The 115,343-nt window shown below is 70.9% G+C and carries 87 protein-coding genes and 2 tRNA genes (1 of these 89 running past the window's edge); 56 read left to right on the forward strand and 33 right to left on the reverse strand.

The features are described 5' to 3' along the window. Positions 1–243: 243 nt before the first annotated feature. The 4 genes from BW996_RS03615 to BW996_RS03630 form a co-directional block, all read right to left on the reverse strand. Positions 244–1,350 carry an MBL fold metallo-hydrolase gene (locus tag BW996_RS03615; RefSeq protein WP_037478260.1) on the reverse strand — a complete coding sequence of 369 codons (1,107 nt, stop codon included), beginning with the start codon at positions 1,348–1,350 and terminating at the stop codon, positions 244–246. Positions 1,351–1,376: 26 nt separating this feature from the next. After that, entirely contained in the window at positions 1,377–2,759 is a 1,383-nt protein-coding gene (gene trhP / locus BW996_RS03620; protein WP_139330728.1) for a prephenate-dependent tRNA uridine(34) hydroxylase TrhP, read from the reverse strand. A 46-nt stretch (positions 2,760–2,805) separates the two neighbouring features. After that, a complete protein-coding gene (locus BW996_RS03625; RefSeq protein WP_076458635.1) occupies positions 2,806–3,912 on the reverse strand; it encodes an acyltransferase family protein in 1,107 nt (368 codons plus the stop codon). Positions 3,913–4,218: 306 nt separating this feature from the next. Beyond that, a complete protein-coding gene (locus tag BW996_RS03630) occupies positions 4,219–5,193 on the reverse strand; it encodes an MBL fold metallo-hydrolase (protein WP_037478212.1) in 975 nt (324 codons plus the stop codon). A gap of 80 nt (positions 5,194–5,273) precedes the next feature. Between BW996_RS03630 and BW996_RS03635 the strand changes: the two genes are divergently transcribed. Continuing rightward, complete coding sequence (locus BW996_RS03635) at positions 5,274–5,762, forward strand: hypothetical protein (RefSeq protein WP_037478214.1); 489 nt, start codon at positions 5,274–5,276, stop codon at positions 5,760–5,762. Here BW996_RS03635 and BW996_RS03640 read toward each other — a convergent pair. The 7 genes from BW996_RS03640 to BW996_RS03670 are packed head-to-tail and all read right to left on the reverse strand — an operon-like array spanning position 5,717 to position 13,737. After that, the gene (locus tag BW996_RS03640) at positions 5,717–6,292 is read right to left on the reverse strand and encodes a hypothetical protein (protein ID WP_037478216.1); all 576 of its coding nucleotides are present in this window, start codon (positions 6,290–6,292) and stop codon (positions 5,717–5,719) included. The two genes, BW996_RS03635 and BW996_RS03640, sit on opposite strands and share 46 nt — an antisense overlap. Then, complete coding sequence (locus tag BW996_RS03645; protein WP_162177944.1) at positions 6,289–10,362, reverse strand: pilus assembly protein; 4,074 nt, start codon at positions 10,360–10,362, stop codon at positions 6,289–6,291. The genes BW996_RS03640 and BW996_RS03645 overlap by 4 nt, the downstream gene beginning before the upstream one ends. A gap of 59 nt (positions 10,363–10,421) precedes the next feature. After that, a complete protein-coding gene (locus BW996_RS03650; protein ID WP_139330729.1) occupies positions 10,422–11,015 on the reverse strand; it encodes a hypothetical protein in 594 nt (197 codons plus the stop codon). Next, positions 11,012–12,223 carry a PilW family protein gene (locus tag BW996_RS03655; RefSeq protein ID WP_037478220.1) on the reverse strand — a complete coding sequence of 404 codons (1,212 nt, stop codon included), beginning with the start codon at positions 12,221–12,223 and terminating at the stop codon, positions 11,012–11,014. Before BW996_RS03655 ends, BW996_RS03650 begins: the two co-directional genes overlap by 4 nt. Next, a complete protein-coding gene (pilV, locus tag BW996_RS03660) occupies positions 12,220–12,648 on the reverse strand; it encodes a type IV pilus modification protein PilV (protein ID WP_076458639.1) in 429 nt (142 codons plus the stop codon). Before pilV (BW996_RS03660) ends, BW996_RS03655 begins: the two co-directional genes overlap by 4 nt. A 22-nt stretch (positions 12,649–12,670) precedes the next feature. Continuing rightward, entirely contained in the window at positions 12,671–13,294 is a 624-nt protein-coding gene (locus tag BW996_RS03665; RefSeq protein WP_051631530.1) for a prepilin-type N-terminal cleavage/methylation domain-containing protein, read from the reverse strand. Further along, complete coding sequence (locus tag BW996_RS03670; protein ID WP_162177945.1) at positions 13,288–13,737, reverse strand: type IV pilin protein; 450 nt, start codon at positions 13,735–13,737, stop codon at positions 13,288–13,290. The genes BW996_RS03665 and BW996_RS03670 overlap by 7 nt, the downstream gene beginning before the upstream one ends. Before the next feature lie 186 nt (positions 13,738–13,923). Between BW996_RS03670 and BW996_RS20970 the strand changes: the two genes are divergently transcribed. Continuing rightward, entirely contained in the window at positions 13,924–14,661 is a 738-nt protein-coding gene (locus BW996_RS20970; RefSeq protein ID WP_051631531.1) for a retropepsin-like aspartic protease family protein, read from the forward strand. Between the two features lie 30 nt (positions 14,662–14,691). Here the strand turns inward: BW996_RS20970 and BW996_RS03680 are convergent, their stop codons facing one another. Continuing rightward, entirely contained in the window at positions 14,692–16,926 is a 2,235-nt protein-coding gene (locus tag BW996_RS03680) for a PhoX family protein (RefSeq protein WP_037478224.1), read from the reverse strand. Positions 16,927–17,095: 169 nt separating this feature from the next. On the opposite strand from BW996_RS03680, the gene BW996_RS03685 reads away from it, so the two are divergent. The 4 genes from BW996_RS03685 to BW996_RS03700 all read left to right on the forward strand — a co-directional run bounded on the left by BW996_RS03685 (position 17,096) and on the right by BW996_RS03700 (position 24,055). Beyond that, positions 17,096–17,413: a hypothetical protein gene (locus BW996_RS03685; RefSeq protein WP_037478226.1), complete on the forward strand. Its 318-nt coding sequence runs from the start codon at positions 17,096–17,098 to the stop codon at positions 17,411–17,413. Between the two features lie 249 nt (positions 17,414–17,662). Then, complete coding sequence (locus BW996_RS03690) at positions 17,663–22,972, forward strand: discoidin domain-containing protein (RefSeq protein WP_051631532.1); 5,310 nt, start codon at positions 17,663–17,665, stop codon at positions 22,970–22,972. Then, positions 22,969–23,421, forward strand: coding sequence for a hypothetical protein (locus tag BW996_RS03695; protein WP_076458641.1), 453 nt, complete (start codon positions 22,969–22,971; stop codon positions 23,419–23,421). The genes BW996_RS03690 and BW996_RS03695 overlap by 4 nt, the downstream gene beginning before the upstream one ends. A gap of 10 nt (positions 23,422–23,431) precedes the next feature. Next, on the forward strand, positions 23,432–24,055 hold the full coding sequence (locus BW996_RS03700; protein ID WP_139330730.1) for an SCO family protein: 624 nt from the start codon (positions 23,432–23,434) through the stop codon (positions 24,053–24,055). Here BW996_RS03700 and BW996_RS03705 read toward each other — a convergent pair. Next, positions 24,036–26,414 carry a UvrD-helicase domain-containing protein gene (locus BW996_RS03705; protein WP_051631535.1) on the reverse strand — a complete coding sequence of 793 codons (2,379 nt, stop codon included), beginning with the start codon at positions 26,412–26,414 and terminating at the stop codon, positions 24,036–24,038. The genes BW996_RS03700 and BW996_RS03705 overlap by 20 nt on opposite strands. Before the next feature lie 230 nt (positions 26,415–26,644). On the opposite strand from BW996_RS03705, the gene BW996_RS03710 reads away from it, so the two are divergent. The 9 genes from BW996_RS03710 (at position 26,645) to BW996_RS03750 (ending at position 42,225) form a co-directional block, all read left to right on the forward strand. Next, on the forward strand, positions 26,645–27,094 hold the full coding sequence (locus tag BW996_RS03710; RefSeq protein WP_037478228.1) for a hypothetical protein: 450 nt from the start codon (positions 26,645–26,647) through the stop codon (positions 27,092–27,094). Between the two features lie 431 nt (positions 27,095–27,525). Beyond that, positions 27,526–32,235, forward strand: coding sequence for an SdrD B-like domain-containing protein (locus tag BW996_RS03715; protein ID WP_037478229.1), 4,710 nt, complete (start codon positions 27,526–27,528; stop codon positions 32,233–32,235). 50 nt (positions 32,236–32,285) lie between these two features. Further along, positions 32,286–35,645: a porin family protein gene (locus BW996_RS03720; RefSeq protein WP_139330731.1), complete on the forward strand. Its 3,360-nt coding sequence runs from the start codon at positions 32,286–32,288 to the stop codon at positions 35,643–35,645. Between the two features lie 6 nt (positions 35,646–35,651). After that, the gene (locus tag BW996_RS03725; RefSeq protein WP_037478230.1) at positions 35,652–36,695 is read left to right on the forward strand and encodes an OmpA family protein; all 1,044 of its coding nucleotides are present in this window, start codon (positions 35,652–35,654) and stop codon (positions 36,693–36,695) included. A gap of 64 nt (positions 36,696–36,759) precedes the next feature. Beyond that, the gene (locus tag BW996_RS03730) at positions 36,760–37,809 is read left to right on the forward strand and encodes a patatin-like phospholipase family protein (RefSeq protein ID WP_051631537.1); all 1,050 of its coding nucleotides are present in this window, start codon (positions 36,760–36,762) and stop codon (positions 37,807–37,809) included. A gap of 122 nt (positions 37,810–37,931) precedes the next feature. Next, positions 37,932–39,344 (forward strand): GGDEF domain-containing protein, encoded by a 1,413-nt coding sequence (locus tag BW996_RS03735; RefSeq protein WP_051631538.1) that lies wholly within the window; start codon positions 37,932–37,934, stop codon positions 39,342–39,344. 87 nt (positions 39,345–39,431) lie between these two features. Next, on the forward strand, positions 39,432–41,021 hold the full coding sequence (locus BW996_RS03740; protein ID WP_037478231.1) for a hypothetical protein: 1,590 nt from the start codon (positions 39,432–39,434) through the stop codon (positions 41,019–41,021). 8 nt (positions 41,022–41,029) lie between these two features. Beyond that, positions 41,030–42,085 (forward strand): hypothetical protein, encoded by a 1,056-nt coding sequence (locus BW996_RS03745; protein ID WP_037478232.1) that lies wholly within the window; start codon positions 41,030–41,032, stop codon positions 42,083–42,085. Between the two features lie 65 nt (positions 42,086–42,150). Beyond that, positions 42,151–42,225: transfer RNA gene (locus BW996_RS03750), tRNA-Arg, on the forward strand. A 43-nt stretch (positions 42,226–42,268) separates the two neighbouring features. On the opposite strand, the gene BW996_RS22435 is transcribed toward BW996_RS03750, so the two are convergent. From BW996_RS22435 to BW996_RS03765, 3 genes are read right to left on the reverse strand one after another with little or no spacing between them, the layout of a single operon-like run. Next, a complete protein-coding gene (locus BW996_RS22435) occupies positions 42,269–46,690 on the reverse strand; it encodes a translocation/assembly module TamB domain-containing protein (RefSeq protein WP_139330732.1) in 4,422 nt (1,473 codons plus the stop codon). Positions 46,691–46,731: 41 nt separating this feature from the next. Next, complete coding sequence (locus tag BW996_RS03760) at positions 46,732–48,642, reverse strand: autotransporter assembly complex protein TamA (RefSeq protein WP_081837937.1); 1,911 nt, start codon at positions 48,640–48,642, stop codon at positions 46,732–46,734. Next, a complete protein-coding gene (locus BW996_RS03765; RefSeq protein WP_037478234.1) occupies positions 48,639–49,829 on the reverse strand; it encodes a vWA domain-containing protein in 1,191 nt (396 codons plus the stop codon). The genes BW996_RS03760 and BW996_RS03765 overlap by 4 nt, the downstream gene beginning before the upstream one ends. A 112-nt stretch (positions 49,830–49,941) precedes the next feature. Here BW996_RS03765 and BW996_RS03770 point away from each other — a divergent pair, with 112 nt between their 5' ends. From BW996_RS03770 to BW996_RS22030, 6 genes are read left to right on the forward strand one after another with little or no spacing between them, the layout of a single operon-like run. Further along, a complete protein-coding gene (locus BW996_RS03770; protein ID WP_051631540.1) occupies positions 49,942–50,490 on the forward strand; it encodes a GspH/FimT family pseudopilin in 549 nt (182 codons plus the stop codon). Continuing rightward, positions 50,487–50,978 carry a type IV pilus modification protein PilV gene (pilV, locus tag BW996_RS03775; protein WP_139330733.1) on the forward strand — a complete coding sequence of 164 codons (492 nt, stop codon included), beginning with the start codon at positions 50,487–50,489 and terminating at the stop codon, positions 50,976–50,978. Before BW996_RS03770 ends, pilV (BW996_RS03775) begins: the two co-directional genes overlap by 4 nt. A 26-nt stretch (positions 50,979–51,004) precedes the next feature. After that, positions 51,005–52,033, forward strand: coding sequence for a PilW family protein (locus BW996_RS03780; RefSeq protein WP_037478236.1), 1,029 nt, complete (start codon positions 51,005–51,007; stop codon positions 52,031–52,033). An 8-nt stretch (positions 52,034–52,041) separates the two neighbouring features. Next, on the forward strand, positions 52,042–52,596 hold the full coding sequence (locus BW996_RS03785; protein WP_162177946.1) for a pilus assembly PilX family protein: 555 nt from the start codon (positions 52,042–52,044) through the stop codon (positions 52,594–52,596). A gap of 4 nt (positions 52,597–52,600) precedes the next feature. Then, the gene (locus tag BW996_RS03790; RefSeq protein ID WP_051631543.1) at positions 52,601–55,546 is read left to right on the forward strand and encodes a pilus assembly protein; all 2,946 of its coding nucleotides are present in this window, start codon (positions 52,601–52,603) and stop codon (positions 55,544–55,546) included. Then, positions 55,543–55,977, forward strand: a complete 435-nt coding sequence (locus BW996_RS22030; protein WP_037478240.1) for a type IV pilin protein — start codon at positions 55,543–55,545, stop codon at positions 55,975–55,977. The genes BW996_RS03790 and BW996_RS22030 overlap by 4 nt, the downstream gene beginning before the upstream one ends. Positions 55,978–55,998: 21 nt before the next feature. Here the strand turns inward: BW996_RS22030 and BW996_RS03800 are convergent, their stop codons facing one another. Next, complete coding sequence (locus BW996_RS03800) at positions 55,999–56,853, reverse strand: AAA family ATPase (protein WP_037478242.1); 855 nt, start codon at positions 56,851–56,853, stop codon at positions 55,999–56,001. A 91-nt stretch (positions 56,854–56,944) separates the two neighbouring features. Between BW996_RS03800 and BW996_RS03805 the strand changes: the two genes are divergently transcribed. The 5 genes from BW996_RS03805 to BW996_RS03825 all read left to right on the forward strand — a co-directional run bounded on the left by BW996_RS03805 (position 56,945) and on the right by BW996_RS03825 (position 60,295). Beyond that, positions 56,945–57,727 carry a hypothetical protein gene (locus BW996_RS03805; protein ID WP_037478244.1) on the forward strand — a complete coding sequence of 261 codons (783 nt, stop codon included), beginning with the start codon at positions 56,945–56,947 and terminating at the stop codon, positions 57,725–57,727. Between the two features lie 71 nt (positions 57,728–57,798). After that, positions 57,799–58,374, forward strand: coding sequence for a hemerythrin domain-containing protein (locus BW996_RS03810; RefSeq protein WP_037478246.1), 576 nt, complete (start codon positions 57,799–57,801; stop codon positions 58,372–58,374). Further along, a complete protein-coding gene (locus BW996_RS03815; RefSeq protein ID WP_037478248.1) occupies positions 58,371–59,222 on the forward strand; it encodes a peptidoglycan DD-metalloendopeptidase family protein in 852 nt (283 codons plus the stop codon). The genes BW996_RS03810 and BW996_RS03815 overlap by 4 nt, the downstream gene beginning before the upstream one ends. Beyond that, a complete protein-coding gene (locus tag BW996_RS03820) occupies positions 59,219–59,887 on the forward strand; it encodes a trimeric intracellular cation channel family protein (RefSeq protein ID WP_081837940.1) in 669 nt (222 codons plus the stop codon). Before BW996_RS03815 ends, BW996_RS03820 begins: the two co-directional genes overlap by 4 nt. A gap of 54 nt (positions 59,888–59,941) precedes the next feature. Continuing rightward, positions 59,942–60,295, forward strand: coding sequence for a translation initiation factor Sui1 (locus tag BW996_RS03825; RefSeq protein ID WP_037478249.1), 354 nt, complete (start codon positions 59,942–59,944; stop codon positions 60,293–60,295). Positions 60,296–60,310: 15 nt separating this feature from the next. Here the strand turns inward: BW996_RS03825 and BW996_RS03830 are convergent, their stop codons facing one another. Beyond that, entirely contained in the window at positions 60,311–60,649 is a 339-nt protein-coding gene (locus tag BW996_RS03830; RefSeq protein ID WP_037478251.1) for a YkgJ family cysteine cluster protein, read from the reverse strand. 9 nt (positions 60,650–60,658) lie between these two features. Beyond that, complete coding sequence (gene argH / locus BW996_RS03835; RefSeq protein WP_037478253.1) at positions 60,659–62,101, reverse strand: argininosuccinate lyase; 1,443 nt, start codon at positions 62,099–62,101, stop codon at positions 60,659–60,661. A 118-nt stretch (positions 62,102–62,219) separates the two neighbouring features. On the opposite strand from argH, the gene BW996_RS03840 reads away from it, so the two are divergent. Both BW996_RS03840 and BW996_RS03845 read left to right on the forward strand, forming a co-directional pair. Further along, on the forward strand, positions 62,220–63,251 hold the full coding sequence (locus BW996_RS03840) for a sensor histidine kinase (RefSeq protein ID WP_241461819.1): 1,032 nt from the start codon (positions 62,220–62,222) through the stop codon (positions 63,249–63,251). Between the two features lie 32 nt (positions 63,252–63,283). Further along, positions 63,284–64,078: a LytR/AlgR family response regulator transcription factor gene (locus BW996_RS03845; RefSeq protein WP_037478300.1), complete on the forward strand. Its 795-nt coding sequence runs from the start codon at positions 63,284–63,286 to the stop codon at positions 64,076–64,078. A gap of 22 nt (positions 64,079–64,100) precedes the next feature. Here BW996_RS03845 and BW996_RS03850 read toward each other — a convergent pair whose 3' ends face one another. From BW996_RS03850 to BW996_RS03860, 3 genes are all read right to left on the reverse strand, one after another. After that, a complete protein-coding gene (locus tag BW996_RS03850) occupies positions 64,101–65,726 on the reverse strand; it encodes a hypothetical protein (RefSeq protein WP_139330734.1) in 1,626 nt (541 codons plus the stop codon). A gap of 444 nt (positions 65,727–66,170) precedes the next feature. Next, the gene (locus BW996_RS03855) at positions 66,171–67,865 is read right to left on the reverse strand and encodes a right-handed parallel beta-helix repeat-containing protein (RefSeq protein WP_037478255.1); all 1,695 of its coding nucleotides are present in this window, start codon (positions 67,863–67,865) and stop codon (positions 66,171–66,173) included. Positions 67,866–68,362: 497 nt separating this feature from the next. Next, positions 68,363–70,063, reverse strand: coding sequence for a right-handed parallel beta-helix repeat-containing protein (locus BW996_RS03860; protein WP_037478257.1), 1,701 nt, complete (start codon positions 70,061–70,063; stop codon positions 68,363–68,365). A 96-nt stretch (positions 70,064–70,159) separates the two neighbouring features. Between BW996_RS03860 and BW996_RS03865 the strand changes: the two genes are divergently transcribed. Together BW996_RS03865 and BW996_RS03870 are read left to right on the forward strand one after the other, a co-directional pair. Then, entirely contained in the window at positions 70,160–71,275 is a 1,116-nt protein-coding gene (locus tag BW996_RS03865; protein ID WP_051631545.1) for a glycosyltransferase, read from the forward strand. A gap of 303 nt (positions 71,276–71,578) precedes the next feature. Next, on the forward strand, positions 71,579–72,883 hold the full coding sequence (locus BW996_RS03870; RefSeq protein ID WP_037482779.1) for a DEAD/DEAH box helicase: 1,305 nt from the start codon (positions 71,579–71,581) through the stop codon (positions 72,881–72,883). Here BW996_RS03870 and BW996_RS03875 read toward each other — a convergent pair. The 5 genes from BW996_RS03875 to BW996_RS03895 all read right to left on the reverse strand — a co-directional run bounded on the left by BW996_RS03875 (position 72,868) and on the right by BW996_RS03895 (position 78,970). Then, positions 72,868–73,878 (reverse strand): NAD-dependent epimerase/dehydratase family protein, encoded by a 1,011-nt coding sequence (locus BW996_RS03875; protein WP_037482777.1) that lies wholly within the window; start codon positions 73,876–73,878, stop codon positions 72,868–72,870. The genes BW996_RS03870 and BW996_RS03875 overlap by 16 nt on opposite strands. After that, positions 73,875–74,984, reverse strand: a complete 1,110-nt coding sequence (locus tag BW996_RS03880) for a Gfo/Idh/MocA family protein (protein WP_051632008.1) — start codon at positions 74,982–74,984, stop codon at positions 73,875–73,877. Before BW996_RS03880 ends, BW996_RS03875 begins: the two co-directional genes overlap by 4 nt. A gap of 60 nt (positions 74,985–75,044) precedes the next feature. After that, positions 75,045–76,265, reverse strand: a complete 1,221-nt coding sequence (locus BW996_RS03885) for a glycosyltransferase family 2 protein (RefSeq protein WP_081838154.1) — start codon at positions 76,263–76,265, stop codon at positions 75,045–75,047. A gap of 3 nt (positions 76,266–76,268) precedes the next feature. After that, on the reverse strand, positions 76,269–77,447 hold the full coding sequence (locus BW996_RS03890) for a hypothetical protein (RefSeq protein WP_037482775.1): 1,179 nt from the start codon (positions 77,445–77,447) through the stop codon (positions 76,269–76,271). Between the two features lie 152 nt (positions 77,448–77,599). After that, on the reverse strand, positions 77,600–78,970 hold the full coding sequence (locus BW996_RS03895; protein WP_037482773.1) for an O-antigen ligase family protein: 1,371 nt from the start codon (positions 78,968–78,970) through the stop codon (positions 77,600–77,602). A 235-nt stretch (positions 78,971–79,205) separates the two neighbouring features. On the opposite strand from BW996_RS03895, the gene BW996_RS03900 reads away from it, so the two are divergent. The 3 genes from BW996_RS03900 (at position 79,206) to BW996_RS03910 (ending at position 81,419) form a co-directional block, all read left to right on the forward strand. Beyond that, a complete protein-coding gene (locus BW996_RS03900; protein ID WP_037482771.1) occupies positions 79,206–80,411 on the forward strand; it encodes a glycosyltransferase family 4 protein in 1,206 nt (401 codons plus the stop codon). Between the two features lie 18 nt (positions 80,412–80,429). Further along, complete coding sequence (locus tag BW996_RS03905) at positions 80,430–80,942, forward strand: serine O-acetyltransferase (RefSeq protein ID WP_037482769.1); 513 nt, start codon at positions 80,430–80,432, stop codon at positions 80,940–80,942. 300 nt (positions 80,943–81,242) lie between these two features. Beyond that, on the forward strand, positions 81,243–81,419 hold the full coding sequence (locus BW996_RS03910; protein WP_076458644.1) for a DUF3149 domain-containing protein: 177 nt from the start codon (positions 81,243–81,245) through the stop codon (positions 81,417–81,419). Positions 81,420–81,426: 7 nt separating this feature from the next. On the opposite strand, the gene BW996_RS03915 is transcribed toward BW996_RS03910, so the two are convergent. Next, positions 81,427–82,062 carry a pseudouridine synthase gene (locus BW996_RS03915; RefSeq protein WP_139330736.1) on the reverse strand — a complete coding sequence of 212 codons (636 nt, stop codon included), beginning with the start codon at positions 82,060–82,062 and terminating at the stop codon, positions 81,427–81,429. A 102-nt stretch (positions 82,063–82,164) separates the two neighbouring features. On the opposite strand from BW996_RS03915, the gene BW996_RS03920 reads away from it, so the two are divergent. Beyond that, positions 82,165–83,502 (forward strand): mechanosensitive ion channel family protein, encoded by a 1,338-nt coding sequence (locus BW996_RS03920; RefSeq protein WP_037482766.1) that lies wholly within the window; start codon positions 82,165–82,167, stop codon positions 83,500–83,502. Here BW996_RS03920 and BW996_RS03925 read toward each other — a convergent pair. Continuing rightward, positions 83,471–85,351, reverse strand: coding sequence for a sensor histidine kinase (locus BW996_RS03925; protein WP_051632007.1), 1,881 nt, complete (start codon positions 85,349–85,351; stop codon positions 83,471–83,473). The two genes, BW996_RS03920 and BW996_RS03925, sit on opposite strands and share 32 nt — an antisense overlap. 7 nt (positions 85,352–85,358) lie before the next feature. Beyond that, positions 85,359–87,629 (reverse strand): two-component system response regulator, encoded by a 2,271-nt coding sequence (locus tag BW996_RS21605; protein ID WP_051632006.1) that lies wholly within the window; start codon positions 87,627–87,629, stop codon positions 85,359–85,361. 162 nt (positions 87,630–87,791) lie between these two features. Here BW996_RS21605 and BW996_RS21610 point away from each other — a divergent pair, with 162 nt between their 5' ends. The 3 genes from BW996_RS21610 (at position 87,792) to BW996_RS03945 (ending at position 91,716) form a co-directional block, all read left to right on the forward strand. Continuing rightward, on the forward strand, positions 87,792–88,304 hold the full coding sequence (locus BW996_RS21610) for a prepilin-type N-terminal cleavage/methylation domain-containing protein (RefSeq protein WP_037482765.1): 513 nt from the start codon (positions 87,792–87,794) through the stop codon (positions 88,302–88,304). A gap of 17 nt (positions 88,305–88,321) precedes the next feature. Continuing rightward, entirely contained in the window at positions 88,322–91,099 is a 2,778-nt protein-coding gene (locus tag BW996_RS03940) for a putative bifunctional diguanylate cyclase/phosphodiesterase (protein WP_051632004.1), read from the forward strand. A gap of 62 nt (positions 91,100–91,161) precedes the next feature. Next, a complete protein-coding gene (locus tag BW996_RS03945) occupies positions 91,162–91,716 on the forward strand; it encodes a DUF2062 domain-containing protein (RefSeq protein WP_037482763.1) in 555 nt (184 codons plus the stop codon). 62 nt (positions 91,717–91,778) lie between these two features. On the opposite strand, the gene BW996_RS03950 is transcribed toward BW996_RS03945, so the two are convergent. Further along, complete coding sequence (locus tag BW996_RS03950) at positions 91,779–93,302, reverse strand: fumarate hydratase (RefSeq protein ID WP_037482762.1); 1,524 nt, start codon at positions 93,300–93,302, stop codon at positions 91,779–91,781. Positions 93,303–93,672: 370 nt separating this feature from the next. Between BW996_RS03950 and BW996_RS03955 the strand changes: the two genes are divergently transcribed. Continuing rightward, positions 93,673–96,798: a transglycosylase domain-containing protein gene (locus tag BW996_RS03955; protein ID WP_081838152.1), complete on the forward strand. Its 3,126-nt coding sequence runs from the start codon at positions 93,673–93,675 to the stop codon at positions 96,796–96,798. Positions 96,799–96,835: 37 nt separating this feature from the next. Here BW996_RS03955 and BW996_RS03960 read toward each other — a convergent pair whose 3' ends face one another. Further along, positions 96,836–97,459 (reverse strand): TIGR00645 family protein, encoded by a 624-nt coding sequence (locus tag BW996_RS03960; RefSeq protein ID WP_051632010.1) that lies wholly within the window; start codon positions 97,457–97,459, stop codon positions 96,836–96,838. 352 nt (positions 97,460–97,811) lie between these two features. On the opposite strand from BW996_RS03960, the gene acs reads away from it, so the two are divergent. Beyond that, on the forward strand, positions 97,812–99,761 hold the full coding sequence (gene acs, locus BW996_RS03965; protein WP_241461990.1) for an acetate--CoA ligase: 1,950 nt from the start codon (positions 97,812–97,814) through the stop codon (positions 99,759–99,761). A gap of 105 nt (positions 99,762–99,866) precedes the next feature. Here acs and BW996_RS03970 read toward each other — a convergent pair whose 3' ends face one another. Continuing rightward, on the reverse strand, positions 99,867–100,172 hold the full coding sequence (locus BW996_RS03970) for a c-type cytochrome (protein WP_037482757.1): 306 nt from the start codon (positions 100,170–100,172) through the stop codon (positions 99,867–99,869). Positions 100,173–100,408: 236 nt separating this feature from the next. Between BW996_RS03970 and BW996_RS03975 the strand changes: the two genes are divergently transcribed. The 17 genes from BW996_RS03975 to nuoF form a co-directional block, all read left to right on the forward strand. Further along, positions 100,409–100,639 (forward strand): TIGR04438 family Trp-rich protein, encoded by a 231-nt coding sequence (locus tag BW996_RS03975; RefSeq protein WP_037482756.1) that lies wholly within the window; start codon positions 100,409–100,411, stop codon positions 100,637–100,639. 69 nt (positions 100,640–100,708) lie between these two features. Then, complete coding sequence (lgt, locus tag BW996_RS03980; protein WP_037482754.1) at positions 100,709–101,530, forward strand: prolipoprotein diacylglyceryl transferase; 822 nt, start codon at positions 100,709–100,711, stop codon at positions 101,528–101,530. Beyond that, positions 101,527–102,603: a tRNA (adenosine(37)-N6)-threonylcarbamoyltransferase complex transferase subunit TsaD gene (gene tsaD / locus BW996_RS03985; protein WP_037482792.1), complete on the forward strand. Its 1,077-nt coding sequence runs from the start codon at positions 101,527–101,529 to the stop codon at positions 102,601–102,603. The genes lgt and tsaD overlap by 4 nt, the downstream gene beginning before the upstream one ends. Before the next feature lie 19 nt (positions 102,604–102,622). Further along, positions 102,623–103,900: a branched-chain amino acid ABC transporter substrate-binding protein gene (locus tag BW996_RS03990; protein ID WP_051632002.1), complete on the forward strand. Its 1,278-nt coding sequence runs from the start codon at positions 102,623–102,625 to the stop codon at positions 103,898–103,900. 21 nt (positions 103,901–103,921) lie between these two features. Next, positions 103,922–105,115: a pyridoxal phosphate-dependent aminotransferase gene (locus BW996_RS03995; protein ID WP_037482752.1), complete on the forward strand. Its 1,194-nt coding sequence runs from the start codon at positions 103,922–103,924 to the stop codon at positions 105,113–105,115. A gap of 104 nt (positions 105,116–105,219) precedes the next feature. After that, a complete protein-coding gene (gene rpsO, locus BW996_RS04000) occupies positions 105,220–105,483 on the forward strand; it encodes a 30S ribosomal protein S15 (RefSeq protein ID WP_037482750.1) in 264 nt (87 codons plus the stop codon). Between the two features lie 189 nt (positions 105,484–105,672). Continuing rightward, complete coding sequence (gene pnp, locus BW996_RS04005) at positions 105,673–107,985, forward strand: polyribonucleotide nucleotidyltransferase (protein ID WP_037482748.1); 2,313 nt, start codon at positions 105,673–105,675, stop codon at positions 107,983–107,985. A gap of 44 nt (positions 107,986–108,029) precedes the next feature. Further along, positions 108,030–109,031, forward strand: coding sequence for an NAD(P)H-quinone oxidoreductase (locus BW996_RS04010; RefSeq protein ID WP_037482746.1), 1,002 nt, complete (start codon positions 108,030–108,032; stop codon positions 109,029–109,031). A 42-nt stretch (positions 109,032–109,073) separates the two neighbouring features. Next, complete coding sequence (gene tpiA / locus BW996_RS04015) at positions 109,074–109,823, forward strand: triose-phosphate isomerase (RefSeq protein ID WP_037482745.1); 750 nt, start codon at positions 109,074–109,076, stop codon at positions 109,821–109,823. A 48-nt stretch (positions 109,824–109,871) separates the two neighbouring features. Then, positions 109,872–110,249 carry a preprotein translocase subunit SecG gene (gene secG, locus BW996_RS04020; protein WP_037482743.1) on the forward strand — a complete coding sequence of 126 codons (378 nt, stop codon included), beginning with the start codon at positions 109,872–109,874 and terminating at the stop codon, positions 110,247–110,249. 244 nt (positions 110,250–110,493) lie between these two features. Further along, positions 110,494–110,578: transfer RNA gene (locus BW996_RS04025), tRNA-Leu, on the forward strand. 166 nt (positions 110,579–110,744) lie between these two features. Continuing rightward, positions 110,745–111,104 carry an NADH-quinone oxidoreductase subunit A gene (locus BW996_RS04030; protein WP_037482741.1) on the forward strand — a complete coding sequence of 120 codons (360 nt, stop codon included), beginning with the start codon at positions 110,745–110,747 and terminating at the stop codon, positions 111,102–111,104. Positions 111,105–111,159: 55 nt separating this feature from the next. Continuing rightward, entirely contained in the window at positions 111,160–111,636 is a 477-nt protein-coding gene (locus tag BW996_RS04035) for a NuoB/complex I 20 kDa subunit family protein (RefSeq protein WP_037482740.1), read from the forward strand. Positions 111,637–111,654: 18 nt separating this feature from the next. Then, on the forward strand, positions 111,655–112,254 hold the full coding sequence (locus BW996_RS04040) for an NADH-quinone oxidoreductase subunit C (RefSeq protein ID WP_037482738.1): 600 nt from the start codon (positions 111,655–111,657) through the stop codon (positions 112,252–112,254). 27 nt (positions 112,255–112,281) lie between these two features. Further along, the gene (locus BW996_RS04045) at positions 112,282–113,535 is read left to right on the forward strand and encodes an NADH-quinone oxidoreductase subunit D (RefSeq protein WP_037482736.1); all 1,254 of its coding nucleotides are present in this window, start codon (positions 112,282–112,284) and stop codon (positions 113,533–113,535) included. Between the two features lie 35 nt (positions 113,536–113,570). Further along, complete coding sequence (locus tag BW996_RS04050; RefSeq protein ID WP_037482734.1) at positions 113,571–114,083, forward strand: NADH-quinone oxidoreductase subunit NuoE family protein; 513 nt, start codon at positions 113,571–113,573, stop codon at positions 114,081–114,083. Positions 114,084–114,099: 16 nt separating this feature from the next. Then, positions 114,100–115,343, forward strand: partial view of an NADH-quinone oxidoreductase subunit NuoF gene (gene nuoF / locus BW996_RS04055; protein ID WP_037482731.1) — the 5' portion only. 109 nt of this gene lie beyond the right edge of the window; only the first 1,244 of its 1,353 coding nucleotides appear in the window; the start codon lies at positions 114,100–114,102; the stop codon falls past the right edge of the window.

A 115,343-nucleotide genomic window follows, 5' to 3' on the forward strand; every position in this document is an offset into this window, starting at 1 on the left:
ATCGTGGGTGCCCGCCTTCGCGGGCATGACGGGTGGGGGGGAGGCGGCCGTGCTGGCCGTCAACGGCCTGCGGTCCCCACTGCCCCCGCCACCGCCATCGCTACCGTCATCCTCGCGAAAGCGAGGACCCACGCCAGCCACAACAGCATGTCCATCATGGGTGTTGATCGTAGGTGTCGATCGTGGGTGCCCGCCTTCGCGGGCATGACGGGTGGGGGGGGAGGGGGCCGTGCTGGCGCGGGCTCAGCGCGCGCCCTGCAGCCGCAGCGTCTCGCCGTGCTTCAGCACGGTGAAGGCCGCGTCGGCCAGACCGAGCTGGCGCCGCGCCGCGGCCAGGTCGCGCGGCGCCTGGTCCAGCGGCTCGTCGCACAGGCCCTCGAAGGTGCCCCAGTGCACGCCGACCGAGCGCCTGGCGCCCAGATCGAGGTGGATCTGCGCCGCGTCGGCCGGGTTGACATGCTGGCCGCGCATGAACTCGCGTGGCTCGTAGCAGCCGACCGGGATCAGCGCCAGGTCGAAGCCGCCGCGGGCGGCGAAATGCTGGCGGATGTCGGTGAAGTCGCGGCTGTAGCCGGTGTCGCCGGTGTAGATCAGCCGGAAATCGGGCGCCAGCACCGCGAAGCCGCCCCAGAGCGTCTGCTGCCGGTCGAAGGGCGTGCGGCTGGACCAGTGCTTGGCGGGCGTCAGCACGAACTCGACGCCGCGCTCGGCATGCGACTGCCACCAGTCCAGTTCGATCACCCGCAGCCCGGCCAGGCCCAGGTCGTCGAACCAGGCCTTAAGCCTCAGCGGCACGATGAACAGCGGCGCGCCGCCCGGCTGCGCCGCCAGCGCCCGCACCGAGGCCTCGTCGAGGTGGTCGTAGTGGTTGTGCGAGACCAGCACCACGTCGATGTGCGGCAGCTGTGCCGGCGTCAGCGGCAGCGCGACAACGCGCTTCGGCCCGGCCCAGGACACCGGCGAGGCGCGCTCGGAGAACTGCGGGTCGGTCAGCACCGCCAGGCCGCCGAGCCGCGCCAGCACCGTCGAGTGGCCGATCCAGGTGATGTTGGGCTCGGGCGACTGCAGGTCGGGCGCGACCACCGGCAGCGGCGGCTGCGGGCGCGGCGGATCCTGGCGGCTCAGCTGCCAGCGCCAGACCTCCCACTGCGACTTGTCGATGGTGCTGCCGTCGCGGTTGCGAAAGCCCTCGGCGGTATGGTGAGCAGGCCGTGCGGCGGCGGCAGGCGCGTGTTCCCGGTCGCTGGCGGTGGCCCACCAGGCCGAACCCAGGCCGAGTGCGGCCAGCAGCGCCAGACCGGCCGGCCAGAGCCGGCGCCGGCGGCGCTGCACGAAGAGGAGGCGCTTCATCGGGCGCAGGCCGGAACCGCGCCGGATCACAGCATGCGCGCGATCAGCGCGCCTTCGCTCGGACCCTCCAGCGGCACCCAGACCCGCACCGGGCTGCCCGGCGCCACCTCGACCGGTGCGCCCTCCAGGCTGGTCATGCGCTCGAGCCTGACGCGGCGGTTGCCCGCGGGGTGGATGACCTCCAGCGTGTCGCCGACCGCGAAGCGGTTCTTGGTCTCGACCTCGGCCCAGCCGTCCTCGCGAACGCTCTTGACCTCGCCGACGAACTGGCTGCGGTGCGCCACCGAGTGGCCGGTGAGGTAGTTCTGGTAGTCCTGGCTCGGGCGGCGCTCGAGCAGGCCGCCGGTGTAGCCGCGGTTGGCCAGGCCTTCGAGCTCGAGCAGCAGCTCGGGGTTGAAGGGCCGGCCGGCCACCGCGTCGTCGATGGCGCGGCGGTAGACCTGCGCGGTGCGCGCGACGTAGTAGAGGCTCTTGGTGCGGCCCTCGATCTTCAGCGAATCGACACCGATCTTCGCCAGCCGGGCCACATGCTCGACGGCACGCAGGTCCTTGCTGTTCATGATGTAGGTGCCGTGCTCGTCTTCCATGATCGGCATGAGCTGGCCGGGGCGCTCTTTTTCTTCGAGCAGGTAGACGCGATCGGCCAGCGGGTGGCGCGAGCCGCCGCCGCAGGTCGAGGTGGCGGCGAAGGCGCTCTCGGCCTCCTGCTGAGCGGCGGCGAAGTCGAAGTCGCTCTCCAGCTTCGTCGGCTGGGCGTCGCCGGCGTCGCTGGCCTGGTCGTCGGCGGCATGGGTCTTGTAGTCCCAGCGGCAGGCGTTGGTGCAGGTGCCCTGGTTGGGATCGCGGCGGTTGAAGTAGCCCGACAGCAGGCAGCGGCCCGAGTAGGCGATGCACAGCGCGCCGTGCACGAAGACCTCGAGCTCCATGTCCGGGCAGTCCTGGCGGATCGACTCGATCTCGTCGAGGCTGAGCTCGCGCGACAGGATGATGCGGCTGATGCCGGCGCGCTGCCAGAACTTCACCGTCGCCGAGTTGGTGGTGTTGGCCTGGACCGAGAGGTGGATCTGCACCTCGGGCCACTTCTCGCGCACCTGCATGATCAGGCCGGGGTCGGCCATGATCAGCGCGTCGGGCTTGAGCGCGATGACCGGCTCGATGTCGCGCAGGTAGGTGCGCACCTTGTCGTTGTGCGCGATCAGGTTGCTGGTGACGAAGAACTTGCGGCCCCGGGCATGTGCCTCGGCGATGCCCTGGCCGATCTGTTCGAGCCGGAACTCGTTGTTGCGCGCTCGCAAGGAGTAGCGCGGCTGGCCGGCATAGACGGCGTCGGCGCCGAAGTCGTAGGCGGCGCGCATCTTGGCGAGCGAGCCGGCGGGGAGCAGCAGTTCGGGGGAGAAGGCGGTGTTCACCCCGCCATTGTCCACGCTGCGCGGGCCTCGGGGACCCGCAGGGCTGTCAGGCCGGCTGGCGGCGCTCGTCCTCGTCGGCCACCGGCGGGACGGCCGCCGCGGCCGAGGCCGGGGCGCTGCGGGCCGGCGCCAGCCGCGCCCAGGACGGCCGCTCGTACAGGAAGCCCAGGCCGAGGCGGCGGGCGATCTCCGCCATCAGCACCGCGCCGCCGATGCAGCCCACCAGCGCCAGCGTGCCCACCAGGCTGTGCTGCTGACCGATGGCCGAGCCGCGCAGCAGCGGCACCAGCACGATCATCGGCAGGTAGAAGCCGAGGTAGACGGTGATCGAGGTGCGTCCCAGGTACTTCAGCAGGCCGGCCCAGCGCTGCTCGCTCACCAGCGCGCTGATGACGACCACCGCGCTGATGCCGGCAAAGCCGAGCACGGTGGTGGCCAGGATGCTCTCGGTGAGCTGCAGCTTGACCAGCGTGCCGTTGATCAGCGCCCAGACGAGCACGATCGCCACCGCACGGCGCCGGTGCGCACGCGCCCAGTCGGCCAGCGCGAAGAAGCGGTCGGCGAAGACATGGCCGGCATAGAAGTAGCCGAAATAGACCCCGAAGCGGTCGACATGGTAGATGCCGGTCTGCAGCGGGAACAGCATCAGCAGCAGGGCCGCAGGCATCAGCAGCCAGACCGGCACCCGGCGCAGCAGCCGGGTGGCGACGAAGTAGACCGACAGCATCATCACGAACCACAGCATCTGGAAGGGGTCGTAGAGCCGCCAGGCCAGATCGGTCAGGGCTTCGGTCGCGCTGGCCGGCGTGTCATGGCCGAGCAGCCAGGTCGCCGGCACCACGATCAGCGTCCACAGCACGAAGAAATACAGGTAGTGGACGACCTTGGTGTCCAGATAGTGGCGCCAGGGACGGTCGATCACCCGCGACAGGAACAGGCCCGAGATCAGGAAGAAGTCGGGCATCCGGAACGGCTTGGCGAAGACCGCGAAATAGCCCAGCCAGCCGGCCTCGCCCCGGTTGACATAGCCCTGCATCTCGCCGACCACCCACATCGTCACCACCGCGACGATGCAGAACCCCTTGGCGAAGTCCACCCAGTCGTGACGACTGCGATGTCCGCCCGACGTGTTGCCATTGCCCTGTCCAGCCATCTTTTCTCTCCCGGCGCTGCGGCCATCGGTTCCAGTCCGAGGCCGAGTCTAGGAGTCGAAATCCGTGGGGATCACTTCGCCCGCAGGGTCGGTGGGTGAGATAGATGTTTCCGCAAGTGATTGATCCGCCGGGGTTTTTCAGGCCAGAGTCAGAACGGCTTCAGCTTGGCTTCAGCTTGATTTTTTCTGGTACTCGATGGTGTCGTCTTGGTGTGCCGGAAGTGGCAATAGCGCTCCCGATACGCAAAATTGCCACGTTGCAAAAAGACGCAAATGTTTCTCGGTTCTTGTGTGTACCCCTGAATTTCAGGGGGTGCGAACGACGCGAGAAAGCCACACCGCCATGCCCTGGGCATTGAGATCGATGTCGAGCGCGAGCAACTCGCGGGCGCGCTCGGCGCTCACCGGGCTGCCGGCGGCCAGCGCGGACGCGACCAGCGTCGCGGCGACCTGCTCCTTCAGCGCAGCCAGCCGGGCGGGCGCGTCGTCGGGCAGGCGCGCCAGCAGGGCCAGACCGTCGGCCTCGAGGCGATCCAGCGTGGCGAGGAACTGCGCCGCCAGCCGCTCGACGCCGTCGACCCGGCCGAAGTGGGTCGGGTACAGGCACTGCGGCTGCATCGCCATCATTCGCTGCACCGAGGTGCGCAGCGCCTCGGGCTCGAACTGAACCGGCGTCGTGCTCGGGAAGATCCAGGCGCCATCCGCGCTGTCGAACTCGCGGTAGCTGATGCCGAAGGTGTCGCCGGTGAACCAGCCGCGGCTGCGCTCGTCCCAGATGCCGTGGTGGTGGCGGGCATGTCCGGGCGTGTCGATCAGCAGCAGCTCGCGCGAGCCGAGCTGGATGCGCAGGCCATCATGGCTATCGACGACGCGCTCGGCCTCGATCGGCTCGATCACGCCGTAGGTCTGGCGCATCACCTCGTCGCCGTAGACCGCACGGGCGCCCTCGACCAATGCAGCCGGATCGATCAGATGGCGTGCGCCGCGCGGATGGATCAGCGCCCGCGCGACGGGCAGATGGCGCATCAGCAGGCCGGCGCCGCCGGCATGGTCCAGATGCACATGGGTCGGGATGACCCAGTCGACCGCCTCGCGCGGCAGGCCGAGCGCGTCGAGCGCTTCGAGCAGCCGCGGCACCGCGGCGTTGTGGCCGGTGTCGATGAAGGCGGCGCGGCCCGCGTCGACGATCAGGTAGGCGGCGTCGAAATTCTCGCGCTCGAAGCCGGTGTCGATCGCGAAGATGCCGTGGCCGAGGTCGGTGGTGTGCGTGGGCAGGGTCATGGGTGGGCGGCGGAGGTGACTGTTGAAACAGCATGCCACGCACCCGCCGGCGCGGCTGTCACCCTCGCTAAGCTGCGGGCATGAAGCTGTTTTTCCGTGCTGTGCCGTCGATCCTGATGCTGGTGGCCGGTGCCGCCGTGGCCACGCCGCCGGGCGATGTGCCCCATGCCGCCGAGGTCGGCGCGGACGCTGGCGTGAAGGACTGGCAGGGCACGCCCTACCAGAGCGGCGGCGACGGCGCCGAGTCGCGCATGGTGCTCGATCGCCGGCTGCGCCAGTTCAATCTGCGCATCCTGCTCTCGGAGGGGCGGCGCTCGGCCTATGTCGCCGGTGCCGAGCTGTCCATCGTCGATGGTCGCGGGCAGGAGCGGCTGCGCCTGACGGACGCCGGCCCCTATGTCGATGTGCGCCTGCCGGCCGGGCGCTATGTCGTGCAGGCCCGCACCGGCGGCCACAGCCGCCAGGCGGTGGTGCAGATCGGCACCGCCGCGCTGGCGCGGGTGCATCTGCACTGGCCGGAATCTCAGGACGAGGCTGCGCCCGCGGCCGGCCCGGGCGCGCTGCCCTGATCCTCGCCGGCCGCGGGAACCGGCCCGAGCTGCAGCTCGATCTCCAGCCGTGCCGCCACATCGCGGCCGTCCCGCCGCGCGGGCAGGAAGCGGGTGGCCTCGAACATGCGCTGCAGCGCCGGCAGCGCGACCGTGTCGATCGGCTCGATCTGCAGCACCTCCAGTCCGACCAGCCGGCCCGAGGCGTCGATGTCCAGCGCCAGGCGCAGCGGCAGGCCGCTGAGCGGCTGCGCGGCCAGCGTCTCGAGCAGCGTGGTGTCGGGTGCCGAGACCGGGCGAGGCGGGAGGTCGATGTCCTCGGCCGCTGTGTCCGATGCGGCGTGGCGTGGTGCTGCGGCGACTTCTGGCGGCGGCCCCTGTCGCGGGGCGCGCTCGGGCGGGGCAGGTGGCTGCGGCGCGGCCAGCCGGATCTGCAGTGGCCTGGGCACGGCGGCCGGTCCGCTCGGCAGCGGCCGGTCCGGCAGTCCTTGCAGCAGCAGCAGATGCAGCAGCAGCACCGGCGCGCCCAGCAGCAGGCCGGGCAGTCTCATTGCTGCATCGGCACTTCGCGCCAGTTCAGCCGGCGCAGCGTGCCACCGCGGCCGAAGGTGCCGGGCTGGTTGCTCACGCCGCCGCCGCTGCGTCCGGCCACCAGCCGCACCTTGCCGCCGATGTTCTTGAAGCTGATGTCCGAGGCCAGTCCGTCGCTCGCGGCGCTCAGCGCGACCGCGTTGCCGCTGCTGTCGGTCAGCATGCTCTTGCCGTCGGCGAAGCTGACCGCCAGCACCCGGCTGCTGCCGGAGGGCGAGCAGGCATCGCCGCCGGGCAGGTTCAGCGCCACGCCGACCAGGCCCTGGGTGACGGTCGGTGCGATGGTCACGCGCTCGGCGATGCCGCCGGAGCCGCTGCCCAGGTCGACGTACCAGCCCATCGGCTGCGTCGGCGCGCTGCCGATGCCGACGAGCAGATCGGTGTTGGCGGCCAGCTTCGCGCGGGTCACGGGCCAGCTCACGCCGCTGGGCAGCGTCGAGTCGGTGTACATCGCGCTGGCGGTGCCGTCGATGAGCGCGTAGAAGCTCTGGGTCTGGGTGCTGGCGATGTCGCTGTCGGCCAGCAGCCGGCCGGTGCCGACCAGCAGGTAGCGCTTGCCGGAGTTCGGCTCGATCATCACCCGCACCGGCGTGGTCACCGGCTGGCCGGTGCCCGCGGCATCGGTCAGCCGGGCGAACTTCAGCGCCGCCGGATAGCTGCCGTTGGCGCGGCTGACATCGATGCGCCAGAGGTTGCCCTGCAGGTCGCCGGCGTAGAGCGCGGTGGCGGTGTAGTCGGTCAGGTCCGGGATGAAGGCGGTGACATGCGCGACGTCGTAGGGCGCGGCCAGCGTGCTGCCGGAGAGCGTGATCTTTTCGTAGAGCGCGCCGGTCTTCGGGTTGAGCAGGTGGATCGAGGCGCTGCCGTCGGGCGTGTTGTAGCCGGAGGCGATGACCACGGTCCAGCCGTACTTGGCGGTCTTGACCACCCGTGCGTCGCCGTGACCGTAGCCCAGCGAGGCGTCGGTGTATTCCCACAGCACCTTGCCGGCCATCGTTTCCTCGCTGGTCCAGCTGTCGGGCTGGGTCACGTCGATCGCGTAGTAGCCGCGACCGCCGCTGCCCAGGCCGCCGATCAGGACCGTGCGCCAGTCCGAGGTGCTCGCTGCCGGCTTGGCACCGCCGACGCGGGCGAAGTCGACATCGAAGGCCAGCGGCGTGGCGTCGACATACGGGCGGTGCTCGTAGGACGGGTTGCCCAGCGCCGCCAGGCCGCGGGTGGCGGCGGTGCTGCTGTCGCCATAGACGAAGCTGGGCACATAGGCGAACAGCTCGCTGCCGGCGGTGGTGCCCGACAGGCTGCCGTCGAAGGCATGCATCATGCCGTCGTTGGCGCCGACATAGACGACGGTGCGCCGTCCCGAGAGGCTGCGCCGGAAGGTGTTGTAGCCCGGATTGCTCGCGTCGAAGTAGGGCGCCGAGGGCGCGCCGACCGCGTTGACCTTCGAGTTGACGATGTCGCCCAGCACCGCGCTGCGGCTGCGGTACACGCCGCCGGCGGACTGCTCGCGGGTGCGGTCGCCGCGCAGATAGTCCAGGAAGTTCGCCGCCGACTGCGCGGTGGCCTCCACCCCCGGCACCGCGGCGAACGAGGCGTAGTGGGTGCGCGGCGACAGGGCCGCTGCGCTCAGGCTGGCGCTGCGAAAGGGCAGGGCGGCGCCGGTGGCGGTGCAGCAGGTGACGATCCTGCGGTTCGTCGGCAGGGTCGAGGCCAGCCGCGTGCGTGCGTTCCAGACCTCGGTGGACGAGGGCGTGCCATCGCTGGCGTAGCTGACCGACAGCCCCAGCAGCGTGCCGGTCCAGGTGCTCGGGTCGTAGCTGGCCGCATAGCTGGCGTTGCCGCTGGCCGCCTCGTTCAGCGAGGTCGACGCGAAGGCGGTCGAGGTGGCGGCCGAGGCCTGCTGGGCGATCTTCGCGAAGGCCTTGGTCAGCCCGGAGACCATCTGCGCGGCCAGGCCGCCGGTGTAGTAGTTGTCCGGGCGCAGGTTCGCGCCGACGGTGTCGGTGTTCGTGTACCAGGCGCTCTGCGGGATCGTCGTGCTCGAATTGGTGCTGGCGTAGGGCTGGAAGCCGCCGGGCACCTCGAAGCCGCCGTACTTGGCGGCCAGCCAGAACTGGTTCCTGGGCAGGTAGTACTGGTTCTCCAGCACGTCGACCCAGAAGGTGTTGATCGTCTGCGCGCCGCTCAGGTCGCTGCGCAGGTCGTTGGTGTGTGCGTGGTAGGCCAGGCCGGCGATGAAGTAGCTGTTGTTGCGCCCGGACGAGTAGCTGCCCAGATTGGCGATGCCCTCGAGCTGGCCGACCATGTCGGTGGCCTTCTTCACGTCGATCGCGGTGTCGGCGGCGACCTCGGTCGGCATCGACGGCTCGGCGCTGGTGCGGATGGTGCTGCCCTGCAGGTTGGCGTCGTTCCAGGTGTTGACGTCGCCGATGCCGATGATGAAGTTCTTCTGGCAGCTGTAGACGATCGGGTCGTCCCAGCGGGTGATGACCGGAAAGCCGTCGATCACGTTGTTGAGCGCGGCCGTCGTGCCGATGCCGCTCAGGCTGCTGTAGGACGCCACCGGGCCGAGCTTGCGGTAGTAGCGCAGCCCGGCGTAGTAGAGCTCGCCGAGCGGGTCGTAGCTCTTGTAGACGCCGGTCGCCGAGCCGAAGCGGTTGAGGTAGTTCATCACGCCGCTGTGCTGCAGCGTCGGTGTCAGTCCGGTCTGTGCCTGCGCGAAGGCGATGGTGTCGCTGGTGTCGGCGGTGTCGGGGTTGGCCAGCATGATGCCGGTGCTGCCGTCCCACTCGGCCACGCTGTTGCCGATCGCGCTGGAGCCCGGCACCGGCTGGGTCGGGCCGATGTATTTCATGCGCGCGCGCATCACGCCGCCGTCGCGGTAGTAGCCGTCGTTCAGATAGCCGAAGGCCGAGTAGCGCAGCTTCGAGGCGTACTTCTGCATCAGGCCTTCAGGCTTGTAGATGGGGCTGGCGGTGGTGCCGTACTTCGTGCAGTTGCTCTCCAGTCCGACCAGCGGATCGCAGACCTTGGGCTGGATGTAGATCCGGTAGGGCGTGCGGCTGGCGATCGTGCCGCCCAGGCCGGACTGGTTGCTGTAGTCGACGGTCGCGGCCAGCGGGGCGCTGCAGCTGTTGTAGACCGATCCGCCGGTCGAATGGGTCAGCGCCGCGCCCGAGCAGGTGGTGACGCTGCTCTGGGTGTTGGTGCAGACATGGGTGTAGCTGGCGCCGCCGTTGCTGGTGCTGCGGCTGCAGCTCAGCGTGGTCTGCGGTGTGGTGGTGTTGACCGAGCAGGAATTGCCCGTGGCTGCGATTCGGCAGTAGGGCGAGGAGGCGCCGGTGCCGCACCAGACATCGGTGGTGCGGTCGGCGTTCAGGCCAAAGGTGCATTCCAGCGGCGCGTCGGTGCTGACCGTCATCGCCACGCCGTGGCCGTTGATCGCGGTGACGACCGCGGCCGAGGTGAAGGGCGTGGCGCCGCTGACGCTGGCCACAGTGGGCGTGACCTTGTCGGGGAAGTAGCCCCAGCCGGGATGGCGGGTCTTCTGCAGGATGGTCTGCGTGCTGGTGTCGACCTTGCGCGTGCCGCCGGTCATGGCCCAGCGGAAGGCGTCGAGCGTCTGGGTCGAGGCCCAGTTCAGCCAGTTGCCGCTCCACAGCGGCAGCAGCGCGGTCGAGACGCAGGTGCGGGTGCTCGTCAGGCTGTGGGGGGCGAAGTGGCTGTCGGCCGGTGTCGTCGCGTTGTGGATGTAGCGGTAGCACTTGCCCGGATCGAAGTAGCCGATGTAGCTGGTGGCGCTGCTGTAGGCGCTGGTGTTCAGATAGGCCGGCGTGCTGGCGGTCGGCCACTCGACCGACAGCGCCAGCAGCAGGTTGCCCGGCACGCTGGTCGAGGAGAACAGCGGCGCGTCGGCCAGATCGATGGCGCGTGCGGGTGCGGGGGCGAGCAGCAGGGCCAGCATCTGCAGCGGCGCGAGCAGGGCCGGTGCGATGCGGCGCCACCAGCGCGGGAATCGTTCGGCGGACATCATGGGGGGCTCCGGAAAGGGCGGGTAGGTCAGCGGTTCAGCGGTGTTCAGCGTGTCATTCAGCGCGTCAGGGTAGTCTGGAAGAAGGCCTGGGTGCCGCGCGGGCCGGTGGCGCGCACGCTCACCCGCAGCACCGGCCGCACCTCGGACTTGACCAGGCGGTAGCGGTCATCGGCGGCGCTGTCGAGCAGGCTGCTGTCGATCGCGCAGGCGGTGGCCAGCACCTCGCCCTCGGCCAGGCAGAGCCGGTCGATGACCCAGCGCACCGTCACGCCGCTGGCGCTGTCGACCAGATCGGCGCCGGTCATGCCGGCCGCGGCGAAGGCCGCGTCGCTCAGCAGCAGCGTCGGAATGCCCTGGGCATTGCTGGCCAGACGGCGGGCGGAGTAGTTGGCCGAACCCAGCGAGCTTTGCCGGGCCGCCTCGGTCGACAGCGCGCCGCTGGCCAGCAGCAGCCGCGCCTGCGCGAAGCCGCGCTCGGCCTGGTTGATCAGGTCGCGGCGCTGGCCGTACTGGCCGGCCTGCAGCAGCCCGACATCCAGCGCGCGGATCAGCGACAGCGCGCCCGCCAGCATCACCGCCAGCGCGATCAGCGTGAACAGCAGCGCCAGGCCCCGCATGCGGCGGCCAGGAAGACGGGGGCGGGCCTTCATGGCAGCATCAGCAGGTTGCGCATCGGCACGGTGATCTCCAGCGTGCGGTAGCGGAAGAGCCGCTCGGCCTTCGTCAGCGAGAGCGTCTGGCTCAGGCTGCCGCCCAGATCGGCGAACAGGGTCAGCGTGGCGTCGGTGGGCGGCTTCTTCTCGTCGGCATCCGGGTCGGGGCGGGCCGAGCGCATCACCAGGCCGACACGCATCGCCACGATGGTGCGCAGTCGTGCGTTGGCGGCGGCCGAGCCGTCCATCAGCGTGGCGATGGCGTAGTCGCCGCTGGCGGTGGTCCAGCGGTCGAGCACCCGGTCGCCATCGGTGTCGATGCCGTAGCGCGCGTGCAGCGCGAACACGCCGTCGGCCAGGGCCTGCAGCGCCGGCGTGCTGGCCTGCAGCAGGTCGTAGGTGGCCAGCAGTCCGCCGTCGCCGACGCCGACGAGCAGCATCAGCGGCGGATTGCCGTTGCCGACATGGCCGATCGCATGCGCGGTGGCCGAGGTGGAGAAGCTGGTCAGCGCTGCGCTGTCGACGGTGGCCGCGTAGTAGGTGCCGGCCAGCGGCACGCTGCCGCGCCCGGCGCTGGCGTCGAAGCTGGCGGAGACCTCGCTGATCAGGCAGGGTGCGGTGCCGGTGGCCGCCGGCTGGCGGTCGCCGATCAGCAGCATCTCGCCGCTGCTCAGGCCCACGGTGCTGTCGAGGTTCAGGGTGGTGGCGCTGGCATCGCCGGCAAAGCCCATCGGCATTTCCGACTGGCCGCTCTGGCCGCTCATCAGGATCAGCACGTCGGAGGCGCGCCCGCTGAGGTCGGGCGTGGTCTGGCCGGCGGCGATCAGCGCCGGTGCGAGCCGGAACACGCCGCTGCTGCCGGTGCTGACCGCGGCGAAGGGCGCCGGCAGCGGCGAGCCCGACGGCCGCGGCAGGATCTGGGTGCCCGATCGCACCGCATGCAGCCGGCAGCCGAACAGGTGCGAGGCCGACTGCGCATAGCCCGAGCCGGCGCTGCGCAGCATCCGGTCGAGCTGCGACATCGCATGTGCGCCGACCTGCAGGGTGTCGCCGCCGTCGAGCGTGCGCCGACGGCTGGTCTCGCTGGCGCCCAGCACGCCGACCACCGCCAGCGTGATGAAGGCGCCGATCAGCAGCGCCACCAGCAGCTCGACCAGCGTCAGGCCGGCCTGATGCCCGTGTTGATGCCCGTATCTCGGCCTCATGGCAGCACCACCCGTGTCTGGTACTGGTGGCTGCCCAGCGCCGCATCGCGCGAGGGCGGCCGCCAGCGCACGGTGATGGTGACGCCGCCGCCGCTGTCGGGCGTGCCGACCGTGCCGGTCGCATTGGGCAGGCCGTGGGTGGCGCTGTCCTGCACCTGGGCCTGCCAGGTGGCGATCACGCTGGCCGGCAGGCTGACGCTGCCGCGCAGCCACATCTCGCTGCCGAGGCGCTCGGCCAGCAGCGCCGCGCGCAGCCGGTCCTCGGCGTCGACCGCATGCTGCAGCGCCCGGCCATGCAGCGCGGCCAGCCCGAGCACGCCGATCGACAGCACCAGCAGCGCCACCAGCACCTCGATCAGCGACACGCCCCGGGCCGGACGCCGCCATCTCGTGCCGGGGCGAGGGGAGGGGGTCGCGGAAGACATCGTCCTGCTCCTTCCGGTCGGCTCAGCAGCCGTCGGTCTGGCCGGCCGCCAGGGAGCGCGCCGGGTCGCAGACGCGCACCCGCCCGCCGGCGAAGACATGCACCTCGAGCGGTCGATCGGCGCCGGCGGCGCTGGCGCGGTAGACGATCGGGCTGTCCAGCGCGGTCGGCGCGCTGCAGTTCGCGCCCAGCCCGGTGCTGCTGCTGCTGACCGGCCGGCCGATCATGTTGAAGCACACGAGGGCCGGGCCGCTCAGCGTGACCTGCTCCTGCCGGGCCTGCGAGCTGCCCAGGATGAAGAGCGTGCTGTCGCCGGTCGCCTCGCCGGCCAGGCGGGGCAGGGCCTGCGCGAACCAGGCGCTGCCATCCGCGCCAGGCGCGGCGCCGAGGTCGGGCACGCCGGCAGTCAGCGCGAACACCGTCAGCCGGTTGCGCCGCAGCGCTTCGGCCTGGGTCAGGCGCAGGTCGTTGCCGATCCGCTCGGCCACGCCGCGTACCCGTGCATTGGCCGCCCAGGTGGCCAGCGGCGGGGTGGCGGCCAGCAGCAGCAGCGCCAGCACGCCCAGCGTCACCAGCAGCTCCACCAGCGTGAAGCCGCCGGGCCGGGCGGGCCCGCGTCGGTGCGCGGAGGGCTCAGGCTTCAGCATGTTCTCCCGGCGCGCAGGATCCAGCAGCCCGCGGGGGCCGTGCCCCAGTCGGCCGGCAGCGCGGTGCTGCGCTCGCGGCCGTTCTGGTCGAGGGTGTAGGCGAAGCCGGCGGTCGGGCCGCTGCCGGTGGCGGTGAGGGTGTAGCTCGAGGCGCTGGGCGCGCTGGCGCAGGCCACCGTGAAGCTGGCGACCGTGCGGCTCTCGGTGCAGGGGCCGCCGGCGTAGCTGCCGTTGCTGAGGAAATGCTGCTCCATCGCCGCACGCGCCTCGGACAGCGCCCGGGTGGCCTGGGCCACCTCGCCGCGCTGCACATGGCGGCGGTAGCTCGGGTAGGCGAAGGCCGCGAGGATGCCGATCACGGTGATGACGATCATCAGCTCCACCAGGGTGAAGCCGCGCGGCACCCCCTCGGGCGCATCGGGACGGGAAGGAACAGGGCTCACGATCACGGCTCTCCGGGCAGGCTGCGAGCGCGGGGCTCGTCCCGGGTTTGCGGCTGTCCGGGCTCCGAACTTGAGCGGAAGGAAACGCCTGCGTGCCGCGCTTATCCCGGCGGTGCCCGCCCGGCGTGGCGCTTAGCCTCGGGCCGTTTTCTCGTCGTCTTGTTTGTCTTCAGCGGAGCCTCCTGGATGAACCCGAAGCCCCCCCGCGGGCGCTGGCTGCATGGCTGGCGCTGGCTCGCGCTGGCCGTCGCGGCCCAGCCCTGGGTGCTGTGCGCGCAGCCCGCGCCCACAGGCGCGCGGGTGCTGTCGAGCGGTGGCGATGGGCCAGGGGCCTCGGTCGCGCTGGGCGGATCGATGGGCGAGCAGGTGGTGCTGATCATCGACGGCCGCACCCGGGTGGTCCGGGTGGGCGAGACGGTCGACGGCATGGTGGTGCGCCGCGCGCCCGGCGGTGCGCTGCTGCTGGAGACCGGCCCGGGCCAGGCACTGCAGCGGCTGGGCAGCACGCCGGTGCGGGTGGGCGGCGCGCCCGTGCGCGGCACACTGACGCCAGAGCGGCTGGTGCTGCAGGCCGGCGGCGACCGGCTCTACCGCGGCGAGGGCGAGATCAACGGCCGCGCGATCAGCGGCGTGGTCGACACCGGTGCCAGCGTGATGGTGGTGCCGGCGGCGCAGGCGCGCCGGCTCGGTCTGCCGGAGCGTGGCGGCCTTGAGGTCGATGTGCAGACCGCCGCCGGACGCAGCGTCGGGCGGCGGGTGAAGATCGAGCGCGTGCGGCTCGGGCCGCTGGAGGCCCGCGATGTCGACGCGGTCGTCATCGATGTCGATCTGCCCTATGTGCTGTACGGCAACAGCTTCCTGCAGGACTTTCACCTGCAGTGGGGGCAGGGGCGGCTGACGCTGTCGGTGGCGCCGCCGCCCTGAGACCAGGCCTGAGACCAGGCCTGAGGTCGATCAGCTGCCGATGCGGCCGCCGTCGTTCTTGGTGATGACGATGGTGGCCGAGCGCGGGCGCTTGCCGGCGCCATAGCCGGCGTTCGACGGCCACTGGCTGGTGTACTTCGTCGGGTCGGCCACGTCGGCCATCTTCGTGCCTTCGCCCGGGTGCTGGATGTTGATGAACATCGTCTTGCCGTCCGGCGTCTCGGCCAGGCCGGTGATCTCGCAGTCCTTCGGGCCGACCAGGAAGCGCTTGAGCGTGTCGGCGGTCGGGGCCTTGCCGATGAAGGTGTCGACGCTCAGCGCGGTGCTGTGCGGCAGCGTCTTCTTCGCGCCGTCGCCGACGGTGCCGGGAATGCCCGCCAGCATCATGCAGTTGGTCACGTCGGTGTAGGCGCCGTCGTCGGTCTGGATCCAGCAGATGCCGGTGGACTTGCTGAACTTCAGGCCGTCCGGGCTGGAGAAGTCCTGGTCGGCGGTCAGGCTGGAGAGGTTGATCAGGCCGGTGTCGGCGTCGGCCTGGGCGCCGAACAGGTAGATGTCCCAGGTGAAGGTGGTGGCCGCGGCACTGCCGGCGGCTTCCTTCACGCGCAGGATGTGGCCGTTGGGGTTGCCCTGCTGTGCCGTCGTGCCCTTCATGTCGGTGTAGGCGCGCGGGTTGGCGCTGTCGGGCACGAGCTGGGTGCTGCTGCCGGCGGTCGGGCTGACGCGGCGGTTGCTGTTGTTGGTCAGCGTGAAGTAGATCTCGCCGCTGGTCGGGTGGGTGGCGCACCACTCCGGACGGTCCATCTTCGTGGCGCCCACCGCGTCGGCGGCCAGGCGGCAGTTGACGCGGATGTCGGCCTCGTCGGCGAAGGCGTAGGTGGTGTAGGTCGAGGGGATCGCGGCCTTGTTCAGCTCGATCCACTGGCCGGTGCCGTCGCTGGCGAACTTGGCGACATACAGCTTGCCGCTGTCGAGGTACTTCGCGCCGGTGGCCAGGCGGTCGGTGGGGTTGGCGTCGGCGGCTGCCCAGGCAGCGTCGGAGACGAACTTGTAGATGTACTCGTTGCGCGAGTCATCGCCCATGTAGACCGCGAGCTTCTCGCCGGCCTTCGGCAGCGAGAAGACGGCGCTCTCGTGCGCGAAGCGGCCCAGCGCGGTGCGCTTGACCAGGCGGCTGGTCGGCTTGTAGGGGTCCATCTCGACGATGTAGCCCATGCCGTTCATCTCGTTGCGGTAGTCGTCGCTGCCGTCGGTCGAGGTGCCGGTCTTGGCGTTGATCCAGCGGGCGTAGATGTCGGCGCTGCCGGCGGACTCCCAGCCGTGGCGCGAGGCGGCGCCTTCGGCGCGGCCGTAGCGCTTGAGCGCCACGACCGACTTGTCGTTGCCGCGGGCCAGGTCGTCACCGGCCGGGCGGGTGAAGTAGCCGAACCAGTTCTCTTCGCCGGTCAGGAAGCTGCCCCACGGCGTCTGGCCGGTGCCGCAGTTGTTCAGCGTGCCGCGGGTGCGGGTGCCGTCGACCGAGTACTTGGTCTTCAGCAGCGCATGGCCCTTGGCCGGACCGCCGATGTCGACTTCGGTCAGCGCGGTGACGCGGCGGTTGAAGCTCGAGTTCTGCACATAGGCCCAGGTGCTGCCGGTCTTCTTGACCTCGACCACCGCGACGCCGTGAATGGCGACTTCCTTGTCCACTTCCGAAGCCGGGCGAGGCAGCGTCTTGGTGCCGCCGTCGGTGTGCAGGAAGAAGGACGACAGCGTCTCGTCGGTGGTGGCCTCGTGGTTGATGGCGAGCAGGCCGCGATCGTTGGCGCTGGTCGAGGGCTGGCCGTCAGCCGACAGGCCGAACCATTCCATGCCGTCGTGGTGGTCGCCGCCGCGGTTGCCGTAGTCGGTGTCGGTGCCGTCGTTCTTGTAGGCGGCGGCCGAGGCGGTCAGCGGATCGCCCAGCGCGTAGACGACGGTGGCGCTGTAGCCGGCGGCCAGCGTCACCTGATCGGCCATGCCCTTGGGCACGGCGGTGAAGCCGAGCTTCGACAGCGCGCCGGCGTCCGGCGTGGTCGGCGCCGGGGTGTCGTCGTCGCCGCCGCCGCAGCCGGCCAGCGCGACGCTGCCGAACAGGGCGGTGGCCGCGGTGCCGACGCTGCCGCGCAGCAGGCCGCGACGGCTCAGACGCGCGTCCAGGACCGTGGCGAAATGCGGGTTGTCGCTGGTGTTGCTGTCCTCTTCGGCGCGAGCGGCGAGGTGGCTGAGGTCGACGGGCTTGTTCATGGCGGAGGGTTGCTGTCGGGTGAAGAGAGGTAACGAACGGCGCGATGGTGTGCGGCTTGCGTGAAAAAACCGTGACGGATTCACGACTGGCATGTGACGACCTCCCGCCTGGACACCAGGGCTTCACCCGCGACAATCACCCTCCTTGTCCCTGCTGACCGATCCCGCCATGAACATCGTCTTGACCTTTCCTGATCTTCGCCGCGGCCTGGCCGTGACCGCGCTCGCTGTGCTGCCGCTGACGCTGGCGGGCTGCGGCGTGGTGGCGGTGGCCGGCTCGGTGGCGGGTGCGGCCATCACCGTCGGCAGCGCGGCGGTGTCGGTCGGCGCCACCGTGGTCACCACCGGCGTCAAGGTGACCGGCAAGGCGATCGGCAAGACCATCGACGCGGTCAGCGGCGAGCCGGCCGCCGCTGCGGCCGAGGGCGGTGGCATCGTCGTGGCGCCGTTGCCGGGCGAGCCGGGTGCCAGCACACCGGCGCGCTGAACATCGCTGAACATCGCTGAATCCCGCAGAAGTCGCAGACGGCGAATTTCGGCGGCGATTCGGGGCTCCGGGCCTGGCGATCGCCCCCTGAGCGGGCGTTCCGGCGTGATCGACATGCTTCCTATGATTCGGGAAACATTTGATTACAGCTGATCGACGCACTCGCCCATGCCCTGTCTCTCGCTTGTTGGTGTCCGTTCCGGTCGCCCGGGCCCTGCCCGATTCCACCGTCTCGGCGCCCTGTCGGCCTTGGCGATCACGCTGCTGCTGGCGGGCTGCTGGGGCTCGGACGAGGAAGCCTCGTCCACCCCGACGGGCGCCTCGCCGGCCGCCACCGAGGTGGGCGCGCCGCGTGCGCGCACGATGGCGATCGATCCGGCGCGGGCGCGCTGGTCGGCGGTGCGCACGCTGCCGCTGGTGCCGGTGTCGGCGGCCAATCTGCCCGACGGGCGGGTGCTGATGTGGTCGGCCGAGGAGAAGTTCAGCTTCGGCGGGGCCGGGCGCACCTACACGCTGACCTTCGATCCGGTCAGCGGCGCGGTCGCCGAGCGGCTGGTCACCGAGACCGGCCACGACATGTTCTGCCCCGGCACCACCAACCTGGCCGACGGCCGGCTGCTGGTCAACGGCGGGCTGGACTCGGCCCGGACCTCGATCTTCGACCCGGCCACCGGCACCTGGCGCAGCGGCGCGACGATGAACATTCCGCGCGGCTACCAGGCCAACACGCTGCTGGCCGACGGCAGCGTGCTGACGCTGGGCGGCTCGTGGAGCGGCGGCGTCGGCAACAAGCACGGCGAGGTCTGGACCGAGGCGGGCGGCTGGCGGCGGCTGAGCGGCGTGCCGATCGACTCCTTCCTGTCGCCCGATCCGTCGCGCAACTTCGGCGGCGACTCGCATTTCTGGCTGATCCCGGCCGGCAACGGGCGGGTCTTTCACGCCGGCCCCGGCGTCAACATGCACTGGATCGATCCGACCGGCACCGGCGCGGTCGAGCCCGCCGGGCGCCGTGGCGACGACGAGTTCAGCGTCAGCGGCACCACGGTGATGTATGACGCCGGCCGGGTGCTCAAGACCGGCGGCGGCCCCGGCTACGACAGCGTGCAGGCCAATGCCAACACCTACGTGATCGACCTGGCCGGCGGGGCGACGGTGCGGAAAGTCGCGCCGATGGCCTACCGGCGCGCCTTCCACAACAGCGTGGTGCTGCCGGACGGCCGGGTGGTGATCCTGGGCGGGCAGACCTACGCGGTCGGCTTCTCGGATGCCAACGCGGTGCTGGCGCCCGAGATCTGGGATCCGCAGACCGAGACCTTCGCGACGCTGCCGGCGATGAGCGTGCCGCGCAACTACCACAGCATCGCGCTGCTGCTGCCCGATGGCCGGGTGCTGTCGGCCGGCGGCGGGCTGTGCGGCGCGGGCTGCGCGGCCAATCATCCGGACCTGCAGATCCTCAGCCCGCCCTATCTGTTCAATGCCGATGGCAGCGTCGCGATCCGGCCGCTCATCCAGCGCGCGCCCGAGCGCGCCGGTCATGGCGAGGTGGTCGAGGTGCAGACCGACAGCCCGGTCGAGGCCTTCTCGATCGTGCGCCTGTCCTCGACCACGCACACCGTCAACAACGACCAGCGCCGCCTGCCGCTGAATTTCCGTGCGCTGGGCGGCAACCGCTATGCGGTGGACATGCCGAGCAATCCGGGCCTGGCGCTGCCGGGCCACTGGATGCTGTTTGCGCTGAATGCCGCCGGCACGCCCTCGGTGTCGATCCGGCTGCATCTGACGCTCGACGGCAGCCCGGCGATCGCGCCGGTGGCCGACCAGAGCGCGGCGGTCGGCGCGGCGGTGGACTTCGCACCGCGGCTGACGCTGCCGGCCGGCACGGTGGCCACCTGGCGCGCCAGCGGCCTGCCCGACGGCGTGACGATCGACGCCGCCAGCGGCCGCATCCGCGGCACGCCGACGGTGGCCGGCACCTTCCGGGTCTCGGTCTTCGTCACCGCCGCCACCGGCACCGGTGCCAGCCGCACCGTCTCGACCGATTTTGTCTGGCGTGTCGGCGATCCGCGCGCGACCCGCTTCGTGCGGCTGGAGGCGCTGTCGGAGGTCAACGGCAACCCGTGGTCGTCGGCGGCGGAGATCGAGCTGCTCGGCGCCGACGGCCGCAGCCTGCCGCGCACCGGCTGGAGCGCGCGCGCCGACAGCGCCGAGACCGCCGGCGAGAACGGCGCGGCGGCGAACGTGCTCGACGGCAATCCGGCGACGATCTGGCACACCGAATGGAGCGCGACGAACCGGCCGCTGCCGCACTGGATCGAGATCGACCTGAAGCAGGGCGCGGAGGTCACCGGCCTGCGCTACCGCCCGCGCACCGGCTCGCCCAACGGCACCATCGGCCGCTACCGGGTGCTGCTCAGCGCTGACGGCAGCACCTGGAGCGCCCCGGTGGCCAGCGGCGACTTCGCCACGCTCGGCGCCGCCGCCGACGAGAAGGTGATTCACTTCGAGACCAGCGTTGCCCGCGGCCGCAGCGCCAGCCAGTCCTCGCAGTACGAGGCGGGGGCGGCGGCGCGTGCGGTCGACGGCAACACCGACGGCAACTGGGGCGCCGGCTCGGTCACCCACACCCTGAGCGAGGCGGGGGCCTGGTGGGAGGTCGATCTCGGCCTCGCCCATGACCTGCACGCGATCCGGCTCTGGAACCGCAGCGACTGCTGCGCCGACCGGCTGACGAACTTCCATGTCTTCGTCTCGGCCACGCCGATGGGCGGGCGCACGCTGGCGCAGCTGCTGGCCGATCCGACGGTCTGGCGCCAGAGCGTCGCCGGCGGCGCACCGCGCGCGCTGCGGCTGGAGGCCGCCGGCGCACGCGGCCGCTTCGTGCGGGTGCAGCTCGCCGGCACGAATTTCCTGCAGCTCGCCGAGGTGGAGGTGCACGGCCGCCCGGCGCCGGACCTGCCGCCGCCGGTGACGCTGCCGACGCTGCAGCCGATCACCGTCGCGCCGGTCGTCGCCGGCACGGCGGTGTCGTGGACGGCGCAGCCTTCGGTCGCCGGCCGCTACCAGTACCAGTGGGATTTCGGCGATGGCTCGGCGCCGGGCGCCTGGTCGGACTCGGCCTCGGCCAGCCGCAGCTATGCGGCGCCGGGTGTCTACACCGTGACGGTGACGCTGCGCACCACGGACGGCCGCACGACGACCCGCTCGTTCTGGCAGGTGGTGCAGGGCGCGGTGGTCGGGCAGGCGGGGCGTTCGTCCTCGCCGCTGGCGGTGGAGACGCGCAGCGGCGCGCCGGCACGGCTCTGGGCGGTCAATCCCGACCACGGCAGCGTCAGCGTCTTCGACCTGGCGACGAACAGCCGGCTGGCCACGATCGCCACCGGGGCGGCGCCGCGCACGCTGGCGCTGGCGCCGGATGGCCGCATCTGGGTGGTCAACCGCGACGCGGCGACGATCAGCATCGTCTCGCCGACGACGCTGGCGGTGGTGCAGACGCTGGCGCTGCCGCGCGCGTCGCAGCCCTACGGCCTGGTGATCGGCGCCGACGGCCAGGCCTGGGTCACGCTGGAGGCGGCCGGGCGGGTGCTGCGGCTGTCGGCGGCCGGCGCGGTGCAGGCCAGCGCCGAGGTCGGCCTGCACATGCGCCATCTGGCGCTGCAGGCCGACGGCCGCCGGCTGCTGGCGGCGCGCTTCATCTCGCCGCCGCTGCCGGGCGAAGGCACGGCGACGGTGGACACCACCCGCGGCGGCGGCGAGGTGGCGGTGCTGGACGCGGCCACGCTGGCGCGCCAGTCGACCGTCTGGCTGCGCCACAGCGAGCGGCCCGACACCACGGTGGGCGCCCGCGGCATTCCGAACTATCTCGGCGCGCCGGTCATCGCGCCCGACGGCCGCAGCGCCTGGCTGCCGTCCAAGCAGGACAATCTGCGCCGCGGCGCGCTGCGCGACGGTCAGCCGCTGACCTTCGAGAGCACGCTGCGTGCGGTCAGCTCGCGCATCGACCTGGGCAGCTTCAGCGAGGACACCGGCGCGCGCATCGACCATGACAACGGCGGCGTGGCCAGCGCGGCGGTCTTCCACCCGAGCGGCGGCTATCTCTTCGTCGCGCTGGAGGCCAGCCGGCAGATCGCGGTGGTCGATCCGGCCGGGCGGCGCGAGCTGCTGCGCGTCGATGCCGGACGGGCCCCGCAGGGGCTGGCGCTGTCGCCCGATGGTCTGACGCTCTATGTGCAGAACTTCCTGGACCGCAGCATCGGCGTGCATGACCTGCGCCCGCTGCTGCAGCGCGGCGAGCCGGTGCTGCCGCAGCTGCAGGCGATGGCCGCCACCGCGGCCGAGGTGCTGCCGGCGCCGGTGCTGCGCGGCAAGCAGCTCTTCTACGATGCCCGCGATCCGCGGCTGGCGCGCGACGGCTACATCAGCTGCGCCGCCTGCCACCACGACGGCAGCCACGACGGCCGCACCTGGGACTTCACCAGCCTGGGCGAAGGCCTGCGCAACACCCCGAGCCTGCGCGGCCGCGCCGGTGCCCAGGGGCGGCTGCACTGGAGCGCCAACTTCGACGAGGTGCAGGACTTCGAGCACCAGATCCGCACGCTGCAGCTCGGCACCGGCCTGATGACGGACGCGCAGTTCGCCACCGGCAGCCGCAACCAGACGCTGGGCGACCGCAAGACCGGCGTCAGCGCCGATCTGGATGCGCTTGCGGCCTATGTCGGCTCGCTCTCGAGCGCCGACCCGAGCCCGCTGCGCGCCGCCGACGGTGCGCTCACTGCCGATGCGCAGCTCGGCCGCCAGGTCTTTGCCACCAAGAACTGCGCGCAGTGCCACGGTGGAGCCGCGTTCACCGCCAGCAGCACGAGCGGCAGCCTGATGGACATCGGCACGCTGCTGCCGTCGAGCGGGCAGCGTCTGGGCGGGGCGCTGGCCGGCATCGACGTGCCGACGCTGCGCGATGTCTGGGCGACCGCACCCTATCTGCACGACGGCCGGGCCGCGACGCTGGCCGAGGCCCTGACCGCGCACCGCGGCGTGACGCTGACGCCGGCCGAGACCGCGGCGCTGGTGGCCTACCTGCCGCAGATCGGCCGCGAGGAGGCCAGCGCGCCGACCCCGCCGGTGGCGCCGCCCGCGGTGCAGGCCTCGCCGCTGTTCGGCGGCACCGGCGGCACGCCTTTCACCGATCCGGTGGCCGCGGGACAGCGCCTGACCGGAGTGACGATCAATGCTGGCTGGTGGATCGACGGGCTGCAGGCCCAGGCGACGCCGTCGGCGCTGCCGTGGCGCAGCGGCACCGGCGGCGGCCGCTCGAGCTTCACGCTGGCCAGCGGCGAGACGCTGGTGGGCGTGCGCGGCGAGATCGGCGACGGCCGTCTGGTCTCGAAGCTGAGCTTCGTCACCAGCACCGGCCGGGTGCTCGGCCCCTACGGCCTGAGCCGGGGCTTCAGCCGGGTCACGAGCTTCTCGTTCACCGTGCCGGCGGGGCAGCGCATCGTCGGCTTCACCGGCCGCTCGGCGCAGTACCTCGACGCGATCGGCGTCCTGTACACCGCCGCGCCATGAACGGGGTGTCCGCGATGGTGGCGACGCTGATGGCTCTGTCGGCCGCCCTGCCGGCGGCGGCCACGCCGCAGGCGGTCGCCCGCACGCACGGCGAGGCGCTGTGGCGCGGCGAGCGGCCGCTGGCCGGCCAGATCGCCGGGCATGCGCAGGCGATGCCGGCGGCGGCGCTGCGCTGCATCAACTGCCATGGCGGCGGCCCCGGCGCGGCGCCGGGCGGGGCGCCCCGGCTCGATGCCGCCACGTTGACCCGGCCGCTGGCGCGGCGTGGCGGGCCGCCGTCGGTCTATGACGAGCAGGCCTTCTGCCGGCTGCTGCGCACCGGCATCGATCCGGCCGCAGTGCTGCTGCCGCGCGAGATGCCGCGCTACCGCATCGACGATCATGACTGTGCCGCGCTGTGGCGGCATCTGGTGGCATCTGATGGCGACGCGCCGAGGATCACGCGATGAGGAGCTGTCGATGAGAACGCAGCCCGCCCCGATGACACGCCGCGCCTGGCTGCGCGGCCTGGGCGCACTGGCGGCCGGGACCGCCGGGTGGGTGGCCGGCGCGCCGGCACAGGCGCATGGCGAGCTGGGTCCGCTCACCCCGCCGCAGCCGCTGCCCGATCTCGTGCTGACGCTGCATGACGGCCGCCGCGTGGCGCTGGCGCCTCTGCTGCGGGGCCGGGTGACCGCGCTGCAGCTGATGTTCACCGGCTGCAGCTCGGTCTGCCCGCTGCAGGGCGCGCTGTTCGCGCAGACGCAGGCGCAGCTGTCCACCTCCACCCCGCCGCTGCCTTGGCAGCTGCTGTCGGTCAGCATCGACCCGCTGGGCGACGATGCCCGCGCGCTCGCGGCCTGGCGGCAGCGTCACGGCGCCGGCGCCCGCTGGCTGGCCGGCGTGCCGGCGCTGGCCGAGGCGGATCTGCTGCTCGACCGGCTGCGCGGCCGCAGCAGCCGCGGGCCGGATCGCCACACCTCGCAGGTCTTCGTGATCGACGCGGCCGGGCGGCTGGCCTTTCGCACCGCCGAGCTGGCCGATCCGGCCGCGATCGTCACGGCGCTGCGCGGCGTGGCGGGTGTCAGTCGTCGATCGGCGTGAGCTTGGCCACCGACAGCGCCAGCCACTTGGTGCCGTGACGGCCGAAGCTGACCTGGGCGCGGGCGTCGGCGCCGCTGCCCTCCAGCGCCAGCACCACGCCTTCGCCGAACTTGGTGTGGAAGACGCGCAGGCCCTTGCGCAGGCCCTGGCCGCTGGGGTCGGGATCGCGCCGCGGGGGCAGCGGGGCCGGGGCCGGCGCCGCGCTGCGAGCGAAGCCCGATGAGCCGCCGCCGTAGCCCCCCCCGAAGCTGCCGCCCCGGCCGAAGCCGCCGCCAAAGCCGCTGGAGAACCCGCCGCCGAACCCGCCTTCCTTCGGCGTCAGCCACTTCAGCGCCGCGTCGGGCAGCTCGGCCAAGAAGCGGCTGCGGGCGTGGTAGCGGGTCTGGCCGTGCAGCATGCGCGTCTGGCTGAAGCTCAGGTGCAGGCGCTGGCGCGCGCGGGTGATGGCCACGTACATCAGCCGGCGCTCCTCCTCCAGCCCGTCGGGCTCGGCGGCGGCGTTCTCGTGCGGGAACAGGCTCTCCTCCAGCCCGGTGATGAAGACCGCGTCGAACTCCAGCCCCTTGGCGGCGTGCACCGTCATCATCTGGATGGCGTCCTGGCCGGCCTGGGCCTGGTTGTCGCCGGCCTCCAGCGCGGCGTGGGTCAGGAAGGCGGCCAGCGGCGAGATGATCTCGCCGGTGTCGGCATCCGGCAGCAGGCCGGCGGTCTCGTCGACCGGCAGCGCCACCACCTCGCGGCCGAAGCCCTCCACCGTCACGAAGGATTCGGCGGCGTTGACCAGCTCCTCCAGGTTCTCGACCCGGTCCTGGCCTTCGCGCTCGGCGCGGTAGAAGTCGATCAGGCCGCTGGCGCCGAGCACATGCTCGATGATCTCGCGCAGCGTGCGCCCGCGGGTGTCCTCGCGCAGGCCGGCGATCAGGCGGGCGAAGTTCGCCATCTTGGCGCCCGCCGCCCCGCCCAGCGCGCCCACCGACTGGTGCAGGCTGCGCCCGGTGGCGCGCGCGATGTCCTGCAGCTGCTCGACCGAGCGCGCGCCGATGCCGCGCGCCGGAAAGTTCACCACCCGCAGGAAGCTGGTGTCGTCGTCCGGGTTCTCGATCAGGCGCAGGTAGGCCAGCGCGTGCTTGATCTCGGCGCGCTCGAAGAAGCGCAGGCCGCCGTGGACGCGGTAGGGCACGCCGGCGTTGAACAGCGTCGTCTCGATGACGCGCGACTGCGCGTTGCTGCGGTAGAGGATGGCGATCTCGGCGCGCGCGGTGCCGGCGCGGTGCAGCTGCTCGGCCTGCTCGAGCACCCACTGCGCCTCGGCGAAGTCGCTGGGCGCCTCGTGCACCCGCACCGGCTCGCCGGGGCCCGCCTCGGTGCGCAGGTTCTTGCCCAGCCTGCCGGTGTTGTGCTCGATCAGCGCGTTGGCCGCGTCGAGAATGTTGCCGAAGGAGCGGTAGTTGCGCTCGAGCTTGATCTGGTGGCGCACCCGGTACTCGCGCTCGAAGTCGGCCATGTTGCCCACGCGCGCACCCCGGAAGGCGTAGATGCTCTGGTCGTCGTCGCCGACGGCGAAGATCGCGCCGGTGGCCGCCTCGCCCAGGGCGTCGCGCTCCCCCGGCAGCGCCGCGAACATCTTCAGCCAGGCGTACTGCAGCCGATTGGTGTCCTGGAACTCGTCGACGAGGATGTGGCGGAAGCGCGCGCGGTAGTGCGCGCGCAGGTGCGCGTCGTCACGCAGCAGCTCGAAGCTGCGCAGCATCAGCTCGGCGAAGTCGACCACGCCTTCGCGCTGGCACTGGTCCTCGTAGGCCTGGTAGATCTCGGCGAGCTTCTGCGTCTGCGCGTCGCGCACCTCGATGTCCTTCGGGCGCAGACCGTCCTCCTTGGCGCCGGCGATGAACCAGGCGACCTGCTTGGGCACGAAGCGCTCCTCGTCGAGCTGCATCGCGCGGATCACCCGCTTGACGGCGCTGACGGCATCGCCCGCGTCGAGGATCTGGAAGGTCTGCGGCAGGTTGGCCTGCTTCCAGTGCGCGCGCAGGAAGCGGTTGCACAGGCCGTGGAAGGTGCCGATCCACATGCCGCGCACGTTGAAGGGCAGCATCGCCGACAGGCGCGTGAGCATCTCCTTGGCGGCCTTGTTGGTGAAGGTCACCGCCATCAGGCCGCCGGGCGAGACCTGGCCGGTCTGCAGCAGCCAGGCGATGCGGGTGGTCAGCACGCGGGTCTTGCCGGAGCCGGCGCCGGCCAGGATCAGCGCGGGATCGGCCGGCAGCGTCACCGCGGCGAGCTGTTCCGGGTTGAGGTTCGCCAGCAGGCGGGATTCGGGCGGCAGCGTGGCCGGGACGGGCGAGGACGACGGAAGCATCGCGGAATTCTACGGGGCGCCCCCTGGTCATCGGCCTCGTGGGCCGCCCGAGCTGAACGAGGGCGAAGAACGCCGGCGTTCCCGGTCGCGCCGCCCCGGATTCCCGTGTGGCGGCGCGACCCGGCCGGGGGGATGGCGGGCGGGCGGCGGGCTGAGAGCATGCCTGCCACCGGCCGATCCGTGCGATCGGTCACGAACAACCGCCCGATCCGCCCGCGCCTTTTCACCCCATGAACACCTCCGACCTGCGCCGCCTGCTGCTGTTCACGCTCCTGGGCGGTCTGATGCTGCTGCTGATGACCGTGCTGCATCTGGACCTGCCGACGCCGGATCTGCCGGTGCCGCTGGAGGGCGCTGCCCTGCCGGAGCAGGCCCGCGCCGAGCGTCTGCAGGCCGAGGGCCGGGCGCTGTGGCAGGGCGACTGGGCGATGCAGGCCCGGCTGCCCGGTGCGGCCCGCGGCCTTGACGGCCAGGCCTCGCGCTGCGTGCGCTGCCACGGCGGCACCGCGCTGCCTCGCACCCTGTTGACCCGGGTCGACAGCCAGGCCGGCCTGTGCCGGCTGCTGCGCGAGGGGGCCCGCGCCGACGGCAGCCGCATCGCGCCCGCCATGCCGCGCTATGACGCGACCGAATCCGACTGCGCCGCCCTGTGGATGCATCTGGCCACGCCAGCGCGCTGACGAATATCTCGACAACAATCTCGGCAACAGGATTTCAGGAATTTCACGATACCTTGGTACGGTTCATTCCAAAGTGGGAGTGGTCGTATATCTGATCCCGATGCAACCGGTTTTGTTCGGCTGAGGGCGGTGTTGGCATCCTGTTGCTGGCTGTCGAATCAGGTTGCATGAAAACGTGATTTCTTAGCAGAATCAGGCCTCAAGTTCGTGGCCGACATGCTGCGTGAGGGTGAAGACGCTAGCCTTCGCGCCATGCCGCTCCTGGTGGAGCCCCGGCGCAATGACTGGCTCGCGGACTGAGATATCCCTTGAAAGGAATCTCGGTCCTTCTCTGGGCGTCGAGGGTTTTCACCTATTCCTGCCCGACGTGTTGTCGGGAAGGTCTGCAGGGCGGATCCGGATCAAAAGAAACAGAAATCAAGGCTGACCTCATGCTGGCGACTTTCTGCGGCTGGCGCCGCTCTTTCCTGCGACTCTTGTCGGGTGGCGCGCTGCTGCTGGCTGCGCTGCTGCTGGCTTCGTTGCCCGTGCGGGCAGCGGCCTTCGAGTGGAACTGGGCCACCTCCACCTGCGAGGGCTCGACCGACGGCTGCCTGACCAATGGCACCCGGCGCTTTCCCGGCATCGGTTCGGGCTCGAACATGCGCGACATCCTGTTCACCCGCGTCTCGGCGGTGGGCAGCGCCACGCCGGACACGCCGCGCAGCGGCTTCGGCAGCAATTCCACCGGGCCGCAGGACCATCTGGGCGGCGAGGTGCGCGGTGACATGACGGCCGGTGCGGTGTCGCAGGTGCGCTACCGCCTGACCTTCGTCGCGCCGGGCACCAGCACGCCGCTGGCGCTGCCGGTGCCGGTCTACATGACCAGCCTGGACACCGACGGCTACAACTACCACGCCACCGGCGGCTTTCGCGAGCGCATCGAGTTCCACGGCACGCCGGCGGCCCTGCTGCCCGGCTCGCAGCTCGAGCCCGGCACCAGTCTGGGTGGCGGGCAGGCCTTCCGTCCGGTGGTCTGCACCAACGGCACCGACGCGGGCTGCACGGCCTTCGGCGCCGGTGGCTATGCCTTCTATCCCGGCTTCAACAACACCATGGCGGTGCAGGTGTCGGCGATCTATCCGGCCGGCCAGACGTCGCTGGAGTTCAGCTTCGGCATCGAGGTGTCGGCAGCCGGCCCGGGCAACTTCATCGAGTCGCGCCAGTTCGGCATCCAGGTCGGCATTCCCGATCCGGATGTGCGGCCGGTCTTCTCGAACCTGCCCACCGTCATCCGTCCGGGCCAGACCTACACCGGCCTGACGCTGAGCTGCTCCAACCCGGGCGCGACGGTCGCCGCGCTGGCCACCAGCTGTGCGCCGACGGTCTCGACCGGCAGCATCAGCGCGCTGAGCTGCAGCCCGGCGGTGCCGGCCACGGTGGCGCCGGATGCGTCGATCACCTGCACCTTCAGCTACACCGCCCCCGGCACGCAGGGGGGCACCGACGAGGCCGCCACCCAGGTCGTCTTCACCGGCACCACCGGCTCGGTCAGCGACATCAACAAGACCAACGATGTCACCACCGCCAGCGCGCCGCTGATCGACGCGCTCGACGAGAGCCTGACGACGCCGGTCGGCAGCGCCGCCTCGCTGCAGGTGCTGGGCAACGATGCCCGCGGCAGCAGTGCCGCCACCCTGGCCACCGTCTCGCTGGCCGCGGTCAGCCCGCCTACCGCCGGCTCCAGCTTCGATCCGTCGACCGGCCTGTTCAGCGTGCCGGCCGGCGCCGCGCCGGGTGTCTACAGCGTCACCTACCAGGCCTGCGCCAATCCGGCGGTGGTGCCGGCGGTCTGCGACACCGCGGTGGCCACCATCACGGTGGCCGCGGCCGACCTGTCGCCGGTCTTCACCGGCCTGCCGACGGTGCTCGGCCCCGGCCAGACCTCCACTGGCCTGACGCTGACCTGCACCAATGCCGCCAGCGCGACCACCGCGCAGGCGCCGATCTGCCAGCCCTCGGCCTCGGCCGGCAGCGTCGGCAACATCGTCTGCAGCCCGGCGGGTGCCACGACGCTGGCGGCCGGTGCGGCCATCACCTGCACCTTCGACTACACCGCGCCCTTCACGCAAGGAGGCACCGACGATGCGGCCACGCCGGTCACCTTCACCGGCACCACCGGCGCCAGCAATGACGGCAACGCCAGCAACAACACCACCACCGCGGAGGCGGTGATGATCGACGCGGTCGACGATGCGGTCGCGCGCACGCCGGGCCAGACCGGCCAGACCAGCCCGGTCGGCGGCAACGACCAGTGGCCGGCGGGCAGCAGCTTCTCGCGCATCGGCGGCAGCTGTGCCAATGCCTCGGTCTCGGCCGATGGCACCGCCACCTTCGACGTGCCGGCCAGCGGCAGCTGCACCGTGGTCTACCGGGTCTGCGCACCGGCGCCGAACGCGACGTCCTGCGACACCGCGACGCTGACGGTCACGCCCTCGGCCACCTCGGCCGACCTGTCGGTCGCGATCACCGGCGTGCCGCCGACCGCCGCGCCGGGCACGCCCGTCACCGGCACGCTGACCTGCACCAACGCCGGCCCGGATGCCGCGCTGCAGGCCACCTGTGCCGGCGGCGCCGGCACCACCACGTCGAACTGCCGGGTCGGCGGCGTGGCAGTCATGCTGCCGCTGGCCAGCCTGGCCGCGGGTCAGGCGATCGTCTGCGACATTGGCGCCACCACGCCGGCCAGCGGCCGGCTGACCGTGCCGGCCACCACCGGCGCCGCCAACGACACCAATGCCAGCAACAACAGCACCTCGGTCGAGGTGGTCGTGCTGGTCGAACCTGATCTGGCGGTGTCGAAGTCGCATGCGCCGCCGACCCTGGTCGAGGGCCAAGTCGGTCGCTACACCATCGTCGTGCGCAATGCCTCGACCAGTTCGGCCACCAACGCGAGCTATACCGTCGTCGACACGCTGCCTGCTGGCATGACGGTCGCGTCGGTGCCGATCGGTACTGGTTGGGACTGTAGCGCTACCCGCATCGGTGCCAGCGTCGCCAGCTGCACCTCTAGCCTGGTGCTGGCTGCCGGCAGCGAGGCGCCAGCGATCACGCTCGATGTCTCGGTCTCGGCCGAGGCCTGCGCGACGCCGGACGCCTCCGGCCTGTGCAGTGGCAGCGCTGCGCCGGTCAACCGGGTTTCGGTCAGCGGCGGTGGTGAGTTATCGAGTCGTCTGCAGTCGAACAACAGCTACCAGGATCCGACGCCGGTGCGCCGTGTCGGCTCGGTCAGTGGCCGGGCCTGGCTCGACGCCGACCATGACCGTGTGCAGGGCAGTGGCGAGCACGGCGTTGCCGGCCTTCGGGTGGAGGTGATCGACGCCTCCGGCGCGCAGGTCGCTACCGCGACGACCGACGCCAGCGGCGACTACCGAGTGCAGGGTCTGTCGGTGGGCAGCTACACCATCCGCTTCCGCGATCCGTCCACCGGCTCCTACTACGGCCGACCGATCTCGAAGGATCCGGCCGGCGGCAACGACCCGAGCGCTGACGCCTCGACCGGCGTCGTCGCCTCCGGTGTGATCAGCGGTGTTGTGGTGCCGGTAGGTGCCACCCGCATCAACCAGAGCCTGCCGCTGGATCCGGCTGGCGTCGTCTACGACAGCAGCAGCCGTGCGGCGCTCGGCGGCGTGGGGGTCGAACTGCTCGACGCCAGTGGTCAGGCGGTGCCGGGTGGCTGCCTGATCGGCGGCACGAATCAGGTCAGCACCTCCGGCAGCGGCGCGCTGGCCGGCGTCTACAGCTTCCTGCTGATCAATCCGCCACCATCGGGCTGCCCTGGCGCCGCCGTCTACCAGCTTCGTGTCACGCCGACTGCGGGCTACGCTGCCAGCGGCTCGATCCCGGCGCAGGCTGGAACGCTGGTGCCGCCGACTGGCTGCACCAACGGCGCTGCAGGCGGCGTCTGCACCGTGCAGACGCAGGCACTGCCGCCCTCGGGCAGCGAGTCGACCGCCTACTACCTGTCGATCCGCCTGGATCCGGCCAGTGGTCCGGACGTGATCAACAACCACATCCCGCTCGATCCCTCGAGCAGCGGCACGCTGCTGGTGGTCAAGACCGGCGACCGCACGCAGGCGGAGATCGGCGACTCGGTGCGCTACAGCATCGCGGTGCGCCGCACCGACAGCGGCGGCGCGACGCTGCCGGCGGTCGAGATCATCGACACGCTGCCGGCGGGCTTCCGCTACATCGCCGGCACCGCGATGGTGGGCGGCGTGAAGATCGCCGATCCGAGCGGGGCACCGGGGCCGGTGCTGCGCTTCCAGATCGGTGCGCTGGCGGCCGGTGCCAGCAGCACGCTGAGCTACCGGGTGCGCATCGGCGTGGGCGCGCAGCAGGGCACGGGCATCAACCGCGCCCAGGCCACCGGCACGCCGGGCGCGGTCTGCGGCAGCAGCGCCAATGCGCTGTGCTCCAACATCAGCCAGTTCCGGGTGACCGTCACCGGCGGCGTGTTCGGCGCCGAGGCCTGCGTGGTCGGCCGCGTCTTCGTCGACTGCAACCATGACCATGTGCAGGGGCCTGAGGAGCCGGGCATTCCGGGCGTGCGCTTCTACCTGAACGACGGCACCTCGCTGATCAGCGATGTCGAGGGCAAGTACAGCGTCTGCGGCTTGGCGCCGCGCACCACCGTCATGGTGGCCGACGGCTCGACGCTGCCGCGCGGCAGCCGGCTCACCACCAGCTCGAACCGCAATGCGGGCGACGCCTTCAGCCTCTTCCTCGATCTGAAGAGCGGCGAGCTGCACCGGGCCGACTTCATCGAGGGCAGCTGCTCCAACACCGTGCTCGAGCAGGTCAAGGCCCGCCGCGCCCGTGGCGAGACGCAGACGCTCGAGACCGAGAAGAAGGGCGGCCGGGTGCTGAAGTTCGATGGCAAGCCGGTCACCGCGCCGGCCCAGGCCACCGACAGCGCCCGCCAGCGCGGCACGGCCGCCGGCCAGGGCGAGGTCGGCGCGGTCAAGCCGCGCCAGGCGGTCGGCACCGCCGGCGCCGCCGGCGCCCGCACCGAGACCCGCGAGACGCTGCGCGAGCCGGTCTCGGTCAATCCGGCGTCGTCCGGCGCCACCGTGCCGTCGGCCGAGGAGGGTGCGCGATGAGCCGCCTGCTGCCCGCCGACCGAACGAACCGATCTGTCACGACTGTCACGATGCTTCCGAACCTGTCGTCGCCCGCGCCGCTGCTGAAGCCGCTGCATCTTGCCGTGCGGCATGCGCTGCCTGCGCTGGCCGCCGGCCTGGCCCTGAGCGCCGGCCTGGCCCGCGCCCAGGTCGATGTCGATCCGGTGCATCCGCTCGGCGAGGCGCCGGGCCGCTACCGCCCGCTGTTCACGTTGCCCGAGCCGGCGGGCGCGCCGCGCATCCTGCTCGACGGCCAGTACGCGGCCAATGCCCGCGTCGGCCGGCTGGCGGTCGAGGTGCATGGCGCCGGCGCGCCGGCCGACGGGGTGACGCCGGTCGAGATCGTCGTGCGGGTCTTCGACCGCGAGGGCCGGCCGCTGCGCGAGCCGGTGCTGCTCACCGTCGAGCACCGCGGCGGCGCCCGGCTGCTGCTGCCCGAGGCCCGCACCGACGAGGGCGGCGCCGACCGCCGCGACGCCGACCGCAGCGTGCCCGGCACGCAGCTGCGCGTCAGCGGCGGCGAGGCGCGCTTCAGCCTGATCGCGCCGGCCCAGCCCGAGGACGTGCTGCTGCGCCTGAGCGCCGGCGAGGCCGAGGTGGCCGGCACCATCGGCTTTGACCCGGATGTGCGCGAGATGATCGCCGCCGGCCTGATCGAGGGCGTCATCGGTCGCAGCACGCGGCGCTATGACGGCGCGGTGTCGCCGGCGCGGGTCGACGACGGCTTCGAGGCCGAGCTGCGCCACTGGAGCCGTGACTTCGACAGTGGCCGCGGCCGCGCGGCGCTGCGGGCCAGCGTCTTCCTGAAGGGCAAGATCCGCGGCGACCGGCTGCTGACGCTGGCCTACGACTCCGACAAGGACACCCGCGCGCGGCTGCTGCGCGACATCCGCCCCGAGGCCTGGTATCCGGTCTACGGCGACGCCAGCGTCAAGGGCTTCGATGCGCGCAGCGCCTCGAAGCTCTATGTGCGGGTCGACCAGGGCCGCAGCTTCGTGATGTACGGCGACTTCGCCGCCGGCGAGGGCGTGACGCCGGCGGCCGGCGGCGGGGTGGTGGCCGGCACCCGGCTGCGCCAGCTCGGCAGCTACCAGCGCACGCTCACCGGCGTGAAGCTGCACCGCGAGAGCACCGACGGCTTCCTCAATCTCTTCGCCAGCCGCGACACGCTGCGCCAGGTCACCGAGGAGATCGCCGCCAACGGCACCAGCGGTCCGTTTGCGGTCAGTGGCACGCAGGCGCTCGAGAACAGCGAGCAGGTGCAGCTGATCGTGCGCGACCGCAACAACCTCAACACGGTGCTGTCGGTGACGACGCTGGTGCGGCTGAGCGACTACAGCTTCGAGCCCTTCAGTGGCCGCATCCTGCTCACCCGGCCGATCCCGAGCCAGGATGCCGACGGCAACCCGATCCACCTGCGCATCAGCTACGAGGTCGACCAGGGCGGAGACGCCTTCTGGCTGGCCGGCGCCGATGGTCAGATCAATCTGGGCGAGCGCGCCAGCCTGGGCGGCGCGATCGTCGAGGACCGCAATCCGCAGGCGCCGTTCCGGCTCGCCAGCGTGCATGCGGGCGTGAAGCTGGGCGCGGCGACCGAGCTGGTCGTCGAGGCCGCGCAGACCGAGGCGGCACTGTCCGCGGTCGGCACCTCGCTGGTCGGCGCGCCGGTGCTGCCGGAGAGCGGCACCGCCACCGGCCGGGCCGCGCGCGTCGAGGTCCAGCACCGCGGCGAGCGCCTGGAGGCGCGGCTGCGCGCGGCGCGCACCGGTGCGGCATTCGCCAACACCGCCGCCGGCGTGCAGCCCGGCAGCGAGCAGCTCGGCGGCTCGGCGCGCTGGCAGGCCAGCGAGGACTGGGCGCTGCGCGTCGAGCTGCAGCGCGACCGCGACACCGCCACCGATGCGCGCGCCAGCGGCGCCAGCCTGGGCGCCGACTACCGCCTGAGCCCGACGCTGACCGTCGGGGCCGGACTGCGCCGCATCGAGGAGACCGGCCGCCTGCGCGGCGCGCTGGCCGGTCTGGCGGCCAATCCGTCGGCGGGCAGCTATTACGCGCCGGGCTCGGACGGCGGCTTCAGCGGCGCCGGCAGCACCACGCTGCTCAATGCCAACAGCGCGCTGGCGTCCTACGGCAGCGGCGCGGCGCCGGGCACGGTGCCCGACCTGGAGACCACCACCGCCTTTGCCGGCGCGACCTGGCGGGCCAGCGATCGCTGGACCCTCAAGGGCCTGGCCGAAGCGGCGGTCGATGGCCAGGACCGTCACCGCGTCGAGCTGGCGACCAGCTACCAGCTGGCCGAGCGCGCGCGGCTGTATGCGCGTGCCGAGCATCAGGACGGCCTGTCCTCGCGCTATGCGCTCGACGGCGCCAGCAGCCGCGGCCAGGCGATCGCGCTGGGCATCGACGGCCGCTACATGGCCGGCGGCGATGTCTTCAGCGAATACCGCCTGCGCGACGCCAGCGACGGCCGCGCCTCGCAGGTCGCCACCGGCGTGCGCAATGTCTGGCAGATGCGTCCGGGCTGGGCGATGACGACCGGGCTGGAGCGGCTGCGCATTCTCGACGGCAGCGGCCAGAACGCCACCGCCGCCACGCTGGGCTCCGACTGGACCGACAGCGAGTGGTGGAAGCTCTCCGGCCGCCTGGAGTGGCGCCGGCTGGAGGCCCGCGGTGCGTCGACGACCAGCGGCAGCTCGGCGCTGACCACGCAGGACAGCTGGCTGACGACGCTGACCGCGGTGCGCCGCCTCGACCGCGACTGGACGGCGCTGGCGCGCAACTACTACCTGGCCACGGACAACCACGGCGCGCGCGCCAACGGCTGGCAGGACCGCTTCCAGGTCGGTCTGGCCTGGCGGCCGGTCGACCACAACCGCATCGACGTGCTGGGCAAGTACGAATACAAGGTCGAGGACAACATCAACGCCACCGAGGAGTGGCGCCGGGTGCATGTCGGCGCGGTGCAGGCCAATGTGCATCCTGCGCGGGCCTGGTGGGCGTCGGGCCGGCTGGCCGGCAAGACGGTGTCCGAACGCTTCCCGGTGGCCGAAGGCGGGGTGCAGGACCGCTACCGCGCCTGGCTGGCGAGCGGGCGGCTGATCCATGACCTGAGCGAGCGCTGGGACCTCGGGCTGCAGCTCAGCCTGATGCGCGGTCAGGCCAGCGGCCAGAGCGGCGCGTCCTGGCAGCGCTCGGTCGGGGTGGAGGTGGGCTATCTGGTGCAGTCCAACCTGTGGCTGTCGGCCGGCTACAACGCCAGCGGCTTCCGCGACCGCGACCTGTCCAGCGACTACACCGCGCGCGGTGCCTACCTGCGGCTGCGCTTCAAGTTCGACGCCGACCTGTTTGCCGGGGCCGACCCGGTCGTGAACCGCGCGCTGCCGCGCTGACCCATCATGAAGAACCTTCGCGTTTCCCTCTCCACGCTGGCGGCGGCGTCGCTGCTGACGCTCGCGCCGGTGGCCGCCCGCGCCGATGCCGCCACCGATGGCCAGCTCGCCGCCGACCACGCCGCCTACCGCGCGCAGCAGCAGGCCATCGCCGAGCTGAACGCCACCGGCCGCCACCCGCTGCGCAGCTACCCGCTGGCCAAGGCGCAATGCTGGCTGGACGTGAGTTTCCACGAATACACCCGCAACGACCGCTCGGCCTTCCCGGCCGAGGCGCTGCACGAGTCGCGCCGCATCACCGGCTATCTGGCCGGCGGTGGCGTGGCCGGTGCCGAGGCCGATCCGTCGCGCCAGACGCCGCTGGTCAATGGCGCAGCGCGGCTGCGCGAGGACCTGTGGGCCCGGCTGGGCGCGCTGCGCGAGCACCGCGGCTGGGCCTGCGCCCAGCAGCTTGCCGCCTGCGCCGAGGTCGAGCTGGTGCATGCCGGCAACGAGCACCAGCAGCTCGGCTGGCGCCACGCCAAGCCCTACATCCAGATCGCCGAAGACCAGGTCGGCGATGCGGCCCGCGCGGCCGAGCTGTGCCCGGTCGATCCACCGCCCGCACCGCCGACCCCTCCGGCTCCGCCTGCGCCGCCGGCCCCGCCGGTGCCGCCGCTGGTGGTCAACGAGCGCATCGTGCTGAGCGCCAGCGTGCTGTTCGGCTTCGACCGCCGCGGCATCGACGACCTGCTGCCGGGCGGGCGCGCCCAGCTCGACCAGCTGGCGCTGCGGCTGAACAAGGTCTATGCGCGCATCGATCGCCTCGAGCTGATCGGCCACACCGACCGGCTCGGCGGCGAGGCCTACAACCGCAAGCTCTCGCAGGACCGCGCCGAGGCGATTCGCGCTTATCTGGCCAGTCGGGGCGTCGCGGTGGCGATGATCGCGACCGGCCGCGGCAGCGAGCAGCCGGTGGTCGAGTGCAGCCAGAAGAGCCCGGCGGCGCTGCGCGCCTGCCTGCAGCCGAACCGCCGCGTCGAGCTGGACATCACCGGCGTGCCGCGCTGAGGTCATCCGGCCGCGTGCATACTGCAGTGCAGCATGACTTGGCTGCGCTGTCGGCCTGCACGCGATGTTCGACCTCCCGATCCTGCGCCGGCGTGTCCGGACGCCGCTGCCGCTGAGCCTGGCGCTGCAGGGTGGCGGCGCGCACGGCGCCTATGCCTGGGGCGTGCTCGATGCGCTGCTCGAGAGCGGCCGCTTCGTGCCGCAGGCGATCAGCGGCGCCAGCGCCGGGGCGATGAACGCGCTGGTGCTGGCCGACGGCTGGCTGCGCGGCGGCCCCGACGGCGCGCGCGAGGCGCTCGACGCCTTCTGGCGCCGGCTCGGCGAGCTGCTGCCCACCCACTGGTTCGTCGTCGGCGACGAGCGCCGGCCCAGCCTGCACGGCGGCGTGCGCCTGGCGATGCAGTGGAGCCGGCTGCTGTTCGCGCCACAGCAGCTCAATCCGCTTGACCTCAATCCGCTGCGCGATCTGCTGCTCGAGCGCATCGACTTCGCGCGGCTGCGCCAGGCGGACGCGCCGCGCCTGTTCATCGCCACCACCCGGGCCGACACCGGCCGGCTGCGGCTGTTCGACAACGCCAGCCTGTCGGTGGAGGTGGCGCTGGCCTCGGCCTGCCTGCCGACGTTGCACCGCACCGTCATGATCGACGGCCTGCCGCACTGGGACGGCGGCTTCAGCGCCAACCCGCCGCTGTGGCCGCTGGTCGAACATGGACCGGCCGAGGCCGATCTGCTGATCCTGATGCTGATGCCGCTGCGCTTCGCCGAGCTGCCCGGCGGGGCCGGCGCCATCCGCGAGCGCTCGCTCGACATCGCCTTCGGGGCCGCCTTCCAGCGCGAGGCCTGGCTGCTCGGGCGCGCCTGGCAGGATGCCCGTGCCGGCAGCGGCTGGGCCTGCGGTCCTCTGGCACGTCGCTTGCGTGGCTTGCGGCTGCATCTGATCGACGAGCGCCAGCAGCTGGCCGAGCTGCCGGCCGAGTCTCGCCTGATCGCGCACCAGCCCTTTCTGATCCATCTGCGCGATCTGGGCCGACAGCGTGCCCAGGACTGGCTGGCGCAGCATCGTGAGGCGATCGGGCGACGTTCGACGGTCGATCTGACCGATGCCTTCGGCTGAGGCTGCTGCCTCCCGTATCATTTCGGACAGGCATTGGATTCGTGAAAAATGACCGCCCTAACCGGGGGGTTCCAGGGTGTGGCGCTCCGGCCGGGGCGCTGGAGAGGACACAGGCACAAGCAATGGTCGAGGGGGTCGAGACCGGTTCGGGCCGCTGGCACCAGGTGGTGCGCGAGCACATCGAGGCGAGGGCCGGCAGCCCGGACATCGCGGTGCTGTGCGACCGCTGGCGCCAGAGCCGCGATGCGCAGGGGCGGGTGCCGCTGGCGGCCTTTGCCGACGGCCTGTGGCATCGCCTGCATGGCCGGCTGATGCTGCTGCGACGTGAGCCTGCGCCAGACCCCGCGGATGGGGCGGGCGACGACTTTGTCTACGGCCACTACGGCAGCGAGATCTGCCGCCATACCGGCATCGATCGCACTGGCACGCGGCTGTCGGAGCTCGGGCCGCAGCGTGCCGCGCTGCTGGGCGCGCTGCAGACCGAGGCGCTGCAGCGTGGCCAGCCGATCTACACGGTCCATGCCGCCGAGCGCGGCCAGCCGGTCTTCACCTGGGAGCGGCTGATCCTGCCGCTGGCACCGTCCGACGGCGGCGAGTGGGTGCTGGTCTACTCCAGGCCGTTGCAGATGCGCCACGAGCTGTATGCCGATGTGGTCGACGCCAGTGGTGACGCGCTGCTGGCGCTGCGCCGGGTCGACACGCCCGATGCCGGCGAACCGCAGGAGGAGGGCGCAGGCTGGCTGGTGCTGATGGCCAACCCGCGTCTGGCCGAGCTGTTCGAGATTGACCGCGATTCGCTGGCGGGTCGGCTGGTGCACCGGGTGCTGCCGGACTGGCGGCTGCTGCATGCCGAGGAGGAATGCCTGCAGGTGATGCGCAGCGGCCGGGTCAGCCGCATCACCCGGGTGCTGATGGCCGCCGACGGTCGGCTGCGCTACCTGCAGGTGCAGATCGCACCGATGCGCGGCGGCGTGCTGCTGAGCCTGTCCGACGAGACCGACCTGCACGAGGACCGCAACCGGCTGCGCCATCTGGCCGCCACCGATGCGCTGACCACGCTGGCCAATCGGCGCCTGTTCGACGAGCAGCTGCGCGACCAGGTCGAGCAGGCCCGCACCAGCGGTCAGCCGCTGGTGCTGGTGATGGCCGACATCGATGCCTTCAAGGCCTACAACGACCGTTACGGCCACTCGGCCGGTGACGACTGCCTGCGCCAGTTCGCGCTGCTGTTCAAGGCGGTCTTTACTCGCCAGAGCGATCTGGCCGCGCGCTACGGGGGCGAGGAGTTCGCGGTGCTGCTGCCCGGCACCGGCCTGGAGGGCGCCACCGCACTGGTCGGGCGGCTGATCGAGCTGCTGCATCAGCGCCGGCTGCCGCATGCCGCCTCGCCGGTGGCCGCGCATGTGACGGCCAGCTTCGGCGCCGCGGCCTTCGATCCGGCGCGCGACCATGACGAGCTCAGCCTGCTGCGGCGGGCCGACAGCGCGCTCTACCAGGCCAAGCAGACCGGCCGCGATCGGCTCTGCGTGAATTGACCGCCTAAGGCCGGCCTTTCGCGCGATCAGGCCGTGGCACGCGTCGATAGCATCGACTGGATCCCCCCAGATGCAGGAGTTCCCGTCATGCACCAGATGCGCCTTCTTTCCGCCTCCCTTGTCCTGGCTTTCGGGCTGACTGCCTGCGGTGGCAGCGACAGCCCTGACACCCCGGTCGTGCCGGTTGCCTCGGCTTCGTCGGGCGTGCTCGTCGATGACCTGATCGCCGGTGCGACCGTCTTCTGCGACGACAACGGCAATGGCGTGCTCGACGCCGGCGAGAAGTCGGCCGTGACCGACAGCGCGGGGGCCTATGCCTTCTCCAGCGCCTGCAGCTCGCAGATCGCTTCGGTGGCCGAGACCGGCTATGACCTGACGACGCTGAAGGCGCCCAAGGGCCAGTTCATCGCGCCGGCTGGCAGTGGCGTGGTGTCGCCCTTCACCACGCTGAAGGTGGTCAGCGGCCTGTCCGACACCGAGTTCCAGGCGGTGCTGAGCGGTCTGGGTCTGGCGGGTATCGATGTCGCGACCTTCAATCCGGTCACCGACAGTGCGCGTGCGACCACCGCTGCTGCGGTGGCCAAGGTGCTGGCCGACATCGCCGAGCTCAGCGCCGAGGCTGGCGGCAGCCCGGCTGCGGCCTTCCGCGGCGCGGTGGCCGCCATCGCCACCCAGGCGCGCAGCAGCACCACGCCGGTCTTCGCCAGCGAGACCTCGCTGCGTGCGATGGTCAATGCCGCGGTCAGCGCCGGCCTGGAGGCTGGCAACAAGAACAGCAGCGGCAATGCGGTCTGGAGCGCCAGCCAGCTGGCCGCTGCGGTCGAGCTCTCCACCCAGGGCCTGACGGTGCTGGCGCAGAAGACCCGCGAGGCCGCCTCGCTGTCGGCGGCCAAGGATCTGCTGTCGAGCACCGCGGTACTGACCCTGGTCGGCTCGGTCGACCTGAGCGACAGCAGCGCGGTGGCCGCGGCCAAGACCCAGCTCTCCGACGCGACCGAGCTGACCAAGCCGCAGTACATCTACCTGAGCGACGACAGCATCGAGATCGTTCCGCTGCAGGGCGAGGAGGTCACCGCGACGATGACCCAGTTCGAGAGCTCGGCCGGTCTGACGCTGAGCGGCCAGACCCTGGCCTCGCTCGAGCATGTCTGGCTGCCGCTGACCGCCACCAGCCTGGCCCTGCCGAAGGGCGGCGCCGACCTGGTGCTGGGCATCGAGATCGAGAACACCGCCACCGGGGGCATCCTGCAGGCCCGGCTCGCCGGCGTGACGCTGTCGCGCGACAGCCAGGGCACGGTCAAGGCCATGATCGACGATGCGGCCCGGCTGCATCTCTACCTGAAGACCGGCACCGGCATCGAGATCGGCACCGGCACGAAGGCGATCACCGACATCAGCGCGAAGATCCTGTGCAGCTGCGACAGCGGCGTCGGCATCGATCTGCAGAAGATAGCCGATGGCCTGCGCAAGAACTTCCCCGACAACACCTCGCTGATCGACAAGACGCTGGCCGAGACCGGCACCTTCCGGGTGCGCATGGTCGCCACCGGCGCCGACATGCGCCGTGCCGACGGCACCCGCCTGGGCCTGTCGCGCATCGCGGTGCGCACGCCGGGCAGCAGCGCGACGGCCGCCGAGGTCGGCGGCGTCGCGATCCAGGGTCGGGTGACCTTCTGAGTCCAGCCATGAGCACAAGGGCTGGCGCCGGCTGGCTGCTGGCCCTGGCGGCCGCACCGGCCGGGGCGGTGGCGCTCGACACGCTGCCGCTGATCGACGAGCCGCCAGCCGCTGGCCTGCGCTGGCAGGTCGAGGCCGGACATGACATCGCCCGACCGCTCGGCCGGGCGATCGGCAGCGACCGCGAGGCGGCCGCCATCGAGCGGCTGTCGCTGTCCGCACGCTGGCAGGACGTGCAGGCCGGACTGACGCTGCGCGACATGACGCTGCATGACGGCGAGGACCTGCACCGGCTGCAGGGCTGGGACGCCTCGCTGCGCTGGCATCTGCCGACCGATGCGTCCGGCCTGACACGCTGGGCGCTCCAGGCCGGGGCCTGGGGACATCAGGCCGACCGGCTGTCGCAGGCCACCCGAGGCAGCCTGAAGGTCAGCGGCCTGAACGCGCAGCTGAGCCGCTTCGATGTCGAGCGCCCGCGCGATCGCCAGTGGCAACTCGACCTGCTGGGCCAGCACACGCTGCCCTGGCCCGGGCTGGTGCTGACGGCCGCGGCCGGGCTCGGGCGCAGCGAGGTGTCGAATGCCGCCCTGGGCGGCACGGCACGCGTCGGCGGCTGCAGTCACGATCTGGAATTCGGCGCCACGCAGCTGATCGCCCGACCCGGCGACGACTGTGCCCAAGCCTTCATCATCAGCGTGCCGAACCGCCTGCTGAAGTTCGACGCCCAGCGCGAGACCCGCTACCGGGCGCGCTTCATGCACCTGGGCGCGGCGCTGCACTGGCGCCAGGGCCGCTGGCTGCTGTCCGGAGGCGCCGATCTGCAGCACTGGAGCCGCCCCGGTCTCGACGACCTGTCGAGCGTGCGCGCGCCGGTCACCCGAGTGCTCACGCTGGCAACGCGGCTCGCGCATGATCTCGGCCCGGACACGCGGCTGTCGGTGCAGCTGCGCCATGCCGACCACCGCCTGGTCGGCGAAGTGCCGATGCTCTACACCGCCCGCACCGCCAGCCGCTTCGCCACCCGCCAGACCCAGGTGGAGCTGGCGCTGGCGCACCGCTTCTAGCGGATCCGGCGCCGGGCCCCGGCGCTGGGCGATCGCGCTGAAGCTACAATTGCGGGCTTCGGTTCCTCTCCGTAGTTCAATGGATAGAACGGGCGCCTCCTAAGCGCCAAATACAGGTTCGATTCCTGTCGGAGGGACCAACCCACACGGATCCCGAATCCATCCCCCAAGGCCCCGTCGCGCTCACCGCGCCGGGGCCTTGTCCTTGGCGGGCTCTGCCGGCTGGCCGATCGGCGGCAGCAGCGAGCTCGAGCCCCACTGCCAGGTCCAGATCAGGTCGAGCGCGTTCTCGGCGCCGGACTGGGCGCGCAGCGTGAAGCGCCGCGCCGCGCGGTAGATCAGCTGCCAGGTGCCGCTGGCGGCGTTGAGGCTGCGCTCGTAGCCGACATACCAGCGCTGGCTGATCTGCTTGCCCAGCGTGACCACCGTCTCGCGGCTGTCGCCTTCGCCGTCCTGGCGCACCGAGAACTGGTCCAGACCGATGCGCTCGACCAGCGAGGGCGCGTCGCTCTCGCCGGCGATCAGCGCGGTGGCGGCACGCTGCAGCAGCGCCATGTCGGTGCGGCCCAGGCCATCGGAGGCGCGGCCCAGGATCAGCCAGGACAGCCGGTCGGTGTCGCTCATCGAGGGCTCGCTGATCAGCCGGATGCGGGGCAGCTGCGCGGTGCCGGTCACGCTGATGCCGACCCGCACATCCTCCAGATCCGGCCGGATCGCCTCGATGTCCAGCCGCGGGTTGTCCGGCAGGCCGGTGAAGCTGATGACCGAGCGCTCGACGCGCAGCTTCTGGCCATAGGCGGCGTAGGTGCCGTCGACCGCGCGGATGCTGCCGTTGACCGCCAGCCGGTTGGCCGGGCTGCTCAGGCGCAGCTCGCCGGTCAGCCGGGTGCTCAGGCCGCGGCCGACCAGCTGGAAGTGCTCGCCCAGATCGACGCGCAGGTCCAGCGCGGTGCTGCGCGGGCTGCCGCGGGCGGCGGTCTCGCGCTGGCGGTTCGCGCCGCGTCCCCGGTCGACATCGACATCGTCGCCCAGGCTGGGCGCATCGGACTGGCTGAAGTCGAAGCGACCCTCGTCGACCTTCAGCGCGCCCTGCAGACGGGTCTCGGCCGCATCGACGCGCAGGTCGGCGCTGCCGCTGAGGCTGGCGCGGCGGTCGATGCGCTGCAGCGCGGCGAAGCGGTCGGCCGTCATGCGCAGCGTCAGCACCGGCCGGGCGTCGAGCGTGGTCTGGCCGCTCAGCTCGAGCGAGCCGGTGCCGCCGCGCATCGCGAAGCGCTCGATGCGCGCGGTGTCGCCGTCGAGGCTGGCGCGCAGCGTGGCATCGCGCCAGTCGATGCCCTCCAGCACATTGCGCACCGCGATGCGGTCGCCCTGCAGCTCGCCGGCATAGCGAGGCTGACCGAACGCGCCATCCAGCCGCGCCTGACCGCCGACCCGGCCGCTCAGGCGCCAGCCCGCCGGCAGCCAGCCGCCCCAGTGCTCGAGCTGCGCCACCTCCAGCGCCAGACGTCCCTCCAGCGGCGCCTCGGCCGGCGGCCACATCTTGTCGGGCGTGGTGCGCACCGTCTGGCGGCCCTCGATGTGGCCGAGCTGGCTGCCGTCGATGCGCTGGCTGAACTGCCACAGACCGCCGTCGGCCTGCATCTGCAGCGCGATCTCGCCCAGGCCGAGCCGGCGCGGTCCGGTGCCCAGTTCGGCATCCTCCAGGCTGAGATCGCCGCTGGCGCGGCGCAGCAGCGCCGACATCGTGGTGCGTCCGTCGCGGGACTGCAGGTCGAGCCGGCCGTCGAGCGTGAGGTCGCCGCTCCAGCCCAGGTCGGGCTGCAGCTTCTGCAGCACCGGCGCCAGCGCCAGCGGCTCGAGCCGGGCCTGCAGCGCGAGCCGTGGCGCGTCGGTGCTGCCGGGGGCGGCCGACTGCCACTCCAGCTGGTCCAGCGCCAGCCGGGCGTCGAGCGTCTCCAGGCGCGCGGCCCCGGCGCGGGCCGACAGGCGGCCGTCGGGCTGGCGCTGCAGGGCCAGCGGCAGCTCGGCCAGCCGCAGCAGCGGCTGAAGGGCAGGGGGGCTGGCGCTGCTGGTGTTACTGCTGCTGTTGCTGCTGCTGTCGGTCTTGCCGTTCCGGGGCGCCAGGGCGGCCGGCAGCGCGCCCAGCAGCGCGACATCGCGCAGGCGGCCCTGCCAGTCCAGCGGCGCCTCGGGTGCGGGCGGCCAGCTGCGGCCGCCGGCCGACAGGCGGCCCTCCAGCACCGCGCGCGCCTGCAGCCGGCGCGCCGGGCTGGCTGTCATCTCGCTGTCGAGTTCCAGCCGGTGCTCGGCCGGGTTGCCGCGGCCGCGCAGCGTCAGCCGCTCGAGCTGCAGGCCGGGGCGCTCGAGACCGGCCAGATCCAGATCCAGCTCGATCGGGTCGGTGGCGCTGCGCAGGCCGGCATCGACCCGCAGTCCGATCTGGCGCAGGTCCAGGCCGTCGGGCAGCTGCAGCTGGCGGCCGTCCAGGCGCGCCTGCAGCCGCAGCTGCGGCCAGCGGCCCTGCAGCGTGCCGCTGCCGTCGAGGGATCCGGCCAGCCGGGGAGCCGGGTTGCCGGCCAGCTGCAGCCAGGGCTGCAGCGCCTGCAGTGCACCGCTGCGCAGCGTGAACTGCCAGCGGTCCTCGCCGCCGGCACGGCGAGGCGCGGCGGTGGCGGGAAAGAGCTGGCCGCGCAGGCTCAGGTCGGTGGCGCCGGCCTGGCCGGCCGGGCCGGGGGCTGCGCCGACACGTGCATCCAGTTTGGCCTGCAGCATCCGGTCGGCACCGGCCCCTTGGGGCGGTCCCTTGATCTGCAGCAGGCCGGAGAGCGGCACCCCGGCCAGCAGGCTGGGCGCGATCTCGAGCCGGGCCTGGCCGTCCAGTGCCGCCAGCCAGGCGCCGGGGTCGCCTGAGGCCGGCGGCGTGGCTGGCAGGCCGAGCGCCAGATCCATGCGACCGTCCAGACGATGCGGGCCGCGCTGCCAGGCGCCTTGACGCTCGCCCGGCCACCAGAGCGACGGGTCGAAGCGCTCCAGCGTCGCCCGGCTCTGAAGCTGCCAGCGCCGGCCGGCATCGACCCGCTCGGCCCGGCCCTCGGCCTGCAGCCGCGCGCCGTCGCTGCCGATGCGCAGCTTCTCGAGGTCGATGCGTTCGGGCGTGCCGCGCATCTGCAGCTGCAACTGCAGATCGGGCAGGTCTTTGCGTTCATGGCGGCCGCGCAGGTCGGTCTGCAGGGTCGCGCGCGGGGGCTGGTCGGCACGGTCGGCGGGCGGCTGGCTCCAGCTCAGGGTCAGCGGCCCGCTCAGCCGCATCGCGGGTGCCCGCGGATCGAGCCGGGCCGGCTGCAGCTCCTGCAGCGTGGCGCTCAGCGCCAGCTCGAGCCGGCTGCCGCTGTCCGGGCCGGAGCGGCTCCAGCGGCCCTTGCCCAGCACCGTGCCGGCCGGGCCGCTGCCATCGTGCAGCACCAGGCGCAGGGTCTCGAGCGTGCCGATGTCCGGGTGCGAGGGGTCGCCGGTCGCGCCGATGCGCAGCGACTCCAGTGGCAGGCGCTGCCGATCGAGCCGCCCGGGCTGCCGGTTGAGCAGGTCGATCTGCAGCTGCAGCGGCGCGGCTGAACGGCCGCCGGCGCTGGTGCCGCCCGCGCTGCCGGTGCCGCCCGGCTCGAGCCGGGCCTCGATGCTGCCGCTCAGCGCGGTCTGCGGCAGCTGGCTCGACAGCGGCGCCAGATCGACCTCCTGCAGCCGGGCCTGCAGCCTGGAGAGCGGCTGCGGCTGCTCCGGCCGCAACTGGGCCTCGGCCTCGAGCGCCTGGCCGCGTGCGAGCAGCTTGACCTTGGCCTCCAGCCGGGCCAGCGGGCCGCTCAGGCCCAGGTCGAGCTGCCAGTCGGTCGGCAGTGCGGCGGTGCTGCGGGTGCCGGCCTCGGTGCGGGCGCTGAACTGCGCCTGCACCGGCAGCGGCGCGGCGGCGCCGATCTCGAGCTGGCCGCGCAGCTGCAGCTGATCGCGGCGCAGCGCGATCGCGTCGAGCCGGTGCCGGCCGGCCGGTCCGGCGGGCAGCGTCAGCCGCGCCGACAGATCGTGCAGCGGCTGCTCCCGCAGGCCGTCCAGCATCAGCCGGCCGATGCGGATCTCGTCGATCTGCAGCGACAGCGGCAGCACCAGCGAGCGCGGCAGCACCGTCGGCGAGCTGTCGGCGGCGCGGCCCTGCAGGTCGATCGTCTCGATCTGCAGCCGTGCCAGCCGCAGCGCCGGCGCCTGGCCACTCGGCCAGTCGAGCACCGGCAGGCGCCAGGACAGGCCGTCGATGCGCAGCGTCTGGCTCGGGCCGAGCGGGTAGCTCAGCGTGCGGATGTCCAGATCGCCGGCCAGCGGGCCGCGCAGCCCGTCGACCTGCAGCCCCGGCACCAGCGACAGCAGCCGGCGGCTGCCCGCCTCGGTCTTGAGCGCCGACAGCAGCAGCGCGCCGGCGGCCAGCGCCAGCAGCAGCAAGGCCAGCAGCACGACCAGCACGCGCCCGAGCATCGAGCGCACCGGGCGGGCGGGGGGCACAGGAACGGCGGCAGCGGCCGCGCTGTCGCTGTTCGCCTGGGCGGTCGGATCAGGCATCGGCATCCATCAATCAGTCAGTCAAGCGGTCAGTCGATCGGTCAGTAGGTGATGCCCAGGCTGAAGTGCAGCCGCAGCCGGCGCGCCTGCTGGCCATAGGCCAGGTCCAGCCGCAGCGCGCCGACGGGGCTGCGCCAGCGCAGGCCCACGCCGTAGCCGAGCACCGGATTGAAGCCCTTCCAGGAGGCTTCCGCGTTGCCGGCATCGACGAAGACCGCGCCCTGGAAGGCCGGATCGCCCCGGCGCAGCGGATGGCCGGCCTCGACGCTGGCCACCGCCAGCACCCGGCCGCCGACCGCATCGCCATCGGCGTCGACCGGGCCGAGATCCTGGCTGCCGTAGCCGCGCACGCTGTCGTCGCCGCCGGCGCGGAAGAGCAGCGTGTAGGGCACCGCCACCGCATCGCGGGCGAAGACCTGGCCGAGCTGGACCCGGGCGCTGGCGTACCAGGGCCCGAGCCGCTCGTAGCGGGTCAGCCGGCCGGTGGCCCGCGCAAACGCGCCGGTCTCGCGCGGGGTGGCGCGGTAGGACTGGCCCGCGCCGGTCAGCAGCGACAGGCTGGTGCCGCGGGTCGGCAGCAGCGCGTTGTCGAGATCGCGCCAGATCCACTGATAGTTCAGGCTCAGCGCGGTGGTGTCGTCATTGACCGAGCCGTCGTCGATCACCCGGGTGCGCACCCGCTGCCACTCCAGGTAATAGAGCCGCTCGAGCCGCTCGTCGTCCTTGCTGCGGCCGAGCCGCGCGCTCTGCGTGGTCACGGCCAAGCCGCTGGCCTCGGCATGCTGGGCCAATGCCGCGGCGACGTTGCGATAGGGGCCGGGATGCGGATGCGAGGTCAGGTCGAGCGCGGCCAGCCGGTCGGTCTGTGCCAGCTGCAGCCGGGTGCGGGCCTGCCAGCCCCAGCCGAACCAGCGCTGGTGCTGGTGCTCGAGCGTGATGCGCGGGCCGCTGGCATCGGACACGCCCAGGCCGAGCGTGGCCTGCTGCAGCGGCCGCTCGCGCAGCCGCACCGTGACCGGCATCGCCTCGGCCAGCGCCGGATCGGGCTCCATCTGCACCGCCACGGTGTCGAACAGCGACGAGCGCGTCAGCCGCGCCTGGAATTCCTGCAGCGTCTGCTCGCGCAGCGGATCGCCGGGCGCGAAGTTCTGCAGGGCCTGCACCGCGTCGATGCGCACATGGTCGAGCCCCTCGTAGCGGATCTCGCCGAAGCGGTAGAGCGGGCCGCTGTCGGCGACCAGAAAGAGCCGGGCCTGGGCCTGCGCCGCATCGACCTGCGCGACGGTGCCGCTCCAGGCCGCGGTCGCGTGGCCCTGGGCGCGCAGCAGCGCCAGCGTGGCGCCCTTGGCGCTGCTCCAGCCGTCCTGGGTGAAGGGCTGTCCCGGGCCGAGCGCCCAGCTCTCGCGCGCCTGGCGCTGCAGCATCTGTGCGCTGGTGTCACCGTTGTCGGCGGCCAGCGACAGCGCGCCCTCGAACTCGATGCGCGCGCTCTCCACCCGGGTCTGCGGTCCGGGTTCGACGATCAGGCGCAGCCGGACCTGCGGCAGCGCCGGCCCCCCCGGCACGACGGTGACCCGTTCGCCGCGGTCGCTCGCCTCGGTGCGCACCACGGCGCCGAAGCGGCCTTCGGTCTCGAGCAGCGCGCGGGCCTGGGCCGGCGCAGCCTGGCGCAGGCGCATCAGCTCGGTGCGCGGCACCTGCGCGGTCTCCGGGCTGGCCAGATAGCGCGACAGGTCGAGGTGGCGCTGCAGCAGTGCGCGCAGCGGCTCGGGCGCCTCGATCTCCAGCGTCCAGGTGACATCCTCGGGCGCGGCGGACTCCTGCACGACCGGACTGGCCGGGTTCGGGGCGGGGGCGGGTTCCTGGGCCTGGGCCGTCGCTGCGGCCAGCAGCGCCGCCACGCTCACCCCCGCCAGCCGTTGCAGGCGTCCCGTCGGTCTCGCCCGCCTCATTTCGACAGCAGCCGCATCGCCTGCTCGAGGCCGGCGACGCTCATGGGGAACATCCGGTGGCCCATCAGCTGCTCGATCATCGCGATGCTCTGGCGGTAGGGCCAGACGCCCTGCGGCTCCGGATTGATCCAGGCCGACTTCGGGAAGGCGCGTGTCAGGCGCTGCAGCCAGTCGGCGCCGGCCTCCGGGTTGTGGAACTCGACGCTGCCGCCGATCTGGGTGATCTCGTAGGGGCTCATCGTCGCGTCGCCGACCAGGATCAGCTTCCAGTCCTTGTTGTACTTGCGGATCAGGTCCCAGGTGGGCAGCTTCTCGGCGTGGCGGCGGCGGTTGTTCTTCCACACGTGGTCGTAGACGCAGTTGTGGAAGTAGTAGAACTCGAGGTGCTTGAATTCGCTTTTCGCGGCACTGAAGAGTTCCTCTACCTTCGGGATGTGGTCGTCCATCGTGCCGCCGACGTCCATCAGCAGCAGCACCTTGACCTTGTTGTGGCGCTCGGGGACCAGGCGGATGTCGAGCAGGCCGGCGTTTGCCGCGGTCGAGTGGATGGTGTCGTCCAGGTCGAGCTCGGTCTCGGCGCCCTCGCGCGCGAAGCGGCGCAGCCGCCGCAGCGCGATCTTGATGTTGCGCGTGCCCAGCTCGACCGTGTCGTCGTAGTCGCGCCAGGCGCGCTGCTCCCAGACCTTGACCGCGCTGCGCTCGCGCCCGGGGCCGCCGATGCGGATGCCGCGCGGATTGTGGCCGCCGTGCCCGAAGGGGCTGGTGCCGCCGGTGCCGATCCACTTCGAGCCGCCCTCGTGGCGCTCCTTCTGCTCCTCGAGGCGCTTCTTGAGCGTCTCCATCAGCTCGTCCCAGCCCAGCGCCTGCAGCCGGCTGCGCTCCTCGGCGGAGAGCTCGCGCTCGAGCGTGCGGCGCAGCCAGTCCTCGGGCAGCTCGCGCAGGTTCTCGGTCAGCATCTCCACGCCCTTGAAGTAGGCGGAGAAGGCGCGGTCGAAGCGGTCGAAATGCGCCTCGTCCTTGACCATGATCGTGCGGGCGAGAACGTAGAAGTCGTCGAGGCTGGGCAGGCGACGGCCTTCGTCGTCGTCGAGCACGCCGAGCTTCAGTGCCTCGAGCAGCACCAGCAGCTCGCGCACCGACACCGGCAGCCGGGCGGCGCGCAGGGTCTGGAGGAAGTCGATCAGCATGTCCGACAGTCTAGCCAGAGCCGGGCGCAAGCGGCGATCTGGCCGGGCTTGTCCCGGATGTTCCGGCGCTTGTCGATTTCAGACGGGCTGCACCGGGGCCGAAATTCCTTGGATGAACCCTGATGCGCTGTCGCTGCCATGGTCCTGCACGCCTGCGGCCCGGCCGGCGTGCGGCTTCGGCCTGATCGAGCTGCTGGTGACGATGGCGCTGGTGGCGCTGGTGGCCGCCTTCGTGCTGCCTTCGCTGGCGACGTTCGCTGCGCGTCAGCGCCTGGCGGCGGTGTCGGCGGAGTTCTCGGCCGCGCTGGCGCTGGCGCGCTCGGAGGCGGTGCGCACCGGCCTGCCGGTGCTGCTGCTGCCGCTGGCGGCCGCGCCGGCGGCCGGCAACGAGTACGGCCAGGGCTGGCAGGTGGTGGTCGATGCCGACGGCTCCGGCACCGCCGGGCCGGCCGAGACGGTGGTGAGGCGCTTTGCCGCGCCGCCGGCGCCGCTGCGCTTCGGCGGCGATGCGCCGGTCAGCTTCGCGCCCAGCGGCTTTCTCGGCCGCAGCGTCACGCTGACGATGCGCCTGTGCCCCGGCAACGGCGCGACGCAGGGCAGCGCCTTTGCCATCCAGCCGACCGGCCTGGCGGATGTGAGCCGCATCGGAGACTGCCGGTGAGACGACCGCGCCCGCAGTCTGGCTTCGCGATGACCGAGGCGCTGGTCACGCTGGTGGTGCTGTCGCTGGCGGCGCTGGGCCATGTGGCGCTGCAGCTGCGCAGCCTGGGCGTGCAGTCGGGCGCGGCCTGGATGAGCCAGGCCACCGTGCTGGCCTCGGATGCGGCCGACCGGATGCGCGCCAATCCGGCCGGCGTCGCGGCCGGGCGCTATGACGCGCTGTTGGCGCCGGCCGCGCTCAGCCCGGCCTGCAGCCTGGCCGCGCCGTGCAGCGATGCGCAGATCGCGCAGCGCGACTTCTTCCGCTGGCGTGCCGACCTGGCGGCGCTGATGCCCCAGGGCGAGGGCGTGATCTGCCGCGATGCCACGCCCGAGGATGGCAGCGCCGCCGCCCCGGCCTGCGACGGCAGCGGCACGCGACTGGCGGTCAAGATCTTCTGGCGCGAGCGCGAGCGGACCTCGCGGCTGGTGATGGTGGTGCAGCCATGAGCCTGCGGCGGCCTCTGCGACATCCGATGCGCGGCATGACCCTGGTCGAGCTGATGATCGGCCTGACGATCGGGCTGTTCCTGGTCGGCATCGCCGGGTCGCTGTTCCTGGGCAGCCGCCTGACCTTCAACGCGCAGTCGCAGGTGGCGCGGCTGCAGGAGGGCGGGCGCTTCGCGGCCGAGCGGCTCGGCACGGACCTGCGCATGGCCGGATTCCGCGGCTGCCGTGGCCAGGGCGCGGGCACCACGCTGAGCAATCTGCTGCGTAATCCGGGCGATTTCCAGATCGACTTCGCGCGGGGCCTGCAGGTCTCGCGGCATGACGGCGGATCCTGGCAGCCGGCGCTCGATGCCTCGATCTCCGGGCTGTCGCCGGCGCCGGACCGGGCGGGCGACGTGGTCACGGTGCGCCGCACCGTCGGCCCGGGCTGGGCGCTGACGGCGGCGATGGTCTCGGGCACCGCGGTGGTCAATGTGACGCCGACCTCGGTCATCCAGCGCGGTGACCTGCTGCTGCTGTCGGACTGCAGCAGCGCGGTGGTCTTCCAGGCCAGCAACGCCACGCCCGGCGGCGACGGCGCGATCGAGCACAGCGCGGCCGGCAGCCTGCAGCCCGGCAACGCCCAGGCCGATCTGGGCCGCGTCTTCCTGCAGGACGCGGTGGTGCACCGTCTGGCCACCACCACCTACTACCTGGCGCCAAGCCGGCGCCCCGGTCGCGCCGGCATGATGGCGCTGTGGTCGAACACCGTGCCGGCCTATGACGGCTCGGCGCAGCCACAGGAACTGCTGACCGGCGTCGAGCGCCTGGCGCTGCGGCTGGGGCTGGACACCAACGCCGACGGCACGGCCGAGGCCTTCGTGGCGCCGGCCCAGGTCGCCGACTGGCTGCAGGTGGTCTCGGCCGAGGTCGCGCTGCTGCTGGTGGGGGCGGACGATCAGGTCGCCACCGCGCCGCAGCCGGTGACCTTCGACGGCGTGCAGATCGTGCCGACCGACCGGCGCCTGCGCAGCAGCGTGTCCTTTTCCGCCTCGCTGCGCAACAGCAGCCGATGAGGATGCCGATGCCGATCTCCCGCCCCTGTGGCTTCTCGCTGGTCACCGTGCTGCTGCTGATCGCGGTGCTGGCCTCGCTCGGGGTCGGCGCGATGAACGCCGGGCTGCTGCAGGAGCGCATGGCCGGCCATGCCCGCGACCGCCAGCAGGCGATGCAGGCGGCCGAGGCCGCGCTGCGCGACGCCGAGGCCGACATCCAGGCCAACCTGAGCTACGACAGCGCCTTCACCACGACCTGCACGGCCGGCCTGTGCCTGCCGCCCTCGATGAGCTCGGCCGCACCGACCTCGCGGCCGCTGTGGCAGACGATCGACTGGTCGACCTCGGCCGGCCAGAGCCGCGCCTACGGCAGCGCCACCGGCGCCGCCGCGCTGCCGGGCCTGGCCGCGCCGCCGCGCTACATCGTCGAGCGCCTGCCGCCGCTGAACCCGACCTCCGGCACCTCGGCCAGCCTGTCGGCGCCGCTGGCGGACCTGCCGCAGGTGTTTCGCATCACCGCGCGCGGCGTCGGCCTGCGCAGCTCGACGGTGGTGGTGCTGCAGTCGACCTACATCAAGCGATGACGCGATGAAGACAAATCCCCGCATTGGCCTGTCCCCGCTGCCGGCGCTGCTGGCGCTGGTCGCCGGCCCGGCGCTGGCGCAGACGGTCAGCCTGGCCCAGTCGCCGCTGTATCTGGAGGCCGGGGTCAAGCCGAACGTGCTGGTCGTCTACGACAACTCGCCGTCGATGGAGTTCATGCTGCCGGGCGGGCAGGGCACCGTCCTGCTGGCGCATCCCAACACGCGGGGCAACATCGCGCGTGCGGCGCTGCGCGACATCATCGGCACCTACCGCAGCCAGTTCCGCTGGGGTCTTGCTACCTTCGAGAACCAGGGCCTCTATGGCCCGACCTACGACAGCCGGTCTTCGCTGCCGGTGATGTACTACAGCAGAAGCACGGCGGGCATGGGCCTGCTGCGCCGGGCGGTCCAGGACGATTCGGCCGCGCACCAGTCGGCGCTGCTCAGCCTGCTGGCCACGGAAACCGAGAACCTCAACACCCCGGAGATCAAGAACGGATCGATCGGTACGCCGTTGCCAGGCGCGATGCGGACCGCCTTCCAGTACTACGCCAACACACTGTCGGGCACGTCCTCTCCCATCACCAACCGCACCTGCCAGCGCAACTATGTGCTGCTGGCGACCGATGGCGATCCGACGATCCGGATCGGCGGGGCGGCCTACTCCGACCAGGACATCACGAACCAGCAGGTCAATGGCAGCTGGGTCTTCGGTCAGGCTGCCCAGGATGTGTTCACCGAGATCGGTCGCCTGCGCACGCTCACGGTGAGCGGCAATGCCGCGATCAACGGGCAGTACGACGTGCAGACCTATGTCGTCGGCCTGGGTGAGGTGGCGACCAATCAGGCCTCGATCGCCGCGATGAACCGCATGGCCACCGTCGGCGGCACGGGCAGCGCCTACATGGCCACCGACCGCGCCACCCTCAACGCCGCCTTCGCGCAGATCACCGCCGATATCCAGGCCCGCACCGCCGCCTCGGCCGGGGTGGCGATCAGCACCGGCGCCTGGAAGAGCGGCACCCAGGTCTTCCAGGCGCGCTTCAACACCGGCGACTGGTCGGGCGAGCTGCGGGCGCTGGAAATGCTCTCCAGCGGCGCGCTGGCCACCACGCCGACCTGGGAGGCCGGCCAGCGTCTGGGCCTGAAGCACTGGAGCACCGGCCGGCAGATCCTCACCTACCGCGCCGCCTCGGCGCTGGGCAGCCGCGGCGTGCCGTTTCGCTGGCCGGCCAATGCGGCCGCCCCGGGCGCCACCGAGATTCCGCTGACGCTGGTGGCCGCGCTCAATCGCAACGGCGCTGGCGTGGTCGACACCCACGGCGCGCTGCGGCTGAACTATCTGCGCGGCGACGCCAGCCGCGAGCTGCGCCGCTGCCCGGCCTGCACCGCGCCGGCGGCCTTCCGCAACCGGCCGACGACGGTGCTGGGCGACATCGTCAACTCGACGCCGCTGCTGGTCACCAGCGGTGGGCGCTTCGTGCGCGACAGCGCCGAGGCAGCCGCCTACGACACCTTCCGCCGCGCGCGGGCGGCGATGGCGCCGGTGGTCTATGTCGGGGCCAACGACGGCCAGCTGCATGCCTTCGATGCCCGCACCGGCGACGAGCTCTTCGCCTATGTGCCCGGCCTGGTCGCCGACCGGCTGGCCGCGCTGCCCGAGGCCGGCTACACCCATCAGTACAGCGTCGACGGCCCGCTGGCCGCTGGTGACGTGCACTACGCCGGCGGCTGGAAGACCTTGCTGGCGGGTACGGGCGGCGCCGGCGCCAAGGGCCTGTATGCGCTGGACATCAGCGATCCGGCGAACTTCACCGAGGCGACCGCCTCGAGGGTGGCGCGCTGGGAGATCGACGGCAGCGACACCTCGGTCGGCCACATCCTGCAGCAGCCGCTGATCGCCAAGGCGCGCAACGGCCGCTGGATGGTCTTTTCCGGCAATGGCCTCAACAGCACCGGAGGCGTCGCGCAGCTGCTGGTCATCGATGCCGAGACCGGCGTGCCGGTGCGGGTGAGCACGCGCTCCGGCACGGCCGCCAGCCCGAACGGGCTGCTGGGGCTGACCGGCATCAGCACGGCCGGTGACGGCGTGGTCGACGTCATCTATGCCGGCGATCAGCAGGGGCAGATGTGGAAGTTCGACCTGTCGGCCAGCGATCCGCTGGCCTGGAAGGTGGCCTACGGCCCGGCGGCGGCGCCCCGGCCGCTGTTCTCCACCGCCTCCGGCCAGCCGATCACCGCACGCCCGGACGTGACGCCGCATCCGGCCGGCGGCTATCTGGTGAGCTTCGGCACCGGCAGCTATCTGAGCCGCGGCGACCTGAGCTCGACGACGACACAGACGCTCTACGGCATCCGCGACAGCGGCACGACGGTGTCCGCCAATGAGCTGGTCAGCCAGTCGGTGCTGGGCACGCAGACCGGCGGCGACGGTCGCACCTACCGGTTCAGCACCTATGCGGTGGGCCGACCCTCGACGCTGTTCAGCGGCGACAACCAGCTCACCGAGACGGCCTTTCGCACCGGCAGGAAGGGCTGGCGGCTGGACCTGCCTGCCAGCGGCGAGCGCATCGTCACCGAGGTGCTGATCCGCGCCGGCAAGGTGATCGTCTCGACCCTGATCCCGAGCAGCGACCCCTGCGCCTATGGCGGCGACGGCTGGGTCATGGAGCTCGACGCCATCACCGGCAACCGCGCCGACAGTCCGGCGCTCGACACCAATGGCGACAACCGCGTCGATGCGGCCGACCGGCTCACGCTGTCGGGCCAGCTCGCGCATGTCTCCGGCGTGCGGGTCGGTGGCATCCCGTCGGCCCCGAGCATCGTGCGTGCGTCCGACCGCGCGCTCGACGACAAGATCGTCAACACCTCGTCCGGGACCACGGTGCGCATCCGCGAGAGCGGCATCACCGCGACCTCCGGCCGTTCAAGCTGGGAGCAGCTGCAATGAATGTCCATCGTCCCTGGTCCAGCCGCCGGTCCCGCGGCTTCACGCTGATCGAGCTGATGATCGCGGTGGCGGTCATCGGCATCCTGGCCGGGGTGGCGCTGCCAAGCTACCGCGAGCAGGTCGCCTCGGCCCGGCGCGCCGACGCCAAGGCCGCGCTGCTGGAGCTGGCGCAGCGCATGGAGCGGGTCTACACCGAGCAGGGCACCTACGCCAACATCCGCCTGGGCAGCGCCGCCGGCGATCTCTACCCGACGGTCTCGCCGCAGCGCCACTACACGCTGTCGATCGTGCGCCAGGATGCCAGCGGCTTCCAGATCCGCGCCACCCGCAGCGGCGCGCAGGCCTCGGACGCCTGCGGCAACTACACCTACGACCAGGCCGGCACCCGCGGTCTGGAGTCCTCGGCGCGACCGGTCGAGAAGTGCTGGTGATGCGGCCCGCGGTGCCGCGCCTCAGCGGTTGCGGCTCTGCATGAACACCAGCTTCTCGAACAGCGTCAGATCCTGCTCGTTCTTCAGCAGCGCGCCGACCATCGGTGGGATCGCCACTTTCTGGTCGGCGCTCTGAAGCGCCTCGGCGCCGATGTCCTCGGCCAGCAGCAGGCGCAGCCAGTCGATCAGCTCCGAGGTCGAGGGCTTCTTCTTCAGGCCCGGCAGGTTGCGGATGTCCTGGAAGCTCTTGAGCGCGGCGGCCAGCAGATCCTGCTTCAGGCCGGGGAAATGCAGGTCGACGATGCGGCGCAGCGTCTCGGCCTCGGGGAAGCGGATGTAGTGGAAGAAGCAGCGGCGCAGGAAGGCGTCGGGCAGCTCCTTCTCGTTGTTCGAGGTGATGAAGACCAGCGGGCGGTGCTTCGCGCGAATGGTCTCGCGCGTCTCGTAGCAGTGGAACTCCATGCGGTCGAGCTCGCGCAGCAGGTCGTTCGGAAACTCGATGTCGGCCTTGTCGATCTCGTCGATCAGCAGCGCCACCGGCTGCTCGGCGCTGAAGGCCTGCCACAGCATGCCCGGCACGATGTAGTTGCGGATGTCGCGCACCCGCTCGGCGCTGTCGGCATCGGGCATCTGGCTGTCGCGCAGCCGGCTGACCGCGTCGTACTCGTACAGGCCCTGCTGCGCCTTGGTGGTGCTCTTGATGTGCCACTGCAGCAGCGGCAGGCCGAGCGAGGCGGCCACCTGCTCGGCCAGCATCGTCTTGCCGGTGCCGGGCTCGCCCTTGACCAGCAGCGGGCGCTGCAGACGGATGGCCGCGTTGACCGCGAGCATCAGGTCGGGCGTGGCGACGTACTGGTCGGAGCCGGTGAACTTCATGCGAAATGTCCTCGTGTGTGCGCTCTTGCGCTGCGGTTCTGGGCGCGGGCCAGTATATCGAGGCGCTGCCGGGCGGCCGGGGTGGCCGGTCATGGACAATCCGCGCATCGACAGCAAGGGCCAAGGGCCGACAGGCAAGGAGAACGTCATGCGCTGGCAGGTGGCGGTGGGGTCGTCGCAGGACGCGGCGGCGGCGGTGCGGGCAGGGGCCCTGGGGCTGGATCTGCAGACGGCACCGCCCGAGCGGGTGCGGGCGATCTGCGCCCAGGTGCGCAACCAGGCCGACGGCATCGTCATCGATGCGGCCCTGCCGGCGCTGGCGGGGCCGTCGGCGCTGCAGGCCCGTCTGCAGCCGCTGCGCGATGCCGGCGTCGACCGCATCGCGGTGCCGCTGGGCGAGGGGGCCGGCGCGGTGCCGCTGCTGCGGCTGATCGCCGCCGCACGGCCCGAGGCGGGCCAGCCGCTGCTGATGCCGGTGCTGGCGCTGCCGCTGCTGGCCGGCGCGCCGCAGGCCGGTGCGGTCGACCGGCTCGAGGCGCTGGCCTCGCTGGCCCGGCAGCAGCGGGTGCGTGCGCTGCTGATCGATCTGGAGACCGGCGCGCCCGAGCCCGGCGCGATCTGGCGGCAGCGGCCGGTGGGCTCGCGGCTGCCGCTGCTGGTGCGCGACCTGCAGGCCGCCGGCATCGAGGTCGGCCTGCGGGTGGCGGTGCGGCGCGAGCAGATCGGTCGGCTGGCCGACTGGGCGCCGGACTTCGCGACGCTGGTCTGCCAGGAGCGCGGCGCCCACGGCGAGCCGGTGCTCGATGTCGACCGCCTGCTCGAGCGCCTGCGCGATCCGCGCACGCCGCAGTGCCGGCCGGCGCTGGCGGCCTGAAGCGGCGGGTGTGCAGGCCGCGATGGCGCTCGACCATCTGCTGCCGCTGAAGAAGATCCATCTTTCTCCTCATGCCCATGACGCTTCCCGGCTTCCATTCCCCCGCGATCGGCTTCGAGCAGCCCTTCGAGATGCTTGCCGCCTGCCACGAGCGGGTCGAGCGCACGCTGGCGCTGTTCGAGCGCCTGGTCGCGCATGTGCGCGCGCAGGGCCATGACGCGGCCTCGCGCTCGGCCGCCGCCGACGTGCTGCGCTACTTCGACCTGGCCGCACCGCATCACCATCAGGACGAGGAGCGCCATGTGCTGCCGCGGCTGCGTGCCTCGGGCGCGGCGGAGGCACTGGCGCTGGCCGACACGCTCGAGGCCGAGCACCGCCGCATGGAGCTGCTGTGGGCGCGTCTGCGCGAGCCGCTGCGGGCCTGGCGCGAGGCGTCCGACGGGGACGGCCCGGGCCGCGACTTTCCGCTTGAGGCCGAGCGCCAGGCCTGGGCTGCGCTCTACGCCGCTCACATCGCGGCGGAGGAGGGCCGCGCCTATCCGCAGGCCCGCGCCGGGATCGACGCGCAGCCCGCCGCCGCCGCGACGCTGGCCGGCATCGGCGCCGAGATGGCCGCGCGCCGCCGGGCGCCGGGAGGGGCGGCATGAGCGCCCGCCGCGAATGGCTGCGCCTGGCGCTCGGCGGCGGCGCCGGCCTGGCGCTGGGCTGGACCGGCGCGCGCGCGCAGCCGGTGGCGGCGCTGGAGCTGCCGCAGGAGCGTGCGGTGCCCGGCGGCGTGGTGCTGATCCCGATCGGTCCTGCCGCGCAGGAGCCGCGCGCCGAGCATGAGGGCGTGCCGCTGCTGGTCGTCGGCGACCCGATCGCGTGGACGGCGGTGCTCGGCCTGGCGCTGGCGGCCGCGCCCGGTGCCGGCGAGATCGTCGTGCGCCGCGACGATCGCCCGCCCGAGCGGCTGCCCTACCGCATCGCTACGCACCGCTACGCCGAGCAGCGCCTGTCGGTGGCGCCGCGCCATGTCGAGCTCTCGCCCGAGAACCTCGCCCGCCACGAGCGCGAACGCGAGCGCCAGGCGCAGATCGTCGCCCGCTTCAGCCGACCGCTGCCCGCCACGCTGCGCATGCGCGTGCCCACGGCCGGGCCGCGTTCGGGCTCCTTCGGCCTGCGCCGGGTCTTCAACGGCCAGCCGCGCAATCCGCACAGCGGCATGGACATCGCCGCGCCGATCGGCACGCCGGTGATGGCGCCGCTGGACGGCGAGGTGGTCGATGTCGCCGACTATTTCTTCAATGGCCGCACTGTCTGGCTCGACCACGGCGGCGGCCTGCTGTCGATGTTCTGCCACCTCTCGGCTGAGCAGGTGCGCCCCGGCGACCGGGTGCGCAGCGGCGAGCGGGTGGCCGATGTCGGCGCCACCGGCCGGGTGACCGGGCCGCATCTGCACTGGTCGATCAGCCTGAACCGCGCGATAGTCGACCCGGCGCTGTTCCTGGCATGAGCACCGAGTCCTCGCTGCTGCTGCCGCAGGCCCTGGACCTGCTGTCCGGCCTGGTCGGGCCAGTCGAGCTGGTGGCCACGCTGGCGTTTGCGCTCTCGGGCGCGATCGAGGCGGCGCGGCGCCGGCTCGATGCGGTCGGCGTGGTGGTCGCCGCCTTCCTGACCGCCTTCGGCGGCGGCACGCTGCGCGACGTGCTGCTCGACCGCCGGCCCTTCTTCTGGGTCGAGCACAGCACCCAGGTCGCGGCGGTGTTCGGGCTGTGCATCGGCGCGATGGTGGTGATCCGCGCCCGCCACCTGCGCCTGACCGAGCGGGCGATGTTCTGGCCCGACACGCTGGGCCTGGGCCTGTTCGGCGCCGCCGGCACGCAGATTGCGCTGTCGGTGCAGATGCCGGCGCTGATCGCGGTGCTGATGGGCGTGATCACCGCGGTCTTCGGCGGCGTGTTGCGCGACATGGTCTGCAACCAGATCCCGGCGACGCTGCGCGACCACCGCCCCTACGCGCTGTGCGTCTTCATCGGCGGCTGGGCGCTGGTGCTGGCCGCGCAGTGGCTGGACTGGTCGGCCGACGCGGCGCTGCTGGGCTCGGCGGCGGTCACCATCGTGCTGCGCTGGCTGGCGGTGGCGCTGGACTGGCGGCTGCCGGCGTGGCGCATGGACTGAATGGCGGTGCTAATCTCGATCCTCGACCGCCGCGACTTTTCTGCCTGATCCTTCATGCCTGCCGATTCCCGCCTTGTCTACTCCACCGATTCCGGCCGCGTCTGCCCGGATTGTCGCCAGCCGATGCTGCAGTGCCTCTGCCGCGCGGAGCTCGTCTCGGGAACGCCCGACGGCGTGGTCAAGGTCAGTCGGGAGAAGCAGGGCCGGGGCGGCAAGACGGTCACCGTGGTGCGAGGACTGGGGCTGGCGGGCGAGCCGCTGACGGCGCTGGCCAAGGCGCTGAAGGCGGCGTGTGGCAGCGGCGGCACCGTCAAGGACGGTGTGGTCGAGATCCAGGGCGACCATGTCGCGAAGGTGATCGACTGGCTGCAGCAGCGCGGCCGCACGGTCAAGCGCGCGGGAAGCTGATCCGGTCGGTCTTGCTCAGTCCAGCGGCGTCAGCCCATGGCGCAGCCGGGCGCGCGCGCAGGCCTCGTCGCCGCGGCCCAGCGGCGCGAGCATGCCGAACTCGCGGCAGGGGCCGGGGCGCCACTCGTAGATGCCGCAGCCGGCTTTTTCTCCGACGGTGCCGACCAGCGCGGCGCAGCGCGGCCGGGCGTGGTCGGTGCCGCGCATGCGCGCCAGCGTGTCGCCCAGCTCGACCGCCAGGCCGTCGGGCACGCAGCCGCCGCGCGACTGCAGCTCCTCGGGCGAGAAGTCGACCCGGAAGCTGGCGCAGCAGGCGCCGCAGGTGAGGCAGGGGTTGTCGGCGGGCGAGCTCATGGCGGGCGCTCAGCCCAGGCGGGCGTGGTGGCGGGCGATCTGCGCGCGCACCTGGACCGGCGCGGTGCCGCCCAGCGTCGAGCGCGCGTTGAGCGAGCCCGCCAGCGTCAGCGCCTCGGCCACGTCGGCGGTGATGCGCGCGTCGTAGCCCTGCAGCGTCTCCAGCGGCAGCTCGGCCAGGTCTTGGCCCAGCGCGATGGCGTCCTTGACCGCGTGCGCCACCACCTCGTGCGCGTCGCGGAAGGGCAGGCCCTTCTTGACCAGGTAGTCGGCCAGATCGGTGGCGGTGGCGTAGCCGCGCAGCGCGGCACGCTCCATCGCGTCCTTCCTGACCGTCAGGCCGCCCGAGCGCGAGCCGTCGGCCGCGACCTCGCCGCCGATCATCTCGGCCATGATGCGCAGCGTGTCGTTGACGGTGTCCACCGTGTCGAACAGCGGCTCCTTGTCTTCCTGGTTGTCCTTGTTGTAGGCCAGCGGCTGGCCCTTCATCAGCGTGATCAGGCCCATCAGGTGGCCGATGACGCGGCCCGACTTGCCGCGCGCGAGTTCCGCCACGTCCGGGTTGCGCTTCTGCGGCATGATGCTCGAGCCGGTGCAGTAGCGGTCCGAGAGGTTGATGAAGCCGAAGTTCTGGCTCATCCAGACCACGATTTCCTCGGCCAGGCGCGAGACGTGGATCATCACCAGCGAGGCAAACGCGGTGTATTCGATGGCGAAGTCGCGGTCGGAGACGGCGTCCAGGCTGTTCTGGCACACGCCCTCGAAGCCCAGCGTGCGCGCCACGCGCTCGCGGTCGAGCGGATAGCTGGTGCCGGCCAGCGCGGCCGAGCCCAGCGGCAGGCGGTTCACGCGGCGGCGCAGATCGGCCAGGCGCTCGGCGTCGCGGGCGAACATCTCGACATAGGCCAGCAGGTGGTGCGCGAAGCTCACCGGCTGCGCGACCTGCAGGTGGGTGAAGCCCGGCAGGATGGTGTCGACGTTCTTCTCGGCGACCGAGACGAGGGCGCGCTGCATGTCGGCCAGCAGCACGGCGGTGGCGTCGATCTCGTCGCGCAGCCACAGGCGCACGTCGGTGGCGACCTGGTCGTTGCGGCTGCGGCCGGTGTGCAGGCGCTTGCCCGCATCGCCCACCAGCGTGGTCAGGCGCGCCTCGATGTTGAGGTGCACGTCCTCCAGGTCGAGCTTCCACTCGAAGCTGCCGGCCTCGATCTCGGCGCGGATCTGCGCCATGCCGCGCTCGATGTCGGCCAGGTCGGCCGCGCTGATGATGCCCTGCGCGGCCAGCATCTCGGCGTGGGCCAGGCTGCCGGCGATGTCGGCGCGCCACAGGCGCTTGTCGAAGAAGACGCTGGAGGTGTAGCGCTTGACCAGCTCGCTCATCGGTTCGGAGAACAGGGCGGACCAGGCCTGGGCCTTCTTGTCGAGCTGGTTGTCGGAGGCGGGATGGCTCATCGGAGGGGCAGTCGGGAGTCCGGGCGGAGATCGACCGGAAGTGGCAGAAACGCCCGGCAGCCCCGCGCAAGCGGGCCGGCCGGGCGACAATGGCGCAGATTGTAGAGAGCGCGCGCCCGTGAGTCCGTCCCCGTCTGCCAGTGCCGGTGAATCCGCCGGTCTGCCGCCCCGTTCCGTGCCGGTGCTGTGCCAGGGCGGGCTGGTGCTGCGCACCGTGCTGTTCGTGCACGGCGTGCTGGCGCTGGGCCTGGGGCTGCGGGGCGGCGATCTGGCCGGACTGCTGGGCGAGCTGTCGGTGCTGGTGGTGGCGGTGCTGCCGGCCACGCTGGTCTGGCTGCTGGCGGGCTGTGCGCTGCGGCCGCGGCTGGCGCGCCTGGCGCCGATGCCGGCCGCCGTGCTGATGGGGCTGATCGGCCTGCTGTGCGCGCTGGGGGCCTGGGCAGAGCTGCGCTGGCTCGAGCAGGTCGAGCCGGGCGCGCTGACCGCACTGTCTGCTGCGCTGAGTGGTGTGGCGCTGGCGGTGGCGGTCTGGCAGGTGCTGTGCCTGCGCGAGCGCCTCAATCTGCCCGCCGGCACCCAGGCGCGGCTGGCCGAGCTGCAGTCGCGCATCCGGCCGCATTTCCTGTTCAACGCGCTCAACAGCGCCATCACCCTGGTGCAGATCGACCCGGCGCGCGCCGAGGCGGTGCTCGAAGACCTGTCCGAGCTGTTCCGCGCCGCGCTGGCCAGCGCCGATGCGCCGGTCACGCTCGGTCAGGAGATCGAGCTGGCGCAGCGCTACCTGGCCATCGAGCAGGTGCGCTTCGGCGCGCGGCTGCGGGTGCGCTGGCAGCTCGATGCGCAGGCGGCTCGGGCGCGCGTGCCGGCGCTGATGTTGCAGCCGCTGGTGGAGAACGCGGTCAAGCACGGCATCGAGCCCTCGACCGAGGGTGGCGAGATCGTCATCCGCACTGGCGTGCGCCACGGCATGGCGCTGCTGACGGTCACCAATCCGCTGGGCGAGGGTCGCCCGCGCCGCGGCCACGGCATGGCGCTGCGCAATGTGCGCGAGCGGCTGATGCTGCTGCATGACCTGGGCGTGCGCTTCGAGGCGGGCGCGATCGATGGCGGGCGTTTCCGGGTGCGCGTCGCCATCGCGCTGCCGGACTGAGCCGGACTGAAGGAGGGGCTGCAGAGATGGACATGACGACGCCGCTGCGGGTGCTGCTGGTCGATGACGAGGAGCTGTCGCGGCTGCGGCTGCGCACCCTGCTGGCCGACTGCGTCGATCCGGCCGCCCAGGTGGTCGGCGAGGCGGCCACCGCGGCCGCGGCGCTGCACTGGCTGGCGCTGCATGCCGCCGATGTGGTGCTGCTCGACATCCGCATGCCCGGCATGGACGGGCTGACGCTGGCGGCGCGGCTGCGCGCGATGCCGCAGCCGCCGCGGGTCATCTTCGTGACGGCGCATGCCGAGCACGCGCTGGCGGCCTTCGAGGTCGAGGCGGTCGACTACCTGACCAAGCCGGTGCGCCGGCTGCGGCTGCAGGAGGCGCTGGCGCGGGTGGCACAGCGTCTGGGCGGCGGCGGGACGGCGACCGCACCGGCGCCGCTGGCCGAGCCCGCGCCCGTGGTGCCGGTCATCGTGGTGCATGAGCGCGGCGAGCTGCTGCGGGTGCCGCTGACCGAGGTGCTCTACCTGAAGGCCGAGCAGAAATACGTGACGCTGCGCACCGCCCACCGCACGCTGCTGCTCGACGAGTCGCTGGCCGAGCTGGAGGAGCGGCTGGGACGCCGCTTCCTGCGTATTCACCGCAACGCGCTGGTGGCGCTGGATGCGGTGGCGGCGCTGGAGCGGCGGCGCTGGAGCGACGATCGCGGCGAGGCCGAGGCCAGCGAGGTCTGGGCGGTGCGCATCGCCGCCACCGACGAGTGGCTGGCGGTGTCGCGCCGCCAGCTGGCCACCGTGCGCGATCTGCTGGCGGCCGAAGGGCTGTGAGCGCCGCCCCGCCCGCCGGGCTTCAGCGCTCGGTGGCGCCCAGGTCGATCGCAGCGCCCTTGACGGTGCGCGCCACCGGCGCGTAGCTGCTGTCGAGCTGGTAGTTCACGCCGTAGGCGCTGGCCGCGCTCGGCCCGGCCTGGCCGGCATCGATGATCGTGCTCGAGGCGTTGGGCACGAAGCTGCTGGTGTCGAAGGGCGCGCTGCTGCCGGTCAGCAGGTTGGTGGTGCCGATGACCTGGCCCTTGAGCGTGTGCCACACGTCGGTGTCGGTCCAGTCGCTGCGGATCCAGTTCACGCCCAAGTTCAGGATGCCGTCGGGCGTGTAGCTGGTGGAGAGCGAGTCGTTCTCGGCCTGGCGCAGGTTCAGCGAGGTCACCGAGGCGTCGAACCAGAACACGTTGTTCCAGGCCTCGACCCGTTCCAGCGTCGTCGAGATCTGGAAGAGGCGCGCGTTCGCGCCGGTGCCGTGCACGGTGTTGTTGAAGAAGTACAGCACCCCCTGACGGAACAGCGACTCGCCCCAGTTCGCGCCAGCCGGGGCACCGAAGTGGTCGCCGCCGTAGTGGAAGAAGCTGCCGTCGTCGCCGTTCTTCTTGAACTGGTTGCCGTAGACGAAGGTGCTGCGGTAGGCCGCCAGCGCGGTCGCGGTGACGGGGAAGTCCTCGGCCTCGACCATGTCGATCGAGCGCGCGCCGCCCTCGATGCGGTTGTAGCGCACCACCAGCCCGGCCGAGCGGTCCTTGACCGCGTTGCCCAGCGCGCCGGTGCGCAGCGGCCCGTAGCGGTTGAACTCGATCACCAGCCCGACGCTCTGGGTGTAGGTGGTGTGCTCGCGGTCGCTGCCGGCGATGCCGTGGCCCCACAGGTAGTTGCCGGCGATGCGGACGTTCTTCGTGACCATGAAGTCGCCATCATCGGTCGAGCGGCTGAAGATGGCCATCTGGCAGTCGCTGATCTCGTTGTCGGCGATCAGGATGTTCTGGCCGCGGTCGATCCAGACGCAGGCGCCGAACTGCACGTAGTTCTTCGTGGCTCCGGACGCGTCGGTGAAGGTGTAGCTCGGATGGGCGGCGCGGATGTTCAGGCCGTCGATCTGGATCCAGGTCGGGTAGTCGGTGTAGGTGCCGTTGGCCAGCGCCTTGACGACGATGACGCTGCGGGTCTGGTGGATGTCCTGCGTCTCGGCGGTGTTGCCGTAGGCGTTGAGCAGCGCGCTGCGGGTGGTGGCGCCATTGCCCTCGATGATCGGGCGCTCGTTGTTCGGGCCGCGCACGCCGCAGATGCGCACCGGCGCGGTCTGCGTGCCCTGGGCCGCGACCAGGAACTTGCCCTTGTACGGCGTCGAGGAATAGAAGATGCGGACGGTGTCGCCGGCCTTCAGGCTCTCCCAGGGCACCTGGTCGAGCGCGGTGTAAGTCTTGCCCGGACCAACCTGGTAGTCGGTGCCTTTGCCGGAGGCTTCGCAGGCGCCCAGCGCCAGGGTCTCGACTGGCGGCGTCGGGGTCGGCGCGGGCGAGGGGCTCGGCGTGGTGCCGCCCGAGCTGGTGTCTTCGCTGCCACCACTGCAGCCAGCCAGGGCCGCGCCCAGCGCCAGGGCGGTGCTTGCCCAGAGCATGCGCACGCGCCGCGCCCGAGTCTTGTCCATCATGCTGTCCATGGGCCGTTTGCCTGTTTCAGTGTTCGTTGTCGTGGATCGTCCTCGCCGACGAGACGTCGGCGCCGCAGGTCCGCGACGATAGGGACGGCCGGGTCGAGCAGGGTAAGCATTTCCCGTGCATGTAACTGTCATGCACAAAATGACACCCCCCGCGAACGGGGGGTGTAAAAAGGGAATTAGTGAAACATTGATGTGATTTGCCTGCGCATCAAATCAATTTATTCGTGAATTGTTTCACGGACATCATGTCGGTCGTGTGAAGTATCTTGAAGTGTGCGGCGAGCCGCCGCGTCCCTGGGGTGGCCTGTCCGCTTCATGCCGGTACGACCTGCGGGCGGGTGCCCCTACATGAGGTTGCAACTGATCGGCCGCTGGTGGGGGGCGGGCAGCGCCGCAGCCCCGCCAGCGGCTCGGCGGAAGCTCATCGCAGGCTCATCGCTCGACCGCGCCAAGATCGTCGGTCAGGCCACTCATGCGTCGCAGCTGTGGCAGCCCAAGCGTGTCGATCTGATGGCTCAGCACCAGGTTGACCGGGGAGGCGGTGCTGCGCTTGCCCGCATCGATCAGCGCTGAGCCGGCCACCGGGCGGAAGGAGGTGGCATCGAAGGGCAGCGTCGTGTCGCCGAGTTGCGGCTCCACCAGATTGAGCTGGCCGCGCACCTTGTGCCAGAGGTCCGAGTCCTGCCAGCCGCTGCTGATCCAGTTGCGCCCGAGGTTGACGATGCCCCCGCCGATCCACGGTGCGGCCACCTCGCGGTCCATGCGCATGTTCTTCTCGCGGATGCTCGGGGCGAAGTGGATGACGTTGTTCCAGGCCTCGACCTTCTCCTCGGTGGTGGCGATGCGGAACACCCAGGCCGCCGTGCCCTTGAGCATCAGCGTGTTGTGGAAGAAGTGCAGCGTGCCCTTGCGGAAGATCGGCTCGCCCCAGGTCGCGCCGGCCTGGCTGCCGAAATGGTCGCCGCCGTAGGTGATGACGCTGCCGGTGTCGCCGGTCTTGATGATCTGGTTGCCGTAGACGAAGGTGTTGCGGTAGGCGGGCGTGGCCATCGCGGTGAGCGGGAAATCTTCGGCCTCGACCAGATCGATCGCGTGCGAGCCTTCCTCGATGCGGTTGTGGCGCACCACCGTGCCGGCCGAGCGGTCCTTGACGCCGTTGCCCAGCGCGCCCGGGCGCAGCGGCTCGTAGCGGTTGAACTCGATCACCGTGCCGATGCTCTGGGTGTAGGTGCTGTGCTGGTGCACGTTGCCGACGATGCCGTGGCCGGCGAAGCGGTTGCCGGCGATGTACAGATTGCGCGTCACCGCGAAGTCGCCGTCGTCGGTCGACTTGCTGAACACGCCCATCTGGCAGTCGGTGATCTCGTTGTCGACGATCGAGATGTTGTGCCCGCGCTCGACCCAGACGCAGGCCCCGAAGGGCAGATAGCTGCGCACCGCGCCGGCGGCATTGCGGAAGCTGCGGCTCGGATGGGCACCGGTGATCTTCAGGCCGTCGATGCGGATGTGGCGCGGGTAGGCGGTCCAGCCCTGGGCTGGGTCCGACTTGATGACGATGAGGCTGCGGTCCTGGTGAATGTCGCGGGCGTAGGTGCTCGAGCCGTAGAGGCCGGAGAGCGCGGCCCGGGTGGTGGCGCCATCGGCGTCGATGACCGGGCGTGTGCCGTCGGTGCCGCGCACGCCGCAGATGCGCACCGGCGCGTCCGCCGTGCCCTGCGCGACGATCGCGAACTTGCCCCGATAGGGCGTGCTGGAGGGGTGGATGCGCACCGTGTCGCCCGCCTTCAGGCTTTCCCAGGGCACCTGGTCGAGCGCGGTGTAGGCCAGCCCCGGTCCGACCGGAAAGTCCCGGCCCTTGCCCGAGGGCTGACAGGGCGTCAGGCCCAGCGCCGCGGCGGCCACCGTGCTGCGGGTGCTGCCGGTGGCCAGCACGCCGGGCGGCGCGGAAATGGTGCGCGTCAGCGTGCTGGCCGCCCCGGCACGGCTGGACACGACCAGGGTCTGTGTCTGCGCCTGGGCTGGCGCGGCCGCCAGGACCAGAACTGCGCTGCCTGCCGCCAGTCCGGCCAGGCCGGTCAGCAGGCCCCGGGATGCGAAATTCGCAGGGGCGAAGGCGGAATGAAACATGGAGACAACCTTTCGAGCCGGAAATGAGCCGGAGAAGACGACAGAATCTCCTGATCTGAAAAACTGTCATTTCCCCCTGATGGATGTCGGCATCTGGATGCGGGGGTTCAGTGCCGGGCGAAATTCACGGAGCGAAAGGTAGGCAGGCCGCCAGGGGCTGCCGGTAAGCAAGTTGCGTGGTGTGTAACTTCGGCGCCCTGAAACAGGGGTGGCCGGTAATGAGAAATCAGGAAAATCCCTTGTGCGCGGGTTTTTCAGCGTCGGAGACGTGTTTTCAGCTCGGTTCGGGCGGGTGTGATGCAATGCGCACCCGGCGCTGTCCGGGGCGAACGTCTGTTTCGGGGGGCGGGGCGGGGTCCTCCCGGGTTTTTCGTGTACGGGTTCTGGCCGCGTGATTACAACTGGCCGGAAATACCCCGCAATTCATTCGATCGACGATGCGGAATATTTCCGGCTTCGGCTGAGATGAATTGTTCAGATCAGCCTGTTCCTGATATTCAAGGCTGTTCGACCGCGCCCAGATCGGGGCCGCGGCCGCGCACCGGGCGTCTGGTCAGACCGCGTTCCTCCCCGATCTGGTGGCTCAGGCGCAGCGGCTGACCGGCCGAGTCGGTCGGCAGATCGCCGGCGGGCTGATCGAGACGTGCCAGCGGCGTGCGCATCCGGCCGCTGGTCGGACTGATCGCCGGCGGCGGGCCTTCGAACAGCTGCGCGCCGCTGGTGCGCACCCGCACGACCGAGTCCGGGCCGGCCTGGGCCCAGTCGCGCGAGATCCAGTTGCTGCCGGCAAACTCGACCGTGCCGGCCTGGTGGCCGACCCGCATCTGGGTGCTGCCCAGATTGACGATCAGATTGCCGGTGGCGCGCACCGTCTGGCGGGCGCCGGGCATGTCGAACAGCGCCATGTACCAGGCCTGCTGCTGGGTGCCGCTGTGGATCACGGTGTTGTGGAAGAAATGCAGCGTGCCGTTGCGGAAATGGCGCTCGTCGTTGTCGCCGCCCCAGTGGATCAGCTTGACCGAACCCGAGCCCGGCAGCGACAGGTCGTTCAGGATCAGGTTGCCGTAGACCCAGGCGTCCGGATAGTGGCGGTCCTCGCGCACCGGGCGCACGCCGCCCTCGATCTCGACCAGATCGAGCGCACGCGCCGCCGCAGTGATGCGGTTGAAGCGCACCACCGTGCCGCTGGAGCGGTCCTTCAGCGAGGAGCCGCGTGCGCCGGGAATCAGCTGGCCGATGTCGTTGCCCTCGTAGAGCGCGCGCGCGGTCTGCACATAGAGGTTGTGCTCCAGCCAGCTGCCGACGTTGCCGTTGTTCCAGATGCGGTTGTGGCGGATGAAGACATTGCGGCTGGATTCCTCGTCGGAGCGGCTGTTGACGAAGATGCCGTTGCCGTTGCCGGTGATCTCGCAGTTCTCGACCGTCAGGTCCTCGACCACGATGGCGTAGATCGCTGCGGCGCCGGCGACGTAGCGCCCGCTCTGGCCGTCCATGCCGGTGTAGCGCCGGTCCTTGTGCGCGCCGGTGAGCTTCAGGTTCTGGATGCGGATGTGGCGCGGCCGGCTGCCCCAGGCCTGCTCGCGCGACTTGTAGATGAAGATCAGGCCGTAGGGCTCGCTGTACTGCTTGCTGAAGAAGCCGCTGGCGGCGGCGTCGCGGGCGGTGGTGGCGTTCTCGCCGCTGATGACCGGGCGGCGGCACTGCGCGTCGGTGACGCCGTTGAGCACCACCGGCGCGTCGGCGCGGCCTTGTGCGCGCAGGCCGATCTTGGTGCGGTAGGGCTCGGGGCGGTGATGGATGTTGACCACGTCGCCGGCCTGCAGCGACAGCCAGGGCACCTCGTCGAGCTCGGTGAAGGTCTGGCCCGGGCCGACATGGAAGGTGCGCCCGCTGCCGGTGAGCGCGGTGCTGCAGCCGTCGGCGCTGGCCGGCTCGGACACCGGCGGCGGCCAGGGGCCGTCCTGTTGCGGTGCAGCAGCAGCCGCGCTGGCCGCCGCGACCGGCGTCTTCGGCGTGTCCGGCGTGGCCACCGGCGCGGGCGCGCTGTCGAGAAAGCGGCCGGACTCGGCGCTGGGCCAGCCGGCGGCGGGCTGGCCGCTGTGCTCGGTGGGCACGCGCACGGTCTGGGCCTGCGGCAGGCCGTGCAGGGTCAGGCTGATCAGGCCGAGGCCGAGCAGTCGGGGGGCGGGCAAGGGCATGCGGACGGTCTCCTGTCGAACCCCGATCTTGCCGCAGTGCTGCGCTAACATCCCGCGCCACAAGCACCCCCTGGCACAGGGAGAGGACAGGATTTCATGAGGCTGATGCACATCGTCGACTCGCTCGAGTTCGGCGGACTTGAACGGGTGGTCACCGATCTGGCGATCGAGCAGAAGCGCCGCGGCGACACGGTCTGCGTCTTCAGCCTGCTGGCCACCGAGGGCCTCAAGCCCGAGCTGGAGGCCGCTGGCGTCGAGGTGATCGTCGGCCACAAGCGCGACGGCCTCGACATCGGGCTGATCCTGCGGCTGCGCCGTGCCATGGCCTGGCGCAACATCGAGCTGGTGCATGCCCACAACTTCGTGCCCAACTACCACGCCGCCGCGGCGATCCGCACGATGCTCGGCGGCCCGGTGCAGGTCTGCAGCCTGCACGACATGGGCTTCCGGCTGGAGCGCGAGAAGCGGCTGCGCCAGTACTTCATGTGGTCGCTCAAGCACACCCGCGGCGTGGCGATGGTGGGCTCGCAGGTGCATGGCCGTTATGTCGGCGACGGCCTGGTGCCGGCCGAGCGCGCCACCACGGTGCTCAACGGGATTCCGGTCGAGCGCTTCCGCTGGACGCTTGAGCGCCGCCGCATTGCCCGCGAGCGCCTGGGCGTGCCCGAGGACGCGCTGCTGATCGGCGCGGTCGGCCGCCAGGTGGCGCTGAAGAACCACCGGCTGCTGATCGCGCTGATGCCGGCGCTGCTCAAGCGCCATCCCTCGCTGCATCTGGCGCTGGTGGGCTCCGGCCCGCTGGAGGCCGAGCTGCGCGCGCAGGCCGAGGCCGCGGGCGTGGCCGCGCGGGTGGTCTTCACCGGCCAGCGCAAGGACGTGGCCGACCTGACGCCGGGCTTCGACATCTTCGCGATGCCCTCGTTGACCGAGGGCCTGTCGATCGCGCTGCTGGAGGCCTGCGCGACCCGGCTGGCGATCGTCGCCACCGCGGTGGGCGGCAACCCCGAGATCGTGCGCGACGGCGAGACCGGCCTGCTGGTGCCGCCCGACCAGGGCGAGCCGCTGCAGGCCGCGCTGGAGCGGCTGCTGGCCGACGCCGCGCTGCGCGAGCGCCTGGGCCAGGCCGCCTGCGACTGGGTGAGCGAACACGCCTCGATCGGCGCGCTTTACAGGACGTGCAGCGCGTTCTATCAGCGCGCTCGGGGGCGGTGAGCACGCTCAGGGGCCGGCCGCCAATCCGTCACCCTCGCGCAGGCGAGGGCCCAGCTGCCAATCCGTCACCCTCGCGCAGGCGAGGGCCCGGCCGCCGATTCGTCACCCTCGCGCAGGCGAGGGCCCACGCATGCCGCTGCCGTGCTTTCTCGTGGGTGCCCACCTGCGCGGGCATGACGAGGGGAGATGTGGGCATGACGAGGGGAGATGCGGGCATGACGGGGCCGTGGCGCTTGCGCGTGTCGATGCACCCGCAGGCTGCGACAATCCCGTCCCCCTGTCGCGCCCCTTGCTGGACTGCCCATGTCATTTGATTCCCTCGGCCTGAAGCCGCCCCTGCAGCGTGCGCTGCGCGAACTCGGCTTCGCGGCCCCGATGCCGGTGCAGGCGCAGGCGGTGCCGGCGGCGCTCTCGGGCGCGGACCTGCAGGTCTCGGCGCCGACCGGATCGGGCAAGACGCTGGCCTTCGCGCTGGCGCTGCTGCAGGCCGATCTGGCCGCCACCCGCGCCTGGCCGCGCGCGCCGCACGGGCTGGTGCTGGTGCCGACCCGCGAGCTGGCGATGCAGACCGGCGAGCTGCTGCGCGATCTGGCGCGGCTGATGCCGGACCCGCCGCGGGTGTCGGTGCTGTTCGGCGGCGTGTCGATCAATCCGCAGATGATGGCCTTGCGCGGCGGCACCGAGCTGGTGGTGGCCACGCCGGGCCGGCTGCTCGATCTGGTCGATCACAACGCGATCCGGCTCGACCATGTGCGCACGCTGGTGCTCGACGAGGCCGACCGGCTGCTTGACCTGGGCTTCGCCGACGAGCTGACGCGCGTGCTGGCGCTGCTGCCGGCGCGCCGGCAGAACCTGCTGTTCTCGGCGACCTTCCCCGAGGCGGTGCAGTCGCTGGCCGATGCGCTGCTGCGCGTGCCGGTGCGCATCGACATCGCGCCGGGCGGCCCGGTCGCGGGCGAGGCCGGCGAGGGCACGGCGTCTGGCCATCCCGACATCCACGAGCGCGCCATCGCGCTGGACGCCGGCCGGCGCACCGGCGTGCTGCGCCACCTGCTCAAGACGCACGGCTGGGACCGGGTGCTGGTCTTCGTCGCCACCCGCCATGCCACCGAGCTGGTCGCGCACAAGCTCGGCCGCGAGGGCGTGCCCGCGCATGCGCTGCACGGCGAGCTGAGCCAGGGCACCCGCGCCGACGTGCTCGCGGCCTTCCGCGCCGGGCGCATCCGGGTGCTGGTGGTGACCGACCTGGCCGCACGCGGCATCGACATCCCGGCGCTGCCGGCGGTGGTCAACTTCGACCTGCCGCGCTCGACCGACGACTACACCCACCGCATCGGCCGCACCGGCCGCGCCGGCCTGAGCGGCACCGCGGTGAGCTTCGTCAGCGCCGCGACCGAGGCGCATTTCCGTCTGATCGAGAAGCGCCAGGGCCGGCGCGTGCCGCGCGAGCAGCTCCCCGGCTATGAACCCACCGAGACGGCCACGCCGGATCAGGCCGCCGGCGGCATCAAGGGCCGGCGCATGAGCAAGAAGGACAAGCTGCGCGCGGCCGCTGCGGCCGCCGCTTCAACCCGCGTGACGCCGGATCCGGATCAGCGCGGCAGCTGAGCCTTCAGCCACGCATAGGTGCGGCTCAGGCCTTCGGGCGTGGGCACGCGCTGCGTCCAGCCGATCTTCTTCAGACCGTCGTTGCTGTAGCGGATCGGCGTGTACATCGACTTCACGACATAGGGCGTGAAGACGGCCGGCATCTGGCCCTTGGACTTGCGGTTGTAGGCCACCAGCTTGCCCGACACCCACAGGAACAGGCTGAAGGGCAGCGTGACGACGCGCATCTTCTGCACGTTCTTCAGGTAGCCGTCGAGGTACTGGCGGCAGGTCGGGATCTGGTCGTCGACCACCGCGAAGGCGCTGCCGCTGGGCGCGTGCACCGTGGCGCGGGCGACCGCATCGGCGCAGTTCTCGACATAGGTCAGCGGCAGCAGCGCGCCGTTGCCCAGGCTGGCGAACAAGCCCATCGCCTTCAGGCCGACGCGCGGCGACAGCGCGCCGCCGCCGGGGCCGTAGATCACGCCCGGGCGCAGGATCACCGTCTCGAAGCCGTACTGCCGGGCGAAGTCCAGGAACATGTGCTCCTGGCGGGTCTTGGCGTAGCCGTAGGGGCCCTTGTCGACGCCCACAGGCTCGATCGGGGTGTCTTCGCCCAGCGTGTCGCCCGGCTTCATCGCGTCGGTCTTGTAGACCGCAAAGGAGCTGATCAGCACGATGCGCTTCGTGCCGACGCGCCCGCAGGCCTCGAAGACGTTGCGGCTGCCCATCACCGTGTTGGCGAACATGTCGGCCGCGGCGCCCTTCATGCCGGCGGCGGCATGGATCACGCAGTCCACGCCCTCGAGCATCGCGTCGAAGGAGCCGCGCGCGATCAGGTTGGCGCCTGCGGTTTCCAGTCGGGCCTGCGGGAATTCCTTCTGCAGCGACTCGATCAGGCCGGCCGGGGCGCGGTTGCGGAAGTGCAGCCGCAGGTCGTTCTGGCCTGCCATCAGCAGGCTGCGGGTGATCTGCTTGCCGAGAAAACCGCCGGCGCCGGTGAGGAGGATCTTCATGCGCGGGCCTCCGTGGCGGAGGTGGAGTTCTTCGGGTCGGCCATGCAGGCGTCGACGCCCTCGACGATCTGGTCGATGACGCGGCACACGCGCAGGATCTGCTCGGGCGGGATCGGGTCGGCGCCCCGGCCCTCGACCGCGTCGTAGAAGCGCTCCAGCAGCACGCGCATGCACTGGAAGTAGTGGAATTCGTACCTGCGGAAGCGCCCGATGTTGCGCCGGCCGTTGGCGGCAAGCTGCCTGGCCTGCGTCCAGGCCATGAACTGGCGGCCCAGCGCGCTGGGCGCGGCCCAGCGCGAGGCGCGGATCAGCGTGCGCGCGGTGTAGTCCAGCTCGACCGAGTCGGTCGTGCCGACCACCTTCAGCGTGTGCGGCACCGGGCGGCCATGCGCGCTGACGTTGCCGCTGACGGTCACGCCGCCGCTGCGCAGGATGAAGCGCAGCTCGTCGGGCATCGCGTCGACGATGGCCGAGCCGGTGGGGCCGCGGCGGCGGAAGGCCAGCACGCGGGTGTCGATCTCGTCGCCGAGGAAGGGCACCACCTTGGCCAGCACGTGGTCGAGCACGTTGTGGAACAGCTTGCCCGGCAGCCGGTGCACCCAGTGGCCGGGGTCGGTCATCACCGCCAGGCCGTAGTCGCCCGAGAGGTTGTAGCCGTAGTTGGTGTCGAGGTGGACGACTTCGCCCAGCTCGCCCTTCTGCAGCAGCGCCTCCAGCTCCAGACCGGGGGTCTCGTAGTTGTAGAGGTAGTTGACGCCTGCCTTGCGGCCGGCCTCGCGGGCCAGCTTCAGGATCTCGAGCGCCTGCGCCGCGGTCAGCGCGAAGGGCTTCTCCATGAACACATGGCAGCCCGCCGCGAAGGCCATCTTCGCCAGGAACAGGTGCGAGTCCGGCGGCGTGGCGATGTGCACCACGTCCAGACGCTCCTTGGCGAACATCTCGGCCGCGTCGTCATAGCGGCCGGGGATCTTCATGCGCACCGCCAGCTGCTCGGCCATCAGCGGCTCGCGGTCGCAGACCGCGACCACCTCGCCGCGGCCGATGGCGCGGATCTGTTCGACATGGCCGTCGGCGATCTTGCCGCAGCCGATGATTCCTACCCTCAACACATCTCGCTCCCGCAGAGAAACACGATTGTTCTGTTCGTCGAAGCCGCTCTCCGCGGCTCAGCGGCTGGTGCGGCCCCAGCTTCCGGCGTAGCGGCCGGTCGCGTAGCGCCAGGACGCGACCAGGAAGGCCCAGTTCAGTGCAAACAGGAAGGCCGCCAGCTTGACCAGCGTCGGCAGCTTCGCGCCGCGGCTGCTCATCTGCCATCCCGCCCAGGCCGCCGCATAGGCCAGCGCCTGCCCGGCCGCGTAGAGTGCCCAGCCGGTCGATCCGGTCTGCACCGCCAGCGCGACCGACGCCGCCAGCGCCAGCAGCAGCAGGTGCGGCGCGGTCCAGCGCAGCACCTTGTGCGACACATAGGCGAAGGCGGTCGCCGCCGAGGTGCGCGTCAGGTACTGCGGATGGCGCACCAGCGCCTGGAAGTTGCCGATGCCGATGCGGATGCGGCGCTTGACCTCCTCGCCGATCGCCTCGGGCGTGTCTTCCTCGGCCCAGGCCTTGGGCTCGTAGACCAGCCGGTGGCCGCCGGCCGAGACGTTCATCGCGATGACGAAGTCGTCGCAGATGGTGTCCGGGCGGATCGGCTGCCACAACGCGCGGCGGATCGCGTAGATCGCGCCGTTGGCGCCCAGCAGCGCGCCGATGCGGGCCTCGAAGAACTTCAGGAACTGCTCGATGCGCCAGTACAGGCTGTCCTGGTTGTCGCCGCCGGCGTTGCCCAGCAGGCGCAGCTCGCCGGTGACGCCGCCCACCTTCGGATCATCGAAGCGCGAGACCAGCTTCTTCAGCGCGCCGCGCTCGAAGTAGGTGTTGGCGTCGGAGAAGACGACGATCGGCTCGGTGGTGCGCGAGACCAGGTCGTTGAGCACGCTGGCCTTGCCGCGGTTCTGCTCGAAGGGCAGGGCGACGAGGCGCGGCTCGTGCGCGAAGCGGCGCATCAGCTCGGCGGTGCGGTCGCGGCTGCCGTCCGAGCCGATGTAGGCGCGCAGCCGGTCGGCCGGATAGTCGAGCGCCAGCAGGTTCTCGATGCGCGAGACGATGTGGCGTTCCTCGTTGTAGGCCGAGATGACGACGGCCACCGGCGGCCAGTCCGGCTCGGTGCCGGCGGCCGTGCGCTGCATCTCCAGCCGGCGCTCGCTCTTGCGAAAGACGAAGGCGACGTCGCGCAGGCCCTGGCTGATCGCGCCGACGACAAAGAGGGCCAGCGGGTAGAGGGCATAGGAGTAGACCACCGCCACGACCCCTCCGATCGCGACGATGGCCAGCAGCAGCTCGATCACCGCTCAGTTCCCCGCCGGCATCGGGCGGTAGCCCGGGCGCGGGATGACCAGATCGCGGTACTGGCCCGGCTCGCCGGGCAGGCCCTGCTCGGCTGCCTTGACGATGTTGTACATCTCGCGGGCGCTGACATGGTGCAGCTTCCACTCGCGGCCGTCGTTGTACTTCGCATGCAGGTGCTCGTAGCAGCGGCGCATCGGCTCGCCCAGCAGCGTGTCCATGTCGCGCTCCTGGGTGCCGTGGGTGTGGATCTTCACGAAGATCCACTCCGGCTTGCCCTCGACATGGATGCCGGTCTCGATCCAGGCGTCCACCCGGTCGGGCGTGGGCGGGCAGCTGGTGCGGATGTCGGAGTTCTCGATGCGCGGGATGATGCCGAACTTGCGGTCGTTCCACTTGAAGCCCAGCGGGCCCTGGATCAGCATCAGGTCGCCCCAGGGCTTGCCGCCGGCCTTCACCCGCATGCCGGTGTCATGCGACTTGCAGCGCTCGGGATCGTCCTTGGCGTAGTAGATCTTGTTGATCGTCGAGGTCTGGCACGGGTCCGGCGAGGCCGGGAAGGTGTAGTCGACGTAGCAGCCTTCCTCGCGCAGCACGATCAGCTCGTTGTTGACGCCGCAGCCGAAGCCGTGCGGGTGCGAGTTGTCCAGCGCCCAGTTGCCGTGAATGAAGCCCCAGCGCGGCTGCTTCGTCACCGGATCGACCGGCAGCGCGTCATGGCGATCGACCAGGATGCGGGTGAAGCGGCGCAGCTTCTCGCGCAGGCCGGCCTCGGTGTCCTTGTCATGGTGCAGGTGGATCTCGATCTCGCCGTAGCCCATGCGGCAGATCTCCACCAGGGCATCGAGATGCTCGGGGCGGTACTCCTCTTCCGGATAGAAGAAGCTGTGGATCGGGCCACGGCCGTCGGCATCGCGGAACTGGTCGCACAGCGCCGGGTACTCCTGACGCCAGCGGGCCACCCGGCGGCATTCGGTGGCGTAGTCCGGCTGCTTCCACATCGGCTCGTAGTGGTCGACGAAGCAGAACATCACATGCTTCGTGGTGCCCGGCGGCACCGGGGCGCGCCAGTCCTGCTTCAGGTAGCTGAACAGCCATTCCTGGATGTTGCGCTGGCGGATGAACAGCACGACCGCGGCGCACAGCAGCAGCAGGAGCACGACAAGCACATGGACGAGCGTCATCGGAGTCTTGGAGGAATCAAAAATGGAGTCGACAGCGTCTGACTAAAGCGCAATGCAAACGATTCGCCGAAGGCAATCGGGGCGAACTCTAGCATCGTGCGATTGCGGTTCTCCCTGCGCCACCCTTAGATGACGCGCCAACAGCGCGCCGATCAGCCGCCGCGTCCGAGTTGATGCGAGAAGACAAAGCCACGAATTGCAACAATCGTCAGGAACATGATGATGAAGGTGCTGCGAACCCAGGGAATCGTGTGAATTTTTTCGTATTTCGGTGACTCCTTGTCGGTCATGCCCGGTGCGTGGCTCGCGCACCACCAGGCTGCGACACAAAGTGCCAGCAAGAAATACAGGACCGGCTGATAGGTGCGCGACAGGAACCAGGCGCAGACCAGGAAGCCCACCAGTGAATTGCGCAGCAGCACCACCATCTGCCGGTGCGGGCTGCGCAGGGGCAGGGTCTCGACTGCCGCGCTCAGGCTCTTGAAGGTCAGCACGATCATGCCGATCCACAGGAAATAGCCGACCAGGCCGAGCTCGGCGAAGCACAGCACGAAGGAGTTGTGCGCGGTCAGATGGTGGTGGTCGGTGAAGTTGCCGTAGCCCGCGCCCCAGATCGGACGCCACTTCAGCAGCTCCAGTCCGACCGCCCAGGCCTCGATGCGCTCGCCGGCGGACTGCTCCTGCGAGGAGAAGCCGCGCCCGCCCACCGCGCTGGCGCCCAGGAAGAGCACGCCGCCCAGGCCGCCGAGAATCGCGGTGCGGGTGGTGCCCAGCCAGTCTCGCACGATGAAGAACAGCAGCGAGGCCACGCCCAGCAGCGCGCCGCGCGACTGGCTCAGAACGATCGCGTACATCATGACCGCGCCAGGCGCGACGATCAGCAGCGTGTTGCGCACCCAGGCGCGCTCGCGCCACAGCACGAACAGCAGCGGCAGGCACATCACCAGCACCTGGGAGAAGTCGTTCGGATCGTTCAGGAAGCCCTGACCGCGCACCCGCCAGAGGTACCAGCCGGTCTGGTCCTGCGCCGGCACGGCCGGCACGGCCTCTGGGGGCGCTCGACTCGGATCCTCCTCGAGCTGGGGCGAGCTCTGGCGCAGCACCAGCTGATCGGCGTACAGACCGGTGTGATAGGCCTGGATGCCGAAGAGGGCGGACACCAGCATCGACAGCACCACCGCCGCGCAGGCGAGCTTGAGCCGGCGCAGCGTGGTCACGTTGAGCGCCACCAGCAGGAACAGCATCGACGAGGTGGTGAAGTCGTTCATCGCGGTGAAGGCGCCGCCGGCCCAGCCGTTGAGCGCCAGCGACACGCCCAGCATCACCATGAAGGCGAACAGCAGCTTGAAGTCGGTGCCGCGCGCGGCGATCTCCTTGCGCACGATGGCGCGGCTGGCGGCCAGCACGAAGCCGAGCGTCCACAGCACCAGCATCGGCCGGTACTGCGCCATTTCCGGCGCGAACAGCTCGATCGGCCGGAAGAAGCTGAGGAACACATAGAGCAGGAAGACCGCGAAACTCATGATCCGGGCGACGGTTCGTGCAAAAGGTCCGATCCTAATGCGCCCGGATGACGGCGACACGCCTGCACCCCCGGCCGTGGTACCGAAGCGGCTTAATCTGAAATGACGAGGTACCGCGGTGTGTCGCGGAAACATCGTTGCGTGCCAAGGAATTGTCGATCCGGCAGCTTAAGATCCGGCCCGCGTTTGTCGCGTTTATCCGCGTTTCCGACCCTTGACGATCGACGATCCCTGCATGAACAAGCCTGCTGTCCAGCCCCTCCTGCGCCGCGTCCTCTATCACCATCGCACCCAGGGCAAGGCGGTCGAGGGCGTGCACATCCGCGGCATCACCGATGCGCTGCGCGCCGAGGGCGTGACGGTGGACATCATCTCGCTGCCCGGTGCCGACCCCTACGCCAGCCCGAAGGCGCTGAGCCCGACCAAGCAGGCCCGGCCCTGGATGAAGTGGGTCACCAGCCTGCCCGAGCCGCTGTTCGAGCTGGCCGAGCTGGGCTACAACGCGGTGGCCGGCTGGCGCATCCGCGAGTACCTGAACGCGCACAAGGACGTCGACCTGATCTACGAGCGCTACTCGCTCTACATGTTCGTCGCGGTGATGATCGCGCGGGCCCGCAAGATTCCGGTGATCCTGGAGATCAACGACTCCACCACCGTCTACCGGGTGCGGCCGCTGTTCTTCCAGCGCCTGGCCACGATGATCGAGCGCTGGGTGTTCCGCAACGCCAACGGCCTGGTCTTCGTCTCCGGCGCCTTCCGCGACCATGTGACGAAGGCGCACGGCGGCAAGATCGCGCCGACCATCGTCTCGCACAATGCGGCCAACATCGACAAGTTCAGTCCCACGCCCGAGCAGCGCGCCGCCGCGCGGGCCAAGTGGAAGCTCGACGGCAGCGTGGTCTGCGGCTACCTGGGCGCCTTCGTGCCGTGGCATGCGATCGACCAGTTCGTCTACAAGATCGCAGATCGGCTCAAGGCCAACCCGCAGCTCAAGCTGCTGCTGGTGGGCGACGGCGCCACCTTCCCCGTGGTGCAGGCGTTCGTGCAGGAGCACGGCCTGCAGGACCAGGTGGTGATGACCGGCCGCGTCTCGCACGACGAGGTGCCAGGCCTGCTGGCGGCGATGGACATGGCGGTGCTGCCGAGTGCGGGCGACTACACCTCGCCGGTCAAGCTGTTCGAGTTCATGGCCTGCGGCATCCCGCCGGTGGCGCCCGACTTCGTGCCGATCCGCGAGGTGCTGAAGGAAGACGAGACCGGCTGGATGTTCAAGGCCGGCGACCTCGAGAGCGCGGTGCAGATGGTGCTGCGCCGCAGCCAGGACAGCGACAACCTGCGCCGCGTCGGCCAGGCCGCACGCGCCTACATCGCCCGCGAGCGCCAGTGGCGCAACAACATTCTGCAGCTCGTCGATTTCCGCGAGCGGGTCAAGGGCCGCTGAGGGCAGGGGAGAGCGGGCATGAAGCTGCTGCTGTCCGACCTGCGCGCCAAGCAGGTGCTCTACGGCGAGGGCGGACCGCCCGTCTCGCTGCTGAAGGTGGTGCTGGCCGACGGCACGCTGGCCAATGCGCTGTACCGGCTGCAGGCCTGGCTGGCGCGGATCGGGCTGGCGCCGCTGGCGCTGATCCCGCACATCCTCAACAAGTGGCTCAACGGCTGCGTCATCGGCGTGAAGGCGCAGTTCGGCCCCGGCTTCGTGCTGATCCACCCGGTGGGCGTGGTCATCAACTCCAGCGTGCGCGGCGGGCGCAATGTCTGGCTGGAGAGCAGCGTGGTGATCGGCGAGAACCGCGGCGGCTTTCCGCGGCTTGGCGACGACATCTTCGTCGGCTCGGGCGCGAAGATCATCGGCGCGGTGGCGGTCGGCGACCGCGCGCGTGTCGGCGCCAATGCGGTGGTGCTGCACGATGTGCCGGCCGGCCACACCGCGCTGGGCATTCCGGCGCGCATGCGCCCGCCTCGCGCCAACTAACGCACGCCTGACAGCCTCCCCGGGGCTGGATCAACGCATTCCCTAGTGCGGCGCCGCGCCGATGGCGCTAGTCTCCACCTGTCGCTCGAAGGTTTCATCGCCCTCGTGGTCGGCGCATCAGAGCATTGACCTCCTGGCCCACATCAAGCCAGGAGGTCTTTTTTTTCGACCCTGTCCTGCATACCCCGGCGGGTTGACCTGACGCAAGGACGCCCGGCCTGGGCTGCGATCAGATGGACGCATGTTCAACCGGCCCGCGATTGTCCGCGGGCCATCGATGCGCCAAGGGGACAAGACACCATGCACGCCCTGATCGACTTCTTCTCCACCGACTACGGCCTTCTCAGCGCGCTGGTGCTTGCCACCACCGTCGGCATGCTGGTCTTCTACATCAGCTACTTCATGAAGCACATCCGCCAGGACACGGAAGCGGCCGAGCGCGCGGCTCGCGCTGCGGCGACCGGTCGCGCTTCCTGAGGCGGCTTCAGAACGGCGCCGCGTCCTCGAAGACCTGCGGCGCTCCGTCGGCCGGATGCGCGAAGGCCAGCCGGCAGGCATGCAGCAGCAGCCGGGGCGCGGCCTCGCGCCACGGCGTCGGCGCATAGAGCTCGTCGCCGACGATCGGGTGGCCGATCGACAGCAGATGCACCCGCAGCTGGTGCGATCGGCCGGTCACCGGCTCGAGCGCGAGCCGGGCGGTGCCGGCCGTCGCGTCGCGGTCCAGCACCTGCCAGCGGGTCAGCGAGGCCCGCCCGGTCAGCGGGTCGACCTTCTGGCGCGGCCGGTTCGGCCAGTCGCAGATCAGCGGCAGGTCGATCGTGCCGGCCGCCTCGGCCGGGCAGCCGGCCACCACCGCCTCGTAGCGCTTGTCGACCTGCCGGTCGGCGAAGAGCCGGCTGAGCCGGCGGTGCATCTCGGCGCCGCGCGCCATCAGCAGCAGGCCGGAGGTGGCCATGTCGAGCCGGTGCACGATCAGCGCGTCGGGCACCCGGCGCTGCACCCGCGCGGCGACGCAGTCGGCGTTCTCGGGTCCGCGCCCGGGCACCGACAGCAGGCCGGCGGGCTTGCGCACCACCAGCATCGCCGCGTCGAGGTGGATCAGTTCGATGTCGTCGTCCATCGCCGGCATTGTCGCCGGCGCTGCGCGCGCATGACAGCCTGTCACCTGGACGAGCGCGATCGGGCGGCACAATCGCGCCTCCCGACTCCATGACGCCGACCGATGATGACGACTGACCTGTCCGCCCTGGATTTCCCGACGCTGCTGGCCGCGCTGATGCGGCCGTCCTCGCTGGTCGAGCTGGCGGTGCTGGTGGTGGTGCTGGTCGCCAGCGGGCTGCTGGTGTGGCTGCTGCGCGGCATGCGTGACCGTGGCCGCGCCGGGCAAGGCGATTCGATCCCCTCGATCTGGTTCGGCACGCATCTGGTCGACGGCGTGCTGTTCCCGCTGCTGGCGCTGGCGCTGGCCTATGTGGCGCGCCGGGTGCTGCTCGAGCTGGGCCAGCCGCTGGCAGTGTTCCGGCTGGCGATTCCGGTGCTGATGTCGCTGGCGGTGATCCGGCTGAGCGTGCGGGTGCTCAGCGCGGCCTTTCCCGCCTCGGCCGTGATGCGCGCGGTCGAGCGCACGATTTCCTGGGTCGCCTGGCTGGGCATGGTGCTGTGGGTGACCGGGGTGCTGCCGGTGCTGCTCGACGAGCTCGACGAGATTCGCTGGAAGGTCGGCGCCAACACGCTGAGCCTGCGCAACATCATCGAGGGCGGCCTGTCGGCCGGCTTCGTGATGGTGGTGGTGCTGTGGATCTCGGCGGCGCTGGAGGCGCGGCTGCTGGCTGGCGCCAGCGGCGCGCAGCTGTCGCTGCGCAAGGTGGCGGCCAACGCGCTGCGTGCGATCCTGCTCTTCGTCGGCCTGCTGATGGCGCTGTCGGCGGTGGGCATCGACCTGACGGCGCTGTCGGTGCTGGGCGGCGCGCTGGGCGTGGGCATCGGCCTGGGCCTGCAGAAGCTGGCGGCCAACTATGTCAGCGGCTTCGTCATCCTGGCCGAGCGCTCGCTGCGCATCGGCGACATCGTCAACGTCGGCGGCTTCGAGGGCGCGATCACCGACATCACCACCCGCTACACCGTGATCCGTGCGCCCTCGGGGCGCGAGTCGATCGTGCCCAACGAGACGCTGACCACCACTGCGGTGCAGAACCTGTCGCTGGCCGACCGCCGGGTGCTGCTGAGCACGGTGCTCGTCGTCGGTCACGACACCGACGTGCTGCGCCTGCGCGAGCAACTGGTCGAGGCGGTGGTGGCGGTGCCGCGGGTGCTGGCCGATCCCGGGCCGGCTGCCCAGCTCAGCCGGCTCGGCAACGACGGCCTGGAAATCTCGGTGCACTTCTGGATCGACGATCCGGAGAACGGCCAGGGCAATGTGCGCTCGGAGGTCAATCTGGCGATCCTGGGGCTGCTTCGGCGCGAGGGCATCGGCCTGTCGTCGGGGCCCCAGGTGCTCCGGCTCGAGGCGCCAGCCGTGCCGCTGCCGGTCAAGGCGCCCGCAGCGGAATCCGCACGCTGAAGCGGCTGCCCTCGCCGGGGCAGGTCTCCACCAGCAGCCGCCCGCCCAGCACCTGGGTGCAGAAATGGTGGCACAGGTGCAGGCCGATGCCGGTGCCGCCGCGTCCGCGCCGGGTGGTGAAGAAGGGGTCGAAGATGCGTGGCAGCACCAGCGGGTCGATGCCGCAGCCGTCGTCGATCACCTCGATCTCCAGCTCGTCCCGGCGATCGCCGTCGCCATCGTCGTTGGCGTCGGCCGGATCGACCCGGCACAGCACCCGGATGCTGCCCTGCATCAGCCCGGGCGGCGGCGGGTCGAAGGCATGCATCAGCGCATTGCCGATCAGGTTCTCGATCACCTGCCCGAGCGGGCCGGGATAGCTGTCGAGCACCAGCCCGGCGCCCGAGGCGATGTGCAGCGACACCGGCACCGGCCGGGGCGGCGCCTCGCTGCCCAGGCGCGGCACCAGCAGCCGGCGCACATCCTGCAGCACCTCGTCGAGCTCGAAGCGGCGTCGCTCCACCGCGCCGCGGTCCACCGCGAGCTGCTTGAAGAGCCGGATCACCTGGCTGGCGCGCTCCAGGCTGTGCTCGACGATGTCCAGCCCGGCGCGCTGGCGCTCCAGCAGCCGTGCGACCGGCGCTGGCAGCGCGGCGGCGCCGAGCTCGCGCTCGGCCTCGCCGAGCCGGCGCACCAGCGTCGAGGCGGTCATGCGCGCGCTGCCCAGCGGGGTGTTGAGCTCATGCGCGACGCCGGCCACCAGCAGGCCGAGCGAGGCGAGCTTTTCCGCCTGCACCAGCTCGTCCTGCAGCTGGCGCAGCCGGCGCAGCGCATCGTCGGCGCCGGCCTTGGCCTCGGCCAGCGCGCGGTGGTTGGTCTGCAGGTCGGCCAGCAGCCGCTCGCGTTCGACCTCGGTGCGGCGCTGGCGGCGCACCAGCAGCACCGCCAGGCCGAAGGCGGCGGTGCAGGCCAGCAGGCATTGCCAGGCGCTGGCCAGGCGCAGCGGCTCGACGCTGTCGCGCGGCACATGCGCGAGGAAGAACCAGGGCTGCAGCGCCAGCCGGCCCGGTCCGGGCTCGGCGGGCAGGAAGTCCTGGAAATGCCACATGCCCGCATCCAGCTCGCGCCGGCCGCGGCCCTGCTCCTGCATCACGCGCCAGAGTTCCGGGTCACGCACCGCCAGCGGCTGCGGCTCGGCGATGCTGACGGCGCGGCCCTCGCTGTCGTACAGGCGCAGCGGGTCGAGGGCCGGCTGCTGGAGTCGGGCCAGCCGCGCCATCATCGCCTGCAGGTCATGCTGGATGACCACCATGCCGCGCAGTCGCCCGCCCGCGTCATAGACCGGCGAGGCCGCCCGCAGCGTGTGGCGCCCGCCCTCGCGCCCGAGCGGACTGAAGCGTGCCTCGGCTGGCAGCAGGTCGGCGAAATGTGTCAGCCAGGGCATCTGCGCCGGGCGGCGCAGCGTGCCCGAGGTGGCCAGCAGCGCCACGCCGTCGAGATGCTCGGTGCGCACCCGCTCCTGGCCGTTCTCGTCGATCCAGGAGATTTCCGCGTGGCGCGGCGAGGCGCGTGCATGCGCCAGCAGCGCGCTGGCCATCGCCGAGGTGTCGGCGCTGGCCGCGGCCACGCCGATGGCCGGCATCTGGCCCAGCACCAGCGCCGAGCGCGACAGGTCGGCCAGTTCGGAGCCGGTCAGCGCGATGCCCTGCTCGAGCAGGGTGCGGGCCTGCGCACGCAGCGGCGACAGCCGCAGGTCGAGCAGCCGCAGGTAGCTGAGTGCGCCGATCAGGCCGATCAGCAGCAGCCAGGGCAGCAGCCGCAGCACCAGGATGCGGCCTTCGCTGGCGCGGGGGCGTCTGTCGAGCGCCATCCGGCACTCACTGCGGCAGCGACAGCGGCTGCGGCAGATGGCCCTGGGTGCGCAGCCAGCCGGGCAGGTCGCACATCGGCATCGGCCGGCCGATCAGCATGCCCTGCGCGGCCTGGCAGCCGCTGCGGGTGAGCCAGCGCCGCTGCGCGTCGGTCTCGACACCCTCGGCCAGCGACTTCAGCCCGAGCTGGCGCGACAGCGACACGATCATGCCCGGCAGCGTCTCCTCGTCCGGGCGCTGGCCGATCTCGCCGAGAAAGGCGCGGTCGATCTTGATCCAGTCGAGGTCGAAGCCGCGCAGCCGCGCCAGCGACGAGAAACCGGTGCCGAAGTCGTCCAGCGCGATCTCGAAGCCGAGCTGGCGCAGCCGGTCGAGCTGCAGCGTGGCGCCGTCGGCGTCGACCATGACCGCGCTCTCGGTCACCTCCAGCTCGATCGCCTCGGGCGGCACGCCGGCGGCGCTGCAGCGCGCGGCGATGTCCTGCGCCAGCGCCGGATCGGCCAGCTGCAGCGCCGACAGGTTGACCGCGATGCGCAGATGGCCCAGGCCGAGCGAGTCCAGCAGCCGCCAGGCCTGGCAGGACTGCTCCAGCACCTGGTTGAACAGCGCCGAGATGTGGCCCGAGGCCTCGGCCAGCGCGATGAAGGTCAGCGGCGGGATCTCGCGCCCGCGCCGGTCGGTCCAGCGCGCCAGCGCCTCGAAGCCCTTGAGCGAGCCGTCCTGCAGCCAGACCTGGGGCTGCAGCGCGATGCGGATCTCGCCGGCGCGCAGCGCCTCGTGCAGCGCCTGGCCGAGGCGGTAGTTGTCGCGCGCCTGCGTCTCCATGCCGGGGCGGTAGCAGACCTGCTGGCCCCAGCCGTGGCGCTTGGCGTCGTTGAGCAGGTAGCGCGCGGTCGCCAGCGTCTCCTCGGGCGGGCCGCTCACCAGCGAGAGGTCGACCTGCGCGCCGGTCAGGTGCAGCACCGCCGAGAAGTGGCCGTCGCTGACGGTGATGCCCTCGGTGCGGTCGCGGTACATCTGCGCGACCATCTGCCCGGCCGGGCCGAGCAGCGCGAAGGTGTCGTTGTCCACCCGCGCCACCATCACGTCCGGGCCAGCCTCCTCGCGCAGCCGCTCGGCCAGCGCCTGCAGCAGCCGGTTGGCGGTCTCGAAGCCGAGCATCAGGTTCAGGTTCGAGAACTGGTCGACATCCTCGAACTGCAGCACCATCGACGACAGGCGCTCTCCGGCCGCATGCATGCGCCGCAGCAGGCCGTTGCGGTTGGGCAGGCCGGTGAGCTCGTCCTGGTAGGCCAGGCGGTCGAGCTGGGCGATCAGGTCGAGGCGGCGCATCTGCGCGCCGACATTGGTGGCGAGCAGGCGCACCATCTCGCGCTCGGCCTCGTCGGGGGGCTGCGGGCGCGGCACCCACAGCGCGAACAGCGTCTGCTGCGCGCTGTCGGTGGCGCCGGGCCGCACCGAGTGCAGCAGCGGGCCGGGGTGCAGCGGCAGCAGCAGATCGTGCAGCTCGCTGTCGTCCGGCGCGCTGGCGGGGGCCGGTGCGCCCAGCGCGTGCTCGATGCGTGCGGCCAGCCGCGGCGTGGTGCCGGTGTCGGTGCCGCCTGCGGCCAGCGTCAGTCCCTGCAGCGGCGCCTGTGCGCCGGCCGCGCCGATCACCAGCGGCCCGGTGGTGTGCGGCGGCCACATCGCCACCAGCCCCGCCGGCTCGGTCTCGAGCAGCGCTGCCACATCGTCGAGCAGCTGGCGCGCCAGGCCGGTCAGGTCCTGGCCCCGGCTGGCGCGGTCGACCGCCTGCAGCAGCCGCTCGAAGCGCCGCCGGCCCTGCTGCTCGCGCAGGATCGACTGGTGGCTGCGCAGGTTGGCGTTGAGCAGCGCCTCGAGCCGCTCGCTGCCCAGCTCGGTCTTGTGCCAGTACTCGTCGACATCGAGGTCGCGCATCACGTCGTGCATCGGTGCCATCCCGGGCTGACCGGTCAGCAGCACGATGCGGATGTCCTGGCGGTCGAGCTCGCCGCGCAGCTGGCGCACCAGCCGCAGGCCGGCGTCGTCATGCTCCATCACCACGTCGAGCAGGATCACGCCGATGTCCGGATGGCGCGCCAGCTGCTCGAGCGCCTCGGCGCTGCTGCCCGCCAGCAGCAGCTCGACGTCCTGCCCCTGGAAGCGGTAGCCGTCGAGCGCGAAGGCGACCGAGCGGCGGAAGACCGGGTCGTCGTCGACGGCCAGGATCCGGGGGTGAGGGGTTCCGGCGAGGGAGGGCGAGGGCGGCAGGATCAAGAACGGCTCCGGGCGGCGGGCCGGCGTCCGGAGCGGGAATGCCCGGCCCGCCGGGGCCGCGTGCAGTCTGGCGCAGTGTGCGATTGTTGGCAATTCCTCAAGCCGGAACCGGCAAGGCCGATATGGCAACGAACTGTTTTTGCCGGTCACGGCTTGTCGATCATGGCTTCTGCGCTTCCTCCGTCGCGTGCCTGTGCTTGCGCTTGTGGGTCGGGTGCGGCATCGCGCCGCCAGGCCGGGTTGACGCTGGTCGAGCTGATGCTGGTCATCGCGCTGCTGGGCGTGCTGCTGGCGCTGGCGCTGCCGATGTGGAAGAGCCACCGCGACCGCGCGCTGCAGCGCCAGGCCGCCCAGGAGCTGGGCGCGATGTCCGCGGTGCTGGCCCAGTACCGGCTCGACAACCAGGGCTCGCCGGCTTCGCTGGCCGCCGTCGGCATGGCCGGCCGGCTCGATCCCTGGAAACGTCCCTACGTCTATTACAACCTGGAGACCGGTACGCCCAGCGAGGCGCGCAAGAACCGCTCGCTGACGCCGGTCAACAGCGACTTCGACCTCTACAGCCTCGGTCCTGACGGCCAGAGCGAGCGGGCGCTGACCGCTGCGGCCTCTCAGGACGATGTGGTGCGGGCCAACAATGGCCGCTTCATCGGCGTGGCCTCGGGCTTCACCGACTGAAGGAGCAGGGCCGGCCTGTGACTGATCCGTCGTCGTCGCTTGCCGCGCCGCGCCGTCCGCGCTGGCGGCTGCCGCTGCTGGGCAGCCCGCTGGCGCGGCGCATCCTGCTGCTCTTCCTGATCGCGGCCACCGTGCCGCTGCTGCTGCTGGGCGCGGGCAGCAGCCGGATGCTGGAGCTGCTCGAGCGCCAGGCCGGCCAGCGCGAGCAGGAGCTGCTGCTGCGGGGTGTGGCGCTGCAGGTGCGCGAGCGCCTGCTGGTGGCGCGCGACCAGATGCGCAGCTGGCCGGTGCCGGCGGGCGAGGCGGCCGCGCTGCCGGCGCTGCCCGGGCTGGGCCGACAGTTCGTGCGGGTGCTGCACCTGGACGGCCGCGGCGCGCGCCTCGCCGGCGACGAGCTGCTGCGCGAGATGGCCGCGCCGCTGCCCGCGATCGTGCCGGACCGCGCGCAGCTGCTGGTGCGCGAGCGCAACGGCCGCACCGTGCTGATGATCCTGCTGCCGGCCGAGCCGGCCGGGCTGTGGCTGGCCGAGCTGTCGCCGGCCCATCTGTGGCAGCCGCTGCTCGATGCGGGCCTGGATGGTGCCGCCTGGTGCGTGCAGGACGGCCAGGGCCTGATGCTGCACTGCCCGGCGGTGCCGCAGACAGGCGCACAGGCCTCCGCGCAGGCCGCACGCCTGCATGCGCGCTGGCCGCTGTTCCTGGAGGGCGATTTCCAGCTGGCGTCGGTCGGCGACTGGATCTTCGATCTGAGCGCGCCGGTCGAGCCGGTGCTGCTGGCCGGGCAGTCGATCCGGCGCCTGGTGGCGGGCACGCTGGTGGGCACGCTGCTGCTGGTGGTGCTGCTGAGCATCGGCATGATCCGGCGCACGCTGGGTCCGCTGCAGCAGCTGCGCCGCGGCGTGCGCCAGGTGGCGCAGCTCGAGGCCGGCGCCCGGGTCGAGGTGGGGGGCAGCGACGAGTTCGCCGAGCTCGGCCGGGCCTTCAACCGCATGGCCGAGCGCATCGCCGACCAGTTCGTGTCGCTGGAGCTGCTGGCCTCGGTGGACCGCGACATCGTCGGCCGGCAGCCGGTGGACGAGCTCTTCCGGCGCATGCTGGTCGAGGCGATCGGCCGGCTCGACGCCCGCACGATGGCGCTGGCGCGCATCGAGCCCGGCCGCATGCCGCGGCTGCTGCTGCAGTGGAACGACCGCCAGCATCTGCACAAGATCCGCCGCAGCGTGCGGGTGCTGACGCCGCCGGAGCACCAGATGCTACTGGCGCTGCAGGACGACGGCGCCTGGCCGCAGGCCTGTGCCTGGAGCCAGGCGCTGGGCGATGATCTGCAGGCCTTTCCGCTGCGCTGGCAGTCGCGCACGCTCGGGGTGATGCTGCTGGCCTGGCCGCGCGAGCCCGGCGCGCTGGCACGGCGCCGCGCCACCGATCTGCGCGACCGGCTGGCGGTGGCGCTGGCGGCCGAGCTGCGCGAGCGCGAGCTGACCTGGCAGGCCGGGCATGACGACCTGACCGGCCTGCTCAACCGCAACGGCCTGCACCAGCTGCTCGACGCCCGCCTGGGCGACCCGGAGGCGCCCGCGCCGGTCGAGCTGGCGCTGCTCTTCATCGATCTGGATCATTTCAAGTCGGTCAACGACAGCCTGGGCCACGGCCTGGGCGACGAGCTGCTGCGCCAGGCGGCCGACCGCATCGAGGCCTGCGTGCCGGCGCGCTCGCCGGTGGCGCGCCCGGGCGGCGACGAGTTCGTGGTCGTGCTCGAGGTGGCGGATGCGGCCGCCGCGGCCGAGGTGGCCACGGCGATCTGCCGGCGCATGGCGCTGCCCTTCCAGGTGGGGGGGCGCGAGCATTTCCTGGGCGCGAGCATCGGCATCGCATTGGCGCCGCTGCACGGGCGCAGCCGCTCGGTGCTGATGCGCCATGCCGACATGGCGATGTACAGCGCCAAGGAGGGCGGCCGGGGCCGTCACGCGATGTTCGAGGAGCCGCTGGACGCGCGGCTGCACGAGCGTGGCGCGCTGCTGGCCGATCTGCGCCAGGCGGTGGCCCGGCGCGAGCTGCTGCTGCACTATCAGCCGCGGGTGGCCGCGGCCGACAGTCGCATCCGCTCGGCCGAGGCGCTGGTGCGCTGGCAGCATCCCGGCCGCGGCCTGGTCCCGCCGGGCGTCTTCATTCCGCTGGCCGAGGAGTCCGACCTGATCGAGTCCATCGGCAGCTGGGTGCTCGACGAGGCCTGCCGCCAGCTGGCGCTCTGGCGGCGCCAGGGCCGGGTGCTGGAGCGGCTGTCGGTCAATGTCTCGCCGCGCCAGCTGCAGTCGGGCCGGCTGGTCGAGGAGGTGGAGGCGGCGCTGCTGCGCCACGGCGTGCCGTGGCGCCAGCTCGAGCTGGAGGTCACCGAGAGCCTGCTGGTGGGGGATGCCCGCCAGGCCAGCGCGCAGCTGGCCGAGCTGCGCCAGCGCGGCGTGCTGATCGCGCTGGACGACTTCGGCACCGGCTACTCCTCGCTGGCGACGCTGCGCGACCTGCCGATCGACGTGATGAAGGTCGACCGCGCCTTCGTGCGCGACCTGGGGGCCGATGCCTCGGCGCAGGCGATCACCCGGGCGATCCTGACGCTGGCGCAGTCGCTGGGCAAGCACTCGGTGGCCGAGGGCATCGAGGGCGAGGCGCAGGCCGCCGCGCTGCGCCAGCTCGGCTGCGACGAGCTGCAGGGCTATCTGTTTGGTCGGCCGATGCCGGCAGCCGAGTTCGAGCAGCGGCTGCCGCACGTCTCTGCGGCGGTGGCACCGGTCATGGACTGAACTTTTCGTGGGCGCATCATTCTCAATCCGGCCTCCGCCACGTCTGTCCATCCCTGCTTGTCATGATCGAATCGTTGCGTCGCCTGCTGCCTACGCCCGAGGCCGCCGCCTCCAACCGCTGGTTGCGCTGGCTGGGACCGGCACTCCATCATCCGCGACTGTGGCGAGCCAGTCGCCGTGCGGTGGCGCTGGGGGCTGCGATCGGGGTGTTCTTCGGCTTCCTGATCCCGATCGCGCAGATTCCGGTGTCCGCCGCGGTGGCGGTCATGCTGCGTGCCAATGTGCCCAGCGCGATGGCCAGCACGCTGGTGACCAATCCGATCACCTTTCCACCGGTGTACTACGCGGCCTGGCAGGTCGGCGGCTGGATGCTGTCCGAGCCCGTGCCTGGCGACACGGCCCTGCCCGAGGCCCAGGCCGATGAGACCGCCGCCGCACCCGCCGAGGATCTCGGCTGGTGGGACCGGATCACCGGCGTGGGCAAGCCGCTGCTGCTCGGGCTGACGGTCTTTGCCTGCGGCTTCGGGGCCCTGGTCTATCTGGGCGTCGGCTGGATCTGGCGCTGGCGGGTGCTGTCCCGCCGGCGTCGCCGTCTCAGTGGGTCGAGCGGCAGATGATGTTGCAGATGCGCGCCGGCCTGAGCTGATCGGGGCACCACCGGGGTGGTGCGTTGCGCCGATCAGCCTTCGACGACCGGGATCTTGCCGATCTTGGCCTGCCAGGTCTTCGGGCCGGTGATGTGGGCGCTGGTGCCGCCGGCGTCCACCGCCACCGTCACCGGCATGTCGACCACGTCGAACTCGTAGATCGCTTCCATGCCCAGATCGGCGAAGCCGACCACCTTGGCGCCCTTGATCGCCTTGGACACCAGGTAGGCCGAGCCGCCGACGGCCATCAGGTAGGCGCTCTTGGCGTCCTTGATGGCTTCGATGGCGACCGGGCCGCGCTCGGCCTTGCCCACCATCGCGATCAGGCCGGTCTTCTCCAGCATCATGCGGGTGAACTTGTCCATGCGGGTCGCGGTGGTGGGGCCTGCCGGGCCGACGACCTCGTCACGCACCGGATCGACCGGGCCGACGTAGTAGATGACGCGGTTGGTGAAGTCGACCGGCAGCGCTTCGCCCTTGGCCAGCATGTCCTGGATGCGCTTGTGCGCGGCGTCGCGGCCGGTGAGCATCTTGCCGTTGAGCAGCAGCGTCTGGCCGGGCGTCCAGCTGGCCACTTCGGCCGGGGTCAGGGTGTTCAGGTCCACGCGCTTGGACTTGTTGTAGTCCGGCGCCCAGTTGACGTTCGGCCACAGGTCCAGGCTCGGCGGGTCCATGTAGACCGGGCCAGAGCCGTCCATCACGAAGTGTGCGTGGCGGGTGGCGGCGCAGTTCGGGATCATCGCGATCGGCTTGGAGGCCGCGTGCGTCGGGTAGGTCTTGATCTTGACGTCCAGGACCGTGGTCAGGCCGCCCAGGCCTTGAGCGCCGATGCCCAGCGCGTTGACCTTCTCGTACAGCTCGATGCGCAGCTCTTCGAGCTTGTTCTGCGGGCCGCGCTCGAGCAGCTCGTACATGTCGATGTCGTCCATCAGCGCTTCCTTGGCCAGCAGCGCGGCCTTCTCCGCGGTGCCGCCGACGCCGATGCCCAGCATGCCCGGCGGGCACCAGCCCGCGCCCATCGTCGGCACGGTCTTCAGCACCCAGTCGACGATGTTGTCGCTCGGGTTGAGCATGTAGACCTTGGACTTGTTCTCCGAGCCGCCGCCCTTGGCCGCGACCGTGATGTCGAGCTTGTCGCCCGGCACGACCTCCATGAAGACCACCGCCGGCGTGTTGTCCTTGGTGTTCTTGCGCTCGAAGATCGGGTCGGAGAGGACCGAGGCGCGCAGCTTGTTGTCGGGGTTGTTGTAGCCGCGGCGCACGCCCTCGTCGATGGCGTCCTGGATCGAGCCGGTGAAGCCTTGCCACTTCACGTCCATGCCGATCTTCAGAAACACGTTGACGATGCCGGTGTCCTGGCAGATCGGGCGACGGCCCTCGGCGCACATGCGCGAGTTGGTCAGGATCTGCGCGATCGCGTCCTTGGCGGCCGGGCTTTCCTCGCGCTCGTAGGCGCGCGCCAGGTGGGCGATGTAGTCGGCCGGGTGGTAGTAGCTGATGTACTGGAGGGCGGCGGCGACCGATTCGATCAGGTCGTCCTGGCGGATGATGGTCATGGCGGACTGGGGCTTTCTGGGTCGGGGTGACGGGCTGGCATCGACTGGGCCGCGATCCTGCGCCATCCGACTTGCATCAATCTGGCACAGTCGGCGACACGCTCGGGCGTCGCCGGGCGGGGTCCGGTCAGACCGGGGAGTTTACTCAAGCCGATCCGCCGCCCCTTGCACGCGAGCGATTCCGAAAAAGGCGACGGTTCCCGATCTGAAACGCGCCTTTCGGGGGGCTCTTCCCTTCGTGGTTCCAAAAAGTACTCAGGTATGCTGATCCGGCGTGTTCTGGTTCACGGAATGCGCCGGGCCGACGCTCGTTCCTGCTCTTGCTCCGGCAATCCTCTTGTGCGAATGGCATCGACGCGATGCATCTCTCATGACTCCAGGCGAAGACGACAGCTCCCGTTCCCCTGCCGCTGGCGAGACCGCGCCAGCCCCGGTGCCGGCTCCAGCCCCGCCCGGGCGACGCTGGCCCGGGATCCTGGCGCGCTGGGGCACTGCGGCGGTGGTGCTGGCCGGCCTGACGCATGTGGCGATGTGGGAGATGCGCACCTCGACGCTGCAGGCGCGCTTCTTCGCCGACTGGGCGGCGCAGCTCGATCATCAGGTCCGCACCGAGCCGGCCGCCGGCAGCCGCTATCCGCGCACCGGGCCGAGCGACATCCGCATGGGCTACACCCGCATGCCCGAGTTCCTCGACGGCCTGGCCGGGCGCGGCTATGTGCTGACCGCGCAGGCGCAGCAGTCGCCCGCGCTGCAGGACTTCATGGACCGTGGCTTCTTCCCGCCCTATCCCGAGCGGGTGCAGGCCGGCCTGCGGGTGCTGGACTGCCGCGGCGAGCCGCTGTTCCGCTCACGTTTCCCGCTGCACACCTATGCCACCGAGGCGGAGGTGCCGCCGGTGGTGGCGCGCATGCTCGGCTTCATCGAGAACCGCGAGGTGCTCGACGAGAGCGAGCCGCTGCATAACCCGGCCATCGAGTGGACGCGGCTGGGCAAGGCGGTGGTCGACCAGGTCGTCGCGCTCGCCGACGAGGACCATGCCGCCGCCGGCGGCAGCACGCTGGCGACGCAGACCGAGAAGTTCCGCCACTCGCCGGAGGGGCGCACCGCCTCGGCGCATGACAAGTACCTGCAGATGGTCTCGGCCTCGGTGCGGGCCTACCGCGACGGCGAGAACACGGTGGCGGCGCGCCGGCGCATCCTGCTCGACTACCTCAACAGCCTGCCGCTGGGCGCGCAGCGCGGCTGGGGCGAGGTGCATGGCGTCAACGATGGCCTGCAGGCCTGGTACGGCGCGGATGTCGCGGCCAGCAACCGGCTGCTGGCCCAGCCCTCCGACCAGGCCGAGGGCCTGGCCGAGCGCGGCCTGGCGCTGCGGCGCATGCTCAGCCTGCTGATCGCGCAGCGCCGCCCGGCGCACTTCTTCGGACCGGGCCACGAGCAGCTGATGGCGATGACCGCCAGCTACCTGCGTCTGCTCGCGGCCGAGGGCATCATCGGGCCGGGCTTGCGCGATGCGGCGCTGGCCGCGCCGCTGCAGGTGCAGCCCGCCCATGCCGGCGCGATCCCGAACCTGGAGTTCGGCGAGCGCAATGCCTCCTCGCTGCTGCGGGTGCAGCTGTCGGGGCTGCTGAACACCCCGCGCCTGTACGAGCTCGACCGCTTCGACCTGAGCGCCTCGAGCCCGCTCGACGGCCATCTGCAGCGCGAGATCACCGAGCGGCTCCACAAGCTGCGCGATCCGGCCTTTGCCCGCGAGGCCGGCCTGCTGGGCTTCCAGCTGCTGGAGAAGGGCGATCCGGCCAAGCTGCTCTACAGCTTCACGCTCTACGAGCGGGGCGAGGGCGCCAACTTCGTGCGGGTGCAGACCGACAACCTCGACCAGCCCTTCGACATCAACGGCAGCGCCAAGCTCGAGCTGGGCTCGACCGCCAAGCTGCGCACGCTGGCGACCTATCTGGACATCATCGCCGAGCTGCACCGCCAGTACGCCGGCATGAAGCGCGCGCAGCTCGCCCAGGTCGAGATCGGCGCGAAGGACCGGCTGAGCCGCTGGGCCGTCGACTGGCTGTCGAGCACCGAGGACCGCTCGCTGGCGGCGATGCTCGAGGCGGCGATGCAGCGCCGCTATTCCGCCAGCCCGGGCGAGCGCTTCTTCACCGGCGGCGGCGCGCACAGCTTCTCCAACTTCAATGCCGCCGACAACGGCCGGCTGGCGACGCTGCACGAGTCGCTGCGCGATTCGCTCAATCTGCCCTTCATCCGGCTGATGCGCGACATCGTCTACCACCACATGCACCACGCCTCGAGCGATGCCAGCGACATCCTCGAGGGCGACGACGACAATCCGCGCCGCCAGGAACTGCTCAAGCTCTTCATCAACAAGGAAGGGCGGCAGTTCATGCGCAAGTTCTACCAGCGCCATCACGGCAAGGCGCCGGCCGAGGTGCTCGATCGCCTGGCCGAGAGCGTCAACCGCACCGCGCCGCGGCTGGCGGTGATCTACCGCTCGGTCGAGCCGGAGGGCTCGCAGGCCGACTTCTCCGCCTACATCCGCCGCCATCTGCCGGGCGCGGCGCTGAAGGACGACTACCTCGAGACGCTCTACCAGCGCCACGCGCCGGGCAACTACTCGCTGGCCGACCGCGGCTACCTGGCGCGGCTGCATCCGCTGGAGCTGTGGGTGGCCGCCTATCTGCGCCAGCATCCGCAGGCCGAGCTGGCGCAGGTGCTCGACGCCGGCGCGACCGAGCGCGAGCAGTCCTATGCCTGGCTGATGCGCAGCAAGGCCCGACGGGGCCAGAACAGCCGCATCCTGCAGCTGCTCGAGGCCGAGGCCTTCGCGAAGATCCATGCGCAGTGGAAGAAGGTGGGATTCCCCTTCGACACGCTGGTGCCGTCGTACGCCACCTCGATCGGCAGCTCCGGCGACCGGCCGGCGGCACTGGCCGAGCTGATGGGCATCATCGTCAACGATGGCCTGCGGCTGCCGACCGTGCACATCGACCGGCTGCATTTCGCCGCCGGTTCGCCCTACGAGGCGGCGCTGCGGCGTGCGCCCTCGGCGGGCGAGCAGGTGATGGCGCCGGAGGTGGCCGCCACGCTGCGCCGCGCGCTCGGCCTGGTGGTCAGCGAGGGGACCGCGCGCCGGCTCAAGGGCGTGCTGGATGCCGACGGGCAGGCGCCGCTGCCGATCGGCGGCAAGACCGGCACCGGCGACAACCGGCTCAACACCTACACCCGCGGCGGCGGCCTGGCCGCCTCCCGCGTCACCAGCCGCACCGCGACCTTCGTGTTCTATCTGGGGCCGCGCCATTTCGGCACGCTGACCGCCTTCGTGCTCGGGCCCGAGGCGGGCGGCTACAAGTTCACCAGCGCGCTGCCGACGCAGATCCTGAAGTCGATGGCGCCGCTGCTGCGGCCGGTGCTGGCCGGCCAGGCCGGGGCCAGCTGCCCGGCGGCGCCGTCGGGCACGGCGCTGGCCGTCCGGGCGCCCTGAGCGGGGCGCTGCAGCGCCAGCCGGGGCGCACTGCGTGTCAGTGGCCCGCGCCGCCGTGCGGCGCGGCCGGCACCGGATGCATGATCCGGTCGGCGGTGGCGATCGCGATGGCCGAGAACAGGAAGGCCACATGGATCACCGTCTGCCACAGCAGCACCTTGTCGCTGTAGTTCTCGGCGTTGATGAAGGTCTTGAGCAGATGGATCGAGCTGATGCCGATGATCGCGGTGGCCAGCTTGACCTTCAGCACCGAGGCGTTGACATGGTCGAGCCACTCCGGCTGGTCCGGATGGCCCTCCAGGTTGAGCCGCGACACGAAGGTCTCGTAGCCGCCGACGATCACCATGATCAGCAGGTTGGAGATCATCACCACGTCGATCAGGCCGAGCACCACCAGCATGATGACGGTCTCGTTCAGGCCGGTGACCGGCGCATTGCTTTTGTAGCCGATGCTCTGCACCAGGATGTCGAGCGCATGCTGGTTGCCGAAGGCGGCCTCGATCAGGTGGACCAGCTCCTTCCAGAACTGGAACACGTAGACGCCCTGGGCCAGGATCAGGCCGAGGTAGAGCGGCAGCTGCAGCCAGCGGCTGGCGAAGATCAGGCGCGACAGCGGATTGCTGCCGGAGCGGGAGAGCTCGGAAGGATTCTTGTGGGGCATGAGCGAGCGCGAAGCGACGTGAAGGAAAAGGAACAGGGCGGCGACAGGGCGCGTGACAAATCTGTTGATCAGGGTTTGTCCTGAGGCTGTGTCATGAATGGCCATGACGACCGACAGCATCCAGGGATCGGTGTGTCGCGGTGAATTCAGGGAAAACCAGCGGATTCTAGGCGGGCATGCGTGTCAGGATGAAGCGCATCGCCGTGCGCAGCCTGCGCGCCGGGGTTAACACGGCGGGAACGGGATTTGCAAAGTAAGGGCTTCGTAAGAGCCCCTGCCTACTGTCAGGTCCGGCACTTTTTCACCGCAGGAGACACGCGTGACCCAAGCCGAGAATACCCCCGATACCAAGATCTATCAGCCGTCCGAGGCCTTTGTCGCCAACGCTGCGGTTTCCGGCATGGCGGCCTACGAGGCGCTGTGCGCCAAGGCCGAAGCGGATTACGAAGGTTACTGGGCCGACCTGGCCCGCGAGCTGATCAGCTGGAAGACGCCGTTCACCAAGGCCCTGAACCAGGCCGAGGCGCCGTTCTTCAAGTGGTTCGAGGACGGCACGCTCAACGCCTCCTACAACTGCCTGGACCGCAACGTCGAGCGCGGCCTGGGCGACAAGACCGCCATCATCTTCGAGGCCGACGGCGGCGAGGTCACCAAGGTCACCTACAGCGAGCTGCTGGCCAAGACCTGCCAGATCGCCAACGGCCTGAAGAGCCTGGGCGTCGGCAAGGGCGACCGCGTGGTCATCTACATCGCGATGTCGATCGACGGCGTGGCGGCGATGCAGGCCTGCGCGCGCATCGGCGCGACCCACTCGGTGGTGTTCGGCGGCTTCTCGGCGCAAAGCTTGCGCGACCGCATCGAGGACACCGGCGCCAAGGCGGTCATCACCGCCGACTGCCAGGTGCGCGGCGGCAAGAAGCTGCCGCTGAAGGCGATCGTCGACGAAGCGCTGGCGATGCCGGGCTGCGAGAAGATCGAGAAGGTGCTGGTGGTCAACCGCGCCGACGCCGCCGTCACGATGAAGGACGGCCGCGACGTGTGGATGCACGAGCTGGTCGCCAGCCAGCCCGACACCTGCGAGCCGGAGTGGGTCGATGCCGAGCATCCGCTGTTCCTGCTGTACACCTCGGGCTCGACCGGCAAGCCCAAGGGCGTGCAGCACTGCACCGGCGGCTACCTGCTGCACGCGGCGCTGACCTGCAAGTGGACCTTCGACCTGAAGCAGGACGATGTCTTCTGGTGCACCGCCGACATCGGCTGGGTCACCGGCCACACCTACATCACCTACGGCCCGCTCGCGCTGGGCGGCACCGAGATCGTCTTCGAGGGCGTGCCGACCTATCCGGACGCCGGCCGCTTCTGGAAGATGATCCAGGACCACAAGGTCTCGATCTTCTACACCGCCCCGACCGCGATCCGCTCGCTGATCAAGGCGGCCGAGTCGAACGATGCGGTGCACCCGAAGAGCTACGACCTGTCGTCGCTGCGCCTGCTGGGCTCGGTGGGCGAGCCGATCAACCCGGCCGCCTGGGAGTGGTACTACCAGCACGTCGGCGGCAGCCGCTGCCCGATCGTCGACACCTTCTGGCAGACCGAGACCGGCGGTCACATGATCACCCCGCTGCCGGGCGCCACGCCGATGGTGCCGGGCTCGTGCACGCTGCCTTTCCCGGGCATCCAGTTCGCGGTGGTCGACGAGACCGGCAACGAGCTGCCCTGGGGCAAGGGCGGCATCCTGGTCTGCAAGAAGCCCTGGCCGTCGATGATCCGCACCATCTGGGGCGACCCGGAGCGCTTCAAGAAGTCCTACTACCCCGAGGACTTCAAGGGCCAGCTCTACCTCGCCGGCGACGGCGCGATCCGTGACGCCAAGACCGGCTACTTCACCATCACCGGCCGCATCGACGACGTTCTGAACGTGTCGGGCCACCGCATGGGCACCATGGAGATCGAATCGGCGCTGGTGAGCTGCACCGACCTGGTCGCCGAGGCCGCGGTCGTCGGCCGTCCGGACGAGACCACCGGCGAGGCGGTCTGCGCCTTCGTCGTGCTCAAGCGTCCGCTGCCCTCGGGCGACGAGGCCAAGGCGATCGCCAAGCAGCTGCGCGATCACGTCGGCCGCGAGATCGGCCCGATCGCCAAGCCCAAGGACATCCGCTTCGGCGAGAACCTGCCCAAGACCCGCTCGGGCAAGATCATGCGCCGTCTGCTGCGCTCGCTGGCCAAGGGCGAGGCCATCACGCAGGACACCTCGACGCTGGAGAACCCGGCGATCCTGGGTCAGCTGGGTCAGGCCTACTGATCCCGGACGGCGTCCGCCGGCCTGCGTGATGCGGGCCGGAACGAACAAAGCCCCGCATCGCGGGGCTTTTTTGTTCGGCCTGCGATCAGGCGCGTTTCTTCAGCTTCACTTCTGGCTCAGCACCCAGGCCACCAGCGTCTTGGCTTCGTCCGGGGTGACATTGTTGGCCGGCATCGGGATCTGGCCCCAGGTGCCGACGCCACCCTTGATGACCTTGTCGGCCAGCTTGGCAGCGGCCGTCTTGTCGCCGGCGTACTTGGCGGCGACTTCCTTGTAGGCCGGGCCGACCAGCTTCTTGTCGACCGCATGGCAGGCCATGCAGTTCTTCTTGGCGGCGAGTTCGGCGTTGGCGAAGGCCGGGCTGGTCAGCGTGACGGCGGCCAGGGCGGCGAGGGCGAACAGAGGCTTCATCGGGAGTTCCTGTCTGAGGGTGGGTTGGGGGAAATGACAAGCGAGCGGGAAACCAGGCGTGAAGATGGTCCTGAAATGCAACCGCTTCGTTGGATCCACAACGATTCTAGGAGTCCCGCGGCTGACGCGCCTTGATGCGGCGCCGGAGAATCCAGGCTTCCCAGATGATGCGGGTCAACAGGGCGACACGGCCGGTGCACCGGCATCACATCGGCATTGCACAAGGGGAAATCGAGATGGCACTGATGATTCTCGGCCTGGTCCTGATCGCGCTGAAGGCGCTCGGCCTGGCGCCGGTCGCGGCTTGGGACTGGTGGCTGGTGGTCGCGCCGCTGGCGCTGGCGCCACTCTGGTGGTGGTTCTCCGACGCGAGCGGGCGCACCCGGCGCCTCGAGGAGCAGCGCCACGAAGCGCGCCGGCAGGCACGCCGGCGCTCGACCGTCGCCTCGCTCGGCCGGCGCCACTGAGGAGGCGCTTGCGCAGCCCTGGGGGCGGATGCAAGGCACCGGCAGGTTCCGGCCCTTATCATCCGCGCCATGCTGATCCATCCTCAGTTCGATCCGGTCGCGCTTGCGCTCGGCCCCGTCCAGATCCACTGGTACGGTCTGACCTATCTGGCCGCCTTCGGCCTGTTCTACGGGCTGGCCACGCGCCGCATTCTTCAACCGGTCTACACCGCACGCGGCTGGACCCCGCGCGAGGTCGAGGATCTGCTGTTCTACGGCATCGTCGGCGTCATCCTGGGCGGCCGGCTCGGCTATGTGCTGTTCTACAAGCTGGCGCACTATCTCGCCAACCCGATGGAGGTGTTCGCGGTCTGGAAGGGCGGCATGGCCTTTCATGGCGGCTTGCTGGGCGTGATCGCCGCGATGGCGGTGTTTGCCTGGGTGCGCAAGCGCGGCTTCTTCGAGGTCACCGACCTGGTCGCGACCTGCGTGCCGACCGGGCTGGCCTGCGGCCGGCTGGGCAACTTCATCAACGGCGAGCTCTGGGGCCGCGCGGCTGACGCGTCGCTGCCCTGGGCGATGGTCTTTCCGCAGTCGGGCAGCGAGCTGGCCCGCCATCCCTCGCAGATCTACCAGTTCCTGCTGGAGGGGCTGCTGCTGTTTGTCCTGCTGTGGCTCTATGGCCGCAGCCACGGCGCCCACCACCGCGCCGATGGCACGGTGGTCTGGGGCCGGGTCTCGGGCCTGTTCCTGGTCGGCTACGGGCTGTTCCGCTTCATCGCCGAGTATTTCCGCGAGCCCGACAGCTTCCTGGGCCTGCTGGCGCTGAATCTCAGCATGGGCCAGTGGCTATGCGTGCCGATGATGGTCGCGGGCGCCTTGATCTGGGCCTGGGCCGGGAGGCGCGCATGAGTGCCGCTCCGCTGCGGGTGCTGGGCATCGAGTCTTCCTGCGACGAGACCGGCGTGGCGCTGGTCGAGCTGCCCGAGGGCGTGGCGGGGGCGGCCGCGCCGCGCCTGCTGGCGCATGCGCTGCACAGCCAGATCGACATGCACCAGGCCTATGGCGGCGTGGTGCCGGAGCTGGCCTCGCGCGATCACATCCGCCGCGTCGTGCCGCTGCTGCGCGAGACGCTGGCCGGTGCCGGCCTGGGGCTGGAGGCGGTCGATGTCGTCGCCCACACCCGCGGGCCTGGCCTGGCGGGGGCGCTGCTGGTGGGCACCGGCGCGGCCTGCGCGCTGGCGATGGCGCTGGACCGGCCGGTGCTGGGCGTGCATCACCTGGAAGGGCACCTGCTGTCGCCCTTCCTGTCGGTCGATCCGCCGGAGTTTCCCTTCGTCGCGCTGCTGGTCTCGGGCGGGCACACCCAGCTGATGCGGGTCGATGGCGTCGGCCGCTACGCGCTGCTCGGCGAGACCATCGACGACGCCGCCGGCGAGGCCTTCGACAAGTCGGCCAAGATGCTCGGCCTGGGCTATCCCGGCGGGCCGGCGCTGGCGCGACTGGCCGAGCAGGGCCATCCGCAGGCCTACCGGCTGCCGCGCCCGCTGCTGCGCGGCGACCTGCTGGACTTCTCGTTCGCCGGGCTGAAGACGGCCGTCTGGACCCAGCTGGCGAAGATCGATGCCGGCGAGGACACGGCCGGCGACGGCCACGCGCAGGAGCGCGCCGATCTGGCCGCCTCGACCCAGGCGGCGATCGTCGAGGTGCTGGTGGCCAAGTCGCTGCTGGCGCTGAAGCAGACCGGGCTCAAGCGCCTGGTGGTGGCCGGCGGCGTCGGCGCCAACCGCCAGCTGCGCGCCGACCTGGACGCGCAGTGCCGCCGCCGCGGCGTGCGGGTGCACTATCCCGAGCTGCATCTGTGCACCGACAACGGCGCGATGATCGCGCTGGCCGCGGCGATGCGGCTGCAGTCCGGCCAGGCCGAGGCCCGGCGCCAGTACGACTTCGATGTCCGCCCGCGCTGGGACCTGGCCAGCGTCTGATCAGCGTCTGATTCCCGAGATGAACTTCCGTCTGAATGTCGTCGCGCGCGCCGGGCTGGCCGGCGCGTTGCTGGGCCTGTGCGCCCTGGCGCAGGCCGCCGAGCCGGTGCGGCTGGCGCTGATCGAGGGCCTGTCGGGCCCGTTTGCCAATGCCGGCGAGGCGGTGGCGCGCAATCTGGGCTGGGCGATCGAGCGGGTCAATGCCCGCGGCGGCGTGAAGCTGCCGGGCGGCGCGCGCCCGCTGGAGCTGGTGCGCATGGACAGCAAGGGCTCGACCGAGGAGGCGCTGGCGCTGCTGCGCGCGGCCACCGATCAGGCCGTGCCGGTGGTGATGCAGGGCAACAGCTCGGCGGTGGCCGCCGCGCTGGTCGAAGCGCTCAACCGCCACAATGCCCGCGAGCCGCAGCGCCGCGCGCTGTTTCTCAACTATGCCGCGGTCGATCCGGTGCTGACCAACGAGAAGTGCAGCCCCTGGCATTTCCGCTTCGACGCGCATGCCGACATGCGCCTGTCGGCGCTGGTCGACGTGCTGCAGCAGGACAGCGCGCTGCGCAGCGTCTACCTGATCGGTCAGGACTACAGCTTCGGCCAGCATGTGCTGAAGAAGGGCCGTGAGATGCTGGCCGCGCGCCGGCCTGACATCCGCATCGCCGGCGAGGAGCTGCATCCGGTCGGCCGCATCAAGGACTTCCTGCCCTACGCGACCAAGATCCGCGCCAGCGGCGCGCAGGCGGTGCTGACCGGCAACTGGGGCAACGACCTGACGCTGCTGATCAAGGCCGCGCGCGATGTCGGCTTCGAGGGCAAGTTCTACACCTTCTACGGCAACGCGCTGGGCGTGCCGGCCACGCTGGGCGAGAGCGGGGTGGGGCGGGTGGTCGCGGTGGCGGAGTGGCATCCGAACGTCGGCGACAAGGCCTCCGAGGCGCTGGTGCGCACCTTCCGCCAGCGCTTCCCGAAGCCGCAGGATGACTATCTGCACCTGCGCATGCAGGTGATGGTCGAGATGCTGGCGCAGGCGATCGAGCGCGCGGGCTCGCTGGACGCGACCGCGATCGCGAAGGCGCTGTCGGGCGCACGCTTCGACGGTCGGGGGCTCGGCGGCCTGGGCGCGGGCCAGATGCGCGCGGCCGACCACCAGTTCATCCAGCCGCTCTACGTCAGCACGATGCAGAAGGCCGGCAGCGAGGGCGTGCGCTTCGATGTCGAGGGCAGCGGCTACGGCTTCCGCACCGTGCGCTATCTGGCGCCGGAGCAGACGGCGCAGCCGCATTCGTGCAAGATGGCCCCCATCTGAAACTTCCCGTCGGGAGCCCTGATGCGCGCGCTGATCGCCGACCTTCCTGCCTCGCGCATCCGCGAGGTCGCCGACGCCGGCATGGGCCGCACCGACGTGCTGGCCTTCTGGTTCGGCGAGAGCGACGAGATCACGCCGGTGCCGGTGCGCGATGCCGCCGTCACCTCGATCGAGGCCGGCGAGACCTTCTATTCCCCCAATCTGGGCCTGCCGGAGCTGCGCGCGGCGCTGGCCGCGCAGGTCGCGCGGCTGCATGCGCCGCCGCTGCCGATCGGGCCGGAGCGGGTGGCGGTGACGTCTTCGGGCGTCAGCGCGCTGATGCTGGCGCAGCAGGCGCTGGTCGAGGCGGGCGACGAGGTGGCGGTGGTCGTGCCGGTCTGGCCCAACCTGGCCGCGCAGCCGGCGATCCTGGGCGCACGGGTGCGCCGGGTGAGCCTGCGCCCGAGAGCTGGCGGCGTCTGGGCGCTGGACCTGGACGAGCTGCTCGCCGCCGTCACGCCGGCCACGCGGGTGCTGATCGTCAACGCGCCGAACAACCCGACCGGCTGGACGATGAGCCGCGCCGATCAGCAGGCGCTTCTGGCGCACTGCCGCTGCACCGGCACCTGGATCGTCGCCGACGAGGTCTACGAGCGGCTGTATTACCCGCAGGATCCGCCGCCGGCCGGCTCGGCCGAGGCGGCGCGGCTGTGCGCGCCGAGCTTTCTCGACATCGCCGCGCCTGATGACCGGCTGATCGTCATCCACAGCTTCTCGAAGAGCTTCCTGATGACCGGCTGGCGCCTGGGCAGCCTGATCGCGCCCGAGAGCCTGATGCCGCACATCGCCAAGCTGATCGAGTTCAACACCTCCTGCGCGCCGGTTTTCGTGCAGCGCGCCGGGCTGGCGGCGCTGGCGGCTGCGCCCGAGGCGGTGCCGGCGCTGCAGGCGCGGCTGCGGCTGTGCCGCGACACGCTGGTCGACGCGCTGCAGGCGCTGCCCCGCGTCGAGGTCGCGCGCCCCGACGGCGCGATGTACGCCTTCCTGCGCGTCGAGGGCGAGGCGGACTCGCTGGCGCTGGCGCGCCGCCTGGTGGCCGAGCACGGCCTGGGGCTGGCGCCGGGCTCGGCCTTCGGGCCGGAGGGCGAGGGCTGGCTGAGGTGGTGCTTCGCATCACGCCAGCCACAGCGGTTGCTGGCCGGGGTCGATCGGCTGGCGCGGGCCTTGACGCTATAATGACGGGCTTCGCCGGTTTCACGCTGGCGAGGAACAACACGGCGCAGATCGGTTCCATCCGCGACCGCAAGTGAAACCATCAATCCGGAACCGAAGGAAATCACATGTCCGAAATCAACAAGGCCGAGATCGTCGCCTCCAACGCCCGTGGCGCCGCCGACACCGGTTCTCCTGAAGTCCAGGTCGCGCTGCTGACCGCGCGCATCAACCACCTGACCCCGCACTTCAAGGCCAACAAGAAGGACCACCACGGTCGTCGCGGCCTGCTGCGCATGGTCAGCCGCCGCCGCAAGCTGCTGGACTACCTGAAGGCCAAGGACGCCGACCGCTATGTCGCGCTGATCCAGAAGCTGGGCCTGCGCAAGTAATCTGCGCATGCATGCGAAGAGCCTGTCTGGATCAGCCAGCACAGGCTCTTTGTTTTTCTGAATTCTGTCCTTTCGGTCGCGCGTGGGCGCTGCTGTGTCATTCCACCGAGGTCGCTCCAGCGGCCTGCGGCTTCGGTGGAATGGCATCCCAGCCGCGGTGACCGGGACCCTCACACGGAAACCGCCTCCATGACCCTGTTCAACAAAGTCACCAAGACCTTCACCTGGGGCCAGCACACCGTCACGCTGGAAACCGGCGAGATCTCGCGCCAGGCCTCCGGCGCCGTCATCGTCAACATCGACGACACCGTGGTGCTGGCCACCGTGGTCGGTGCCAAGGGCGCCAAGCCGGGCCAGGACTTCTTCCCGCTGACCGTCGACTACATCGAGAAGACCTACGCCGCCGGCAAGATCCCGGGCAGCTTCTTCAAGCGCGAGGCCAAGCCCTCCGAGCTGGAAGTGCTGACCAGCCGCCTGATCGACCGTCCGCTGCGCCCGCTGTTCCCGGAAGGCTTCTACAACGAGGTGCATGTCGTCGTGCACCTGCTGTCGCTGAATCCGGAAGTCTCGGCCGACATCGCCGCGCTGATCGGCTCGTCGGCCGCGCTGGCGATCTCGGGCATCCCGTTCAACGGCCCGGTCGGCGCCGCGCGCGTGGGCTATGTCAACGGCGAGTACGTGCTCAACCCCGGCCCGACGCAGCTGAAGTCCTCCAAGCTGGACCTGGTCGTCGCCGGCACCGAGGCGGCCGTGCTGATGGTCGAGTCCGAGGCCGACCAGCTGTCGGAAGAAGTGATGCTCGGCGGCGTGAGCTTCGGCCACGCCCAGGCCAAGGTCGCGATCGCCGCGATCAACGATCTGGTGCGTGACGCCGGCAAGCCGGACTGGATCGAGGCCGGCCTGTGGACCCCGCCGGCCAAGAACGAGCCGCTGATCGCCAAGGTCGAGGAATTCGGTCTGGCCAAGATCCAGGCCGCCTACCAGATCCGCTCCAAGCAGGCCCGCACCCAGGCCTGCCGCGCCGCCTACGCCGAGACCAAGGCCGCGCTGAGCGCCGCCGGCGTCGAGTTCGACGGCGTCGAGGTCGACAACCTGCTGTTCGAGCTGGAAGCCAAGACCGTGCGTGGCCAGATCCTGGCCGGCGAGCCGCGCATCGACGGCCGCGACACCCGCACCGTGCGCCCGATCGAGATCCGCACCGGCGTGCTGCCGCGCACCCACGGCTCGGCGCTGTTCACCCGTGGCGAGACGCAGGCGCTGGTCGTCGCGACCCTGGGCACCGACCAGGACGCGCAGCGCATCGATGCACTGGCCGGCGAGTTCCGCGACACCTTCCTGTTCCACTACAACATGCCCCCGTTCGCCACCGGCGAAGTGGGCCGCATGGGCTCGACCAAGCGCCGCGAGACCGGCCACGGCCGCCTGGCCAAGCGCGCGCTGGTGCCGCTGCTGCCGAACAAGGAAGACTTCGCCTACACCATCCGCGTCGTCTCGGAGATCACCGAGTCGAACGGCTCCTCCAGCATGGCCTCGGTCTGCGGCGGCTGCCTGGCGATGATGGACGCCGGCGTGCCGATGAAGGCGCATGTCGCCGGCATCGCGATGGGCCTGATCAAGGAAGGCAACAAGTTCGCCGTCCTGACCGACATCCTGGGCGACGAGGACCACCTCGGCGACATGGACTTCAAGGTGGCCGGCACCACCGCCGGCGTGACCGCGCTGCAGATGGACATCAAGATCCAGGGCATCACCCCGGAAATCATGCAGGTCGCGCTGGCCCAGGCCAAGGAAGCCCGTCTGCACATCCTGGGCAAGATGACCGAGGCCGTGTCGGGCGCCAACACCGAGGTGTCCGAGTTCGCGCCGCGCCTCTACACCATGAAGATCAATCCGGAGAAGATCCGCGACGTGATCGGCAAGGGCGGCTCGGTGATCCGCGCGCTGACCGAGGAGACCGGCTGTCAGATCGACATCGGCGAGGATGGCACCATCACCATCGCCTCGACCGACGCGGTCAAGGCCGAGGAGGCCAAGAAGCGCATCGCCGACATCACCGCCGAGGCCGAGATCGGCAAGGTCTATGAAGGCCCGGTCACCAAGATCCTGGACTTCGGCGCGCTGATCAACATCCTGCCGGGCAAGGATGGCCTGCTGCACATCAGCCAGATCGCCCACCAGCGCGTCGAGAAGGTCACCGACTTCCTGACCGAAGGCCAGATGGTCAAGGTCAAGGTGCTGGAGACCGACGAGAAGGGCCGCATCAAGCTGTCGATGAAGGCGCTGATCGAGCGTCCGGAAGGCATGGAAGAGGAGCGCTTCGAGCGCGCCCCGCGCCGCGAGTACGGCGACCGCCCGGAGCGTGGCGATCGCGGCCCGCGCCGTGACCGTGGCGACCGCGGTGATCGTGGCGACCGCACCGAGCGCCCGCCGCGTGGCGAGCAGTCGGCGGCGCCCGGCGCTGGCGACGAGGTCGCTGACCAGCAGCAACAGCAGCAGCAGTGATGCGCCGCTGAGCTGCAGCGCATGAGCGGACGGAGGACGACACGATGAAGGCCATCGAGATCACGCGCCCCGGCGCCCCCGAGGTGCTGGTGCAGGGCACGCGCCCCGACCCGGTGCCGGGTGCGGGCGAGGTGCTGATCCGCGTGGCCGCCAGCGGCGTCAACCGTCCCGACGTGCTGCAGCGCAGGGGCGCGTATCCGCCGCCGCCGGGTGCCTCCGATCTGCCGGGCCTGGAGGTGGCGGGCGTCATCGTGGACGGCGACGCCGCCGCGATGGCCGCGGCCGGCCTGTCGATCGGCCAGCGCGTGTGCGCGCTGACGCCGGGCGGCGGCTACGCCGAGCTGTGCGTGACGCCGGCGGTGCAGTGCCTGCCGGTGCCGGACGGCCTGTCCGACCTGGAGGCGGCCAGCCTGCCCGAGACCTTCTTCACCGTCTGGTCGAACGTCTTCATGCGCGGCGCGCTGCAGCCCGGCGAGACCTTCCTGGTCCAGGGCGGCACCAGTGGCATCGGCGTGACCGCGATCCAGCTGGCCAAGGTCTTCGGCGCCACGGTCATCGCCACCGCCGGCAGCGACGACAAGTGCCAGGCCTGCCTCGCGCTGGGCGCCGACCATGCGATCAACTACCGCACGGCCGACTTCCAGGCCGAGGCGCTGCGCCTGACCGGCGGTCGGGGCGTGGACGTCATCCTCGACATGGTCGCGGGCGACTATGTCGCGCGCGAGGTCGCCTGTCTGGCCGAGGACGGTCGCCTGGTCATCATCGCGGTGCAGGGCGGCACGAAGGCGCAGCTCGACGCCGGCCTGGTGCTGCGCCGCCGGCTGACGGTGACCGGCTCCACGCTGCGGCCGCGCTCGGTCGCCTTCAAGGGCGAGATCGCCGCGGCGCTGCGCCGCCAGGTCTGGCCGCTGCTGGCGTCCGGTCGCATCCGCCCGGTCATCCATGCGGTGCTGCCGGCGGCCGAGGCCGCCGCCGCCCATGCGCTGATGGAGTCGAACCAGCATGTCGGCAAGATCATGCTGCGCTGGGACACGCTCCCGGCCTGAGGCATTGCGGATTTCTCAACTCGATATCGATAGGGACTGAAGATGACGACACGTCGCAAACTGGTGGTGGGCAACTGGAAGATGCACGGCAGCCATGCCGCCAACGCCGAACTGCTGCAGGGCATCCTGGCCGCGCGTCCGTTCGCGGCCGCCGATGTGGCGGTCTGCGCGCCGTTCCCCTACCTGTCCGAGGTCGCGGTGACGCTGGCCAACAGCGGCGTGGCCTGGGGCGCGCAGGATGTCTCGGCGCACGCGCAGGGCGCCTACACCGGCGAGGTCTCGGCGGCGATGCTGCAGGAATTCGGCTGCCGCTTCGCGATCGTCGGCCACTCGGAGCGTCGCGCCTACCACGGCGAGACCGACCAGCAGGTCGCCGACAAGGCACAGGCCGCACTGTCCAAGGGCCTGACGCCGATCGTCTGCGTCGGCGAGACGCTGGCGCAGCGCGAGGCTGGCGAGACCGAGGCGGTCGTCAAGCGCCAGCTCTCGGCGGTGATCCACACGCTGGGCCAGTGCATCGGCGAGATTGTGGTCGCCTACGAGCCGGTCTGGGCGATCGGCACCGGCCGCACCGCCTCGCCCGAGCAGGCGCAGGCGGTCCATGCGGTGCTGCGCGCTCAGCTTGCAGCAGCCACCGCGCGTGCAGCGGACATGAAGCTGCTCTATGGTGGCAGCGTCAAGCCTGACAACGCCGCGATCCTTTTTTCCCAGGCCGACATCGATGGCGGCCTGATCGGCGGTGCAGCGCTGAAGGCGGCGGATTTCGTCGCCATCGCGCGGGCCGCAGGCTGACAGTCGCGCACGGGGCGCGCTTCAGCGGTCTTTCTCGGAGTCTTCTCGATGCAAGTGATGATGAATATCGTGCTGCTGCTGCAGATGGCGGCGGCGGTGGCGATGATCGGGCTGGTGCTGGTCCAGCAGGGCAAGGGGGCCGACATGGGGGCCTCCTTTGGCGGCGGCGCCTCGGGCAGCCTGTTCGGTGCGACCGGCAGCGCCAACTTCCTGTCGCGCTCGACCGCGATCGCGGCCACGGTGTTCTTCCTGTGCACCCTGGCGCTGGCCTACTTCGGCAACCTGCGTCCGCAAGATTCCGGCAGCAGCATTCTTGACCGGGCTTCGGCGCCGGTGGCGGCCAGCGCGCCGGCCTCCGCGGCTCCGGCTGCTGCACAGATCCCGGGTCTGGTCGCTCCGGCGGCCTCCGTGCCGGCCTCGCGCTGAGCCGCGACCTGCGCCTTCTCGGGAGGGGTGACTGGATTCATCGAAGTGGTGAATTCGATACACACTCTCGAGATCGTCACGGCAAGAGTGGCAGGGGCTTGAGATAAACCCTGAGCCACGCTAGAATTCATGTCTGTGCTGAAGAGCAAACCTCAGGCAAATCAGCTGCAGCAACTGCCAGATAATCCAGCATCTTCTTGATGGATCTTTTGGCAGGATCGTGAAGCACGATCAACAACCCGATGCCGTCGTGGTGAAATTGGTAGACACGCTATCTTGAGGGGGTAGTGGCGAAAGCTGTGCGAGTTCGAGTCTCGCCGACGGCACCATGAATCAAGTGACACGTGGATCGATTCCTCATGCGGCAATCGATCCGGCGCCCTGGCAAAGCACAGGGAACAGGTGGGCGCGCTGAGCATTCGGTAGGGCACTTCGGTGTCTTCCATGACAGCGCGCTTTATTTTTGCCGCACGAGGATCTGCCGAGCCGACCGACATGAACCTGGAACAATATCTCCCCGTCATTCTGTTCATCCTCGTCGGCATCGGTGTCGGCGTCGCGCCCCAGATCCTCGGTGCGCTGCTCGGCCCGCATCGCCCTGACCCGGCCAAGAACTCCCCCTACGAGTGCGGCTTCGAGGCCTTCGAGGATGCGCGCATGAAGTTCGACGTGCGCTACTACCTCGTCGCGATCCTCTTCATCCTGTTCGACCTCGAGATCGCCTTCCTGTTCCCCTGGGCGGTGTCGCTGCGTGAAATCGGCGCGACAGGCTTCTGGGCGATGATGATCTTCCTGGGCATCCTGGTCGTCGGGTTTGTCTACGAATGGAAGAAGGGCGCCCTCGACTGGGAGTGAGTTTTCTCCCGGTCCGACAATCGATCGATCACCGCAAGAGCCACGGAAGAACACGATGGGCATTGAAGGCGTTTTGAAAGAAGGCTTCGTCACGACGAGTGTCGATGCTCTGATCAACTGGTCGAAGACTGGTTCCCTCTGGCCGATGACTTTCGGTCTGGCGTGCTGTGCCGTCGAGATGATGCATGCGGGTGCGTCCCGCTACGACATCGACCGCTTCGGCATGCTGTTCCGGCCCAGTCCGCGCCAGTCCGACCTGATGATCGTGGCCGGCACGCTGTGCAACAAGATGGCGCCGGCGCTGCGCAAGGTCTATGACCAGATGGCCGAGCCGCGCTGGGTGCTGTCGATGGGCTCCTGTGCCAACGGGGGGGGCTACTACCACTACAGCTACTCGGTCGTGCGCGGCTGCGACCGCGTCGTGCCGGTCGACGTCTACGTCCCGGGCTGCCCCCCGACCGCCGAGGCGCTGCTCTACGGCATCCTGCAGCTGCAGGCCAAGATCCGCCGCGAGAACACCATCGCGCGCTGATCGCCAAGGGAAATCGACATGACCCAGAAACTCGACACCCTGCAGGCCGCGCTCGAGCGCATTCTCGGCGACCGCGTGGCCAAGATGGTTCGCGCGCGCGGCGAGCTGACGATGACCGTCAAGGCGGGCGACTACTTCGCCGTCTGCAAGACGCTGCGTGATCACCCGGACCTGGCCTTCGAGCAGCTGATCGACCTGTGCGGCGTGGACTACAGCACCTACCGCGACGGCGAGTACGACGGCCTGCGCTACGCGGTGGTCTCGCACCTGCTGTCGGTCAGCAAGAACTGGCGCCTGCGCATCAAGGTGTTCGCGACCGATGACGACTTCCCGGTCGTGGCCGCGGTCACGCCGCTGTGGACGGCCGCCAACTGGTTCGAGCGCGAGGCCTTCGACCTGTACGGCATCGTCTTCGAAGGCCATGAGGATCTGCGTCGCATCCTGACCGACTACGGCTTCATCGGTCACCCGATGCGCAAGGACTTCCCGGTCACCGGCCATGTCGAGATGCGCTACGACCCCGAGCAGAAGCGCGTGATCTACCAGCCGGTGACGATCGAGCCGCGCGAGATCACCCCGCGCGTCATCCGCGAAGACAACTACGGCGGTCTGCACTGAGCGGCGCGGCACCAGAGGTTTTGAGCCATGGCTGAGATCAAGAACTACACCCTGAACTTCGGTCCGCAGCACCCGGCGGCCCACGGCGTGCTGCGCCTGGTGCTGGAGCTCGACGGCGAAGTCATCCAGCGTGCGGATCCGCACATCGGTCTGCTGCACCGCGCCACCGAGAAGCTGGCCGAGCACAAGACCTTCATCCAGTCGCTGCCGTACATGGACCGTCTCGACTACGTGTCGATGATGTGCAACGAGCATGCGTACTGCCTGGCGATCGAGAAGCTGCTCGGCATCGAGGTGCCGGAACGCGCGCAGTACATCCGCGTGATGTTCAGCGAGATCACCCGCCTGCTGAACCATCTGCTGTGGCTGGGCTGCCACGGCATGGACTGCGGCGCGATGAACATGCTGATCTACTGCTTCCGCGAGCGGGAAGACCTGTTCGACATGTACGAGGCGGTGTCGGGCGCGCGCATGCATGCGGCCTATTTCCGTCCGGGCGGCGTCTACCGCGACCTGCCGGACTCGATGCCGCAGTACAAGGTCAGCAAGATCCGCAACGCCAAGGCGATGGCCAAGCTCAACGAGAACCGCCAGGGCTCGATGCTTGACTTCATCGAGGACTTCGTCCGCCGCTTCCCGAAGCTGGTCGACGAGTACGAGACGCTGCTGACCGACAACCGCATCTGGAAGCAGCGCACCGTCGGCATCGGCGTGGTGAGCCCGGAGCGTGCGCTCAACCTGGGTCTGACCGGCGCGATGCTGCGCGGCTCGGGCATCGCGTGGGATCTGCGCAAGACGCAGCCCTACGATGTCTATGACCGCATGCAGTTCGACATCCCGGTGGGCGTCAACGGCGACACCTACGACCGCTATCTGGTCCGTGTCGAGGAGATGCGCCAGTCGAACCGCATCATCCAGCAGTGCGTGGACTGGCTGCGCAAGAACCCCGGCCCGGTCATCACCGACAACCACAAGGTCGCTCCGCCCTCGCGCGTCGAGATGAAGACCTCGATGGAAGAGCTGATCCACCACTTCAAGCTCTTCTCCGAAGGCTTCCACGTCCCCGAGGGCGAGGCCTACGCGGCGGTCGAGCACCCGAAGGGCGAGTTCGGCATCTATCTGATCAGCGACGGGGCCAACAAGCCCTATCGCATGAAGATCCGCCCGCCCGGCTATGTGCATCTGGCGGCGCTCGACGAGATGTCGCGCGGCCACATGATCGCCGACGCGGTCGCCATCATCGGCACGATGGACGTCGTGTTCGGCGAGATCGACCGCTGAGTCCGAAGATCACTGAAGTCCGCTGAGAACCATCCATGTTCAGTGAAGCCACCCTGGCGCGGTTCGCGCGCGAAGTTGCCAAGTACCCGGCCGAGCAGAAGCAGTCGGCCGTGATGGCGTGTCTGTCGATCGCCCAGCAGGAGCAGGGCTGGGTCTCGCCGGAGGCCGAGAAGGCCATCGCCGACTATCTGGGCATGGCCCCGATCGCGGTGCGCGAGGTCACGACCTTCTACAACATGTACAACCAGCGTCCGGTCGGTCAGTTCAAGCTGAACGTCTGCACCAACCTGCCGTGCCAGCTGCGCGACGGCCAGAAGGCGCTGGAGAAGCTGTGCAAGGAGCTCGGCATCGAGGACGGCGGCACCACGCCCGACGGCGTGTTCACCGTGCAGAAGTGCGAGTGCCTGGGTGCCTGCGCCGACGCGCCGGTGATGCTGGTCAACGATCGCCAGATGCTCAGCTACATGAGCGATGACCGCCTGAAGGAGCTGGTGAAGGTGCTGCGTGCCAGCGCCAAGCCGGCCGCCGCGGCCGCCAAGAAGAACTGAACGGAGTGGACAGGCCATGACGCTCGCGCTCGATCTCTCGAAGTTCCAGGCCACTGGCCTGGAAACCTGTTTCCACGACCGGCACATCAACCCGCAGATCTACGCGGGTCTGGATGGCACGAACTGGCGTCTGAAGGACTATGAAGCCCGGGGCGGCTATCAGGCCCTGAAGAAGATCCTGGGCAAGGACGGCGGCGCCGGTCTGACCCAGGATCAGGTCATTGCCGAGGTCAAGGCCTCCGGCCTGCGCGGCCGGGGCGGTGCGGGCTTCCCGACCGGCCTGAAGTGGAGCTTCATGCCGCGTGCGCTGCCGGTGCAGAAGTACCTGGTCTGCAACACCGACGAAGGTGAGCCGGGGACCTGCAAGGACCGCGACATCATGCGGTACAACCCGCACATCGTCATCGAGGGCATGATCATCGCGGCCTACGCGATGGGCATCTCGGTCGGCTACAACTATGTGCACGGCGAGATCTTCGAGGTCTACGAGCGCTTCGAGGAAGCCCTGGAAGAAGCCCGTGCGGCCGGCTACCTGGGCAACAACATCCTGGGCTCGAGCCACAGCTTCCAGCTGCACGCGCACCACGGCTTCGGCGCCTACATCTGCGGCGAAGAGACCGCGCTGATCGAGTCGATCGAAGGCAAGAAGGGCCAGCCGCGCTTCAAGCCGCCGTTCCCGGCCAGCTTCGGCGTCTACGGCAAGCCGACGACGATCAACAACACCGAGACCTTCGCGGCGGTGCCCTGGATCATCCGCAACGGCGGCCAGGCCTACCTCGAGTGCGGCAAGCCGAACAACGGCGGCACGAAGATCTTCTCGATGGTCGGCGACGTCGAGCGGCCGGGCAACTACGAGATCCCGATGGGCACGCCCTTTGCCAAGCTGCTGGAGCTGGCCGGCGGCGTCAAGGGCGGCAAGAAGCTCAAGGCAGTCATTCCGGGCGGATCGTCCTCGCCGGTGCTGCCGGCCGACATCATGATGGCCTGCACGATGGACTATGACTCCATCAGCAAGGCCGGCTCGATGCTGGGCTCGGGCGCGGTCATCGTGATGGACGAGACCCGCTGCATGGTCAAGAGCCTGCTGCGCCTGTCCTATTTCTATGCGCACGAGTCCTGCGGCCAGTGCACGCCGTGCCGCGAGGGCACCGGCTGGCTGTTCAAGATGGTCGAGCGCATCGAGCACGGTCACGGCCGCCCGGACGATCTGGCGCTGCTCGACAACGTGGCCGAGAACATCATGGGCCGCACCATCTGCGC

The organism is Sphaerotilus natans (assembly GCF_900156335.1).
Taxonomy (GTDB): domain Bacteria; phylum Pseudomonadota; class Gammaproteobacteria; order Burkholderiales; family Burkholderiaceae_C; genus Sphaerotilus; species Sphaerotilus natans.

Excerpts from the sequence above, each read along its gene's own strand:
- BW996_RS03615 (WP_037478260.1), bottom strand. The coding sequence starts at position 1,350 with ATGAAGCGCCTCCTCTTCGTGCAGCGCCGCCGGCGCCGGCTCTGGCCG.
- BW996_RS03625 (WP_076458635.1), bottom strand. The coding sequence starts at position 3,912 with ATGGCTGGACAGGGCAATGGCAACACGTCGGGCGGACATCGCAGTCGT.
- BW996_RS03630 (WP_037478212.1), bottom strand. The coding sequence starts at position 5,193 with ATGACCCTGCCCACGCACACCACCGACCTCGGCCACGGCATCTTCGCG.
- BW996_RS03635 (WP_037478214.1), top strand. The coding sequence starts at position 5,274 with ATGAAGCTGTTTTTCCGTGCTGTGCCGTCGATCCTGATGCTGGTGGCC.
- BW996_RS03640 (WP_037478216.1), bottom strand. The coding sequence starts at position 6,292 with ATGAGACTGCCCGGCCTGCTGCTGGGCGCGCCGGTGCTGCTGCTGCAT.
- BW996_RS03645 (WP_162177944.1), bottom strand. The coding sequence starts at position 10,362 with ATGTCCGCCGAACGATTCCCGCGCTGGTGGCGCCGCATCGCACCGGCC.
- BW996_RS03650 (WP_139330729.1), bottom strand. The coding sequence starts at position 11,015 with ATGAAGGCCCGCCCCCGTCTTCCTGGCCGCCGCATGCGGGGCCTGGCG.
- BW996_RS03655 (WP_037478220.1), bottom strand. The coding sequence starts at position 12,223 with ATGAGGCCGAGATACGGGCATCAACACGGGCATCAGGCCGGCCTGACG.
- pilV (WP_076458639.1), bottom strand. The coding sequence starts at position 12,648 with ATGTCTTCCGCGACCCCCTCCCCTCGCCCCGGCACGAGATGGCGGCGT.
- BW996_RS03665 (WP_051631530.1), bottom strand. The coding sequence starts at position 13,294 with ATGCTGAAGCCTGAGCCCTCCGCGCACCGACGCGGGCCCGCCCGGCCC.
- BW996_RS20970 (WP_051631531.1), top strand. The coding sequence starts at position 13,924 with ATGAACCCGAAGCCCCCCCGCGGGCGCTGGCTGCATGGCTGGCGCTGG.
- BW996_RS03680 (WP_037478224.1), bottom strand. The coding sequence starts at position 16,926 with ATGAACAAGCCCGTCGACCTCAGCCACCTCGCCGCTCGCGCCGAAGAG.
- BW996_RS03685 (WP_037478226.1), top strand. The coding sequence starts at position 17,096 with ATGAACATCGTCTTGACCTTTCCTGATCTTCGCCGCGGCCTGGCCGTG.
- BW996_RS03695 (WP_076458641.1), top strand. The coding sequence starts at position 22,969 with ATGAACGGGGTGTCCGCGATGGTGGCGACGCTGATGGCTCTGTCGGCC.
- BW996_RS03700 (WP_139330730.1), top strand. The coding sequence starts at position 23,432 with ATGAGAACGCAGCCCGCCCCGATGACACGCCGCGCCTGGCTGCGCGGC.
- BW996_RS03705 (WP_051631535.1), bottom strand. The coding sequence starts at position 26,414 with ATGCTTCCGTCGTCCTCGCCCGTCCCGGCCACGCTGCCGCCCGAATCC.
- BW996_RS03710 (WP_037478228.1), top strand. The coding sequence starts at position 26,645 with ATGAACACCTCCGACCTGCGCCGCCTGCTGCTGTTCACGCTCCTGGGC.
- BW996_RS03715 (WP_037478229.1), top strand. The coding sequence starts at position 27,526 with ATGCTGGCGACTTTCTGCGGCTGGCGCCGCTCTTTCCTGCGACTCTTG.
- BW996_RS03720 (WP_139330731.1), top strand. The coding sequence starts at position 32,286 with ATGCTTCCGAACCTGTCGTCGCCCGCGCCGCTGCTGAAGCCGCTGCAT.
- BW996_RS03725 (WP_037478230.1), top strand. The coding sequence starts at position 35,652 with ATGAAGAACCTTCGCGTTTCCCTCTCCACGCTGGCGGCGGCGTCGCTG.
- BW996_RS03730 (WP_051631537.1), top strand. The coding sequence starts at position 36,760 with ATGTTCGACCTCCCGATCCTGCGCCGGCGTGTCCGGACGCCGCTGCCG.
- BW996_RS03735 (WP_051631538.1), top strand. The coding sequence starts at position 37,932 with ATGGTCGAGGGGGTCGAGACCGGTTCGGGCCGCTGGCACCAGGTGGTG.
- BW996_RS03740 (WP_037478231.1), top strand. The coding sequence starts at position 39,432 with ATGCACCAGATGCGCCTTCTTTCCGCCTCCCTTGTCCTGGCTTTCGGG.
- BW996_RS03745 (WP_037478232.1), top strand. The coding sequence starts at position 41,030 with ATGAGCACAAGGGCTGGCGCCGGCTGGCTGCTGGCCCTGGCGGCCGCA.
- BW996_RS22435 (WP_139330732.1), bottom strand. The coding sequence starts at position 46,690 with ATGCCTGATCCGACCGCCCAGGCGAACAGCGACAGCGCGGCCGCTGCC.
- BW996_RS03760 (WP_081837937.1), bottom strand. The coding sequence starts at position 48,642 with ATGAGGCGGGCGAGACCGACGGGACGCCTGCAACGGCTGGCGGGGGTG.
- BW996_RS03765 (WP_037478234.1), bottom strand. The coding sequence starts at position 49,829 with ATGCTGATCGACTTCCTCCAGACCCTGCGCGCCGCCCGGCTGCCGGTG.
- BW996_RS03770 (WP_051631540.1), top strand. The coding sequence starts at position 49,942 with ATGAACCCTGATGCGCTGTCGCTGCCATGGTCCTGCACGCCTGCGGCC.
- BW996_RS03780 (WP_037478236.1), top strand. The coding sequence starts at position 51,005 with ATGCGCGGCATGACCCTGGTCGAGCTGATGATCGGCCTGACGATCGGG.
- BW996_RS03785 (WP_162177946.1), top strand. The coding sequence starts at position 52,042 with ATGCCGATCTCCCGCCCCTGTGGCTTCTCGCTGGTCACCGTGCTGCTG.
- BW996_RS03790 (WP_051631543.1), top strand. The coding sequence starts at position 52,601 with ATGAAGACAAATCCCCGCATTGGCCTGTCCCCGCTGCCGGCGCTGCTG.
- BW996_RS22030 (WP_037478240.1), top strand. The coding sequence starts at position 55,543 with ATGAATGTCCATCGTCCCTGGTCCAGCCGCCGGTCCCGCGGCTTCACG.
- BW996_RS03800 (WP_037478242.1), bottom strand. The coding sequence starts at position 56,853 with ATGAAGTTCACCGGCTCCGACCAGTACGTCGCCACGCCCGACCTGATG.
- BW996_RS03805 (WP_037478244.1), top strand. The coding sequence starts at position 56,945 with ATGGACAATCCGCGCATCGACAGCAAGGGCCAAGGGCCGACAGGCAAG.
- BW996_RS03810 (WP_037478246.1), top strand. The coding sequence starts at position 57,799 with ATGCCCATGACGCTTCCCGGCTTCCATTCCCCCGCGATCGGCTTCGAG.
- BW996_RS03815 (WP_037478248.1), top strand. The coding sequence starts at position 58,371 with ATGAGCGCCCGCCGCGAATGGCTGCGCCTGGCGCTCGGCGGCGGCGCC.
- BW996_RS03820 (WP_081837940.1), top strand. The coding sequence starts at position 59,219 with ATGAGCACCGAGTCCTCGCTGCTGCTGCCGCAGGCCCTGGACCTGCTG.
- BW996_RS03825 (WP_037478249.1), top strand. The coding sequence starts at position 59,942 with ATGCCTGCCGATTCCCGCCTTGTCTACTCCACCGATTCCGGCCGCGTC.
- BW996_RS03830 (WP_037478251.1), bottom strand. The coding sequence starts at position 60,649 with ATGAGCTCGCCCGCCGACAACCCCTGCCTCACCTGCGGCGCCTGCTGC.
- argH (WP_037478253.1), bottom strand. The coding sequence starts at position 62,101 with ATGAGCCATCCCGCCTCCGACAACCAGCTCGACAAGAAGGCCCAGGCC.
- BW996_RS03845 (WP_037478300.1), top strand. The coding sequence starts at position 63,284 with ATGACGACGCCGCTGCGGGTGCTGCTGGTCGATGACGAGGAGCTGTCG.
- BW996_RS03850 (WP_139330734.1), bottom strand. The coding sequence starts at position 65,726 with ATGGACAAGACTCGGGCGCGGCGCGTGCGCATGCTCTGGGCAAGCACC.
- BW996_RS03855 (WP_037478255.1), bottom strand. The coding sequence starts at position 67,865 with ATGTTTCATTCCGCCTTCGCCCCTGCGAATTTCGCATCCCGGGGCCTG.
- BW996_RS03860 (WP_037478257.1), bottom strand. The coding sequence starts at position 70,063 with ATGCCCTTGCCCGCCCCCCGACTGCTCGGCCTCGGCCTGATCAGCCTG.
- BW996_RS03865 (WP_051631545.1), top strand. The coding sequence starts at position 70,160 with ATGAGGCTGATGCACATCGTCGACTCGCTCGAGTTCGGCGGACTTGAA.
- BW996_RS03870 (WP_037482779.1), top strand. The coding sequence starts at position 71,579 with ATGTCATTTGATTCCCTCGGCCTGAAGCCGCCCCTGCAGCGTGCGCTG.
- BW996_RS03875 (WP_037482777.1), bottom strand. The coding sequence starts at position 73,878 with ATGAAGATCCTCCTCACCGGCGCCGGCGGTTTTCTCGGCAAGCAGATC.
- BW996_RS03890 (WP_037482775.1), bottom strand. The coding sequence starts at position 77,447 with ATGACGCTCGTCCATGTGCTTGTCGTGCTCCTGCTGCTGCTGTGCGCC.
- BW996_RS03895 (WP_037482773.1), bottom strand. The coding sequence starts at position 78,970 with ATGAGTTTCGCGGTCTTCCTGCTCTATGTGTTCCTCAGCTTCTTCCGG.
- BW996_RS03900 (WP_037482771.1), top strand. The coding sequence starts at position 79,206 with ATGAACAAGCCTGCTGTCCAGCCCCTCCTGCGCCGCGTCCTCTATCAC.
- BW996_RS03905 (WP_037482769.1), top strand. The coding sequence starts at position 80,430 with ATGAAGCTGCTGCTGTCCGACCTGCGCGCCAAGCAGGTGCTCTACGGC.
- BW996_RS03910 (WP_076458644.1), top strand. The coding sequence starts at position 81,243 with ATGCACGCCCTGATCGACTTCTTCTCCACCGACTACGGCCTTCTCAGC.
- BW996_RS03915 (WP_139330736.1), bottom strand. The coding sequence starts at position 82,062 with ATGGACGACGACATCGAACTGATCCACCTCGACGCGGCGATGCTGGTG.
- BW996_RS03920 (WP_037482766.1), top strand. The coding sequence starts at position 82,165 with ATGATGACGACTGACCTGTCCGCCCTGGATTTCCCGACGCTGCTGGCC.
- BW996_RS03925 (WP_051632007.1), bottom strand. The coding sequence starts at position 85,351 with ATGGCGCTCGACAGACGCCCCCGCGCCAGCGAAGGCCGCATCCTGGTG.
- BW996_RS21610 (WP_037482765.1), top strand. The coding sequence starts at position 87,792 with ATGGCTTCTGCGCTTCCTCCGTCGCGTGCCTGTGCTTGCGCTTGTGGG.
- BW996_RS03945 (WP_037482763.1), top strand. The coding sequence starts at position 91,162 with ATGATCGAATCGTTGCGTCGCCTGCTGCCTACGCCCGAGGCCGCCGCC.
- BW996_RS03950 (WP_037482762.1), bottom strand. The coding sequence starts at position 93,302 with ATGACCATCATCCGCCAGGACGACCTGATCGAATCGGTCGCCGCCGCC.
- BW996_RS03955 (WP_081838152.1), top strand. The coding sequence starts at position 93,673 with ATGACTCCAGGCGAAGACGACAGCTCCCGTTCCCCTGCCGCTGGCGAG.
- BW996_RS03960 (WP_051632010.1), bottom strand. The coding sequence starts at position 97,459 with ATGCCCCACAAGAATCCTTCCGAGCTCTCCCGCTCCGGCAGCAATCCG.
- BW996_RS03970 (WP_037482757.1), bottom strand. The coding sequence starts at position 100,172 with ATGAAGCCTCTGTTCGCCCTCGCCGCCCTGGCCGCCGTCACGCTGACC.
- BW996_RS03975 (WP_037482756.1), top strand. The coding sequence starts at position 100,409 with ATGGCACTGATGATTCTCGGCCTGGTCCTGATCGCGCTGAAGGCGCTC.
- lgt (WP_037482754.1), top strand. The coding sequence starts at position 100,709 with ATGCTGATCCATCCTCAGTTCGATCCGGTCGCGCTTGCGCTCGGCCCC.
- tsaD (WP_037482792.1), top strand. The coding sequence starts at position 101,527 with ATGAGTGCCGCTCCGCTGCGGGTGCTGGGCATCGAGTCTTCCTGCGAC.
- BW996_RS03990 (WP_051632002.1), top strand. The coding sequence starts at position 102,623 with ATGAACTTCCGTCTGAATGTCGTCGCGCGCGCCGGGCTGGCCGGCGCG.
- BW996_RS03995 (WP_037482752.1), top strand. The coding sequence starts at position 103,922 with ATGCGCGCGCTGATCGCCGACCTTCCTGCCTCGCGCATCCGCGAGGTC.
- rpsO (WP_037482750.1), top strand. The coding sequence starts at position 105,220 with ATGTCCGAAATCAACAAGGCCGAGATCGTCGCCTCCAACGCCCGTGGC.
- pnp (WP_037482748.1), top strand. The coding sequence starts at position 105,673 with ATGACCCTGTTCAACAAAGTCACCAAGACCTTCACCTGGGGCCAGCAC.
- BW996_RS04010 (WP_037482746.1), top strand. The coding sequence starts at position 108,030 with ATGAAGGCCATCGAGATCACGCGCCCCGGCGCCCCCGAGGTGCTGGTG.
- tpiA (WP_037482745.1), top strand. The coding sequence starts at position 109,074 with ATGACGACACGTCGCAAACTGGTGGTGGGCAACTGGAAGATGCACGGC.
- secG (WP_037482743.1), top strand. The coding sequence starts at position 109,872 with ATGCAAGTGATGATGAATATCGTGCTGCTGCTGCAGATGGCGGCGGCG.
- BW996_RS04030 (WP_037482741.1), top strand. The coding sequence starts at position 110,745 with ATGAACCTGGAACAATATCTCCCCGTCATTCTGTTCATCCTCGTCGGC.
- BW996_RS04035 (WP_037482740.1), top strand. The coding sequence starts at position 111,160 with ATGGGCATTGAAGGCGTTTTGAAAGAAGGCTTCGTCACGACGAGTGTC.
- BW996_RS04040 (WP_037482738.1), top strand. The coding sequence starts at position 111,655 with ATGACCCAGAAACTCGACACCCTGCAGGCCGCGCTCGAGCGCATTCTC.
- BW996_RS04045 (WP_037482736.1), top strand. The coding sequence starts at position 112,282 with ATGGCTGAGATCAAGAACTACACCCTGAACTTCGGTCCGCAGCACCCG.
- BW996_RS04050 (WP_037482734.1), top strand. The coding sequence starts at position 113,571 with ATGTTCAGTGAAGCCACCCTGGCGCGGTTCGCGCGCGAAGTTGCCAAG.